At 74.6% G+C, this 111,501-nt stretch carries 108 protein-coding genes (2 of these 108 cut by a window edge); 39 read left to right on the top strand and 69 right to left on the bottom strand.

The features are described from left to right. On the bottom strand, nucleotides 1-810 hold the 5' end (the start) of the coding sequence (locus KLI87_RS40415; protein WP_214619318.1) for a sensor histidine kinase. Its footprint begins 1,089 nt before the window's first position; the window shows 810 of its 1,899 coding nt (coding positions 1-810); the start codon lies at nucleotides 808-810; its stop codon lies off the left edge, out of view. A gap of 131 nt (nucleotides 811-941) precedes the next feature. On the opposite strand from KLI87_RS40415, the gene KLI87_RS41160 reads away from it, so the two are divergent. The 6 genes from KLI87_RS41160 to KLI87_RS27945 all read left to right on the top strand — a co-directional run bounded on the left by KLI87_RS41160 (nucleotide 942) and on the right by KLI87_RS27945 (nucleotide 6,349). Next, nucleotides 942-2,498, top strand: a complete 1,557-nt coding sequence (locus tag KLI87_RS41160) for a histidine kinase (RefSeq protein ID WP_308166240.1) — start codon at nucleotides 942-944, stop codon at nucleotides 2,496-2,498. After that, the gene (locus KLI87_RS27925) at nucleotides 2,495-3,160 is read left to right on the top strand and encodes a response regulator transcription factor (RefSeq protein WP_214619319.1); all 666 of its coding nucleotides are present in this window, start codon (nucleotides 2,495-2,497) and stop codon (nucleotides 3,158-3,160) included. Before KLI87_RS41160 ends, KLI87_RS27925 begins: the two co-directional genes overlap by 4 nt. A 75-nt stretch (nucleotides 3,161-3,235) precedes the next feature. Then, entirely contained in the window at nucleotides 3,236-3,997 is a 762-nt protein-coding gene (locus KLI87_RS27930; RefSeq protein WP_214619320.1) for an RNA polymerase sigma factor, read from the top strand. Further along, complete coding sequence (locus KLI87_RS27935; protein WP_214619321.1) at nucleotides 3,994-4,812, top strand: methylated-DNA--[protein]-cysteine S-methyltransferase; 819 nt, start codon at nucleotides 3,994-3,996, stop codon at nucleotides 4,810-4,812. The genes KLI87_RS27930 and KLI87_RS27935 overlap by 4 nt, the downstream gene beginning before the upstream one ends. 154 nt (nucleotides 4,813-4,966) lie before the next feature. Continuing rightward, entirely contained in the window at nucleotides 4,967-6,016 is a 1,050-nt protein-coding gene (locus KLI87_RS27940) for an NAD-dependent epimerase/dehydratase family protein (protein WP_156216616.1), read from the top strand. Between the two features lie 75 nt (nucleotides 6,017-6,091). Beyond that, nucleotides 6,092-6,349, top strand: a complete 258-nt coding sequence (locus KLI87_RS27945) for a hypothetical protein (protein WP_214619322.1) — start codon at nucleotides 6,092-6,094, stop codon at nucleotides 6,347-6,349. A 49-nt stretch (nucleotides 6,350-6,398) separates the two neighbouring features. Here KLI87_RS27945 and KLI87_RS27950 read toward each other — a convergent pair whose 3' ends face one another. Both KLI87_RS27950 and KLI87_RS27955 read right to left on the bottom strand, forming a co-directional pair. After that, on the bottom strand, nucleotides 6,399-7,661 hold the full coding sequence (locus KLI87_RS27950; RefSeq protein ID WP_214619323.1) for a glutamate--cysteine ligase: 1,263 nt from the start codon (nucleotides 7,659-7,661) through the stop codon (nucleotides 6,399-6,401). Nucleotides 7,662-7,837: 176 nt separating this feature from the next. Then, nucleotides 7,838-9,001, bottom strand: coding sequence for a serine hydrolase (locus KLI87_RS27955; RefSeq protein ID WP_214619324.1), 1,164 nt, complete (start codon nucleotides 8,999-9,001; stop codon nucleotides 7,838-7,840). A 288-nt stretch (nucleotides 9,002-9,289) separates the two neighbouring features. Between KLI87_RS27955 and KLI87_RS27960 the strand changes: the two genes are divergently transcribed. Beyond that, the gene (locus tag KLI87_RS27960) at nucleotides 9,290-9,871 is read left to right on the top strand and encodes a cysteine hydrolase family protein (RefSeq protein WP_156216607.1); all 582 of its coding nucleotides are present in this window, start codon (nucleotides 9,290-9,292) and stop codon (nucleotides 9,869-9,871) included. A 12-nt stretch (nucleotides 9,872-9,883) separates the two neighbouring features. Beyond that, nucleotides 9,884-10,807, top strand: a complete 924-nt coding sequence (locus KLI87_RS27965; protein ID WP_214619325.1) for a GlxA family transcriptional regulator — start codon at nucleotides 9,884-9,886, stop codon at nucleotides 10,805-10,807. A 37-nt stretch (nucleotides 10,808-10,844) separates the two neighbouring features. Here the strand turns inward: KLI87_RS27965 and KLI87_RS27970 are convergent, their stop codons facing one another. From KLI87_RS27970 to KLI87_RS27980, 3 genes are all read right to left on the bottom strand, one after another. Continuing rightward, nucleotides 10,845-11,471 carry a YigZ family protein gene (locus KLI87_RS27970; RefSeq protein WP_214619326.1) on the bottom strand — a complete coding sequence of 209 codons (627 nt, stop codon included), beginning with the start codon at nucleotides 11,469-11,471 and terminating at the stop codon, nucleotides 10,845-10,847. Between the two features lie 50 nt (nucleotides 11,472-11,521). After that, nucleotides 11,522-12,253: a DUF3152 domain-containing protein gene (locus KLI87_RS27975; RefSeq protein WP_308166241.1), complete on the bottom strand. Its 732-nt coding sequence runs from the start codon at nucleotides 12,251-12,253 to the stop codon at nucleotides 11,522-11,524. A 303-nt stretch (nucleotides 12,254-12,556) separates the two neighbouring features. After that, the gene (locus KLI87_RS27980; RefSeq protein ID WP_156216603.1) at nucleotides 12,557-13,342 is read right to left on the bottom strand and encodes an HAD-IIA family hydrolase; all 786 of its coding nucleotides are present in this window, start codon (nucleotides 13,340-13,342) and stop codon (nucleotides 12,557-12,559) included. A 46-nt stretch (nucleotides 13,343-13,388) separates the two neighbouring features. On the opposite strand from KLI87_RS27980, the gene KLI87_RS27985 reads away from it, so the two are divergent. Continuing rightward, nucleotides 13,389-13,838, top strand: coding sequence for a RidA family protein (locus KLI87_RS27985; protein WP_214619327.1), 450 nt, complete (start codon nucleotides 13,389-13,391; stop codon nucleotides 13,836-13,838). Between the two features lie 95 nt (nucleotides 13,839-13,933). Here KLI87_RS27985 and KLI87_RS27990 read toward each other — a convergent pair whose 3' ends face one another. The 3 genes from KLI87_RS27990 to KLI87_RS28000 all read right to left on the bottom strand — a co-directional run bounded on the left by KLI87_RS27990 (nucleotide 13,934) and on the right by KLI87_RS28000 (nucleotide 17,558). After that, nucleotides 13,934-14,509, bottom strand: coding sequence for a TerD family protein (locus tag KLI87_RS27990; RefSeq protein WP_214619328.1), 576 nt, complete (start codon nucleotides 14,507-14,509; stop codon nucleotides 13,934-13,936). A gap of 132 nt (nucleotides 14,510-14,641) precedes the next feature. Then, entirely contained in the window at nucleotides 14,642-16,486 is a 1,845-nt protein-coding gene (locus KLI87_RS27995) for an acyl-CoA dehydrogenase (protein ID WP_214619329.1), read from the bottom strand. Next, nucleotides 16,476-17,558, bottom strand: coding sequence for an acyltransferase domain-containing protein (locus tag KLI87_RS28000; protein ID WP_308166242.1), 1,083 nt, complete (start codon nucleotides 17,556-17,558; stop codon nucleotides 16,476-16,478). The genes KLI87_RS27995 and KLI87_RS28000 overlap by 11 nt, the downstream gene beginning before the upstream one ends. A gap of 270 nt (nucleotides 17,559-17,828) precedes the next feature. On the opposite strand from KLI87_RS28000, the gene KLI87_RS28005 reads away from it, so the two are divergent. Next, a complete protein-coding gene (locus KLI87_RS28005; protein WP_246249733.1) occupies nucleotides 17,829-18,929 on the top strand; it encodes a 3-oxoacyl-ACP synthase III family protein in 1,101 nt (366 codons plus the stop codon). Between the two features lie 50 nt (nucleotides 18,930-18,979). On the opposite strand, the gene KLI87_RS28010 is transcribed toward KLI87_RS28005, so the two are convergent. From KLI87_RS28010 to KLI87_RS28045, 8 genes are all read right to left on the bottom strand, one after another. Then, nucleotides 18,980-19,426 (bottom strand): DoxX family protein, encoded by a 447-nt coding sequence (locus KLI87_RS28010; RefSeq protein WP_156216593.1) that lies wholly within the window; start codon nucleotides 19,424-19,426, stop codon nucleotides 18,980-18,982. A gap of 126 nt (nucleotides 19,427-19,552) precedes the next feature. After that, entirely contained in the window at nucleotides 19,553-20,983 is a 1,431-nt protein-coding gene (locus KLI87_RS41165) for a hypothetical protein (RefSeq protein WP_214619331.1), read from the bottom strand. Next, a complete protein-coding gene (locus tag KLI87_RS28020; RefSeq protein ID WP_214619332.1) occupies nucleotides 20,959-21,576 on the bottom strand; it encodes a bifunctional 2-polyprenyl-6-hydroxyphenol methylase/3-demethylubiquinol 3-O-methyltransferase UbiG in 618 nt (205 codons plus the stop codon). Before KLI87_RS28020 ends, KLI87_RS41165 begins: the two co-directional genes overlap by 25 nt. Further along, nucleotides 21,573-22,298, bottom strand: a complete 726-nt coding sequence (locus tag KLI87_RS28025) for a TIGR04282 family arsenosugar biosynthesis glycosyltransferase (protein ID WP_214619333.1) — start codon at nucleotides 22,296-22,298, stop codon at nucleotides 21,573-21,575. Before KLI87_RS28025 ends, KLI87_RS28020 begins: the two co-directional genes overlap by 4 nt. Next, on the bottom strand, nucleotides 22,295-22,963 hold the full coding sequence (locus KLI87_RS28030; protein ID WP_214619334.1) for a glycosyltransferase family 2 protein: 669 nt from the start codon (nucleotides 22,961-22,963) through the stop codon (nucleotides 22,295-22,297). The genes KLI87_RS28025 and KLI87_RS28030 overlap by 4 nt, the downstream gene beginning before the upstream one ends. 37 nt (nucleotides 22,964-23,000) lie before the next feature. After that, a complete protein-coding gene (locus tag KLI87_RS28035) occupies nucleotides 23,001-24,020 on the bottom strand; it encodes an NAD-dependent epimerase/dehydratase family protein (protein ID WP_214619335.1) in 1,020 nt (339 codons plus the stop codon). A gap of 138 nt (nucleotides 24,021-24,158) precedes the next feature. Next, on the bottom strand, nucleotides 24,159-24,974 hold the full coding sequence (locus tag KLI87_RS28040; protein WP_173390755.1) for an IclR family transcriptional regulator: 816 nt from the start codon (nucleotides 24,972-24,974) through the stop codon (nucleotides 24,159-24,161). Nucleotides 24,975-25,041: 67 nt separating this feature from the next. Further along, complete coding sequence (locus tag KLI87_RS28045; RefSeq protein WP_308166244.1) at nucleotides 25,042-26,037, bottom strand: YafY family protein; 996 nt, start codon at nucleotides 26,035-26,037, stop codon at nucleotides 25,042-25,044. A gap of 63 nt (nucleotides 26,038-26,100) precedes the next feature. Here KLI87_RS28045 and KLI87_RS28050 point away from each other — a divergent pair, with 63 nt between their 5' ends. Together KLI87_RS28050 and KLI87_RS28055 are read left to right on the top strand one after the other, a co-directional pair. Beyond that, nucleotides 26,101-28,398, top strand: coding sequence for an excinuclease ABC subunit UvrA (locus tag KLI87_RS28050; RefSeq protein ID WP_214619336.1), 2,298 nt, complete (start codon nucleotides 26,101-26,103; stop codon nucleotides 28,396-28,398). A 10-nt stretch (nucleotides 28,399-28,408) separates the two neighbouring features. Then, nucleotides 28,409-29,191 (top strand): SDR family NAD(P)-dependent oxidoreductase, encoded by a 783-nt coding sequence (locus KLI87_RS28055; protein WP_214619337.1) that lies wholly within the window; start codon nucleotides 28,409-28,411, stop codon nucleotides 29,189-29,191. 63 nt (nucleotides 29,192-29,254) lie between these two features. Here KLI87_RS28055 and KLI87_RS28060 read toward each other — a convergent pair whose 3' ends face one another. The 8 genes from KLI87_RS28060 to KLI87_RS28095 form a co-directional block, all read right to left on the bottom strand. Beyond that, nucleotides 29,255-29,554, bottom strand: a complete 300-nt coding sequence (locus KLI87_RS28060) for a 4a-hydroxytetrahydrobiopterin dehydratase (protein WP_214619338.1) — start codon at nucleotides 29,552-29,554, stop codon at nucleotides 29,255-29,257. A 40-nt stretch (nucleotides 29,555-29,594) separates the two neighbouring features. Beyond that, nucleotides 29,595-31,517, bottom strand: a complete 1,923-nt coding sequence (locus KLI87_RS28065; RefSeq protein WP_308166246.1) for a glycosyltransferase family 39 protein — start codon at nucleotides 31,515-31,517, stop codon at nucleotides 29,595-29,597. Continuing rightward, nucleotides 31,514-33,538 carry a glycosyltransferase family 39 protein gene (locus KLI87_RS28070; protein ID WP_214619340.1) on the bottom strand — a complete coding sequence of 675 codons (2,025 nt, stop codon included), beginning with the start codon at nucleotides 33,536-33,538 and terminating at the stop codon, nucleotides 31,514-31,516. Before KLI87_RS28070 ends, KLI87_RS28065 begins: the two co-directional genes overlap by 4 nt. After that, nucleotides 33,535-34,851, bottom strand: coding sequence for a bifunctional glycosyltransferase family 2/GtrA family protein (locus KLI87_RS28075; protein WP_214619341.1), 1,317 nt, complete (start codon nucleotides 34,849-34,851; stop codon nucleotides 33,535-33,537). The genes KLI87_RS28070 and KLI87_RS28075 overlap by 4 nt, the downstream gene beginning before the upstream one ends. 68 nt (nucleotides 34,852-34,919) lie before the next feature. Then, complete coding sequence (locus tag KLI87_RS28080) at nucleotides 34,920-36,365, bottom strand: HAMP domain-containing sensor histidine kinase (RefSeq protein ID WP_308166248.1); 1,446 nt, start codon at nucleotides 36,363-36,365, stop codon at nucleotides 34,920-34,922. A gap of 26 nt (nucleotides 36,366-36,391) precedes the next feature. After that, complete coding sequence (locus KLI87_RS28085; RefSeq protein WP_246249729.1) at nucleotides 36,392-37,111, bottom strand: response regulator transcription factor; 720 nt, start codon at nucleotides 37,109-37,111, stop codon at nucleotides 36,392-36,394. 85 nt (nucleotides 37,112-37,196) lie between these two features. Continuing rightward, complete coding sequence (locus tag KLI87_RS28090) at nucleotides 37,197-38,564, bottom strand: hypothetical protein (RefSeq protein WP_214619342.1); 1,368 nt, start codon at nucleotides 38,562-38,564, stop codon at nucleotides 37,197-37,199. 43 nt (nucleotides 38,565-38,607) lie between these two features. Continuing rightward, on the bottom strand, nucleotides 38,608-39,627 hold the full coding sequence (locus tag KLI87_RS28095) for a hypothetical protein (protein WP_214619343.1): 1,020 nt from the start codon (nucleotides 39,625-39,627) through the stop codon (nucleotides 38,608-38,610). 275 nt (nucleotides 39,628-39,902) lie between these two features. Between KLI87_RS28095 and rsgA the strand changes: the two genes are divergently transcribed. Then, nucleotides 39,903-40,994, top strand: coding sequence for a ribosome small subunit-dependent GTPase A (gene rsgA / locus KLI87_RS28100; protein ID WP_156216569.1), 1,092 nt, complete (start codon nucleotides 39,903-39,905; stop codon nucleotides 40,992-40,994). Between the two features lie 71 nt (nucleotides 40,995-41,065). Here the strand turns inward: rsgA and KLI87_RS28105 are convergent, their stop codons facing one another. Further along, on the bottom strand, nucleotides 41,066-41,902 hold the full coding sequence (locus KLI87_RS28105; protein ID WP_156216567.1) for an ABC transporter permease: 837 nt from the start codon (nucleotides 41,900-41,902) through the stop codon (nucleotides 41,066-41,068). Beyond that, nucleotides 41,899-42,933, bottom strand: a complete 1,035-nt coding sequence (locus tag KLI87_RS28110; RefSeq protein ID WP_214619344.1) for an ATP-binding cassette domain-containing protein — start codon at nucleotides 42,931-42,933, stop codon at nucleotides 41,899-41,901. The genes KLI87_RS28105 and KLI87_RS28110 overlap by 4 nt, the downstream gene beginning before the upstream one ends. A gap of 126 nt (nucleotides 42,934-43,059) precedes the next feature. Here KLI87_RS28110 and KLI87_RS41170 point away from each other — a divergent pair, with 126 nt between their 5' ends. The 3 genes from KLI87_RS41170 (at nucleotide 43,060) to KLI87_RS28125 (ending at nucleotide 47,551) form a co-directional block, all read left to right on the top strand. Continuing rightward, on the top strand, nucleotides 43,060-43,782 hold the full coding sequence (locus KLI87_RS41170; RefSeq protein WP_214619345.1) for a TetR/AcrR family transcriptional regulator: 723 nt from the start codon (nucleotides 43,060-43,062) through the stop codon (nucleotides 43,780-43,782). Nucleotides 43,783-43,790: 8 nt separating this feature from the next. Next, on the top strand, nucleotides 43,791-46,523 hold the full coding sequence (locus KLI87_RS28120) for an AAA family ATPase (protein ID WP_214619346.1): 2,733 nt from the start codon (nucleotides 43,791-43,793) through the stop codon (nucleotides 46,521-46,523). A gap of 110 nt (nucleotides 46,524-46,633) precedes the next feature. After that, nucleotides 46,634-47,551, top strand: a complete 918-nt coding sequence (locus KLI87_RS28125; protein WP_214619347.1) for an NADP-dependent oxidoreductase — start codon at nucleotides 46,634-46,636, stop codon at nucleotides 47,549-47,551. 124 nt (nucleotides 47,552-47,675) lie between these two features. Here KLI87_RS28125 and KLI87_RS28130 read toward each other — a convergent pair whose 3' ends face one another. From KLI87_RS28130 to KLI87_RS28150, 5 genes are read right to left on the bottom strand one after another with little or no spacing between them, the layout of a single operon-like run. Next, nucleotides 47,676-50,237: a glycosyl hydrolase family 18 protein gene (locus tag KLI87_RS28130; protein ID WP_214619348.1), complete on the bottom strand. Its 2,562-nt coding sequence runs from the start codon at nucleotides 50,235-50,237 to the stop codon at nucleotides 47,676-47,678. 8 nt (nucleotides 50,238-50,245) lie between these two features. Beyond that, complete coding sequence (locus KLI87_RS28135) at nucleotides 50,246-50,845, bottom strand: DUF305 domain-containing protein (RefSeq protein WP_156216557.1); 600 nt, start codon at nucleotides 50,843-50,845, stop codon at nucleotides 50,246-50,248. A 10-nt stretch (nucleotides 50,846-50,855) separates the two neighbouring features. Next, nucleotides 50,856-51,734 carry a lytic polysaccharide monooxygenase gene (locus KLI87_RS28140; RefSeq protein WP_156216555.1) on the bottom strand — a complete coding sequence of 293 codons (879 nt, stop codon included), beginning with the start codon at nucleotides 51,732-51,734 and terminating at the stop codon, nucleotides 50,856-50,858. 49 nt (nucleotides 51,735-51,783) lie between these two features. Continuing rightward, complete coding sequence (locus tag KLI87_RS28145; protein WP_214619349.1) at nucleotides 51,784-53,544, bottom strand: chitinase; 1,761 nt, start codon at nucleotides 53,542-53,544, stop codon at nucleotides 51,784-51,786. Nucleotides 53,545-53,554: 10 nt separating this feature from the next. After that, entirely contained in the window at nucleotides 53,555-55,120 is a 1,566-nt protein-coding gene (locus KLI87_RS28150) for a chitinase (protein WP_156216551.1), read from the bottom strand. Nucleotides 55,121-55,461: 341 nt separating this feature from the next. Here KLI87_RS28150 and KLI87_RS28155 point away from each other — a divergent pair, with 341 nt between their 5' ends. Genes KLI87_RS28155 through KLI87_RS28165 form a run of 3 tightly spaced genes read left to right on the top strand, consistent with a single transcriptional unit; the run spans nucleotide 55,462 to nucleotide 58,805 of the window. Next, nucleotides 55,462-56,046, top strand: a complete 585-nt coding sequence (locus tag KLI87_RS28155) for a helix-turn-helix domain-containing protein (protein WP_214619350.1) — start codon at nucleotides 55,462-55,464, stop codon at nucleotides 56,044-56,046. 6 nt (nucleotides 56,047-56,052) lie between these two features. Continuing rightward, complete coding sequence (locus KLI87_RS28160) at nucleotides 56,053-57,306, top strand: MFS transporter (protein ID WP_214619351.1); 1,254 nt, start codon at nucleotides 56,053-56,055, stop codon at nucleotides 57,304-57,306. A 44-nt stretch (nucleotides 57,307-57,350) separates the two neighbouring features. After that, the gene (locus KLI87_RS28165) at nucleotides 57,351-58,805 is read left to right on the top strand and encodes a M1 family metallopeptidase (protein WP_156216544.1); all 1,455 of its coding nucleotides are present in this window, start codon (nucleotides 57,351-57,353) and stop codon (nucleotides 58,803-58,805) included. A gap of 46 nt (nucleotides 58,806-58,851) precedes the next feature. On the opposite strand, the gene KLI87_RS28170 is transcribed toward KLI87_RS28165, so the two are convergent. After that, a complete protein-coding gene (locus tag KLI87_RS28170; protein WP_214619352.1) occupies nucleotides 58,852-60,429 on the bottom strand; it encodes an MFS transporter in 1,578 nt (525 codons plus the stop codon). Nucleotides 60,430-60,518: 89 nt separating this feature from the next. Here KLI87_RS28170 and KLI87_RS28175 point away from each other — a divergent pair, with 89 nt between their 5' ends. Then, on the top strand, nucleotides 60,519-60,983 hold the full coding sequence (locus KLI87_RS28175) for a MarR family winged helix-turn-helix transcriptional regulator (protein ID WP_214619353.1): 465 nt from the start codon (nucleotides 60,519-60,521) through the stop codon (nucleotides 60,981-60,983). A 156-nt stretch (nucleotides 60,984-61,139) separates the two neighbouring features. On the opposite strand, the gene KLI87_RS28180 is transcribed toward KLI87_RS28175, so the two are convergent. Next, a complete protein-coding gene (locus tag KLI87_RS28180) occupies nucleotides 61,140-61,601 on the bottom strand; it encodes a pyridoxamine 5'-phosphate oxidase (protein ID WP_308166251.1) in 462 nt (153 codons plus the stop codon). A gap of 55 nt (nucleotides 61,602-61,656) precedes the next feature. Continuing rightward, a complete protein-coding gene (locus KLI87_RS28185; protein WP_214619354.1) occupies nucleotides 61,657-62,790 on the bottom strand; it encodes an NAD(P)/FAD-dependent oxidoreductase in 1,134 nt (377 codons plus the stop codon). A gap of 125 nt (nucleotides 62,791-62,915) precedes the next feature. On the opposite strand from KLI87_RS28185, the gene KLI87_RS28190 reads away from it, so the two are divergent. The 5 genes from KLI87_RS28190 to KLI87_RS28210 all read left to right on the top strand — a co-directional run bounded on the left by KLI87_RS28190 (nucleotide 62,916) and on the right by KLI87_RS28210 (nucleotide 66,448). Further along, nucleotides 62,916-63,518 (top strand): TetR/AcrR family transcriptional regulator, encoded by a 603-nt coding sequence (locus tag KLI87_RS28190; protein ID WP_214619355.1) that lies wholly within the window; start codon nucleotides 62,916-62,918, stop codon nucleotides 63,516-63,518. A 77-nt stretch (nucleotides 63,519-63,595) separates the two neighbouring features. After that, a complete protein-coding gene (locus KLI87_RS28195) occupies nucleotides 63,596-63,781 on the top strand; it encodes a CopG family transcriptional regulator (RefSeq protein WP_214619356.1) in 186 nt (61 codons plus the stop codon). Next, on the top strand, nucleotides 63,778-64,122 hold the full coding sequence (locus KLI87_RS28200; RefSeq protein WP_156216538.1) for a VOC family protein: 345 nt from the start codon (nucleotides 63,778-63,780) through the stop codon (nucleotides 64,120-64,122). The genes KLI87_RS28195 and KLI87_RS28200 overlap by 4 nt, the downstream gene beginning before the upstream one ends. Nucleotides 64,123-64,160: 38 nt before the next feature. Next, nucleotides 64,161-65,777 (top strand): MFS transporter, encoded by a 1,617-nt coding sequence (locus KLI87_RS28205; protein WP_214619357.1) that lies wholly within the window; start codon nucleotides 64,161-64,163, stop codon nucleotides 65,775-65,777. 284 nt (nucleotides 65,778-66,061) lie between these two features. Then, entirely contained in the window at nucleotides 66,062-66,448 is a 387-nt protein-coding gene (locus tag KLI87_RS28210) for a hypothetical protein (protein ID WP_214619358.1), read from the top strand. Nucleotides 66,449-66,509: 61 nt separating this feature from the next. Here the strand turns inward: KLI87_RS28210 and KLI87_RS28215 are convergent, their stop codons facing one another. Then, nucleotides 66,510-66,890, bottom strand: a complete 381-nt coding sequence (locus tag KLI87_RS28215; RefSeq protein WP_308166252.1) for an ArsR family transcriptional regulator — start codon at nucleotides 66,888-66,890, stop codon at nucleotides 66,510-66,512. A 117-nt stretch (nucleotides 66,891-67,007) separates the two neighbouring features. Between KLI87_RS28215 and KLI87_RS28220 the strand changes: the two genes are divergently transcribed. Then, nucleotides 67,008-68,258 (top strand): MFS transporter, encoded by a 1,251-nt coding sequence (locus tag KLI87_RS28220; RefSeq protein WP_214619359.1) that lies wholly within the window; start codon nucleotides 67,008-67,010, stop codon nucleotides 68,256-68,258. A gap of 11 nt (nucleotides 68,259-68,269) precedes the next feature. Here KLI87_RS28220 and KLI87_RS28225 read toward each other — a convergent pair whose 3' ends face one another. Continuing rightward, the gene (locus KLI87_RS28225) at nucleotides 68,270-69,247 is read right to left on the bottom strand and encodes an Lrp/AsnC family transcriptional regulator (protein ID WP_214619360.1); all 978 of its coding nucleotides are present in this window, start codon (nucleotides 69,245-69,247) and stop codon (nucleotides 68,270-68,272) included. A 119-nt stretch (nucleotides 69,248-69,366) separates the two neighbouring features. Between KLI87_RS28225 and KLI87_RS28230 the strand changes: the two genes are divergently transcribed. Both KLI87_RS28230 and KLI87_RS28235 read left to right on the top strand, forming a co-directional pair. Further along, complete coding sequence (locus tag KLI87_RS28230) at nucleotides 69,367-70,215, top strand: NAD(P)H-binding protein (RefSeq protein WP_214619361.1); 849 nt, start codon at nucleotides 69,367-69,369, stop codon at nucleotides 70,213-70,215. A gap of 407 nt (nucleotides 70,216-70,622) precedes the next feature. Further along, nucleotides 70,623-72,080 carry an aldehyde dehydrogenase family protein gene (locus tag KLI87_RS28235; RefSeq protein WP_214619362.1) on the top strand — a complete coding sequence of 486 codons (1,458 nt, stop codon included), beginning with the start codon at nucleotides 70,623-70,625 and terminating at the stop codon, nucleotides 72,078-72,080. Nucleotides 72,081-72,137: 57 nt separating this feature from the next. On the opposite strand, the gene KLI87_RS28240 is transcribed toward KLI87_RS28235, so the two are convergent. Then, on the bottom strand, nucleotides 72,138-72,395 hold the full coding sequence (locus tag KLI87_RS28240) for a hypothetical protein (protein WP_214619363.1): 258 nt from the start codon (nucleotides 72,393-72,395) through the stop codon (nucleotides 72,138-72,140). Between the two features lie 545 nt (nucleotides 72,396-72,940). Here KLI87_RS28240 and erm point away from each other — a divergent pair. After that, nucleotides 72,941-73,738, top strand: a complete 798-nt coding sequence (gene erm / locus KLI87_RS28245; RefSeq protein ID WP_374225487.1) for an ErmE/ErmH/ErmO/ErmR family 23S rRNA (adenine(2058)-N(6))-methyltransferase — start codon at nucleotides 72,941-72,943, stop codon at nucleotides 73,736-73,738. Between the two features lies 1 nt (nucleotide 73,739). On the opposite strand, the gene KLI87_RS28250 is transcribed toward erm, so the two are convergent. The 4 genes from KLI87_RS28250 to KLI87_RS28265 form a co-directional block, all read right to left on the bottom strand. Next, nucleotides 73,740-74,384: a hemerythrin domain-containing protein gene (locus KLI87_RS28250; protein WP_214619364.1), complete on the bottom strand. Its 645-nt coding sequence runs from the start codon at nucleotides 74,382-74,384 to the stop codon at nucleotides 73,740-73,742. Nucleotides 74,385-74,455: 71 nt separating this feature from the next. Further along, on the bottom strand, nucleotides 74,456-74,902 hold the full coding sequence (locus KLI87_RS28255) for a DUF3592 domain-containing protein (RefSeq protein WP_214619365.1): 447 nt from the start codon (nucleotides 74,900-74,902) through the stop codon (nucleotides 74,456-74,458). A gap of 79 nt (nucleotides 74,903-74,981) precedes the next feature. Continuing rightward, complete coding sequence (locus KLI87_RS28260; protein WP_214619366.1) at nucleotides 74,982-75,296, bottom strand: hypothetical protein; 315 nt, start codon at nucleotides 75,294-75,296, stop codon at nucleotides 74,982-74,984. 84 nt (nucleotides 75,297-75,380) lie between these two features. Next, nucleotides 75,381-75,641 carry a hypothetical protein gene (locus tag KLI87_RS28265; RefSeq protein WP_214619367.1) on the bottom strand — a complete coding sequence of 87 codons (261 nt, stop codon included), beginning with the start codon at nucleotides 75,639-75,641 and terminating at the stop codon, nucleotides 75,381-75,383. A 167-nt stretch (nucleotides 75,642-75,808) separates the two neighbouring features. Here KLI87_RS28265 and KLI87_RS28270 point away from each other — a divergent pair, with 167 nt between their 5' ends. Further along, on the top strand, nucleotides 75,809-76,702 hold the full coding sequence (locus KLI87_RS28270) for an aminoglycoside phosphotransferase family protein (RefSeq protein ID WP_214619368.1): 894 nt from the start codon (nucleotides 75,809-75,811) through the stop codon (nucleotides 76,700-76,702). Nucleotides 76,703-76,719: 17 nt separating this feature from the next. Here KLI87_RS28270 and KLI87_RS28275 read toward each other — a convergent pair whose 3' ends face one another. Next, a complete protein-coding gene (locus KLI87_RS28275) occupies nucleotides 76,720-77,961 on the bottom strand; it encodes an FAD-dependent monooxygenase (protein ID WP_214619369.1) in 1,242 nt (413 codons plus the stop codon). Between the two features lie 68 nt (nucleotides 77,962-78,029). Here KLI87_RS28275 and KLI87_RS28280 point away from each other — a divergent pair, with 68 nt between their 5' ends. Next, nucleotides 78,030-78,614, top strand: a complete 585-nt coding sequence (locus KLI87_RS28280) for a TetR/AcrR family transcriptional regulator C-terminal domain-containing protein (RefSeq protein ID WP_250904296.1) — start codon at nucleotides 78,030-78,032, stop codon at nucleotides 78,612-78,614. Between the two features lie 140 nt (nucleotides 78,615-78,754). Here the strand turns inward: KLI87_RS28280 and KLI87_RS28285 are convergent, their stop codons facing one another. From KLI87_RS28285 to KLI87_RS28300, 4 genes are all read right to left on the bottom strand, one after another. Continuing rightward, nucleotides 78,755-80,170, bottom strand: coding sequence for an MFS transporter (locus tag KLI87_RS28285; RefSeq protein ID WP_214619370.1), 1,416 nt, complete (start codon nucleotides 80,168-80,170; stop codon nucleotides 78,755-78,757). A 15-nt stretch (nucleotides 80,171-80,185) separates the two neighbouring features. Beyond that, nucleotides 80,186-80,692 carry an SRPBCC domain-containing protein gene (locus KLI87_RS28290; RefSeq protein WP_156216518.1) on the bottom strand — a complete coding sequence of 169 codons (507 nt, stop codon included), beginning with the start codon at nucleotides 80,690-80,692 and terminating at the stop codon, nucleotides 80,186-80,188. A gap of 113 nt (nucleotides 80,693-80,805) precedes the next feature. Further along, entirely contained in the window at nucleotides 80,806-82,023 is a 1,218-nt protein-coding gene (locus KLI87_RS28295) for an RNA polymerase sigma factor (protein ID WP_214619371.1), read from the bottom strand. Then, nucleotides 82,020-82,355, bottom strand: a complete 336-nt coding sequence (locus tag KLI87_RS28300; protein ID WP_156216516.1) for a YciI family protein — start codon at nucleotides 82,353-82,355, stop codon at nucleotides 82,020-82,022. The genes KLI87_RS28295 and KLI87_RS28300 overlap by 4 nt, the downstream gene beginning before the upstream one ends. A 91-nt stretch (nucleotides 82,356-82,446) precedes the next feature. Here KLI87_RS28300 and KLI87_RS28305 point away from each other — a divergent pair, with 91 nt between their 5' ends. After that, nucleotides 82,447-83,715: a barstar family protein gene (locus KLI87_RS28305; protein WP_214619372.1), complete on the top strand. Its 1,269-nt coding sequence runs from the start codon at nucleotides 82,447-82,449 to the stop codon at nucleotides 83,713-83,715. 26 nt (nucleotides 83,716-83,741) lie between these two features. On the opposite strand, the gene KLI87_RS28310 is transcribed toward KLI87_RS28305, so the two are convergent. The 5 genes from KLI87_RS28310 to KLI87_RS28330 all read right to left on the bottom strand — a co-directional run bounded on the left by KLI87_RS28310 (nucleotide 83,742) and on the right by KLI87_RS28330 (nucleotide 88,139). Continuing rightward, nucleotides 83,742-84,710, bottom strand: a complete 969-nt coding sequence (locus KLI87_RS28310) for a DUF523 and DUF1722 domain-containing protein (RefSeq protein WP_214619373.1) — start codon at nucleotides 84,708-84,710, stop codon at nucleotides 83,742-83,744. Further along, a complete protein-coding gene (locus KLI87_RS28315; RefSeq protein WP_214619374.1) occupies nucleotides 84,707-85,204 on the bottom strand; it encodes an RNA polymerase sigma factor in 498 nt (165 codons plus the stop codon). Before KLI87_RS28315 ends, KLI87_RS28310 begins: the two co-directional genes overlap by 4 nt. Nucleotides 85,205-85,307: 103 nt before the next feature. Further along, nucleotides 85,308-86,231: a MerR family transcriptional regulator gene (locus tag KLI87_RS28320; RefSeq protein ID WP_156216513.1), complete on the bottom strand. Its 924-nt coding sequence runs from the start codon at nucleotides 86,229-86,231 to the stop codon at nucleotides 85,308-85,310. 228 nt (nucleotides 86,232-86,459) lie between these two features. Beyond that, on the bottom strand, nucleotides 86,460-86,783 hold the full coding sequence (locus KLI87_RS28325; protein WP_214619375.1) for a DUF3140 domain-containing protein: 324 nt from the start codon (nucleotides 86,781-86,783) through the stop codon (nucleotides 86,460-86,462). 129 nt (nucleotides 86,784-86,912) lie between these two features. Next, nucleotides 86,913-88,139, bottom strand: a complete 1,227-nt coding sequence (locus KLI87_RS28330; RefSeq protein ID WP_308166254.1) for an NAD(P)/FAD-dependent oxidoreductase — start codon at nucleotides 88,137-88,139, stop codon at nucleotides 86,913-86,915. Nucleotides 88,140-88,481: 342 nt separating this feature from the next. Between KLI87_RS28330 and crtI the strand changes: the two genes are divergently transcribed. From crtI to KLI87_RS28345, 3 genes are read left to right on the top strand one after another with little or no spacing between them, the layout of a single operon-like run. Continuing rightward, nucleotides 88,482-89,981, top strand: coding sequence for a phytoene desaturase family protein (gene crtI / locus KLI87_RS28335; RefSeq protein WP_250904297.1), 1,500 nt, complete (start codon nucleotides 88,482-88,484; stop codon nucleotides 89,979-89,981). Continuing rightward, entirely contained in the window at nucleotides 89,978-90,883 is a 906-nt protein-coding gene (locus tag KLI87_RS28340) for a phytoene/squalene synthase family protein (protein WP_214619377.1), read from the top strand. The genes crtI and KLI87_RS28340 overlap by 4 nt, the downstream gene beginning before the upstream one ends. Before the next feature lies 1 nt (nucleotide 90,884). Then, nucleotides 90,885-91,859, top strand: coding sequence for a phosphate acyltransferase (locus KLI87_RS28345; RefSeq protein ID WP_156216509.1), 975 nt, complete (start codon nucleotides 90,885-90,887; stop codon nucleotides 91,857-91,859). Between the two features lie 5 nt (nucleotides 91,860-91,864). Here KLI87_RS28345 and KLI87_RS28350 read toward each other — a convergent pair whose 3' ends face one another. Next, nucleotides 91,865-92,584, bottom strand: a complete 720-nt coding sequence (locus KLI87_RS28350) for a spheroidene monooxygenase (protein WP_250904298.1) — start codon at nucleotides 92,582-92,584, stop codon at nucleotides 91,865-91,867. Here KLI87_RS28350 and KLI87_RS28355 point away from each other — a divergent pair. Beyond that, nucleotides 92,559-93,155 carry a glycerol-3-phosphate acyltransferase gene (locus KLI87_RS28355; RefSeq protein ID WP_214619378.1) on the top strand — a complete coding sequence of 199 codons (597 nt, stop codon included), beginning with the start codon at nucleotides 92,559-92,561 and terminating at the stop codon, nucleotides 93,153-93,155. The two genes, KLI87_RS28350 and KLI87_RS28355, sit on opposite strands and share 26 nt — an antisense overlap. Here the strand turns inward: KLI87_RS28355 and KLI87_RS28360 are convergent. The 4 genes from KLI87_RS28360 to KLI87_RS28375 form a co-directional block, all read right to left on the bottom strand. Further along, nucleotides 93,106-94,233: a glycosyltransferase family 2 protein gene (locus KLI87_RS28360; RefSeq protein WP_214619379.1), complete on the bottom strand. Its 1,128-nt coding sequence runs from the start codon at nucleotides 94,231-94,233 to the stop codon at nucleotides 93,106-93,108. The two genes, KLI87_RS28355 and KLI87_RS28360, sit on opposite strands and share 50 nt — an antisense overlap. Further along, the gene (locus KLI87_RS28365) at nucleotides 94,230-95,696 is read right to left on the bottom strand and encodes an NAD(P)/FAD-dependent oxidoreductase (RefSeq protein WP_214619380.1); all 1,467 of its coding nucleotides are present in this window, start codon (nucleotides 95,694-95,696) and stop codon (nucleotides 94,230-94,232) included. Before KLI87_RS28365 ends, KLI87_RS28360 begins: the two co-directional genes overlap by 4 nt. Beyond that, nucleotides 95,684-96,460: a carotenoid biosynthesis protein gene (locus KLI87_RS28370; RefSeq protein ID WP_308166256.1), complete on the bottom strand. Its 777-nt coding sequence runs from the start codon at nucleotides 96,458-96,460 to the stop codon at nucleotides 95,684-95,686. Before KLI87_RS28370 ends, KLI87_RS28365 begins: the two co-directional genes overlap by 13 nt. 112 nt (nucleotides 96,461-96,572) lie before the next feature. Further along, the gene (locus tag KLI87_RS28375) at nucleotides 96,573-98,348 is read right to left on the bottom strand and encodes a cryptochrome/photolyase family protein (RefSeq protein ID WP_308166257.1); all 1,776 of its coding nucleotides are present in this window, start codon (nucleotides 98,346-98,348) and stop codon (nucleotides 96,573-96,575) included. A 24-nt stretch (nucleotides 98,349-98,372) separates the two neighbouring features. On the opposite strand from KLI87_RS28375, the gene KLI87_RS28380 reads away from it, so the two are divergent. Continuing rightward, complete coding sequence (locus tag KLI87_RS28380; RefSeq protein ID WP_156216504.1) at nucleotides 98,373-98,732, top strand: STAS domain-containing protein; 360 nt, start codon at nucleotides 98,373-98,375, stop codon at nucleotides 98,730-98,732. A gap of 61 nt (nucleotides 98,733-98,793) precedes the next feature. Here KLI87_RS28380 and KLI87_RS28385 read toward each other — a convergent pair whose 3' ends face one another. The 8 genes from KLI87_RS28385 to KLI87_RS28420 form a co-directional block, all read right to left on the bottom strand. Then, complete coding sequence (locus KLI87_RS28385; protein WP_156216503.1) at nucleotides 98,794-99,246, bottom strand: response regulator; 453 nt, start codon at nucleotides 99,244-99,246, stop codon at nucleotides 98,794-98,796. Next, the gene (locus KLI87_RS28390; protein ID WP_214619382.1) at nucleotides 99,243-100,967 is read right to left on the bottom strand and encodes an ATP-binding protein; all 1,725 of its coding nucleotides are present in this window, start codon (nucleotides 100,965-100,967) and stop codon (nucleotides 99,243-99,245) included. Before KLI87_RS28390 ends, KLI87_RS28385 begins: the two co-directional genes overlap by 4 nt. Further along, the gene (locus tag KLI87_RS28395) at nucleotides 100,964-102,223 is read right to left on the bottom strand and encodes a SpoIIE family protein phosphatase (RefSeq protein ID WP_308166258.1); all 1,260 of its coding nucleotides are present in this window, start codon (nucleotides 102,221-102,223) and stop codon (nucleotides 100,964-100,966) included. Before KLI87_RS28395 ends, KLI87_RS28390 begins: the two co-directional genes overlap by 4 nt. A gap of 304 nt (nucleotides 102,224-102,527) precedes the next feature. Further along, nucleotides 102,528-103,295, bottom strand: coding sequence for a septum formation family protein (locus tag KLI87_RS41665; protein WP_214619383.1), 768 nt, complete (start codon nucleotides 103,293-103,295; stop codon nucleotides 102,528-102,530). Nucleotides 103,296-103,647: 352 nt separating this feature from the next. Next, nucleotides 103,648-104,421, bottom strand: a complete 774-nt coding sequence (locus KLI87_RS28405) for a class I SAM-dependent methyltransferase (protein ID WP_214619384.1) — start codon at nucleotides 104,419-104,421, stop codon at nucleotides 103,648-103,650. Next, nucleotides 104,418-105,245, bottom strand: coding sequence for an LLM class flavin-dependent oxidoreductase (locus KLI87_RS28410; protein WP_214619385.1), 828 nt, complete (start codon nucleotides 105,243-105,245; stop codon nucleotides 104,418-104,420). The genes KLI87_RS28405 and KLI87_RS28410 overlap by 4 nt, the downstream gene beginning before the upstream one ends. Then, entirely contained in the window at nucleotides 105,242-105,940 is a 699-nt protein-coding gene (locus KLI87_RS28415) for an alpha/beta fold hydrolase (protein WP_214619386.1), read from the bottom strand. The genes KLI87_RS28410 and KLI87_RS28415 overlap by 4 nt, the downstream gene beginning before the upstream one ends. Before the next feature lie 34 nt (nucleotides 105,941-105,974). After that, entirely contained in the window at nucleotides 105,975-107,228 is a 1,254-nt protein-coding gene (locus KLI87_RS28420) for an MFS transporter (protein WP_214619387.1), read from the bottom strand. 83 nt (nucleotides 107,229-107,311) lie between these two features. Here KLI87_RS28420 and KLI87_RS28425 point away from each other — a divergent pair, with 83 nt between their 5' ends. Further along, the gene (locus tag KLI87_RS28425) at nucleotides 107,312-108,205 is read left to right on the top strand and encodes a LysR family transcriptional regulator (RefSeq protein WP_156216497.1); all 894 of its coding nucleotides are present in this window, start codon (nucleotides 107,312-107,314) and stop codon (nucleotides 108,203-108,205) included. Nucleotides 108,206-108,241: 36 nt separating this feature from the next. Here the strand turns inward: KLI87_RS28425 and KLI87_RS28430 are convergent, their stop codons facing one another. Then, nucleotides 108,242-109,594, bottom strand: coding sequence for a cell wall metabolism sensor histidine kinase WalK (locus KLI87_RS28430; RefSeq protein ID WP_214619388.1), 1,353 nt, complete (start codon nucleotides 109,592-109,594; stop codon nucleotides 108,242-108,244). Continuing rightward, nucleotides 109,587-110,258 carry a response regulator transcription factor gene (locus tag KLI87_RS28435; protein ID WP_156216495.1) on the bottom strand — a complete coding sequence of 224 codons (672 nt, stop codon included), beginning with the start codon at nucleotides 110,256-110,258 and terminating at the stop codon, nucleotides 109,587-109,589. Before KLI87_RS28435 ends, KLI87_RS28430 begins: the two co-directional genes overlap by 8 nt. Nucleotides 110,259-110,267: 9 nt before the next feature. Between KLI87_RS28435 and KLI87_RS28440 the strand changes: the two genes are divergently transcribed. Beyond that, nucleotides 110,268-110,438, top strand: coding sequence for a hypothetical protein (locus tag KLI87_RS28440; RefSeq protein WP_214619389.1), 171 nt, complete (start codon nucleotides 110,268-110,270; stop codon nucleotides 110,436-110,438). Between the two features lie 126 nt (nucleotides 110,439-110,564). Here the strand turns inward: KLI87_RS28440 and KLI87_RS28445 are convergent, their stop codons facing one another. Together KLI87_RS28445 and KLI87_RS28450 are read right to left on the bottom strand one after the other, a co-directional pair. Further along, nucleotides 110,565-111,404 carry a hypothetical protein gene (locus KLI87_RS28445; protein ID WP_214619390.1) on the bottom strand — a complete coding sequence of 280 codons (840 nt, stop codon included), beginning with the start codon at nucleotides 111,402-111,404 and terminating at the stop codon, nucleotides 110,565-110,567. Next, nucleotides 111,404-111,501, bottom strand: the 3' end of a protein-coding gene (locus KLI87_RS28450; protein WP_214619391.1) for a MerR family transcriptional regulator. It continues 646 nt past the right edge of the window; only the last 98 of its 744 coding nucleotides appear in the window; its start codon lies off the right edge, out of view; the stop codon is at nucleotides 111,404-111,406. Before KLI87_RS28450 ends, KLI87_RS28445 begins: the two co-directional genes overlap by 1 nt.

The raw sequence follows: 111,501 nt of genomic DNA on the forward strand, positions 1-111,501 counted from the left end.
CGCGCCCGCCCGCAGCTCCGCCGCCGCGACCCGGTGCCGCTCGGCCAGCCCCGCCGAGACCTGCAGCGCCCCCGCCCGCACCGCGATCAACGCCAGCTCGTGCCCCAGCGAGTCGTGCATGTCCTGCGCGATCCGGGCGCGCTCGCGCAGCCGCTCCCGGTCGGCGATGATCCGCTGCTCGCGCTCCAGCCGGTCCGCGCGCTCCCACCCCGCCCGCAGCAGCTCCTGGTACTGCTGCCAGTACCGGCCCACCAGCCACGGCAGGACGCCCAGCAGCACCAGCCAGATCGTCAGCGGGAACCAGGACGTCACCTGCACGCCCCGCACCAGCTGGAACAGCGTCCACCCCACGAACACGGCCGTGAACGTCCACAGCACCGGACGCGCCTGCCGCATCCGCCGCCCCGCCAGATAGGACGCCACCGGCACCCCGAACACGTAGTTGCCGCTCACCAGCAGCAGCCCCAGCGTCGCCCACACCGCCGCCAGCGGCCACACCCGCGACACCGCCACCGCGGCCGCCCACACCGCGAGCCCGCCCACCTGCGCCCACCAGGCCCACTCCCCGGTGACCGGCAGCAGCGGCCCGCCCGCCACCGGCAGCGCCGGCACCGCGAACAGCACCGCGTCCCTGACCAGCGCCGCCCGCGTCGGACGCCGCAACCGCGCCCGCACCTCCCCCGGCGACGGCACCCGCGACGGCACCTCCCACGGCGTCCGCGCCAGCGACCGCGCCACCAGCCGCGCCAGCAGCCGCCACACGGCGCCCCCCACCACACCGGCCCGCGCACCGGCACCCGACTCGCTCACCCGCCCCACGCTACAAGCCGGTGATCTGCGCCGACACCGACGAAAGTCAAGGATCGCCGCCCCCGCCCTGGGACGCCCGCGCGCGGGCGTCCCGGCCTCGCCGGACCCCGCTCTGAACTAGGTTGGGGCCCGTGACCGACACCCGACCGCCCCGGCCGGAACCGGCGGCCGGACCCGCCCCCCGGGCCGCGGGGACCACGGCCGGCCCCCCCGACACCCCCCCCGGCCCCGATACGCGCCCGGGCACGCCGCGCGCTCTGGGACGGGCCGCGCGGCGCGCCGCCCGCCGGGCGGCGCGGCTGCTGCCCGCGCCGCGCCCGCCCTCCCCGCCCCACGTCCGCGACGCCGACCTCGCCCTGGCCGTCGGCGCGCTGCTGGTCACCGTCCTGATGAGCGCCGTCGCCTCCGGCCCCGAGGACCACCCCCTGTGGCCCGGCGGCCTCGCGCTGATCGTCCTGACCACCGTCCCGCTCGCGCTGCGCCGCCGCCACCCGCTGCTGCTGCTGGTCGCCGCGACCCTCGGCCCCCCGCTGTACTACCCGCTCGGCTACCCCGACGGGCCGCTGGCGTTCGTGTTCCTGGTCGCGCTGTTCAACGCCGCCGTCGAATGCCGCCTGGCGGTGTCGCTGGGCGCCGTCATCGTCGTCAACGCCGGGTTCCTGGCCGCCTCCCTCACCCGCGGGCACGACGGCGGCGCCGACCCGCAGGCGATCGTGGACGCCCGCGGCGTGACCTCCCTCACCCTCGGCCTGCTGATCACCGTCGCGCTCGGGCAGTACGTCCGCAGCCGCCGCGACCGCGCCGAGGCCGCCGAACGCCGCGCCGCCGAGGCCGAACGCGGCCGCGAGGAGGAGGCGCGCCGCCGCGCCACCCAGGAGCGGCTGCGGATCGCCCGCGAACTCCACGACGTCCTCGCCCACCAGATCTCCCTCATCAACGTCCAGGCCGGTGCTGCCCTGCACCGCCGCGACGACACCGACGCCGCCGACACCGAACGCGCCTACGCCGCCCTTGAGGCGATCAAAACCGCCAGCAAGCAGACCCTGCGGGAACTGCGCGGCGTCCTCGGCGTCCTCCGCCACGTCGACCACGACGACCCTGACACACCCGACACACCCGGAGGGCCGGGGCGCGGGGGCAGCCCCGTCGCGCCCGCCCCCTCCCTCGCCCGCATCGACGACCTGCTCCGCCAGACCGCCGCCGCCGGGCTGACCGTCCACCGCGCCGGCGACCTCGCCCCCACCGGCGACGACCCCGACGGCGCCGCCGCCGACGCCCGCCTGGACGACCTCCCGCCCCCCGTCGGGCTCGCCGCCTACCGCATCGTGCAGGAGGCGCTCACCAACACCGTCCGCCACGCCGGCGCCGCCACCGCCACCGTCCGCGTCTTCCGCACCCCCGGCGCGGTGATCGTGCAGATCGACGACGACGGCACCACCGCCGGCACCCCCACCGGCCCGGCCGCCGAAACCGGCGCCGGGACCGGCGCCGCGTCCGGCGCGGTGCGCGGGAACGGGCTGCGCGGCATGCGCGAACGCGCCGCCACCGTCGGCGGCGAACTGACCGCCGGACCCCGCCCCGGCGGCGGGTTCCGGGTCTGGGCACGGCTGCCCCTCGCCGGCCCCCACGACACACACGACACACACGTCCCCGACGACGCACACGAGACAACCGAGGAGATCACGTGATCCGGGTGGTGCTGGCCGACGACCAGACGCTGGTGCGGGCCGGGTTCCGGTCGATCCTGGAGGGCGAGGACGACATCGAGATCGTCGCCGAGGCCGGCGACGGCGAGCAGGCCGTCCGCCTCGCCGCCGACCTGCGCCCCGACGTCGTGCTGATGGACATCCGCATGCCCGTCCTGGACGGCCTGGAGGCCACCCGACGCATCATGGGCGACCCGCGGCTGGAGGCCGTCCGCGTCGTCATCCTCACCACCTTCGACCTCGACGACTACGTCTACGGCGCGATCAAGGCCGGCGCCAGCGGGTTCCTGGTCAAGGACACCGAACCCCCCGAACTGATCCACGGCGTGCGGGTCGTGGCGCGCGGCGACGCGCTGCTGGCCCCCACCGTCACCCGCCGCCTCATCGCCGAGTTCGCCTCCCGGATCACCGAGCCGCCGCCCGCCGCCGAGCTGTCCGCGCTCACCGACCGCGAACGCGAGGTCCTCGGCCTCGTCGCCACCGGACTGTCCAACGAGGAGATCGCCGGACGGCTCGTCCTGTCCCCCGCCACCGCGAAGACCCACGTCAGCCGTATCCTGGCGAAACTGGGGGCCCGGGACCGCGCCCAACTCGTCGTCCTGGCCTACGAGACCGGCATGATCCGCCCCGGCTGGCTCGGCTGACCCCCGCCCCGAACCCGAGGGGCGGGCGGACGCAACCCGACAGGTCACGGCGGTGTTCGAACAGATGTGACGGTCATGGACGAAACCACCCCGAAGACACGCGCGGACACGCGGCACCCCGACGCGGCACCGGACACCGCCGCCGCGGACGCCAATGCCGACGCCAATGCGGACGCCGGGACCGACGCCGGGACCGACGCGCGGGCGGCCGCGGCCGAGGACACCGCCGCCGAGGTCACCGCGGCGCTCGCCCGCGACCTCGACGCCGGGTTCGCCGCCCTGTACCAGGCGTACCGGGGGGCGGTGTTCTCCACCGCGCTGCGCCTCACCGGGCGCTGGGCCGAGGCCGAGGACCTGGCCGCCGAGGCGTTCCTGCGCGCCTACCGCGCCCTGTGCGGCTACGGCCCGCGGCGGATCGCCGAGCTGCGGCCCCGCGCCTGGCTGCTGACGATCCTGACGAACCTGTGGCGCAACGGGCTGCGCACCGCCGCCCGCCGCCCCCCGCCCGGTCCGCTGGAGGACGCCCCCGACCCGCCCGACCCCGCCGAACCCGTCGAGGCCGCCGCCGCCCGCCACGAGACCCGCCGCGAACTCGCCGCGCTGCTGGCCGGCCTGCCCGCCGCGCAGCGCGCCGCCGTCGTCCTGCGGCACGTCACCGACCTGCCCGTCGCCGAGATCGCCACCGTCCTCGACCTGCCCGAGGGCACCGTCAAATCCCACATCTCCCGGGGCCTGGCCCGCCTGCGCGCCCTCGCCGCCGAGGAACCCGACCAGGACGCCGACCGGCGCCCCGCACCCCACCAGCCGCGCCACCACACGCAAGGGGGCACCCCATGAACCACCACACCGAACCCACCACCGGCACGGACGCCCCCGCGACCGGCCCCACCGCCGCCGACCTCACCGCCGACCTCACCGCCGGTCTCGCCGGGCTGGCCGCCGACGCGCCCGCCGGGCTGCTGGACCGCATCGCCGCCCGCCGCGTCTCCGTCCCCGGCCCCCTGGAGGACCTCCAGGTCGCCTTCACCGACCACGGCGTCGCGTTCCTGCGCGCCGGGATGGACGAACCCGCCTTCACCGCCGCGTTCCGCGCCCGGTTCGCCCGCCCGCTGCTGCCCGCCGACCGGCCCCCCGCCGGGCTCGTCCCCGCCCTGCGCACCGGACGCCTCGCCGGGCTGCCGCTGGACCTGCGCGGCCTCACCGACTTCGAGGCCGCCGTGCTGCGCGCCACCGCCACCATCCCCCGCGGCCAGACCCGCCCCTACGCGTGGGTCGCGCGGCAGGCCGGGAGCCCCCGCGCCGTCCGCGCCGCCGGATCCGCACTCGGCCGCAACCCCGTCCCGCTGCTGATCCCCTGCCACCGCGTCACCCGCTCCGACGGCGCCGTCGGCGACTACGTGTTCGGCGCCGAGGCCAAGGCGCGGCTGCTGCGCGCCGAGAACGTCGACCTCGACGAGGCCGCCGCGCTGGCCGCCCGCGGGATCCGCCTGATCGGCAGCGACACCACCGGCGTCGTCTGCTACCCCACCTGCGCCGACGCGCGCCGCATCACCCCCGCCCACCGGCACGGGTTCCGCGGGCTGCCCGCCGCGCTCGCCGCCGGATACCGGCCCTGCCTCCACTGCCGCCCCGGCGAACCCCGATCCGCCTGACCCGGCCCCCGGCCCCTGCCCGGCCCGCACGCGGCGCCCGCCCGCCTGGCGGCGCATACAACGCCGCCAGGCGGGAATGGGCCCGACCCGTCCACCTCACCACCGGACGACCACACCACCAAGGCCAGGCAGGGCCGAAACGGGGGAGTTCACCATGCGGGTCGTCGTCACCGGCGCCACCGGCAACATCGGGACCAGCACGCTCGCCGCGCTCGCCGCGGACCCGCGCGTCACCGCCATCACCGGCATCGCGCGCCGCCTCCCCCACCGCGAGGCCCCCAAGACCACCTGGGAACGCGCCGACATCACCGACACCGACCTGGTCCCCCTGCTGCGCGGCGCCGACGTCCTGATCCACCTGGCGTGGCTGTTCCAACCCACCCACCGGCCCCCCGTCACCTGGGACGCCAACGCCGTCGGCAGCGCCCGCGTGTTCGAGGCCGCCGCCCGCGCCGACGTCCCCGCCCTGGTCTACTCCTCCTCCGTCGGCGCCTACTCCCCCGGCCCCAAGGACCGCGCCGTCGACGAGTCCTGGCCCACCCACGGCTGGCCCGGCGCCGCCTACAGCCGCGAGAAGGCCTACGTCGAACGGCTCCTGGACGCCCACCAGGCCCGCCACCCGGACCGGCGCGTCGTGCGGATCCGCCCCGGGTTCATCTTCGAACGCCAGACCGCCGCCCAGCAGCGCCGCCTGTTCGCCGGGCCGCTGCTGCCCGGCCGCCTCGTCCGGCCCGGCCTCATCCCCCTCGTCCCCGACCTGCCCGGCATGCGCCTCCAGGCCCTCCACTCCGCCGACGCGGGCGAGGCGTTCGCGCTCGCCGCGCTCGGCGACGCCCGCGGCGCCTTCAACATCGCCGCCGACCCCGTCCTGGACGCCACCGAACTCGCCGGGCTGCTGGACGCCCGACCCGTCCGGCTGCCCGCCCGCGGCGTCCGCGCCGCGCTCGCCGCCGCCTGGGCCCTGCGGCTGGTCCCCGCCTCCCCCGGCCTCCTCGACCTCGCGCTCCGCGTCCCCGTCATGGACACCGCCCGCGCCCGCGACGAACTCGGCTGGACCCCCCGGCACACCTCCCGCGAGGCCATCGCCGAGTTCCTGGACGGCCTGCGCGCCGGCGCCGGACGCGACACCCCGCCCCTGTCCCCCGACACCAGCGGACCCGCCCGCGCCCACGAGATCTCCACCGCCCTCCGCCGCCGCCCCTGACACCACCGAACCCCGCACCACCCACGACCCGACACACCCGCGATCCGCATCCACGCAGCACGAGGAGGCCGCCCAATGCCCATGATCACGCCCGCCCACCTGCACGCCCTGCTCGCCTCCACCGACCGCGGCGCCGCGCTCGTCCTGCTCGCCGGGCGCCCCGCCGTCGTCCCCTCCGCCACCGCCGCGGACGCCGCCGACGACGTCCTGGTGATCACCACCCGGGACGCCGTCATCGCCGAACTCGACACCGGCGCCAACGACGAGCAGCTCGAACGCCTCGCCCAGCGCCTCGACGTCGCCCTGGACAGCCTCGACATCCTCGGCGGCTGACCCCGCCGACCCCGCAGACCCGCGGCCCGCCGTATTCGGGCGGGGACGGTCAGGGGAGGCCGCCCCGGTCCTGCGCCGCGTCCCCGACCGGCCCGACCGCGCCGGGAACGACCGCGGCCGCCTCCAAGGGGCCGCCCCGAACCGCGCCCGCCCCGCCATCGGGCGCCCCCGACGACGCGGAGGGCAGCACGCCCGACTCGGTGTCGCGGGCCAGCGCCTCCAGCAGCGCCCGCCGCCCCCGCGCCGCCGCCCGCCGCTGCCGCCGCGCGCCCGTCCCCTCCCGCCGGACCGCCTCCACCACCGCCCGCACCCACGCCAGGTCACCAGTCCGCGCCAGCGACGGCGCCGCCCGCGCCACCAGGTCCCCCAGCAGCCGCCACGCCGGCACCGCCCGCCCGGTGAAGGGGTCCAGCGCCGGGCCGTCCATACCGTGCCGCGCCGCGCCCCACAGCGCCGCCGCGCACACCTGCTCGTCCAACCGCGGCGCCTCCCGCCCCGCCGACAGGTCCGCCAGCGCCGCGCCCACCAGCCCCCGCACCAGCGCCGCCTGCAACGCCGCCTCGTCCGCCGTCGCCGCCGCGTCGGCCGCCCGCACCTCCACCGTCGGCCACCGCGGCGACGGGCGCGCCAGCCAGAACGTCATCGCCGGGTCCACCAGCACCCCCGACTCCACCAGCACCGCCACCCGCCGGTCGTGGTCGGCCGCCGACGCCGACCACGGCGGCACACCCGCCCCCGGGAACCGCGCCAGCTCCACCAGCCGGTGGCTGGCGTACCCGGAGTCGCGGCCGCGCTGGAACGGCGAGTTCGCCGACAGCGCCAGCAGCGGCGCCAGCCACGGACGCAGATGGTTCACCACCGCCACCGCCGTCTCCCGGTCCGCGACGCCCACGTGGACGTGGCAGCCGCACGCCTGGTAGTCGGCGATCACCGTGCCGTAGGCGGCGGTGATCCGCGCGAACCGCTCGCCCGGCGACGGCGGCGGCGCCGCCCCGCCCAGCACCGGCGCACCCGAGGACACCAGCCGCATCCCGCCCGCCCGCGCCGCCTCCGCCAGCCGCGCCCGCCCGAACCGCAGCTGCGCCGCCAGCCCCGGCACGTCCCGGCACACGCCCGTGGCCGCCTCGACCTGCGAGGTGAGCAACTCGGTCTGGAACGACCCGCCCGTCCGCGCCCAGCGGTGCCGCCGCGCCCGCGCCAGCACCCCCTCCGCCCCCGGAACGCTCTCGCCCGTCACCGCGTCCACCAGCAGGAACTCCTCCTCCACCCCCAGGCTCACGCCCGAGGCGCAGGAGTCCGCCACCTCGCCCATACCGATCCCCCCAGTCCGACCCGTCCCCCTCACCCCGGGACATGCCCGAACAAACCGGTCTTTCCCACCCCCGTCCAAGATCTTTCCAATGGGGTCGGCGCCCCGGGCCGGCCGCCCGCGCCCCCGCGCCAGACGAGCCAGACGACCGGCCCAGGACACCCCCAAGGCGGACGCCGTCACGCGGATGGGCAGAACACCCGCTCCATCGCCGTGCCCGCCGCCTGGCCCGCCCGGCTGATGTCCTTGCCGCTCAACGTCAGCGACACCGCGAACTCGCGGCGGCCGTCATCGGAGTAGAAGGTCATCGCCAGGTAGCCGGCGGTGGTCCCGCCCATGACCTTGAACGTGCCGCACAGGTCCCCGCCCGCGAGCCCCCGGCCGCCCGGGGCGCCCGGGGCGGCCAGGCCGCCGCCGCCGGGCAGCCGGTCGGTCAGCACGCGCTGCAGCTCCGGCGGCAGCAGCCTGCCCTGGACGAACGCCCGCTTGTAGACGCTCATGTCGCGCGCGGTGGAGACCACCCCGCCCGCCGCCCCGGCGATGCTGGCGTTGAACCGGTCCACATCGCGCAGCCGGCCGTCGGCGTCGGGGTAGTAGCCGTGGCCGTGCGGCCCCCGGATGCCCTCCGGCGGCTTGAGCGGCAGGTAGGTCCGGGTCATCCCCAGCGGCCCGAACAGGTGGCCGTGCATCTCGGTCGCCAGGTCCCGGCCCGTCACCCGCTCGATGATCATCCCGAGGAGGGTGTAGTTGGTGTTGGAGTAGGCGTACCGCTCGCCCGGCTCGCCCGTGCGGGGGCGGCCCCGGCTCCAGCCCACGATGTCGAGCGGCGAGTAGTCCGTCGTGAAGTCGAACACGTCGAACGCCGGCTCCTCCCCCTCGCTGCCGTCCGGGTTCGGCTTGGCGGCGTACCAGTCGGGGATGCCGGAGGTGTGCCGGATCATCTGCCGCACCGTGATGTCCTCGGCGCGCGCCACCAGGTCCTTCTCCACCACCACCGGCAGCAGGTCGGCGAGCTTGTCGTCCACGCCCAGCCGCCCCTCCTTCACCAGTTGCAGCACGACGGTCGCCACCATCTCCTTGGTCTGCGACCCGATCCGGAACCGGGCGCCCGGCGGGATCCGCCCGCCCTTCCCGTCCAGCAGCCGGGAGCCGCCGCTGCCCTGCCCCGCAAGCCTCCCGTCGACGTAGGCCGCGCCGACGACGCCCACCACCCCCGGGGTCCTCGCCGCCTCCTCCAGCGCCGCCTGCACGTCCCCCACCCGCGCCGGAGGCGCGGCGGAGGCCGTCCCCGCCGGCGCCGCCATCACCACGGCGGCACCGGCGGCCAGACCCGCCCTCCCCAACGGCCGACGAACCTTCCCCAACACCACGACGCACACCCTCTCGTGATCACCTTCCGCCGCCGGGGCGCCGCCCCGGCGCGGGCCGTCCCGGCCCGCGCCACCACTGAAGCCGCCGGGGCGTTGCGGCGGCGTATGCGCCTTTCGATACACCCGCGATACACCCCCCGATACACCCCGACACCCCCGCGCCGAGCCCCTCGGCCCGGGGCCGACCCTGACCGGATCGTTCCGCATCACGCCGCGATGGTGCCTGCCGCGCGCCCCCGCCCGCCCGGCAGGATGACCGGTATGAACCGAGCGCTACTCGTCATCGACGTCCAAGAGTCCTTCCGCCGCCGCGAGCTGTGGCAGGCGGTGTCCGCCCCCGACATCGCCGAGCGCACCGCCCGGCTGGTCGAGGCCGCCCGCGCCGCCGGCGACCTGGTCGTGTGGATCCTGCACGCCGACCCCGGCACCGGCAGCCCCTTCGACCCCGCCTCCGGCCACGTCCGCCTCATCGAGGGCCTGGAGCCGCGCGACGGCGAACCCGTCCTCACCAAGACCTCCCGCAACGCCTTCACCACCACCGGGCTCCAGCAGCTCCTCACCTCCCACGGCGTCCGCGAAGTGGTCATCTCCGGCATCCAGACCGAGCAGTGCTGCGAGACCACCGCCCGCCTGGCCGCCGACCTCGGCTACGGCGTCACCTTCGTCACCGACGCCACCGCCACCTTCCCCATCCCCCACCGCGACGCCCCCGCCGGGCGCCCCCTCGCCGAGGTCCTCGCCGACCCCGCCACCCTGCCCACCGACCAGATCATCGCCCGCACCGAGTACGCCCTCGCCGGACGGTTCGCGACCATCGCGACCCTCGCCTCCTTCACCGGCTAGAATGACCGGATCGTGAACCAGATCGCCTTCCTGCTCGTCCCCGGGCTGCACCTGCTCGACCTCGCCGGGCCCGCGCAGGTGTTCTCCACCGCCGCCCAGGCCGGCCACCCCTACCGGCTCACCTACCACGCCGAGCAGGAAGGCGTCCCCACCGCCCAGGGCCTCACCGTCCAGGCCACCACCGACTGGCCCCGCCTCACCAGCGACGACATCCTGCTGGTCCCCGGCTGGCACCAGGACCCGGGCGCCCCCCACACCCCGCCCGTCGGCGAGCGCACCGCCGCCCGCATCGCCGCCCACCACGCCGCCGGCGGCCTGGTCGCCAGCGTCTGCGCCGGCGCGTTCGCCCTCGGCCACGCCGGGCTCCTGGACGGCCGCCGCTGCACCACCCACCACCGCCTCCAGGACGTCCTGGCCCGCCGCCACCCCCGCGCCACCGTCATCCGCGACGTCCTCTACGTCACCGACGACCGCGTCGTCACCTCCGCCGGCATCGCCAGCGGCATCGACCTCGCCCTGCACCTGGCCGCCGCCCGGCACGGCCCCCGCACCGCCGCCCGCATCGCCCGCGCCATGGTCGTCTACGCCCGCCGCAACGGCGACGAACCCCAGGCCAGCGCCATGCTCCGGCACCGCGCCCACCTCAGCGACACCGTCCACCACGCCCAGGACCTCATCGACACCGGCTACACGCGCACGCTGCCGCTGGCCGACCTCGCCGCCGCCTCCGGCGTCAGCGAACGCACCCTCAGCCGCCGCTTCACCGCCGCCACCGGCCGCACCCCCCTGCGCTACCAGCAGGAACTCCGCCTGGAACGCGCCGAGCACCTCATCTCCCAGGGCGCCACCACCGAGGCCGCCGCCCACGCCGTCGGGTTCGCCGACGCCCGCATGCTCCGCCGCCTCCGCGCCACCGCCCCCCGCCAGACCGCCTGACCGGCGGTACCCCCGGCAGCGGGACGGCCGAGCCGGCTCAGCCGGTGACCGGCACCTCCACGAACCCCGGCGTGCCCCGCCGCACCCGCGCCCGCCCCGCCGTCGCCTCCGCCGCCCACGCCTCGAACGCCCCCACCCCCTCCACCGGCACCACCACGTCCGCCTCCACCTCCGCCCCGTAGCGGACGTCCCCCGGACGCAGCCCCCGCCCGTGCAGGTCACCCAGGAAACGCCCCGCCAGCGCGTGCTCCACCTCCACCGTCACCGTCACCACCGGGCGCAGCTCCACCACCCCCACCGCGTCGACCGCGTCCGCGACCGCCTGCCCGTAGGCGCGCGCCAACCCGCCCGCGCCCAGCTTCACCCCGCCGAAGTACCGCGTCACCACCGCCGCCGTGCCGGTCAGCCCCCGCCGCACCAGCACCTCCAGCATCGGGATCCCCGCCGTCCCCGCCGGCTCCCCGTCATCGCTGCTCTTGGCGATCTCCCCGCGCTCGCCCACCACGTAGGCGGTGCAGTTGTGCGTCGCGTCCCGGTGCGCCCGCCGATGCGCCGCCAGGAACTCCACCGCCTCCGCCTCGCCGCCCACCCGGGCGAGCGTGCAGACGAACCGGGACCTGCGGACCTCCAGCTCACGCGAGCCCGCACTCTTGATCATGCGCATGGTCGCACCGAGTCTAGGCCCCGCACCCCGCCCCGCCCGACCCCCCGTGATCAGTCGGGGTGCGGCCACGGGTTCGCGCGGCACCCGTACAGCGACTTGCTCTGCTGCACCATCACCGGCGCCCGCCGCCCCCGCCCCGGGCACCCCGCGTGCCCGTGCCCCAGCGCGTGCCCCACCTCGTGGCCGATCAGGTACTCCCGGTAGGACGCCAGGTCCGCGCCGTAGGACGCCGCGCCCTCCCCGTACCGGCGCGCGTTGATCACCGAGCGGTCCCCGTGCCCGCACGACAGCTCCCCGCCCGTCACCAGCGGCGCGCACATCCGGTCGGTCATCGCCGGGCTCGACAGCGCCACCCGGAACCGCACCGGACCGTCCGCCACCCGTTCGAACCGCATCACCCCGCCGTGCCCCCACCCGCGCGGATCGTTCAGCACCCGGTGCACCTCCGCCGCGAACTCCGCGCCGTCCAGCGGCAGCCCCCGCTCCACCTCCACCCCGTACCGGACGAGCGTCCCCCGCGCCCCCGCCGGCGGCGCCGCCGTCCCCGGCACCCGCGCGTACGACCCGGCCGCCGAGTCCGGGACCCGCACCCGCACCGGCTGCCGCCGCCCGTTCACCACCGGACCCGCCGCGGCCGGGTCCGCCGCCAGCGCCGACACCGCGTCCCCCGACCCGGGCCCGGAAAGGGCGGGCCGGACTCTGACCGGATCCCCGGCGGGCACCGTCAACGCCGCGTCGCCGCCCAGCAGCACCACGACGGCGCCCGGCGCCAGCCACCGCACCCGCCGGCGGGCACTCCAGCGGGCCCGCCATCGGCCATGGCGCGCATGAGACGGATCGCTGGACCTCCGCACGGCTCCCCGGGTCGGCGTCGGGCACCGGAACCGCCCCGCGAGGGCACCGGCGTGGTCACCCGCCGGCGGCCCGCGCCGCCGTCCCCCCGCCCGCCCCCGAGACGCGCCCCGGCGCGAATCGATGAACCACGCGGGAACCTAGCCGACCGCGAGCCGCCCAAACCACCCCGGGACAGGACACCCCCGGCACACGCCGCCGGGACGGACCGCCAGGCCCGCCGGGGCCGCGGATCAGGCTCCGACCAGGTCGATCACGTCCGCGATCGACGGCACCACCCGCGACGGCCGGAACGGGAACCGCTCGACCTCCTCCTTGCGGGTCACCCCGGTCAGCACCAGGATCGTCTCCAGCCCCGCCTCCACGCCCGCGACGATGTCGGTGTCCATCCGGTCCCCGACCATCGCGGTGCGCTCGCTGTGCCCGCCGACCACGTTCAGCGCCGTCCGCATCATCAGCGGGTTCGGCTTGCCGACGAAGTAGGGCTCCACCCCCGTCGCCCGCGTGATCATCGCGGCGACCGCGCCGCACGCCGGCAGCGACCCCTCCGGCGACGGGCCGACCGGGTCGGGGTTGGTCGCCACGAACCGCGCGCCGCCCTCGATCAGCCGGATCGCCCGCGTGATCTGCGAGAAGCTGTAGGTGCGGGTCTCGCCCAGCACCACGTAGTCGGGGTCGATGTCGGTGAGGACGAAGTCGGCCTCGTGCAGCGCCGTCGTCAGCCCCGCCTCGCCGATCACATACGCCGACCCCTGCGGGCGCTGGTCGGCCAGGAACCGCGCCGTGGCCAGCGCCGAGGTCCAGATCGACCCCGCCGGCACCTCCAGCCCCAGCGCCGCCAGCCGCGCTGACAGGTCCCGCCTGGTGTAGATCGAGTTGTTGGTCAGCACCAGGAACGGCTTGCCCGAGGCCGCCAGGCGGCGCACGAACTCCTCGGCGCCCGGCACCGGCCGCCCCTCGTGCACCAGCACCCCGTCCATGTCGGTCAGCCAGTAGTCGATCGGCCCGCGCTCGGTCATGCCCCCATTGTCGCAGGTGACGATCACCGGCCGGTACCGTGACCGGGTGAGCGACGACAGCGGCCCCCGCGCCGGAACCGGAATCCGCGACATCGACAGCCCCGACCTCGCGCCCGGGCCCGGCTACAGCCACGCCGTGTCCGCCGACCTGCCCGCCCGGCTGGTCGTGCTGAGCGGCCAGATCCCCCTGGACGCCGCCGGCGAGCTCGTCGGCCCCGGCGACCTGGAGGCCCAGACCCGGCAGGTGTTCGCCAACCTGCACGCCGCGCTCACCGCCGCGGGCGCCGGGTGGGAGCACGTCGTGCGGCTCGGCTACTTCCTGCGCGACGCGGGCCGGGTCGGCGTCGTCCGCGCCGTCCGCATGGAGGTGCTGCCCGCCGGGGTGTCGCCCGCCGCCTCGCTCATCGAGGTGCCCCGCCTCGTCCGCGACGACTTCCTCGTCGAGATCGAGGCGATGGCCGTCGTCCCCGGCGCAAGGGCGGAACCGGCCCGATGAGGACGGGGCGCCCGGGTCCCCGAAAGGACCCGGGCGCCCCGGCGCTCATCCCGTCCCGGCGGTCCTCACACGCCCCGCCCCGGGCCCCGGGCGCCTCAGACGTTCACGCCGAAGTCGGAGGCGATGCCCGCCAGACCCGACGCGTAGCCCTGGCCCACCGCGCGGAACTTCCACTCCGCGCCGTTGCGGTACAGCTCACCGAAGACCATCGCGGTCTCGGTCGAGGCGTCCTCCGACAGGTCATACCGTGCGATCTCGTTGTTGTCGGCCTGGTTCACCACCCGGATGAACGCGTTGCGGACCTGCCCGAAGCTCTGCTGGCGGCCGTCGGCGTCGTAGATGGAGACCGGGAACACGATCTTGGCGACCTCGGCGGGGACGCTCGTCAGCCCCACCTTGATCTGCTCGTCGTCGCCCTCGCCCTCACCGGTGAGGTTGTCGCCGGTGTGCTCGACCGAGCCGTCGGGGCTCTTGAGGTTGTTGAAGAACACGAAGTGCTGGTCCGAAAGGACCTTGTTCTCCGCCGAGCACAGCAGGGCGCTGGCGTCGAGGTCGAAGTCGGTTCCGGTCGTGGTGCGCACGTCCCAGCCCAGACCCACCACGACGGCGGTCAGTCCGGGAGCCTCCTTCGTCAACGAAACGTTGCCGCCCTTGCTCAGACTGACTCCCACTGTGCCTACCTCCGTATCGCGCGTCGCGGATGCCCTTCACCCGCGCGCTCTGTAACGAGAACGGTAGCCACCCTGCGCGGGTTCCCCCGCATCCTTTCCGAACTCCCGGCGTGGCGCCGGCGTCTTCCCCTGTCAGCCGCCCCCCGGGCCGCCCGCGCGGGTGAAGGACGCGGGCGGCGCGGTGACCTCGGCGGGCAGTTCCAGCGCCGCCGCCAGCTCCGCCGCGTCCGGCGCGAGCGCGTCGCCGACCCGCCGCCGCGTCTCCGCCGCCTCCTCCAGCACCCCCGGCCGCGCCACGCCCTCGTTCAGCAGGTCCCCGGCGCGGCCCTCCAGCCAGTCCAGCGCGTACAGGGCCAGCGTCCGCCGCAGCGCGGGCGGGCCCGACTCCGCCGCGCCCGCCACGATCTCCAGCACCGTCCGGTCCGCGCACGCCCGCGCCGTCCGCGCCGCCAGCGCCAGGTTGTCGTTCCAGGCGGTGAAGTCGTCGGCCCCCGCCCCGCGCGCGGCCTCCACCCGGTCCGCGAGGCGGTCGCGGAGCCGCCGCTCGGCCTCGCCCGCCAGGAACAGCCACGTCCGCGGCGACTCCAGGTCCCCGCCGCCGGGCGGTTCCGGTTGCGCGGGGGGCGGGGTGTAGCGGTCCAGCGCCGCCATCGCCCGGGCCGTGTCGTAGAGGATCAGCTCGTTGTCGCCGCCCGCGTTCAGGTAGGCGTGGGTGAGGCCCCGGTAGGCGTTGAGACGCTCCACCGCCGCGAACCCCGGCGCGCCGCTGTGGACCCGGCACCGCGACACCGTCTCCTGCGCCTGGACGGTCGCCGCGACCTTCAGCAGCGCCAGGTCCCGGTCGACCGCCGACCACGGCGCCCACGCCGTGCCCGGCCCGCCCGGCGCGGGCGCCGCCGCCGGCCGCGCCTTGACGTGCCCCGCGACGGCGGTCAGCGCGTACGCCGAGGCCAGCGCCCCGAGCACCGCCTCCCGCTGGTTGCGGTAGTCGGTCAGCGGGCGGCGCGGCCCGAGCCGCCCCAGCGTGCCCCGCCCCGCCGAGTGCGCCAGCAGCGTCCCCGCCGAGGCCCGCGCGACCGCCGCCGACGCCGAGATCACCGCCCGCCACACCGGCGGTGCGATGCCCATCGACCGCGTCAGCCGCGCCGCCGCCGACCCCGCCGGATCGTGGAAGGCGCCGCCGTCGATGCGGGCGCCGTCGCGCAGCCACGCCCCGTAGGGGACGTGCAGGTCCTCCAGCAGCACCGCCGCGTAGTCGACCCGCAGCCCGCTGGTCTCGGGCGCCGCGACGACCCGGACGCCGGCGGGGACCTCGCCGCCCGGCCCCCGCAGCGGCACCACGAACACGAACACCCCGCGCTCGACCCCGGCGTGCACCAGCGTCGCGTACACCGCCGCGACCTTGGGGACGCCGGGATGGCCCGCGCTGGTGGGGAACTTCGCCGCCGCCGCGTCGGGGGTGCTCAGCACGAACCCGCCGGTCGCCGGGTCGTGCCGGGCGGTCGTGCGCGGCGACAGGTGGCTGTTGCTGCGCCCCACCTCGGTCATCAGCAGCGTCCCGAACGCCTCCATCGACTCCAGCGCCGCGCGCGCCGCCGCCGGGCCCCCCGGGCCCTCCGGGCCGTCCCGCCCCTCCCCGAACCGCATGATCGGGCCCAGCGCCAGCGTGTAGTGCAGCAGCATGACGTGGAACAGCGCCGGGTCGGCGATCGCGGCGCGCTCCAGCAGCCCGCACAGCGCCGGCGGGTCGGCCAGCAGCGCGGCGGCCGGCGGCGCGGCCCGCCCGGCGCGGCGCAGCCGCGCGTAGGTGAGGGCGAGCCGCTCGTCGGCGGTCAGCCCGGAGGGGTAGCCGAAGCAGTCCGGGGGGACGGCCTCGGCCAGCCACGCGCGCGCCGCGTCGTCCAGCGCCGCCGTGCCGCGCACGAAGTCCCGCAGCCCGGTGCCGGCGCCGGTACCCGCGCCGGGATCAGTGGCCATCGTGGAGCTCCCCCTCGCGTCCGGGCGCCGGGGAGATGCCCGCCGCCGACTTGCCCTCGGCCGGGGACGCCCCCGCCGCGCCGGACGGCGGGGCCGCCGGCCGCCCGGCGGAGGGGCGCTCGCGCAGCGGCGCCAGGGTCCGCGCGTCCGGCACCGACAGCCGCGCGCACCGGCACAGCGCGCTGCCCGGCCCCGCCTCGGTGAACACCGTCGCGCCGGCGGCGTGGACGGCGCGCAGCGCCTCCGGCAGCCGCACCGGCGAGACGACGCAGTCGGCCAGCGCCCGGTGCAGGTCGTCGGCGTCGGTGTAGGCGCGGCCCCGCACCGGGGAGTGCACCCGCACCCGCAGGGGCCGCTGCGGGAACCCGCGGATCGCCGCGTACCACTCCTCGTCGGCGCCCGCCATCGCCGGGTGGTGCGACAGGTAGGGCACCGCGAGCCGGACGGCCCGCACCCCCCGCGGCGCCGCCTCCGCCAGCACCGCCTCCAGCGGCTTGTCGGGGCCGCTGACCACCGTCACCTCCGGCGCGTTCAGGCACGCCACCACGACCTCCGGCGCGCCCGCCGCCGCGATGACGGCGCGGGTCGCCTCCTCGCCGGCCTCCAGCATCCCCATGCCGCCGCCCGCGCCGTGCCGCGCGAGCACCTCCACCAGCGCGACCGCCATCCGCGCGCCGTCGGCGATCGCGAACGCCCCCGCGCACACCAGCGCGGCGATCTCCCCGAAGCTCTGCCCGACGGCGTGGCCGGGCTGGATCCCGCCCGTCCGCAGCGCCCGGTCGACCGCGACCGAGGCGGCGTACCCGCACAGCTGCGCGACGCCCGGCGCCCGCGCCGCCGCCCGGTAGCCGCCGGGGTCCTCCAGCAGGATCGCGCGCAGCGACGGCCACCCCGTACGGGGCAGGCCCTCCTGCACCGCGTCCAGGACGTCCTCGACCGCGCGGGCGGCGGCCGGGGACCAGCGGGTGGGCGAGACCAGGTCGGGTACACCCGCCGAGCCGGTGCCGGCGAACAGGAAGGCACAGACGTCGTCGGGCTTGAGCTCCTCGGCCGGACGGAAGGACACAGGCACCCGGGGTCTCCTTACCTGAAAGGAAGGCTCGCTTTTCTTTCCGGATAAAGGCCGCTGAACAATTTTGATATGGAACAAAAACCCTGAAATGGGATTATTCACTCGTGGGATCGGTCTGGCAACCGTCGGTCGCGTCAGCATGCGACGCCGCACGCGCCGATAGCGCGGCGGGCGGCACGTGCGCGCGGCGCCCGGCGGCGCGCCCCTGCGACGCCAGGCCGACCGGCCCGCCACGGCCACCGGCCCCGCGCCGGTGGAGGGGAGCGACGCATGACCTGGAAGCAGACCGGCCCGCGGCTGCGAACCGACATGGCCGTTCCGGAGGGCGCGCAGAGCCCTCCCCCCAGGACGGAGCCGCGGCGGACCGAAACCCCCGGCACGGGATGGGCGATCCGGGGCACCGGCTCCTACCTGCCCTCCCGCCGCGTGGAGAGCGACGGCATCGCCCGCGCGCTGGGCCTGCCCCCCGACTGGATCGAGAGCCGCACCGGCATCCGCTCCCGGAGCGTCGCCGCGCCCGGGCAGGCCGCCTCCGACCTGGCCGCGGCCGCCGCCCGCCGCGCGCTGGAGCGGGCCGGGCTCGCCCCCGGCGACCTCGGGCTCATCGTCCTCGGCACCTCCACCCCCGACGAACTCGGGCCCTCCACCGCCTGCCGCGTCCAGGCGCTGCTCGGCGCCGGGCGGGCCGCCGCCTTCGACGTCTCCGCCGCCTGCACCGGGTTCGTGTACGGGCTCCAGGCCGCCGTCGGATGGCTGTCCACCCAGCGCGGCGCCGCCCCCTACGCGCTGGTCGTCGGCGTCGAGGTGTACTCGCGGTTCCTGGACCCCGCCGACCGCGCCACCTCCGCGCTGTTCGGCGACGGCGCCGCCGCCGCCGTCATCGGCCCCGCCCCCGGCCCGTACGGGATCGGGCCGATCACCCTCGGATCGGACGGGACGCACGCCGGCGACGTCCTCATCCCCGCTGGCGGCAGCCGCGCCCCCGCCGCGCCCGAGACCCTCGCGGGGCTCGGCCACACCATCCGCATGGACGCGCGCGCCGTCCGCGGCTTCATCACCGAGATCTTCCCCCGGCTGGTCGCCGAGGCGTGCGAGGAGGCCGGGGTCAAGCCCGCCGACCTCGCGCTGGTCGTCCCCCACCAGCCCAACCCCCGGCTGGTCGCCTCGCTGGCCGCCGAGGCCGGGCTGGAGCCTGAGCAGCTCGCCATCGCCGGACGCGACGCCGGCAACATCGGCGCCGCGAGCCTCCCCCACGCCCTGGACGCCGCCGTCCGCGCCCGCGGCCTCAAGGGCGGCGACCTGGTCCTGCTCGCCGGGTTCGGCGCGGGCGTGACCTGGGGCCGCACGCTCATCACCTGGCCCCCGACCTGACCCCGCGGGCCGGGGCGGCCCGGAGCCGCCGGCTCCGGGCCGCTTCCGGCTCAGCGGCGCGGCGCGCGCAGCAGCGCGCCGGTCTCGGCGCGGCGGTCCCACGCGATCACGGCGAACACCACCGCGAACGCGGCGGGCAGCGCCGCCCACGGCGCCGACAGCACCAGCAGCTGCGTCGCCGCGGCCCCCGCCATCAGACCGATCAGCCCGACCGCCGCGAGGCCCGCCAGCCGGGGCACCACCAGCCCGATCGCCCCCGCCGCCTCGACCGCGCCCGTCACGTACCGGAACCACTGGCCCCAGCCGATCTCCTCGAACGTCCGGACGGCCTCGGCCTGCCCGGCGAACTTCGGCAGCGCCGACCCGGCGAACAGGAACACCGCGAGCAGGATCTGCGCGCCCCACAGGACCCTGCGCAGCGTCCGGCGCCCGCCCCGCGTGGTGGCCGGTGAGGACGCGGGGGTGGTGGCGGGGGTGGAGGAGGAGATGGCGGCCATGGTCGTGGTCCCTTCGTGCGAGGTGTCTCATCGGCTTTCACCGACGCGTCGCGCGGGCCCCGCCCCGATCGACATCCCCGCCGGAACTTTTTTCGCCGCCCGTGCCGCCGACCGTGCCGCCGAGGGTCACCACGGCGACAGCACCAGCGCCTGGACGGCCAGCGCCGTCGCCGCCTGCGCCGCCAGCCACCACCGCGACCGCGGCCCCCGCAGGGACGCGGCGGCCAGCGTCCACGCCGCGAACGGCAGCCAGATCCGCTCCACCTCGCCCTTGGTGACGCCCGACAGGTCCAGCGCGAGCATCCCCACCAGCGCCGCGCACACCGGCAGCGCCGCGCCCGGCCCCGGCCCCGGTGATGGTGATGGTGACGGCGCAGACCTCAGGGCCCGCGCCGCCCGCCGCACCGCCGCCACCGCGTCCAGCACCGCGTCCGGTAGCGCGTGGGCGACGGCCGGGCCCACCAGCAGTCCCAGCACCGCCAGGTCCGCGAACACGAAGTAGCCGTAGGAGCGCCGCGCCGACCCCCGGCTGACCAGGTAGGTGTCCAGCGTCGCGCGGACCCCGTCGGGCCACCAGAACCCCCCGGCGGTCAGCGCCGCGGGCACCACCACCAGCCCCGCGCCGAGGGCCGCCAGCACCACCGGGCGGGGACGCGCCGGCAGCAGCACCGCCGCCGGCACCGCGAACAGCGGCAGCAGCCCGTAGCTCAGATACGGCAGGCAGCCCAGCAGCAGCCCCGCGCCCACCGCCGCCGCCACCCGCGCCCCCGGACGCGCCGGACGCCGCCGCGCCGCCAGCGCGGTCAGCGCCGTCCCCCACGCGCCCACGCCCAGGAACAGCGCGTCCATCGACGTCGCGACCCACACCCCCAGCGGGGCCAGCACCAGGAACGGGACCGCCGCGCGCGCCGCCCGCTCGCCCGCCAGCTCCCGCACCGTCACCGCGATCGCCGCCGCCGCCGACGACCCCGCCGCGATCACCAGCGCCGCCGCCCAGCCCGTCCCGGGCAGGCCCGCCCGCTCCAGCAGCCACAGCACCAGCATCGGCAGCGGCGGATGCCCCCGCACATGGGTGGTGTAGCCGCCGAGCCGCTCGGTGAAGGTCCGCAGCCACTCCGCCGGGTCGGGACGCAGCTGCGCCAGCCCCGCCGGGTACTCCGTCGGCGCGTCCAGCGGCCCGGACAGCGCGCCCGGTCCGTCGGCCACCGCCAGCGCCACCGCCCACAGCGCCGCGCCCGCCCACGCGACCGGCGGCAGCGCCCGCCACGGCAGCCGTGACACCAGCGCGGGCAGCACCGCCACCCCGGCCGCCGCCACCGCCAGCGCGGGCAGCATCCCCCAGGTCGGCGGACGGTTCCGCAACCGCGCGTGCAGCGGCGGCAACGCGTCCTCGGTGGCCAGTCCCGCGCGCCGCAGGTGCCAGCCGACGGCGAACGCCGCCGCGATCCCCGCCGCCCACACGACCACCGCCCCCGCCCGCACGGCGCGCCGCGACGGGCGGCGCCGCGCGGCCGGTGCGGAGGCGCGCCCGGTCAGCGGGTCAGCGTGGCGAACCACCGGCCCGACTCCTCCCAGACCTCCGCCACCCGCACCGCGCACGCGGCCGCCAAGCCCGCGACGGCGTCGGCCGGGACGTGCGCCCACGCGAACCACTCGCCGACCGACCGGCCCGAACGCAGCCGCAGCGGCTCGACGCGCGCGCCGCCGCCCGGCGGGTCCACCTCCACCAGCATCCGGCCGCCGGGCGCCAGCAGCGCCGCCACCCGGCGCAGCAGCGCCTCGGCGTCACCGCCGATCCCCACGTTCCCGTCGGCCAGCAGCACCGTCTCCCAGCGGCCCGCGCCCGGCACCCGCCCGAACACGTCCCGGCGCAGCGCCGGACCGCCCGCCGCCACCGTCAGCGCCACGGCGGCGGGCGCGACGTCGATGCCCAGCACCGGGACGCCCCGGCGGGCCAGCGCCACCGTCAGCCGCCCCGGCCCCGACCCCACGTCCAGCGTCGCGCCCGCGCACCGCCGCAGCAGCCCCGCGTCGCCCGGACGCGGCGCCAGCCACTCCCACACCGGCAGCGGGCGGCGCCGCCCGTCGGCGTGCTCGATCTCCACCCGCGCCCCGCCCCGCAGCGCCTCCTCGTACAGCTCGCCGATCACGCCGGGACCGTCCTGCCCCCGGGCCCGGCCCCGGGCCCGGCCCCGGGCCCGACCCTGCGCCTCGTCCCGAGCCTGGTCCCGAGCGCCCGCACCGCCGCCGCGAACTCCCCGCCCGGCGCGGCCGCCGCGACCGCCGCGGCGTCGGCGGGGGTGTCCACGTCGGTCAGCACCGGCAGGACCGCCGTCCGCAGCCCCGCCGCGCGCAACCGGCCCAGCACCGCCGTCCCGGTGTCGGCGCGCGACATCGGCACCCCGAGCAGCAGCGAGGCGTCCGGGCGGCGCAGCCCCAGCAGCCAGAACCCGCCGTCGGCCGCCGGGCCGAACACCGCCCCGCGGGTCGCCAGCGCGGCGCACGCCCGCTCCAGCAGCGCGGCCGTCACCTGCGGCGTGTCCATCCCCACCAGCACCAGCGGGCGGCCCGCGTCCGCGTCGGCGAACGCGTGCGCGAGCCGCTCGTCCAGCCCGCCGCCGCGCTGCGCGCACACCGCGAACCCCTCCGGCAGCCACGGCCCCGGCGCACCCTCCAGCACCAGCGTCCGCCGCCCCGCCCGCGCCGCCGCGACCGCCGCGAGGGTGTCGCGCAGCGCCGCCCCCGCCAGCGCCGCCGCCTCCGCCGGCGTGTAGGCGGGGGTGAGGCGCGTCTTGACCCGGCCCGCGACCGGCTCCTTGGCGATGACGAGCAGGTCAGCCAGGTCGGCCGTTTCGGTGGCCGGCGCGCTCACGAGGCCGCCTCGGCCAGCACCCGCCGCATGTCGCGGACGGCGCGCACCGTCCCGCCGACCGTGCCGGTCACCTTCGAGGTCCCGGTCCGCGGCCGGTAGGGCACGTCCAGCTCGGCGACGCGCCAGCCCGCGCGGGCCGCGCGCAGCACCATCTCCAGCGGGTACCCGAACCGGCGGTCGGCCAGCCGCAGCGCGAGCAGGTCCGCGCGGCGCGCCGCGCGCATCGGCCCGAGGTCGCGCAGCCGCGTCCCGGCCCGCCGGTTCAGCGACCGCGCCAGGACGGCGTTGCCGAGCCGCGCGTGCGGCGGCCACGCGCCGCGCCCCACCGGCCGCCGCCGCCCCAGCACCAGCGCCGGCTCGCCCCCGGCCCCCAGGTCGGCGAGCGCGGCCACCAGCCGGGGCAGGTCCGCCGGGTCCAGCGAGGCGTCGGCGTCCATCACGCACACCACCTCGGCGGTCGCCGCCAGCAGCCCCGCGTGGCAGGCCGCGCCGAACCCGCGCACCGGGGCCGGGACGACCCGCGCGCCGAGGTCCGCGGCCACGCGCGCGGAGTCGTCGGTGGAGGCGTTGTCGACCACCAGCGCACGGAAGCCGTCCGGCATCCGCGCCAGCACCCAGGGCAACGCCTCGGCCTCGTCGAGGCAGGGAAGCACCACATCGATCACGGGCTTGACGCTACTTTCGGTGACATCGGAACGACCCTTACGAACTCGTGACGGGCTGCCGCGCGAACTCCGCGACCCCGTCCGCGAACGCCACCGCCGCGCCGAACCCCAGCTCGTCGCGCGCGCGGTCGGGCCGCGCCACGATGTGCCGCACGTCCCCCAGCCGGTAGCCGCCGGTCACCCGCGGCGCCGGGCCGCCCAGCGCGCCCGCCAGCGCCGCCGCCATCTCCCCGACCGTGCGGGGCCCGCCGCTGGCGATGTTGTAGGCGCGCGCCCCGCCCGGCGCCGCCTCCGCGAGCCGCTCCAGCGCCAGCACGTTCGCGCGGGCGACGTCGCGGACGTGCACGAAGTCGCGGCGCTGCGCCCCGTCCTCGAACACCAGCGGCGCCTCCCCCGCCAGCAGCCGCGACCGGAACAGCGCCGCGACGCCCGCGTAGGGGGTGTCGCGCGGCATCCGCGGCCCGTACACGTTGTGGTACCGCAGCGACGCCACCGACCCGCCCGCCATCCGCGCCCACGACGCCGCCAGATGCTCCTGCGCGAGCTTGGTGTCGGCGTAGACGTTGCGGGGGTCGGGCGGCGTCTCCTCACCGACCGCTCCCGCCTGGAGGGCGCTCCCGCACACCGGGCACGGCGGCTCGAACCGCCCCGCCCGCAGCGCCTCCTCCGGCCGCGGCCCGGGCCGGACCCGCCCGTGCCTGCGGCAGGCGTAGGCCCCCTCCCCGTACACCACCATCGAGGACGCCAGCACCAGCGTCCGCACCCCCGCGCGGGCCATCTCCGCCAGCAGCACCGCCGTCCCCTGCACGTTCGCCGAGGTGTAGGCGGGCAGGTCGGAGGCGTCCACGCCGAGGCCCACCATGGCCGCCTGGTGGCACACCGCGTCCACCCCCGCCAGCCGCCGCGCGACCACGGCGGCGTCGCGGACGTCGCCCGGCGCGTCCCCGAGCCCGTCGGGCCGGAGGTCCAGGCCCCGGACCCGGTGCCCCGAGGCGGCCAGCGCCTCGGCGATGTGCGAACCGATGAAACCGGCCGACCCGGTGAGCAGTACATCCATGCCGACGAAACTAGGACGCGGCGCCCCCGCGCGGCGGCCCTGGACGGCCCGGCGGCGCTCCTTGTTCGAACCTTGTAAGAACTCCGCCCGCGCGATGGCATGCGAGCGACCCGCCCCTCAGGCGACCCGCATGCGGCCTCAGGCGCCGGGCAGGTGCCGGTGCAGCGCGGTCAGGCGGCCCGCCGCCGCCAGCACCGCCTCGGCCAGGCCGGGCATGCGGTCCGGGCCGAAACGCACCGCCGGGCCCTGCAGCGCCACCGCCGCGAACGCCCGGCCCGCCCCGTCGCGCACCGGCGCCGCGACCGCGCGGACCCCGATGAGGCGCTCCTCCTCGTTGACCGCGTAGCCGCGCTCGCGGACGCGCGCCAGATCCTCCTCCAGCGCCGCGCGGGTCGTGAGGGTCGCGGGGGTGTAGCGGCGGTAGGGCTCCTCCATCGCCACGCCCCCCTCGGCCCCGCCGGCGTCGCCGGCCCCGTCGGCGAACGCCAGCAGCGCCTTGCCCATCGCGCACCCGTGGATGGGGTTGCGGGCCCCCGGCGGCTGGTCGTAGCGCAGCGGATGCGTCGAGGGCAGGTGCAGCAGGACCGCGACCTCGTCGCCCACCCGCACGCCCAGGCTGACCGCCTCGCCCGTCCCGTCCCGCAGCGCGGTCAGCTCCGGCTGGAGCAGCGTGGTGCCCATCCGCTCCAGCGCCAGCCGCCCGAGGATCGCGGTGGTCGGGCCGAGGAAGTACCGCTCGGTCTGGGCGTCCCGGCCGAGCATCCCCGTGTCGTACAGGGCCCGGACGATCCGGTGCGCGGTGCTGACCGACAGGCCGAGCCGGTGCGCGACCTCCGTCGGCGTCTGCCGCGCCGCGCCCTCGAAGGACCGCAGCACCGCGACGGCACGGTCCACCGACTGCGTTCCCGGCGTGGGCCGCCCCGCCGCCCCGCGCGCGTCGATCTCCTCGGTCACGGCTCCCATCCTCGCACCGGAACGCGCCACGGCCGCCGCAGGGGCCGCCACCCGCCCGCCGCCGGCGTCACCCGCCGGACGCGCGGAGCAGGCGACGCCCCAGGTCGGCGAGGCGCGCGGCCAGCTCCGGCGGCTCCCGCACCTCGAACTCCAGGTCCAGGAACGCGACGCGCAGCGCCGTCCACTCCAGCGAGTCGGGCTCGGTGCGCAGGAGGCAGGTGCGCTCGTCGACGGCCTCGACCTCCGCGCCGCTCACCCGGAACCGGTCGATCAGCTCCTCGGCCGGGGCGTGCACCACCAGCACCGCCCGCCGGACGGGACGGTCCCCCGCCCGCGACCGCGTCACGAACGCGGCCGCGTCGGGGGCGGGCAGCTCGCGCGGCGGGCACCGCACCCCCGTCCCGCGCGGATCGCCCATCCGGTCGACGCGGAACGTCCGCCACCCCTCGCGCCCGGTGTCCCACGCGACCAGGTACCAGCGGCGCCCCGCCGACACCAGCCCGTAGGGCTCCACCAGCCGGGCCGAGGCGGTGTCGTCGCGGTCGCGGTACCCGAACCGCAGCCGCTCGCGGTCCCGGCACGCGGCGGCCAGCACCGTCAGCGTCGCGGGCTCCACCACCGGGCCGGCGGGCGGCCCGGTCAGCGGCGTCGTCGCCGCGTGCAGCGCGTTCACCCGGCGCCGCAGCCGCTCGGGCAGCACCTGCTCCAGCTTCGCCAGGGCCCGCACGGAGGACTCCTCGATCCCCGCGATCGCGCCCCCGGCCGCGCCGCGCAGCCCCACCGCGATCGCCAGGGCCTCCTCGTCGTCCAGCAGCAGCGGCGGCATCGCGGTGCCCGCCTCCAGCCGGTAGCCGCCCGCGGCGCCGAGCGTGGCCAGCACCGGGTAGCCGAGGGCGCGCAGGCGCTCCACGTCCCGGCGGACGGTGCGGGCGCTCACCCCGAGCCGCTCCCGCAGCTCCGGGCCCGTCCACTCCCGCCGCGCCTGGAGCAGCGACAGCAGGTGCAGCAGCCGAGCGGAAGCGGTGCCCGTGGTGGTAGCGGAAGCGGAGGTGGTGTCGGTCACGCTCACCAGTATGGCGGACAATGCGGCCAGAACCTGACCTCATTGGCTCCTAGCCTGGGCCGCATGAGCGCAGGCAGCATCGTGATCACCGGGGCCCGGCAGAACAACCTCAAGGACGTCTCGCTGCGGATCCCCAAGGAGCGGATCGTCGTGTTCACCGGTGTGTCCGGATCGGGCAAGTCCTCGATGGTGTTCGGCACCGTCGCCGTGGAGGCGCAGCGGCAGCTCAACGAGACCTACACCTGGTTCGTCCGCGACCGGCTGCCCAAGCACGAGCGGCCCGACGCCGACGCCATCGAGCACCTCGCCCCCGCCGTCATCGTCGACCAGCGGCCCATCGGCGGCAACGCCCGCTCCACCGTCGGCACCATCAGCGAGATCCACGCCGTCCTGCGGGTGCTGTTCTCCCGGCACGGCACCCCCTCCGCCGGGGAGGCCGCCGCCTACTCCTTCAACGACCCGCAGGGCATGTGCCCCGACTGCGAGGGCCTCGGCACGGTCGTCCGCCTCGACCTGGACGCCTTCCTCGACACCGACCGGACCCTCAACGAGGGCGCGGTGAACTTCCCGCCGTTCGCCGTCGGGACGTTCGTGTGGCAGCTCTACGCCGAGTCCGGGCTGTTCGACCCCGACAAGCCGCTCCGCGACTTCACCCCCGAGGAATGGGACACGCTCCTGCACGGCAAGGGGTTCCGCGTCCGCCGCCGCAACCGCACCGGGTCCCTCGGCCACAACGCCTACGAGGGCCTGGCCGAGCGGTTCGAACGCCTCTACATCCGGCGCGACCTGAACACCCTCACCGGCCGCACCCGCGAGGCCGCCCGCAGGGTCACCCGCGCGCTGCCCTGCCCCGCGTGCGGCGGCGCGCGGCTCAACCCGGCCGCGCTCGCCTCCAGGATCGACGGGCGCACCATCGCCGACCTCGCCCGCATGGAGGTCGCCGACCTCGCCCGGACGCTCACCGAGATCACCGACCCGGTCGCCGCGCGGGTCGCCGAGGCCGCGACCACCCGGCTGCGGCGGCTGGAGGACATCGGCCTCGGCTACCTCACCCTGGACCGCGAGACCCGCACGCTGTCGGGCGGCGAGGCGCAGCGGCTCAAGGTCGTCCGGCACCTGGGGTCCAGCCTCACCGGCCTGACCTACATCTTCGACGAGCCCAGCGCCGGCATGCACCCCCGCGACGTCGACCGGCTCAACGGCCTGCTGGCGCGGCTGCGCGACAAGGGCAACACGGTGCTGGTCGTCGAGCACGACCCCGACGTCATCCGCGTCGCCGACCACGTCGTCGACATGGGGCCCGGCGCCGGCGCCCACGGCGGCCGGGTCGTGTTCGCCGGCACCGTCGCGGACCTGCGCGCCGCCGACACCGTCACCGGGCGCCACCTGCGCGGCGCCGCGCCCGTCAAGGCCGCCTTCCGGGCCCCCGCCGGGTGGCTGACCGTCGAGCGCGCCCGCACCCACAACCTGCGGGACGTCACCGCCCGGTTCCCCACCGGTGTGCTCACCGCCGTCACCGGCGTCGCGGGATCGGGCAAGAGCACCCTCGTGATGAAGGAGTTCGCCGCCCGCCACGACGGCGCCGTCGTCGTCGACCAGGGCGCGATCGCCGCGTCCCGCCGCTCCAGCCCCCTCACCCACCTCGGCGTCATGGACACCGTCCGCCGCCTGTTCGCCAAGGCCACCGGCGCCGACCCGGGCCTGTTCAGCCACAACTCCAAGGGCGCCTGCCCCGCCTGCGACGGCCACGGCCTCATCGTCACCGACCTGGCGTTCATGGACCCCGTCACCACCACCTGCGAGACCTGCCGCGGCACCCGCTACCGCCCCGAGGCCCTCGCCCACACGCTCCGCGGCGCGACGATCGTCGATGTCCTGGCGATGACCGCCGAGCAGGCCCTGGACTTCTTCGCCGGCGACGCGCCGGACGGCGCCGTCGCGGCGCGGCTGCGCGCCCTCGTCGAGGTCGGGCTGCCCTACCTCGCCCTCGGGCGGCCCCTCACCACCCTGTCCGGCGGCGAACGGCAGCGCCTCAAGCTCGCCGCCCACCTGCACCGCACCGGCGCCGTCTACGTCCTGGACGAGCCCACCACCGGGCTGCACCCCGCCGACACCGGCACGCTCCTGGCCCTCCTGGACCGGCTCGTGGACGCCGGCAACACCGTCATCGTCGTCGAACACGACCTGGACGTCGTCAAGCACGCCGACTGGGTCCTCGACCTCGGCCCCGGCGGCGGCCGGCACGGCGGCCGGGTCGTGTTCGCCGGCACCCCCGCCGCGCTGCTGGCCGACCCGGACTCGGTCACCGCCGCGTTCCTGCGCCGCGACCTGGCCGAACGCGCCCACCGGCCCGCGCCGTAGGCTCACCGCCATGGATCATGACACCGCCTACCTGACCGGGCTGTTCGCGCTGGAGGGCCGGGTCGCGGTCGTGACCGGCGGCAGCTCGGGCATCGGGCGCGCGATCGCCGAGGCCCTCGCCAGGTGCGGCGCGTCCGTCGTGCTCGTCGCGCGCCGCGAGGACGAGCTGGCCGCCACCGCCGCCGCCCTGGAGTCCCACGGCCGCCGTGCCGCCTGGGTCAGCGCCGACCTGGGCTCGCGCGAGGCCGTCCACCGCGCCGCCGAGGAGGCCGCCGCCGCGTTCGGGGAGCCCGACATCCTCGTCAACGCCGCCGGGATCAACCTGCGCCCCCCGATGGACGACCTCACCCCGCGGGACTGGGACACCACCATGGCCGTCAACCTCGACGCCCCGTTCCTGCTCGGCCAGCGCTTCGCCCCCGGCATGGCCGGACGCGGCTACGGGCGGCTCATCCACATCGCCTCCCAGCAGGCGTTCCGCGCGTCCTTCACCAGCGGCGCCTACGGCGTGTCCAAGGCCGGCCTCGTCGCGCTCGCCCGCTCCCAGGCCGAGGCGTGGTCGGGACGCGGCGTCACCGCCAACACCCTCGTCCCCGGGTTCGTGATGACGCCGCTGAACCGCCGCCTCGCCGACGACCCCGGCCGCGTGAAGGAGCTCGCCGCGCGCACCCTGACGGGCCGCAACGGCCTCGCCGAGGACTTCGCCGGCGCGGCGGTGTTCCTCGCCGGCCCCTCCTCCGGCTACGTCACCGGGCAGGCGGTCTTCGTGGACGGCGGCTTCTCCGCCCACTGACCCGCCCACCGACCCGCCCTCCGAGCCGGCCTCCGAGCCGGCCCGCGGCCACCGTGCGGGGGGCTACTCCGCGCCGTGCTCGCCCGCCAGCCGGTCGATCACGGCGGCCAGGTCGAAGTCGCGGGCGGTGAGGCCGCCCGCGCTGTGCGTGGTGAGCGCGAACCGCACCGTCCGCCACCGGATGTCGATGTCGGGATGGTGGTCCGCGTCCTCGGCGGCGCGGGCCACGGCCCCGACCAGGTCGATCCCGGCCAGGAACGAGGGGGCCCGCACCTCCCTGCTGATCTCCTCGCCGTCCCGCGTCCAGGCGGGCAGCGCGCGCAACCGGTCGGCGACGGCGGCGCCGTCGAGCGTGTCGGCCATCGGTCACTCCCGTGTCGTCGGCGACTACCCCGCGAGTACATCACGCCGCCCCCGGTGACAGGTCGTACAGGGTGACGCCGTCGACGGTGGACGGCCTGAACCGCGCCGCGACCCACGCGGCGATCCGCCGCCCCTCGGCGCTGCCGCTGCGCGCCTGGCCGCCCATGATGCCGACCCGCGTGTCCACGACGAAGTAGTGGATCCGCCTCTCCCGGACGAGCCGCTGGAACCCCGCCAGCGTCGGCGCCGGATCGGTCCCGTTGAAGCCGCCGACCGCCATCACCGGCCTGCGCGCGGCGAGCTGGTAGCCGGCGGCGGGATAGGACCCGACCGTCGCCGCGACCCAGGTGTAGGACGCGGCGTCCGCGGTGAGCGCGGCGGTCACCGCGGCGCTCGGCTTCTTCGTGAGGAGCGCCATCGTCGGCCGCTCGCCCTCCGGGGCGCCCCGGAGGCCGGGCGGGGGCCCGGCGCGCCCGCCCGGCGGCGGCGCGAGGGACCGCCCGCCGGGCCCGGGCGGCCCGGGCGGCCCGGCGCCGCGTCCGGAGCCGTGCCCCGGGCCCGACCCGCCCGACGTCCGCGGCCCGGCGGTCACGACCACGCCCGTGTGCGGCGTGCGGACGGTGTCGGCCGCGTACGCGGCCGGGCCCGCCAGGCACGCCGCGACGGCCAGGGCCACCGCGCCCGCGAGGACACGCTCCCGCAGCAGCCGCGCCGCCGCCAGCCCCGCCGCCGCGACCAGCCCGGCCACCAGCACCGCCGGGCCGAGCCACGGGTTCCACCCCTGCGCGCGGCCGAGCAGCACCGACGACCACACCGACGTCACCGCGACCACCGCCGCCAGCGCCGCCGCGCCGGCCGCCGTCCGGCGCCGCTCCCACACCACCGCCGCGCCCATGCCCACCAGCGCCGCGATCGCCGGGGCCAGCGCCACCGTGTAGTACTCGTGGAAGATCCCCCGCATCGCGCTGAACACCGCGGCGGTCACCACCAGCCACCCGCCCCACAGCGCGAACGCGGCCCGCGCCGGGTCGGTCCGCGGCGCCCGGCGCGTCGTCCACAGGCCCGCCGCCAGCAGGACGAGCGCCGCCGGCAGCAGCCAGGACACCTGACCGCCGATCACCGGCCCGAACATCCGGTCCCACCCGGCGTCCTGGTCGAGGTTGCCGAGCCCGCCCGTCTCCTCGCCGTTCAGCCGCCCCAGGCCGTTGTAGCCGAGCGTGAGCTCCAGCACCGAGTTGTGCTGTGTCCCGCCGACATAGGGCCGCGAGGACGCCGGCACCAGCGCGACCGCCGCCACCCACCACCCCGCCGACACCAGCAGCGCGGCGCCGGCCAGCACCGACTGCCACAGCCGCCGCCGCGGCGGCGTGGGCGCGGTCGCCGCGTAGACCAGCGCGAACACCGGCACCACCAGGAACGCCTGAAGCATCTTGGCCAGGAACCCCGTCCCCACGCACCACGCCGCGAACACCAGCCACCGCGTCTGCGCGCCCTCCTGCGCGCGGAGCATCCCGTACGCGCCGAGCGTCAGCAGCAGCACCAGCAGCGCGTCGGGATTGTTGAAGCGGAACATCAGCGCCGCCACCGGTGTGAGCGCCAGCGCCGTCCCGGCCAGCAGCGCCGCCCACTCCGGGAACCGGCGCCGGACGGCCGCGTACAGCGTCCCGACCGTCGCCATCCCCATCAGCGCCTGCGGGACCAGGACGCTCCAGGAGCTCAACCCGAAGATCCGCGCGGACAGCGCCATCGGCCACAGCGCCCCCGGCGCCTTGTCGACCGTGATCGCCCCGGCCGAGTCCGACGCGCCGAAGAAGAACGCCTTCCAGCTCGTCGCGCCCGCCTGGACCGCCGCCGAGTAGAACGGGTTGGCCCACCCGGACTCGCCCAGCCCCCACAGGTAGAGCGCGCCCGTCCCCGCCAGCAGCACCAGCAGCGACGGCGGCACCCGCCGCAGGGCCCTCACGAGGACCCCAGCCGGTAGAGCCGCACGCCCGGCGTCCCGGACCCCGGCGGGCCGCCGTACTCGCCGGGGTCGACCGGCGCCCCGGTCTTCACGACCCACGCGGTGACCTCGGCGGAGCCCAGGTCGGGCAGCACGCCGCCGCCGCCGACGAGCACGTACCGCAGCTTCCCCTCCTCCACGTAGCGCCGCAGCCTCGCGACGGTCATCGCGGGGTCGCGCCCGGTGAAGCCGCCCATCGCGATGACCGGACGCCCCGTCCGCAGGATGATCGAGGACGCCTCCAGCGCGCTCGGCACCGCGACCAGCCACAGCGCCGTGCCCTGGTTCCGCTCCAGGTAACCGGTCATCCCCGCGGAGACACCGCCGCCCGGCCCACCAGGACCCCCGGGGCCGCCAGGGAACATCCCTCCCCGAGGACGCGTGAAACCCTCCGGACCCCGCCCCGGCGGCGCGCCGCCCGGCGCGCCGCGCCCGATCGGACCGCCCACCGGTATGCCGCCGCGGCCCTCCCGGACCGGCCCGGCCAGCGGGTTGGCGCCGTTCGTCCGGCTCGACGCGGCCGACACCGCGAACGCGGCCGGCCCCGCCAACCCCGCCGCCAGCGCGGACACCAGCCCCGCGACGATCGCCCGCAGGCCCGCGCGGCGGCTCGCGCGCCCCGCCACCAGGCCCGCGACCGCGAGGACCGCCGCCGCCGCGACCGTCCACCGCAGCCACGGATGCCACGACGGCGTCCGGCCCAGCAGCACCAGCGCCCACGCCCCGGTGACCGCGATCCCCGCCGGAAGCGCCCACGCCCACGCCGCCGACCTCCGGTGCGCCCTGAACAGCAGGACGCCGCCACCGCCGACCAGGGCGGCGATCGCCGGGGCCAGCGCCGTGGAGTAGTACGGATGGAACAGCCCCCGCGCGAAGGAGAACACGACGAAGTGGACGGCCAGCCAGCCGCCCCACAGCAGCAGCGCGGCCCGCTCCGGGTCCGTGCGGGGCCGCCCGCGCAGCAGCACCAGCCCGGCCGCGCACGCCAGCACCGCCAGCGGGATCAGCCACGAGATCTGCCCGCCCGACAGATCGTCGAACAGCCGTCCCGCGCCGGGCTCGCCCCCGAACGCCGCACCCGCCCCGGCCCGGCCGCCGGCGCGTTCGCTGTCGGCGCCGAAGACCCGGCCGAGGCCGTTGTAGCCGACGATCAGGTCCCACATCGTGCCGTCGCCGCTGCCGCCCACGAACGGACGGCGGCCCGCCGGGACCGCGTCCACGACCAGCGTCCACCACAGGCTCGCCGCCGCCAGCACCGCGCCCGCCCCCGCCAGATCGGCGACCCGGCGCAGCGCCCCGGCCCGACCCGCCACCAGGTACGCCAGCGCGAACGCGGGCACGACCAGGAACGCCTGCAGCATCTTGGTGTTGAACCCGCAGCCGACCAGGAACGCCGCCAGCAGCAGGAACCGGACGCGCCCGCCCTCGGCCGCGCGCTGGCACGCCCACGCCGCCGACACCAGCAGCAGCATCAGCAGCGTGTCGGGATTGTTGTCGCGGTTGATGGCGACGGTGATCGGCGTCAACGTCAGCACCGCCGCCGCCAAGACCGCCGCCGCCGGGCCGAACGCCCGCCGCACCGTCGTGTACAGCACGGCGACCGTCGCGACGCCCTCCAGCAGTTGCGGGAGCAGCAGGCTCCACGTCCCGAAGCCCATGACCCGCGCGAACAGGCCCATCACCCACAGCGCCATCGGCGGCTTGTCGACGGTGATGAACGACCCGGAGTCCAGCGACCCGAAGAAGAACGCCTTCCAGCTCTGCGTGCCGCTCCGGACGGCCGCCGAGTAGTAGGAGTTGGCATAGCCCGCCTTCGACAGCCCCCACCCGTACAGGACGGCCGCCGCGACGAGCAGCGCCCACAACGCGGGACGCGCCCAACGCGGATCCTCCGGCGGCCCGAACGCCAGCCGCCGGAGCCGGCGCGCCCCCTCCGGGCCGGCCTCCCCGGACGCGACGGCGGGGTTCTGGATGGTGGTCATGACGGTGTCCCCCCGGACTCCTCGGCGGCGGTCGCGTGGACCTCGGACGGGCCGTGCGCGCGCACGCGGCGCGGATGGAAGATCCACGCCCGCATGAGCAGGAACCGCACCAGCGTCGCCACCGCGTTGGCGGCGACCAGCGCGGCGACCTCGACGGCACGGGACGCGCCGGGCGCGGCGGCGTGCAGCGCCGCCAGCCCGCCCGTGCTCAGCACCAGGCCCAGCAGGAACGCCAGCCCGCCCTCCATCTGCTGCCGGAACGCCCGCTCGGAGCCGGTCACCCCGAACGTGAAGCGCCGGTTGGCGGCGGTGTTGCCGACCGTGGTGACCACCAGCGACAGCGCGTTCGCCCACAGCGGCCCCAGCACCGTCCGGAGCAGCACGAACAGGACGAGCTGCGCGGCGGTGCTGATCACCCCGATGACGGCGAACGCGGGCAGCTGCCGCGCCATCCCGGCGGGCAGCTCGGCGCGGGCGCCCTCCGGACCGGCGCCGCCGGGCCGCGTGCGGCCGCCGACCGGGGCGCGGAACGCGCCGGTCAGCATCCGCCGCGCGACCCGGGCCATCCCGCGCAGGTCGTCGCGGGCGGTGCGCAGGACGTCGACGCGGCTGTCGGGGTCGTCCACCCAGTCGACCGGCACCTCGTGGATGCGCAGCCCGTTGCGCTCGGCGAGCAGCAGCAGTTCGGTGTCGAAGAACCACTCCTCGTCCTCGACCGACGGCAGCAGCGCCTGGACGACCTCGGTGCGGGCCGCCTTGAAGCCGCACTGCGCGTCGCTGAACCGCGCGGCCAGCGCCGTCCGCAGCAGCAGGTTGTAGCAGCGGGAGATCACCTCCCGGCGCGGCCCGCGCACGACCGCCGAGCCGCGGGTGAGGCGGCTGCCGATCGCCAGGTCGCTGTGCCCCGACAGCAGCGGCGCCACCAGCGGCAGGAACGCGTCCAGGTCCGTGGACAGGTCCACGTCCATGTAGGCGACGACGTCGGCGTCGCTGGTGCTCCACACGTGCCGCAGCGCGCGGCCGCGCCCCTTGAGCTCCAGCCGCGTCGCGTGGACGTGCGGGAGCCGCGCCGCCAGATCCACGGCGGCCCGCCACGTCGCGTCGGTGCTGGCGTTGTCGGCGACCGTGATCCGGAACGGATAGGGGAACGTGCTGGTCAGATAGGCGTGGAGGCGTTCGACGCTGGCCGCCAGTACGCGCTCCTCGTTGTAGACGGGGATCACCACCTCGACCAGGCGGCCCCGCCTGCCGCCGTTCGGCGAAGGCGGGGGCGGCCCGGCGGGCGTGCCCCGTTCGGTGACGACGTGATTCATGCGACCGACGCTCACCGGCCGGTGTGGGAACCCCCTGAGCCGTCCATGAGGGGCCGATGAGAAAACCGTCAGGCGGGCCGGCGGGGCGTGCCCGGGAGCCGGACGCGGGCGAGGGTCCCGCCGCCGTCCGCCGGTTCCAGCACGACCTTCCCGCCGCACTCGCACACCACCCGCGCGACGATCGACAGGCCCAGCCCCGACCCGGGCAGGCTCCGCGCGGACGGCGAACGCCAGAACCTCTCGAACACGTGCGGGAGGTCCTCGGCGGGGATGCCGGGGCCCCGGTCGCGGACGGTCAGCTCACCGCGCCGCAGCAGCACCGTCACGGTCTCGCCCGGCGGGCTGAACTTGATGGCGTTGTCGAGCAGGTTGACCACCGCGCGCTCCAGCGACCCCGGATCACCGGCCACGTGCCACGGTGTCGTGAACGCCTCGATCACCAGGCCGGGGCCGCGCGGGCGGGCGCGCTCCACCGCGCGGTCGACGACCTCGTGCAGCGCGACCGCCGCGCGCACCGGCTCCGCCTCGTCGGGGCGGGCCAGCTCCAGCAGGTCGCCGACCAGGCTGGACAGCTCCACCATCTGCGCCTTCACGCTCGCGAGCATCTCGCGGCGCGTGCCGGCGGGCAGGTCCCGGCCCGCCGCGTCCGCGCGCAGCAGCAGGTCGATGTTGGTGCGCAGGCTCGTCAGCGGCGTGCGCAGCTCGTGCCCCGCGTCGGCGATCAGCCGCCACTGCCGCTCGCGGGACGCGGCCAGCGCGCCGGTCATGCTGTTGAACGACAGGCTCAGCCGCGCGATCTCGTCCGTGCCGTCCACGGGGATGCGGGTGCCGAGGTCCTCGGTGCGGGCGATGTACTCGACCGCGCCGGTCAGATCCTCCACCGGGCGCAGCGCCGTGCGCGCCGTCAGCAACCCCGCCCCCGCCGACACCAGCACCCCCAGCGCCGTCACCGCCACCAGCAGCACCGCGAGGTCGCCGAGCGGGTCCTCCACCTCGTTGAGCGAGAGCGCGAACGACACCGCGAACGTCTCCCCGTCGCCCATGCGCATCGACCGGGTCAGCACCCGCACGCGCGCCCGGCCGCCGGAGGCGGCCACGCCCGCCCCGTCGTGGACGACGCGGTCCCGCTCGCCCCGGGCGACCTCCGCGTCGGCGTGGGTGACCCCGAGCGACCCCGCTCCGGGCAACGTGCACCCCTGCCCCCGCGCGTTCACCACCTGCGTCATCGCCAGCGTGCCGGGCAGCCGGGACTGGGCGCCGGCGCCCTGGGCCTCCGGGCGGCAGGACTTCAGCGCCTGGGCGAGGTCCTGCTGGAGCAACTGCCGGAACCGCTGCCGGCGCGGCGGCAGCCCGCCCTGCGGAGCGGACGGCGGCCCGCTCATCGCGCCGAGCCTGTCGTCGAGCTGGTCGTAGAGCCGGTCGCGGGTCAGGTACCAGCTCGCGGTCGCGCACGCGGCGACGGCGAGCGCCACCGCGACCGCGGTCAGCAGCGCCATCCGCGTCCGCAGCGTCACCCGGCCCGCCCACGGCGGCCGCCGGATCAAGGGGAGGCCGCCGACCGCAGCACGTACCCGACGCCCCGGACGGTGTGGACGAGCCGCGGTAACCCGCCTGCCTCCGTCTTGCGCCGCAGGTACATCACGTACACGTCCAGGGAGTTGGAGGTCGGCTCGAAGTCGAAGCCCCACACCGCCTCCAGGATCTGCTCGCGCGTCAGGACCTGCCTCGGGTGCGAGAGGAGCAGCTCCAGCAGCATGTGCTCGGTGCGGGTCAGCTCCAGTGCCCGCCCCGCGCGGGTGACCTCGCGGGTGAGGGTGTCCATCCGCAGGTCGTCGAAGGACAGGACGCTGTCGCGGCGGGGCTCGGCGGCCATCGCGCCCCGGCGCAGCAGCGCCCGGACGCGCGCCAGCAGCTCGTCCAGCTCGAAGGGCTTGGCGAGGTAGTCGTCGGCCCCCGCGTCCAGGCCGGTGACGCGGTCGCCGATCATGTCGCGGGCCGTCAGCATCAGCACCGGCGTCGTGGCGCCCAGCGCGCGCAGCCGCCGGCAGGTGGTCAGCCCGTCCAGCCGCGGCATCAGGATGTCCAGGACGATCAGGTCGAGGCGCTCGCGCCCGACCCGCTCCAGCGCCGCCGCCCCGTCGGCGGCCTCGGCGACCGCGTACCCCTCGAACGCCAGGCTGTGCGACAGCGACTCCCGGACCGCCGGCTCGTCGTCCACCACCAGTATCCGCGGGGCGTCCATCCGTGTGCCAACCTCCATGCGCTCACGGTAAGCACCGCCGGTGCCGGGCCCGGCCGCCCGCCGGGGTTTCTCACACCCCTCTCAGGAACTTCTGAGACGGGCCTCAGCCGGCGCGCTCCTCCCGGTCCTCGTCCCCGGAGGCCGGTAGTGCGATCGCGGCCCGTCCGGGGGCGGGCGCGTTCATCAGCGTGACGGTGGCGCGGGCGGCGCGCGCGAACAGGTCGGCGAAGGCGTCGGTGACGCCCGCGTCCGCCGCCCCCGCGTCCGCCGCGTCCGCCACGTTCGCGTCGGAAACGTCGGTGGCGGAAACGTCGGTGTCAGGGACGTCGGTGTCCGCGACGACCGTCGCCGTGGTCACGGTCGCGGCGGCCCAGGGCGGCACGGGGGCGCCGGGCGCGGGACGGGTCGCGGTGACCCACGTGGTCTTCATGACGTCGACGACCACCTCCCGCGCGACGTCGAACATCAGGTCGCGCAGCGCGTCCTTCATCGCCAGCCGCAGCGCCTCGCGCATCAGCTCGGCCATCACCGCCTCGATGGCGACGGCGGCGGTCCGGGTGGCCAGCCGCAGCGCCAGCCCCCCGGCGGTGCGGGCGACGGCGCTGCCCGCGGCGGCGGCGACCAGGTCGCCCGCCGACCGCGCGGCCCCGCTCCCGGCGGCGCGCGCGGCGAGATCGGCGACGGCGGAGGTCAGCGGCGTCAGCTCGGCGGCCTCGGCGGCGTCGCGGGCCCGGTCGCGCACCGTCGCGGCCAGGTCGCGGGCGGCCTCCCACGCCGCCTGCCGGACGACCCGGACGATCACGTCGCGGCCCACGTCGAGCGCGACCTCGACCGCGACGTCGGCGACCGCGTCGACGGCGGTGTCGGCGACGATCCTGGTGGCGGCCTGCACGACCGGCGCGGAGACGGTGCGGCCCGCCACGTCCCGCGCGGTGGCGGAGGCGGCGCGGGCGAGCGGGCTGCGGACGGCCAGCCGCCGCGCGGCCTCCGCCATCGAGGCGGCCACCGGGTGCTGCACGGCCTGCTCGGCCAGCGTCATCGCGGTGGCGGTGACCTCGAAGGCGGTGCCGGTGACCGGGTTGGACCCGGCGACCGCGCGGGCCTCCAGCACGGCCTTCTCCGCCGCCGACGTCGCGATCTTGACGGCGGCCTCGCGGGCGGCGCGCTCCACCACCCGCATCGCGGGCGTGCCCGACAGCTGCTCGACGAACCGCGTCGCGGCCAGCCCGGCGGCGTCGCGCGCGGCCCGCCGGACCGGCTCGCTCACGCTCCCCGCGACCCGCGCGGCGCCCGCCGCCGCGGGCGCGAGGCCCTCGAAGATCTCCTCCATGCGCTCGGCCGCCGCCCGGTCGATCCTGGCGGCCGCGCCGGGCCCGCCCGCGCCGTCCACGCCCGGCCTGCCTTCACCGGGCTCGGCCGGGACGTCCCCGCTCAGCCGCTCGGCCTTCTCGTCCACGACCACGCCCCTCACACGGTCCGATCCCTTAAATCACCATAACCGCCCGCCGCGCGGATCAGCGCCCGCAGGAGCGGCAGGCGGCGCGGGTCCGGCGCGCGTAGGCGAGCGCCGCGACCGCCATCCCGGCGCCCCAGACCGCGTAGGCGGGGACGGCGACCCAGAAGAACGTCTCGGGCAGTGCCATGCCGTCCTGCGGCGGGAACGGGTTGCGGCCGTGCAGCCGCTCCCAGACCATCTGCGCCAGCATCAGCCCGAAGTACACCGAGATCGCGCCCGAGATCGCGGTGCCCGGCCACAGCACGAGGCGGCGCGGGACGCCGCGTCCGGCCAGGCGCGGCACCCACCGCGGCCACACCCGCCCGAACCGGTGCACGAGCGCCGCCGGCAGCAGCGTCCCGCCGAGCACGAACCCGATCTCGAACAGCACCGCCGACGGCCCCGAGCTCATCGGGGAGTCCCCGAACCCGACGGCGGCCTGCGCGGCGATCCGCACCATGCACCCCGCGACGCTCAGGTACGCGGCCCAGAACGCCCAGGCGGGCGTGCGCGCCAGCGGGCCGGGCGCCGTGTCGGCCCGCCCGCAGGACGCGCACCCCGACCGGGTGCGCCGCGCGTGGGAGCGGGCGACCGCGCCGACCAGCAGCCCGCCGCCGACGCACGCGGCGCGGCTCAGCGCGCCCAGCGGGTAGAAGCGGACACCGAGACCGGGCAGGACGCCGCCGATGACGTCCAGGAGCAGCAGCGCGCCGGAGGCGACGAGCGCGGCCGCGATCGCCGACGCCGCCACCAGCAGCACCCGGCGCGGTACGCGCGGCAGCCGCGCGGCCCCAGGCGCCAGGAACGCCGCGAGGACCAGCGCCGCCGCCCCGCACAGCGCCACGCTCGCCCAGCCGGTGAAGGCGACCAGGTCGGTCTCGATCGGCGAAAGCCGGCTGCGGGCGGGCATGTGCCCCGATTCCCAGTAGACGCGGAGGGCGCCGTAGGCGGCGACCCAGCCGAGCGCGATGGCGGGCAGGCGGCGGCGCCACGCCGCCCGCGTGGACGGGGTGATCCGTTTGCCGAGGGTGATGACCATGACCCCGATCCTGGGCGCCGGACCTGGGGCGGGGCCTCCCCGGCGCGGGCCAACCCCCTCCCCCGCCCGGGGGAGATAACCGGTGGCCGGGCGGCGCGCCGCCGGTTATCCTGGCGGCGGAACGAGATCGGAGGTGGGGTCCATGGCCGTCGACGCGGTCGCTGCTGCCCGCAGCACTCTGCCCGTCCCCACCTTCCGGGCTACCGGCTGACCCTCGCCGCCTTATTGTCGCGGCGTTCCCGCCGGGGTCCCCTTCACGCAAGGGTTCCGATCCGTTGTCCTTCCACACCACTGAGCCGTCCCCTCTCGCCGCCTACGGCTGGGACGAGGCTCTGGAAGCCGAATTCACCTCCTACCGCGCCGCCGGGCTCGTGCCGGCGCGCGTCGTCGCCGTCGACCGCGGCAGCTGCGACGTGATCACCGAGTCCGGGCCGGCGCGCGCCGGGACGCGGCCGGTCGCCTCGCCCGACCCCGCGGCCGGGCCGTGCACCGGCGACTGGGCGGCGCTGCGCCCCGGCGACCAGCCGGAGCTGGCGCACCTGCTGCCGCGCCGGACGGCGATCGTCCGCTCCACGGTGTCGCGCGAGGCGCGCGGGCAGGTCCTGGCCGCCAACGTCGACACCGTCGCGATCGCCGTGTCCCTCACCGACCACCTCGCCCTCGGCCGCGTCGAGCGGCTGCTGGCCCTGGCCTGGGAGAGCGGCGCCCGGCCGGTCGTCGTGCTCACCAAGGCCGACGCCCTGCCCGGCGGCACCGCCGAGCAGGAGGCCGAGGTGGCCGCCGCCGCGCCCGGCGTCGACGTCGTCGCGTGCAGCGCCACCACCGGCGCCGGCGTGGACGCGGTCGCGGCGCTGCTGGGCGGCACGGTCGTGCTGGTCGGCCCGTCCGGCGCGGGCAAGTCCACCCTCGGCAACGCCCTGCTGGGCGCCGACCCCGAGACCGGCGCGCTGGAGACCGGCGCCGTCCGGGAGCGGGACGGCAAGGGCCGCCACACCACCGTCCGCCGCGACCTGCTGCCGATGCCGGGCGGCGGCGTCCTCATCGACACCCCCGGCCTGCGGCGCGTCGGGCTGTGGGACGCCGCCGAGGGCCTCCAGCAGACCTTCGCCGAGATCCAGGAGCTCGCGGAGGGCTGCCGGTTCGGCGACTGCGCCCACGAGAGCGAACCGGGCTGCGCGGTCCTGGCCGCCGTCGAGGACGGCGTCCTGCCCTCCCGCCGCCTGGACAGCTACCGCAAGCTCATGCGCGAGAACGCCTGGATGGCCGCGCGCGGCGACGCCCGCCTGCGCGCCGAGCAGCGCAACCAGTGGAAGACGATCTCCAAGGCGCAGCGGCGGATGTACAAGGAGAGGGGAAGGGACCGGTGAGCACGCCCGCGTGACCTGTGAGGCGCGGTCTCCGGCGGCCACCCGCCGCCGGAGACCGCGTCCCCGGCCGCTCAGCGTCCCCGGCGCTGGTAGGTGCGGACCGACAGCGGCATGAACACCGCCAGCAGCGCCACCGACCAGAGCACCGACGCCAGGACCGGGTGCGCGACCGGCCACGCGGGGTCGCCGGCGGGTGCGCCGGGGTTGCCGAACAGCTGCCGGCACGCGGCGGTGAGGGCGCTGACCGGGTTCCAGTCGGCGATCGCCTGGAGCGCGGCCGGCATCCCGCCGGTCGGCACGAACGAGTTGGACACCATCGTCACCGGGAACACCAGCGGGATCAGCTGGTCGGCGGTCTGCTCGTTGCGGACCATGAGCCCGAGGTAGCAGCCCGCCCAGCCGAGCGCGTACCGCATCAGCGCCAGCAGCAGGAACGCCTCCGCCGTCGGCACGATCCCGCGGTGGGCGCGCCAGCCGACCAGCAGCCCCGCCGCCGCCATGATCACCATGGCGAGGACGCCGCTGAGGATATCGGCGCCGGTCTGCCCGAACGGCACCGCCGAACGCGCCATCGGCATCGAGCGGAACCGGTCCATCACCCCGCGGGAGGCGTCGGTGGCGACCCGCATCGTGACGGCCATCGTCGAGGTGAAGGTCACCATCGCGAACAGGCCCGGCATCAGGTACTCGCGGTAGTTCCCGCCGCCGGGGACGGAGATCGCGCTGCCGAACACGTAGCCGAACAGCACCACCATGATCGCGGGGAAGATCAGCGCGGCGACCAGCTCGCCCGGCTCCTGGCGGATGCGGCCCACCTCGCGGCCGACCAGCGTCAGCCCGTCCGTCAGCGTCCAGCGCAGCCGTCCCGACCACGAGGGCGGGGGTGCGGGAAGAACGGGAGCGGTCATCGGACGGCCTCCTTCCGCCGCGCGCCGGCGGCCTCCCGCTCGGACCCGGACTCGTGCCCGGACCCCCCGCCCGGGTCGGCCTCCCCGGCGGCCGCCTCGGCGGGACGGCCGGTGAGGCGCAGGAACACCTCGTCCAGGGTGGGGCGGCGCAGCGCGACGTCCCCGACGGCGACGCCCGCGCGGTCCAGTTCGCGGACGGCGTCGGCGAGCCGGACCGTCCCGCGCGTGAGGGCGGCCGACAGCCGGTCGCCCTCCAGTTCGGGGTAGGCGCCGGACAGGCGGTGCAGGACGGCGGCGGCCCCCGGCGCCGACTCCGGGTCCTCCAGCACGACGTCGAGCCGGTCGCCGATCGAGGACTTCAGCTCGTCGGGGGTCCCGGTGGCGATGACCCGCCCGTGGTCGACGACCGCGATGTCGTCGGCGAGCCGGTCCGCCTCGTCCAGGTACTGGGTGGTCAGCAGGACGGTGGTGCCGTCGGCCACCAGCCCCCGGACCGCGTCCCAGATCTCGCCCCGGCTGCGCGGGTCCAGGCCCGTGGTCGGCTCGTCCAGGAACAGCACCTGCGGCCGCAGGATGAGGCTCGCGATCAGGTCGAGGCGGCGCCGCATGCCGCCGGAGTACCCCGCGACCTGCCGGTCGGCGGCGTCGGTGAGCCCGAACCGCTCCAGCAGCTCGTCCGCGCGGGCGCGGGCGTCGCGGCGGGACAGGTGATAGAGGCGCCCGAACATCCGCAGGTTCCCGCGCCCGGTGAGCTTCTCGTCGACGGCGGCGTACTGGCCCGCCAGCCCGATCCGGGCGCGCACCCGGTCGGGCTCGGCGGCGACGTCGTGCCCGGCGACGCGCGCGCGGCCCGAGTCGGCGTCGGCGAGCGTCGCGAGGATCCTGACGGCCGTCGTCTTCCCCGCGCCGTTCGGTCCGAGCACCCCGCACACGGTCCCGGCGGGGACGGCGAGATCCAGGCCGTCCAGTGCCTGGGTGGCGCCGAAGCGCTTGCGCAGCGCCTCGGCGACCACGATCGGTTCGTCCGCCATCAGATCCTCCATCGAGTACGACGTACGCATCGGACGAGGCCAGGGTATGCAGATGCTTACGATGTACGCAAACTAGAATCTGCTGGAGGCGGGCCGCGCGGGCCCCGCGGAGGGCGAGGAGGCGCCGTGTCGGACGGCGAGCACGTCAGCATCTGGACGATCCCGGAACGGCAGGGCCGGGGCCGGCGCCCGGCCTACAGCCGCGCCCAGATCACCGAGGCCGCCGTGCGGATCGCCGACGCCGAGGGGCTGGACGCGGCGTCCATGCGGCGCATCGCCGCCGACCTCGGCACCGGCGCGATGTCGCTGTACCGGTACGTGCCGAGCCGCGAGGGCCTCGTCGAGCTGATGTACGACCACGTCGTCGGCGAGCAGGACTTCCCCGGCCGCCCCACCGGCGACTGGCGCGCCGACCTGACCCTCGTCGCGCGCAACACCCGCCGGATGCTGCTGCGCCACCCCTGGGCGCTCGCGGCGCGCAGCCCGCGCGGCACCCTCGGCCCGCACCAGCTCCGGCTGGTGGAGTTCTCCCTCGGCGCCCTCGACGTCGGCGTCCCGGTCGATGAGATCCTGACGCTGGTCTCGATGCTGAACGGCTGGGTCGAGCTGGCCGTGCGCGAGGAGATGCAGGGCGAGCTGGACCTCAGGCGCAGCGGCCTGACGAACGACGAGTGGATGATCAAAAACCTCCCGCACGTGCGGTCGCTGATCGAGAGCGGCGAGTACCCGATGTTCAGCCGCGTCGTCGTGGACGCGAAGCTCCCCCACATGGCCCCCGAGGAGTCCTTCCGGTACAGGCTCGACCGCGTCCTGGACTGCATCGCCGCGGCCCTGCCCGGCCCGGCCTGACCGGCGCCGTGCTGAGGGGGCGCGAGGAGGAGCGGGCCGCGATCGCCCGGCTCGCCGCCGGGGCGCGCGAGGGGCGCGGCGGCGCCCTGGTGCTGCGCGGCGAGGCGGGCATCGGCAAGACCGCGCTGCTGGACGCGGCGGCCGACCCGCGCGACGCCCAGGGTCTGCGCGTCCTCCGGGCCACCGGGGTCGAGGCCGAGGCGGCGCTGCCGTTCGCGGCGTTGCAGATGCTGCTGCACCCCGTCCTGCCGGGCGTGGACGCGCTCCCGGACGCGCAGGCGCGGGCGCTGCGGGCCGCGCTGGGCCTGGCCGGCCCGGGCGGATCCGACCCCGCCGACCGGTTCCTCACCGGGCTGTCGGTGCTGACCCTGCTGTCGGAGCTGGCCGCGGATCGTCCCGTGCTGTGCCTGGTCGACGACGCGCACTGGCTCGACCCCGCCTCCGCCGACGCGCTGGCGTTCACCGCCCGCCGCCTCGGCGCCGAGGCCGTGGCGCTGGTGTTCGCCGCCCGCGACGGCTTCGCGGCCCCCGGCCTGCCCGAGCTCGCCCTGGACGGCCTGGACCGCGCCGACGCCGCCGCGCTCCTCGCCGACCACGCCCCCGACCTCGCCGGGGACGTCCGCGACCGGGTCGTGCGGGAGGCGGCGGGCAACCCGCTCGCGCTGCTGGAGCTGCCCGCCGGGCTCAGCGCGGGCGAGCGCGCCGGACACGCCGCTCCCCCGCCCGCGCTGCCGCTCACCGGCCGCGTCCGCGACGCCTTCGCCGCCCGCATCGAGGAGCTGCCCGAACGGGCGCGGCTCGTGCTGTCGATCGCCGCCGCCGAGGGCACCGGCGAGCTGGCCACGGTCCTGCACGCCGCGCGGACGCTCGGCGCTGGCCCCGGCGACCTGGACGCCGCCGAACGCGCCGGGCTGCTGCGCCTCACCACCGGCCGCGTCGCGTTCCGGCACCCGCTGGTCCGCGCCGCCGCCTACCAGCGCATGCGGCTGACCACCCGGCTGGCCGTGCACGGCGCGCTCGCCGAGGCGTCCGAGGGCGCCCGCCGCGCCCTGCACCGCGCCGCCGCCGCGCCCGAGCCCGACGAGAGCGTCGCCGCCGAGCTGGAACGGTCCGCCGACGGCGCCCGGGGACGCGGCGCGCCCGCCGCCGCCGCGTCGCTCTACGAGCACGCCGCCCGGCTCAGCCCGGCCGCGGGCGACCGGACGCGGCGCCTGGCCCGCGCCGCGCAGTCGGCGATCACCGAGGGCGGCACCGACCGCGCCGCCGCCCTCGCCGACCAGGCCCTGCGCGCCGGCGGGCCCGCGCCCGGCGCGCGGCGGCTCGCCGAACTCGCGATGGTCCGCGCCACCGCCGACTTCGAACGCGGCACGCCCGCCGGGGCCGCGCGGTACCTGGCCGACAGCGCCGTCCCGGTCGCCGCCGACGACCCCGACCTGGCGCTGACGCTGCTGGTGATGGCGGCGGGCAACGCGTGGTCGGCGGGCGAGGACGGCGAGGTCCGCCGCGCCGCCGCGCTGGCCGCGAAACTCGGCGCCGCCGTGGTCGGGACGTGCGTCACGCTCGCGAGCGGCCGGACCGCCTCGGTCGCCGCCGCGCTCGTCGGGCTCGGCCGCCTGGCCGGCGACGACGCCGCGTCCGGCGTCCCGCTGCTGCGGCGGGTCGTCACGGACGCGCGCGCCGACCCGCCCGGCAGCCTCATCGCCCGGCTGCTCGTGCTGTCGGCGGCGCGGCTGACCGGCGACGACCCCGCCGCGGCCGAACTGGCCGCCGCCGAGGCCGCGCACGTCAGGCGGCACGGCCTCGCCGGCGCGCTGCCCGTGACGCTCCAGGCCCTCGCGCAGACCCAGGCCGACGCGGGCCTGCACCGCGACGCCGCCGCGACCCTCGACGAGGCGCTCCGGTTCGCCCGCGAGACCGGCCAGCGGCACCGCGAGGGACGGCTCGCCGCCCTCGCCGCCCGGATCGCCGCGATCGAGGGCGACCTGACGCGGTGCCGCGACCTGGCCGCCGAGGCCGCCGGGTCGGTCGCCGAGGCGGACGCGGCCGGCGCCTGCGCCCTCGGGCTCCTGCACCTCGGCCTCGGCCGGAACGAGGAGGCGCTCCGCGTCCTGACCGGCGCCGCGACCGGGCCCGCCCGCCGCACCGCCGCCGTCGTGTTCGCGGCGGCCGACCTCGCCGAGGCCGCCGCGCGGGCCGGTGACCGCGCCCGCGCCGAGGACGCCCGCGCGCGCTTCACCGCGTGGGCGGACGCCGCCGGGCAGCCCTGGGCGTCGGCGGTGGCGCTGCGCTGCCGGGCCCTCCTCGACCCCTCCGACGCGGCGTTCGAGGCCGCGACCCGCCTGCACGAGGAAGGCGGGCGGCCCTTCGAGCACGCCCGCACCGGCCTGCTCCACGGCGAGTGGCTGCGCCGCGAACGGCGCCGCTCGGACGCGCGCGTCCCGCTCCGCGCCGCGCTCGCCGCCTTCGAGCGGCTCGGCGCCGCGCCCTGGGCCGACCGGGCCCGCGCCGAACTGCGCGCCACCGGCGAGACCGCGCCCGGCGGGCGGGAGGCGGGCGGGGACCCGCTGGCCCGGCTCACCCCGCAGGAGCTCCAGATCGTCCGGCTCGCCGCGTCCGGGGCGGGCAACCGCGACATCGCCGCGCAGCTGTTCCTCAGCCACCGCACCGTGGAGTACCACCTCTACAAGGCCTATCCCAAGCTCGGCGTCACCTCGCGCACCGAACTGGCCCGCTTCGCCTGACCCCGCCGGGGCGGCCGTTCCGTGGCGACTACGGTGACGCCACGGATTCGGCCCCGCGCCTCCGCCTCCTAGCGTCGGAGCCATTGGCAGGACCGATCAGGGAGCACGCGATGAGCAGAGTGATCGTCTTCGATGAGCCGGGCGGGCCGGAGGTCCTGCGCGTGGCGCAGGTGCCCGAGCCGGCCCCGGGGCCCGGCCAGGTGCGGGTCAGGGTGAAGGCGGCCGGGGTCCAGCCGTTCGACGTCGCGGTCGTCGAGGGCTGGGTGCCCGCCGGCGCGGACGCCGCCTACCCGCGCACGGTCGGCAACGAGTTCGCCGGTGTCGTCGACCGGGTCGGCGCGGGGGTGACGGACGTCGCCGTCGGCGACGAGGTGCTCGGCTTCACGCTGGCCGGCGCCTACCGCGAGCACCTGGTGATCCCCGCCGAGCAGGTCACCCCCAAGCCGCCGGCGATGCCGTGGGAGGTCGCAGGCGGGTTCACCGCCCCGGCGCAGACCGCCTACAACTCGCTGGAGGAGCTGGGGGTCGGCTCGGGCGACACGCTCCTGGTGCACGGCGCGGCGGGCGCGGTCGGCACCGTCGCGGTACAGCTCGGACGGCTGTGGGGCGCCACCGTCATCGGCGCCGCACGCGCGGCCCAGCACGACTACGTCCGGTCGCTGGGCGCCGCGCCCGTCGACTACGGCGAGGGGTTCGTCGAGCGGGTCCGCGCCCTGGCGCCGGACGGGAAGGTCACCGCCGCGCTGGACGGCGTCGGCGGCGCCGCCCTGGACGCGACGCTGGAGCTGGTCGAGGACCGCGCCCGGATCATCACCCTGTACGACCACGACCGGGCGGCGGCGCTCGGCGTCCGGCTGTCCCCCGCGCGCCGCACCGCCGCGCGGCTGGCCGAGATGGCCGGGCTGTACGCGCGGGGCGACCTGAAGTGGCACGTCCGGGAGACGTTCCCGCTGGAGCGGGCCGCCGACGCGCACCGCTCCTACAAGGCGGGCGGCATCCGCGGCAAGATCGTCCTCACCGTGGACTGACCGGCCCCGGAGGACGGGCGGCAGGAACCGCCCCGGAAATGGTGTCAGGGCCGGTGCCGCCTGACTGCGAGGTCGGCACCGGCCCTGAGTTCAGGGGACTACTTCAGATGAGCGGGCGACGCGGTCACCTCAGACCGTCGTCCACCGCCTTGGTGAGGACGCCGGGGTCGCCCGACATCTCCCAGATCATGGCGCCGAGCAGGTTCTTGCTCTTCAGCCACGCCATCTTCTTGCTGATCGACCAGGCGTCGTCGAAGGACCACCACTGGCCGTTGTTGCCGGTGTAGCAGTAGGTCGCGACCGCCTGCTCGTCATGGGTGATCTGGCAGTTGGGCACGCTGGCTATCAGGTTGCTGTAGCCGCGCGTCCCGGCCTCCTCCTGGAACTGGCCGGGGGCCGCGCCCTTGGCGTCCTGCCACTCGCCCTTCTTGCCGCCGTCGGTCACGTTCTGCCAGCCGCGGCCGTAGTACGCGAGACCGATCGTGAGCTTGCGCGGGTTGACGCCGGCGTCGAGGTAGGCCTTGACGGCGGCCTCGTCGCTGAAGTGGAACGAGTACGGGTCGTCGGTGTCGGTGTAGAGGTTGCCCGCGTGGCCGGTCCGGTTCGGCTCCCACGAGTTGTCGCTGCCCGAGCCGTGGAAGTCGTAGCCCTGGACGTTGAAGATGTCCAGGCTCTTGGCGACCTCCGGCAGGTCCCAGCCGGCCTGGATCTTGGCGGGGTCGGCGGGGGTGAACGCGGTCAGGTCGTAGCGCTTGCCGGTCTCCTTGGTCATGGCGTCGAGCTGGCGGCGGAACTCGGCGATCAGCAGGGTGTTGTTGGCCTTGTCGTCCTTGCCGATGTGGTTGCCCGGGTGCCCCTCGGCGCCCGGCCACTCCCAGTCGAGGTCGATGCCGTCGAAGATCCCCGCGGCCGTGCCCGGGCCGCCGGCGCCGTTGTAGTCCGGCAGGTTGCCCTTGATGTAGGTGTCGATGCAGGACGAGACGAACTTCTTGCGGCTGGCGTCGGTCGCGGCGACGTCGGAGAAGTACTTGGAGTACGTCCAGCCGCCGATCGAGATCAGCACGCGCAGCTTCGGGTACTTGGCCTTCAGCTTCTTGAGCTGGTTGTAGTTGCCGCGCAGCTTCTCCCAGCCGGAGTCGGCCTGGCCGTCCACCGACTGGGCGGCGCTGAAGGGACGCCCGTAGTCGGCCTCGGCATCGCCCGCGCCGTCACCCTGGTTCGGGTCCTGCGGGTCCGACGAGGTGCCCTTGGTGACACCCTGCAGGCAGGTCAGGTTCTTGGAGTCGATGTTGGCGAACGCGTAGTTGATGTGGGTCAGCTTGGCGGCGTTGCCGGTCGTGTCGAGGTTCTTCACGAAGTACTGGCGGCCGTAGATGCCCCACTGGACGAAGTAGCCGACGCGCGCGTACCCGTTGGCGACCATGTCGTCGGTGGTGACCTTCACCGCCGCGCTGGCCTCGGACACGTTGTCGTACAGGTCGCGTGCCTGGACGGCGAAGTTGTAGGCGGTGGAGGGCGACAGCCCCGCCACGGTCGCCGACGTCCCGGTCACCGTCGTGGCGACCTTCCCGTCCACCAGCACGTCGTAGTTGGCGACGCCGTGGTCGTCGGTCGAGGCGTTCCACGCGAGCTTGACGCTGGCGGAGTCCTTGCCGGTGCTGCGCAGGCCGGACGGCACCGAGGGCGCCTTGGTGTCGTCGGCCGGGTTGTTGGTCTTGACCGTGACCGGCTCGCTGGCGGGCGACAGGCCGCCCTTGCGGTCCCTGGCCTTCACCGTGAACGTGTAGTCGGTGTTCGGGGTAAGGCCGGTGACGGTGGCGTTGGTCTCGGCGACCGTCGTCGCCAGCGTCGAGCCGTTGTACACCTCGTAGGCGGTGATCGGCAGGCTGCCGGGCTTGGCGGCGTCCCAGGTCAGCGAGACCGTCTTGGTCGTCTTCACCGGCGACTTCAGGCCGCCGGGCGCGCTCGGCGCGGCGTCCCCCGAACCGTCGCAGTTGACGTCGTTCACGCGGCAGGTCGTCGGCTGCGCGCCGGACTGGCTGACGCTGAACGTCGGGCTGTAGGGCTCGGTCGTGCGGCCCGCGCCGATCGTGGCGTTGAAGTAGGCGGGGCTGAGGGTGACCGTCCGCCCGTTCTGGGCGATGGTGCCGTTGTCGGCGCCGCTCGCGGTCACGCCCGCGGGCAGGTCGAACACGACGGACCAGTTCGTGATCGTCGCGGAGCTGTTGTTCGCGACGATGAACTTGGCGCGCGTCCCCTCGACCGAGTAGGTCGCGGTGACGCCCGCCGAGGGCTGCGGGCCCTCACCCGAACCGTCGCAGTTCGCTCCGCTCAGGGTGCACGAGGTCGGGGTCGCGGCGGAGCTGAGCGAGAACGTGGGGCTGTAAGGCTCGGAGCTTCCGCCCCCGCGAATGGTGTTGATGTAATGGGCCGGGGTCAGCGTCACCTTCGTCCCATTCTGGGTGAGGGTGGCGTTCTGCGGGCTGCTGGCTTTCACCCCCGAGGGGAGCTCAAAGGTCAGCGACCAGTTGCTGATCGAGGCCGAACCTGGATTGCTGACCACATACTTTCCGGTCGTGCCCGAGAGGCTGAACACCGCCGTCAGTCGATCGGCCGCCCGCGCCGGCGCGACGGCCAACGCTGAGACCACGACGAGGGTGAGCAGGGCACTGATCAATCGGCGCATGCCTACACCTACTTCTGGGATGGGTTGTGCGGGGAGCGGGAGCCGAGGATCGCCAGCATCCGCGTGATCTGCGCGGACCGGGAGCGGTCGACGTTCTCGGCCAGCCGGCGGGTCCAGGCGTCCTGGCCGCCGCCGGTCTCCATGCGCGCCATCTGGACGGTGTCGTCCTGATGGGCGATCAGGAGGTTGAGGAAGGCGCGTTCGAACCGGTCGGGGGGCGTCCGGTCGAGCGCGTCCAGCTCGGTCTGGGTGGTCTCGGGCATGCCGCCGTGCGAGGCGTGCGAGTGCGGCGGCGCGGTGGGCGGACGCCGCCACCCGCGCAACCGTCCCGCCATGTCCTTGACCTCGGTGAGCTGGGTGGACTCGATCGCCGCCGCCAGGGTCGCCACCTCCGGGCGGACGGGATGGCGGCGCACCAGCCGCACCAGCCGCACGCCCTGCCCCTGATGGGGGACCATCATCTGCAGGAACATCACGTCGGTGGCGTTGAACCCGGGCCCGCCGCGCTCGGCGGCGGGCGCGGTCGACGACGAGCCGCCGACGGCCCCGCACTGGACGACCAGCAGCAGGACGCAGGCGGCGAGCAGAGCCAGTGCGCCGTACCTCATGGCGCCGCGCTCAGGCCGTCCGCCAGAGGGCGGAGGTCGTCGCGGGCTCCCACCCGGCGATCGCCGTGTGCGGCTGGACGCACTCGTAGGTCGCCCCGTTGTAGGTGACCTTGTCGCCGGTCTTGTAGGCCGTCCCGGCGGCCCACGTGCCGCTCTCGGGCGGCGTGGTGGGCGGCGTGGTGGGCGGCGTCGTCGGCGGGTTGGTCGGCGGGTTCGTCGGCGGTGTGGTGGGGGGCGTCGTCGGGCCGTTGGAGCCGCCGAAGTCCACGTCCGAGCAGGTGTAGAACGCCTCGTTGCTGCCCATGACCCGCTGCCAGATCGAGTAGATCAGGTGCCGGCCGGTGCGCGGCGGGATGTTCAGCGTCCACTTGGTGAACGTGGTCGGGTTCTGCCTGTTGAAGGTCTGCAGGTGGACCAGGTCGGCCCAGCGCAGCGGCTGCGAGGGGTCCCAGCCCTCGCGGGTGATGTAGTACTCGAAGTTGCTGGCCGCGTGCGGCGCGGTCGCGTGGTAGGTGATCGTCAGCGGGCCGGAGGTGATGCGCTTGGCGGGCCAGTCGGTGCGCTGGAGGTCCAGCCCCCGGTACTTGGCGCGCCCGGCGCTGCACAGCTGCCCGTCCGGGATGATCTGCCGGTGCCGCCCGGCGGCGTCCAGCAGCGACACCTCGTTCCAGTCGTAGAACGCCTGGGTGCCGGCGACCGCGACGGCCGCCTTGCAGGCGTCCGACTTCGGGTACTCGGGGCCCTCGTCCTTGCAGACGTACACGCGGCTCGGCGGGTCCGACATCGTGCCGTGCGCGCTGGCGGGGGCCGCGGGCGCCAGCACGGCGACCGCCGACGCCGCCGGGACCGCGGCCGCCGCGACGGCGACCTTCGCTCGGGTGGATCTCATCTTCTTCCTTCCGGTTGGGGTGGGGACTCCGGCGCGCGGGCCGGAGCTCTCACGGAAGCGCGTTGAGGAACGGCTCGTGGGCGTTCATGAACTCCCAGTTGAAGTAGCGGTCCCAGTTGATCGACCAGGTCATCAGCCCGCGCAGCGCCGGCGACGGCCCGCCGCGCAGCGTGTAGGAGCCGCATCCGGTGCCCTTGGCCAGGCAGGTGAACGCCTGCTGCACCTGCGCCGGCGAGGTGTGGCCGTTGCCCGCGGGGACGGCGGCCGGGGTCCCGAACCCGATCTGCTCGGGGCGCAGCCCCGGGAACGTCTGGCCGGTGTTCGCGACCGTGAACCCGGCCTTCACCATGTCGGTCATCGCGATGTGGAACTCGGCGCCGCCCATCGTGTGGTACTGGCCGTCCAGCCCCATCACCGGGCCGGAGTTGTAGTCCTGGACGTGCAGCACGGTCAGCGCGTCCCGCATCGCGTGGATCACCGGCAGGTAGGACCCGGTGCGGCCGTCACCGCCGCCCGATCCGCCGTAGAACTGGTGGCCGACCTGCACGAAGAAGGTCTCCGGCGCCATCGTCAGCACGAACTTCTCGCCGTACTTGGCCTTCAGCGACTTCAGCGCCGAGATCAGGTTGACGATCACCGGGGTCTTCGGGTTGCGGAAGTCGGTGTCACCGGAGTTCAGGTAGAGCGAGTGGCCCTCGAAGTCGACGTCCAGGCCGTCCAGCCCGTACCTGTCGATGATCTCCGACACCGACCGGACGAAGGTGTCCCGCGCGGCCGCCGTGGTGAGCTGCACCTGCCCGTTCTGGCCGCCGATCGAGATCAGCACCTTCTTGCCCTTGGCCTGCTTGGCGCGGATCGCCGCGATGAACTCGGCGTCGCTCTCCACGCTCGGGCACTCGCTCGCCGGGCAGCGGTTGAAGCGGATGTCGCCGGAGGTCACCGAGGTGGGCTCGCCGAAGGAGAGGTTGATGATGTCCCAGGCGTCCGGGACGTCGGCCATCTTCATGTAGCCCGACCCGTTGGCGAAGCTCGCGTGCAGGTACCCGATGAGCGCGTGCTTGGGCAGGCCGGTGTCCACGCAGCCGCCGGTCGTCCCGGTGACGGGGTCGGACTTGGCCGACTCCCCCACCTCGTTGTAGGCCGCGACGGTGAGCGCGTGCGTGGTGCACTTGGCCAGCCCGCCGACCGTGGCGGACGTGCCGGTGACGGTCGCCTTCACCTCCGAGCCCTCGTAGACGCGGTAACCGGTGACGGTCCCCGGCGCGGCGCTCCACGACAGCGCGATCGAGTCGTCGGTGACCGATCCGAGCCGCGGGGTGTCCGGACGGCCCGGCGTCCCCGGCTGGGGGCTGCCGGGACCGTCCAGCACGACGTCGTCCGCGTGGTACGTTCCGGCGCCGAACCACCCGTGCAGGAAGATCTGCGCCGACTTCTGGTCGGCCGCCGTGGTGAAGGTCAGCGTCAGCTTCGTGTAGTCCGAGGCCGACGGCGTCCAGGTGGACGCGCCGCCCGTCACGCCCAGGTACACGTAGTTGCCGCGTACCCAGGCGCTCAGCGTGTAGGCGGTGCCGGGCTGGACGCCCACCGTCTGCGTGCACTGGCCGTTGTCGCCGGCGCTGACCCCGCCGGCCAGCGCGTACTTGCCCGTCCGCACCGGCGTGGTCACCGCCGACCCGCCGCCCGAGCACGTCCAGCCGCTCAGCGAGCCGCTCTCGAACCCGGCGTTGGACAGGACGTTCTCGGCGTGCGCGGGACCCGCCGCCACCAGCAGCCCGGCGAGCATGACCGCCAGGACCCAGATCTTCCTCATGTCGGCCCCTCTACGGCAGCGTCTTCAGGTGCGAACCGACGGTCCTGGCGAATCCGCCGCCGTTGGTGACGTCCCAGTTGATGGACCAGGTCATCGCGCCGCGGATGTCGGGGTAGGTGCTCGACGGCTTGAACTTGCCGCAGCCGGTGCCCTTGGCCAGGCAGTCCAGCGCGTTGTTGACCAGCCCCGGCTGGACGACGCCGCCGCCCGCCGCGCCCGGACCGGCCGGCAGCCCGAGGCCGACCTGGTCGGCGCGCAGCCCGCCCTGGAGCTGGATGCACGCCAGCGCGGTCATGAAGTCGACCGTGCCCTGGCTGTAGACGCCCTGGTCGCAGCCGAGCATGGTGCCGGAGTTGTAGTACTGCATGTTGACGACGGTGAGGATGTCCTTGATGTTCAGCGCGAGCTGGAAGTACGCCGCGCCGGTGGACTGCATGTCGACCGTCTGCGGCGCCATCATGATGATCAGGTTGCTGCCGGCCTTGGCGCGCAGCGCCCGCAGCGCCTGCCCCATGTACTGCGGGCTGATGCCGTTCTCCATGTCGATGTCGACACCGTCGAAGCCCCACTCGTCCATCAGCTTGGAGACGGAGTTCGTGAACAGCGTCGCGGCGCTGGAGTTGCCGACCCAGACCGCGCCCTTCTCACCGCCGACCGACAGGATGACCTTCTTGCCCTTGGCCTGGAGCGCCTTCACGTCCGCCTTGAACTGCTCGTCGGTGTAGCCGCCGACCTTGCCGGCGAGGCCCGGGTCGACCTTGAAGCTGACCTCTCCGAAGTTGCTCGTCGACTCGCCGAAGGCGACCGCGATGACGTCGTACTCGTCAGGCACCTGGGAGAGCTTCAGCGGCCTCGCGGAGTTCACGAAGTCGTGCCAGTACCCGGTCAGGATGTGCTTGGGCAGCGCCGCGGTCGCGCAGCCGGTCGTCGTCCCGGTGGTGGCGGCGCTCGCCGGCGACTCGCCCTTCTCGTCGTAGGCCTTGACGGTGTAGCTGTGCGTGGAGCACTTCTCCAGGCCGTTCAGCGTGGCGGTCGTGCCGGTGACGGTGGCCTTCACCTCCGAGCCCTCGTAGACGCGGTAGCCGGTCGGCGTTCCGCTGCCGGCCTTCCAGGTCAGGGTGAGCCCGGTGTCGGTGCGTCCGCTGACGCTGACCGAGGCGGGGGCACCGAGGCCGCCCGGCTCATTGGACCCCCCGGTGCAGGGCTGGCCGTTGAACTTGCAGTTCTCGGGGCTCCCGGAGCCCGTCCCGGTGAATCCGAAGACCACCGACTTGCCCGGCGCGATCGCGCCGTTGTACTCGCGGTTGCGGAAGACGTAGTGGGACGCCCCGTCCTTGGTCATGAGGGCGTCCCAGTAGGCCCCGACGGCGGACCCGGACGGAAGGTCGAACTCGACCGTCCATCCGTCGACGGCCGAGCCGGACCCGTTGGTGAGGGTGTACCTGCCCTCCCAGCCCGCCCCCCAGTCGGACGGCTTGGAGAACGTCGCGCTCGGCGCCTCGGCGCGGGCGGTGAGCGGGACGAGGACGACGATCAGGAGGGCGGCGAAGATGCTGAGGATGGTGCGCGGACGCAAGACTCACTCCAACGGCACGGTAGGGAAACATGGCGGAATTCCCCCGAACCCCGAGTCAGGCGCGTAATCAACAGTAAGGTTTCCTATAAATTTGAGAGCACGTTAACCAGCGGCTCCGCGCCCGGCAAGCCCCCGCGCGCAACCTCCGCGCCCGCCTGGGCAACCACCGCAGGTTGAACACCGAACCACCCAGGGCGACCACGAATCTTGGCACGAATCGACAAAGGATCGGCGCACCGGGCACAGGGATCCACAATCCCCCCTCCCATCTCATTCGAGACCTGCGCGTTCACTATGGAAAGACTCTTTCGAAAGACTCTTTCGAGCGCTAACCTCCAGGTGTGAGCGACGAACCTGGGAACGACCGCAGGAAGCTGACCGACCCGCAGGAGCTGCGCGTCCTGGCCCATCCGACCCGGCTGCGGATCTTGCAGGCCCTCTACGAGCTGGGGTCGGCGACCGCCACCGAGATGGCCGAGCACGTCGATGAGAGCCCGGCCAACTGCTCCTGGCACCTGCGGCAGCTCGGCAAGCACGGCTTCGCCGAGGAGACCGGCGAGGGCCAGGGCCGCCAGCGCCCCTGGCGGCCCTCCGGACGGTCGCTGGAATGGGGCGGCAGCGACGAGCCCGCCCCCGTCGCCGCCGCCAGCGACGCCCTCAGCGCGGTGTTCATGGAGCAGGAGTTCGACCTGATCCGCGCCTGGCAGGCGTGGCGGCGCACCGACCCGGCCGTCTGGCAGGACGCGGCGGGCTTCTCCGAGAGCACGGTCTGGGTCACCGCCACCGAGCTCGCCGAGATCAACGCGGCGCTCACCGAGATCAGGCTGCGCCACCGCGAACGCCGGGACGACCCGTCCAGGCGCCCGCCGGGCAGCCGCCGGGTCTCGGTGTTCACCTCGGCCGTCCCCACCGACCCCGCGCGGTGAGGGCCGGTGCCGGGGGCGCTGTGGCGTGACCGCGAGCTGCGGCTGCTGACCGTCGGCCTCACCACCGGGATGGCGGGCGACTCGGTGATGCTGCTGACCTTCGCGGTGTGGGTCAAGAGCCTCACCGGCTCCACCGCCTCGGCCGCGATGGTGATGCCGTGCCTGGCGGGCCCGTCCGCGCTGGCGCCCCTGGGCGGCTGGCTGCTCGACCGGGTGTCCAAGCGGCGCTTCCTCGTCCACGCCAACCTGGTGGCGGCGGTGGTCCTGCTCCCCCTCCTGGCCGTCCGCGACCGGAGCGACGTCTGGATCATCTACGTGGTCGCCGCGCTCTACGGGACGCTGTTCGTCGCCACCGCCGCCGCGCTCAACGGTCTGCTCAAGGAGCTCCTGGACGACGACATGCTCGTCGCCGTCAACGGGACGCTGCAAGGGATCAAGGAGGGGCTGCGGGTGGCGGGCCCGCTGACCGGCGCGGCGCTGTTCGCGGTCCTGGGCGGCGCGGCGGTCGCGCTGGTCGACGCCGTGACCTTCCTCGTCGCGGCCGGGAGCATCGCGGCGATCCGTCCGCCGCGCTTCGAGGTCCGGCGAGGGGGCCCGTCCTGGCGGGGTGAGCTGTCGGCCGGGGTCAGGCACCTGGTGGACGACCCGGCCCTGCGGCGCACGATGACCGCGTCCGCGATCGCCTGGCTCGTCCTCGGCCTGGGCGAGTCGGTGTCCTTCGCGATCGTCGAGCGGGGGCTGCACCGCCCGCCCGAGTTCCTCGGCGTGCTGGCCTGCGCCCAGGGGGTCGGCTCGGTCGCCGGAGGGCTGGCGTCCGCGCGGGCCGTCCGGCGGGTGGGCGAGATGGGGGCGCTCGCGGTCGGCCTGTGCGCCTTCGGGGCGGGCACGGCCCTGTGCGCGGTCGCCGCGCTCCCCGCCGTCCTCGCGGGACGGGTCGTCGCCGGCGCGGGCTTCGCCGTCGGCATGGTCGCCTTCGTCACGCTCCTCCAGCGCCGGACCCCCGCGTCCCTGCTCGGCCGCGTCTCCACCGCCGCCGAGACCTTCACCAGCGGGCCTCAGACGATCTCCATCATGATCGGCGCCGCGCTCATCGCCGCCGTGGACCACCGCCTCCTGCTGGGCGTCATGGCGGTGGGCATGGTCGGCGCCGGCCTCCACCTGTGGCCCCACCGGCACCTCGCCGCGCGGGCCCCGGCTCACGTCGATCGTTCTCCAACCATGATCGACATTCGCCACCGGGACGGTAATGATCTTGTTTGAGCAGTTCGGCAGAGATCGTTCCACCCGACCGGGAAGGACACCCGATGGCGGTTCCCAGGTTCACCCACCGGCTCCCGCTCGCGGTCGCCGCGGCCGCGGCGGCCGGCGCCGCGGCGCTCGGGCCGCTCGCGCCCGCCGCGTCCGCCGACCTCCGCTTCGAACCCGGCGCCCCGGGGCTCGGCGACCCCTACTTCCCCGACCTCGGCAACGGCGGCTACGACGTCCAGCGCTACCACCTCAAGACCGGCTACGACCCGGACACCGACCATCTGACCGGCACGACCACGATCACGGCCGTCGCCACCCGGAACCTGTCGCGCTTCAACCTCGACCTGTACAAGCTGAACGTGCGGTCGGTGCGGGTGGACGGCGCCGCCGCCTCGTTCGCGCGCACCGGCGAGCGCGAGCTGGAGATCACGCCGCGCCGGGGGCTGCGCGAGCGCCGCACGTTCACGGTGGTCGTCCGCTACGACGGCGTCCCGGTGACGCTCGGCGGTTCGGTGGTGTTCGACCTGCCTTACGGGTTCCTGCACACCAGGGACGGCGCCACGATCGTGGGCGAGCCCGACGCCGCCTCCACCTGGTTCCCCTCCAACGACAACCCGCGCGACAAGGCCTACTTCACGACCGAGACGACCGTGCCGCGCGGCCTCCAGGTGATCGGCAACGGGCACCTGGTCAAGCGGTGGAGCGCCCGCGGCGAGGACACCTTCGTGTGGCGGGAGGACCGGCCGATGGCGACGTACCTGGCGACGGCCTCGATCGGACGGTTCAACGTGTCCACGACCACCACCCGCACAGGGATCCCGCAGCTCGACGCCGTCGACCCGGAGGTCGCCGACGACCCCGACTCGCTCGCCACCCCCGCCCGCACCACGCGGGCGACCGACGAGCTGGCGGGCTACTTCGGCGCCTACCCGTTCACCTCCACCGGCTCCATCATCGAGAACAACGCCGTCCCGCCGCTCAACGTCGACAACGCGCTGGAGACCCAGACCCGGCCCACCTACCAGAAGCAGCCCGTGGAGAAGGGCGTCGTGCACGAGATCAGCCACCAGTGGTTCGGCAACAGCGTCAGCGCCGCCCGCTGGAAGGACGTCTGGCTGAACGAGGGCTTCGCGCTCTGGACGGAGCGGTACTGGGCCGAGCGGCACGGCGGGCCGTCCGCCCACGACGTGTTCAAGCGCGACTACGACAACCCGCCGCCCATCCCGCCGGGACGGCCCGCCTTCTGGGACATCACGGTGGCCGACCCCTCCCGCGACCAGATGTTCCACCGCGCGGTCTACTTCCGCGGCGGGATGGCCCTCCAGGCGCTCCGCGAGCGGATCGGCGACGAGCCGTTCCTGCGGCTGGTCCGCACCTGGCTCGCCGACCACAGGTACGGCGACGCCACCACCGAGGAGTTCGAGGCGCTCGCCGAGAAGATCTCCGGCCAGGACCTCGACCGGCTCTTCGAGGTGTGGATCCACACGCCGGGCAAGCCCGCGAGCTGGTGACCCGACCGCCCGGGGCCGGCGCGGACCGGCCCCGGACGGCCCGCGCTCACCCTCCGGCGGGCGTCGTCACGGGCGCGGCCGTCTCCCCGACGTCGGCCGCGTCCGGCCGCACGGTCCGGCGGACGGGACGCAGGGCGACCATCAGCAGGGCCACCCCCGAGAACGCGATCAGCATCGTCCAGCCCGAGCCGACGTGCATGGCGTGGATGAACGCGTCATTGGCCTCGCCCACCAGGTCGGGACGGTCGATCGCGGCCGCGACGTGCCGCGCCTGCTCGGCCGAGACCCGCGCCTGCTCCCCCGCCGTGCCCGGCACGTCGCGCAACGACGGTTCGATCGCGCCCCTGTAGGCGATCGACATGATCGTGCCGCCGGCCGCGATGCCGAGCACGCTGCCGGTCTGCCGGACGGTGTTGGTGACCGCCGACCCTGCGCCGGCACGCTCCAACGGCAGCGTGCTCATCAGCTCCGTCGTCACCGGGCCGATCACCATCCCGATCGCGAGCCCCTGCACCAGGAACACCAGCTCGATCCAGACCAGCGGGGTGTGCAGCCCGAAGAGGGCGGCCGAGCCCATCGCCAGCGCCGAGACGGCCAGCGCCGGGACGGCGACCGGCCGCAGCGAGTAGCGGCTCACCAGCCGGACCGCGAGCGGCGCGCCGACCATCAGGCCCGCCGCCACCGGGCAGATCGCGAGACCCGCCTCCAGCGGCGAGAAGCCGCGCGCCCCCTGGAGGTAGAACGCGCCGTAGAAGCCCGCGGCGGTCATGGCGAACATCAGCATGCCGAGCGCGGCGTTGCCGCCGCCGAACACGCGCTCGGCCAGCAGCCGGGGGTCGAATCCCGGCTGGCGGGCCCGCAGCTCGACGACCACGAAGGCGGCCAGCAGGACCAGCCCCACGAGGATCGGCGCCCACACGTCCACCGGGGTCCAGGACGCCACCTGCCCCGCGCGGATCAGCCCGTAGGCCAGGAAGGCGAGGCCGCTGATCGACAGCGCCAGCCCCGCCAGGTCCAGCGGGCGCCGCTCGGGGCTGCGGAAGTTCGGGACGAGCGTGAGGATCCCGGCCAGCGCCAGCACCGTCACCGGCACGTTGACCAGGAAGACCGAGCCCCACCAGAACCGTTCGAGCAGCAGCCCGGCCAGCAGCGGCCCGGCCGCGATCCCGACCCCGGCCGAGGAGGAGAACAGCCCGATCGCGGTCGCCCGCGCGGCGCCGCTGAACGTCCACATCATGATCGCCATGGTCGCGGGCATGATCAGCGCGCCGCCCACGCCCATCGCGGCGCGCGCGGCGATCAGCCCGCCCGCGCCGCCGGCGTAGGCCGCCCACACCGAGGCGGCGCCGAAGATCGCGATCCCGGTCGCGAGCACGGTGCGGTGGCCGAAGCGGTCGCCGAGCGCGCCCGCGGTGAACATCAGCGTGGCGAACACCAGCGTGTAGGAGCCGGTGACCCACTGCAGCTCGGCGGGGCTGGCGCCGATCCCCCGCTCGGGGTCGGCGAGGGTCTCGAAGGCGGTCGAGAGGATCGTGTTGTCCAGCCAGATCAGCAGCGAGGACGACAGCAGCACGATGAGGATCATCCGTTGCCTGGACGCCGGCAACGCGGGCGGACTCGTCATGGGGAACCTTCGCTAAGATAGTCAAGAACCTGACGAAACGCATGATGGCCCGATCGTCAGGAACCTGTCAATCTCCGAAGGGGCGAACGTTGGGTTTCCATCGCCACGACACCGGGACGCTGGCGTTCCAGGTCCGCACGGTCTGGCTGAACATGCGGGCGGCGATCGGCGAGGAGCTCAAGGCCTTCGGCCTGTCGACCCCGCAGTACGCGACGCTGATCATGACCCAGGCGCATCCGGGCATGTCCGTCGCCGACATCGCCCGGCAGGTGGCCAGCACCCGCCAGGCCGCCAACGAGATGCTCGCGGGCCTGGAGGCGCAGGGCCTGGTCGAGCGCCGCCCGAACCCGTCCGACCGCCGCTCACACAAGATCCACATCACCGAGTCCGGCCGGACGCGCCTGGCCGAGGCCCGCGTCGCCGTGGCCCGCCGCGAGGCCGATCTGGAGGCGGCCTTCACCCCCGAGCAGCGAACGGCCGCCCGGGACTGGCTGGACGGCGTGGCCCGCGCCTGCCGCCTCTCCGCACCCCCGACGGACTCCTCAAAGGGCTAGGAGCCCCTTTGTTTCGGAGGCGCTAGATGCGGCTCCCCCAGCGAAAGGTGATGGATCTCCCTCGGCGACCAGGAAGGCCGCCGCCGCGCCGGTTCCGGCCGGGTCACCGCCTGGACGGCTGGCAGGCCCGTTCCTGCCTCGCACTGCGTGGACGGCTCAGCGGGCGGGGCTGCCGGTCGCGCGGTCGGGGGTGAGCAGGACCGCGACGCGGCGTTCCTCGGCCATCGTCCGGTCGTAGGTCGGCCAGTCGTCGTGGGTGCCGCCCGCGGCGGTGAAGATCTCGCGCAGCAGCACCCGGAGGCGCTCGGCGTCCACGCCGGGCAGCGGGTCGTCGGGGCCGGCGAGTTCGACCGGGCCCTCGGCGGACGCCCACTCCCAGCCGGAGCGGACCACCACGTTCGCGCGCGGCCGCGCGCGCAGGTAGTCGATCTTGCGGGCGCCGCCGACCGCGACCAGGCCGACCACCCGCGCCCCGGTCACCGGGTGCGCGAGGACCCCCGCGTTCACCACCGACGACTGGATCGTCCCGTCCGGACGCAGGGTCGAGACCACGCACAGGCCGTGGTCGCCCGGGACGAGCCCGGCGAAGCGATCGAGCCCGCTGTTCAAGTGATCCACCGTGAACCCCCTCGTTCCTCGGTCAGGACATGATCCTATGCGGTGCGGGGTCGCCTCAGTGGTGCGCGCGCATGTGGGCGAGGACCCCGGCCGGGGCGTCGGGGGCGATGGCGTCGGCGATGGCCCCGGCCGCGCCCTCGGCCGCCTCGACCGAGCGCGGCAGCATCACCTTCTCGTAGGCGCGGACGGCATCGTTGAGGTCGTCCGCGCCGGCGATGGCCCGGGCGAGGTCGGCGCCGTCCAGCATCGCGAGGTTGGCGCCCTGGCCGGAGAAGGGCGACATCAGGTGCGCGGCGTCGCCCAGGAGCGTGAGGCCCGGGGTGTGCTCCCACGTGTGCGGGACGGGCAGCGCGTGGATGGGCCGGTTGGTGTAGGGGCCGTCGTTGCCGGTGATGAGGGCGAGGAGCGAGGCGTCCCAGCCGGGGAACTCCTTCAGCAGCGCCGCGCGGACGGCTCCGGTGTCGGCGAGGTCGACGCCGGCGCTCTCGTGCCAGTCGAGCGCGACGCGCATGGCGATGTAGACGCGGATGTGGCCGCCGCCGTTGCGCTGCGCGATGAGGCCGCGGTTGTCGTGCAGCGCCATCATGGTGCCGTCCCCGGTGAGGGCCGCGATGTCCCGGTGCCGGGTGTCGACGTCGTCGAAGCGGGCCTCGACGAAGGTGACGCCGCTGTAGCCGGGGACGGCGCCGGTCAGCACGGCGCGGACGCGGGACCACGCCCCGTCCGCGCCGATGACCAGGTCGTGGTCGGCGTGTGAGCCGTCACCGAAGTGGACCCGGTGGACGCCCCCGCCCAGCGGCTCCAGGCGGGTGACGGCGCGACCCCACCGGACGGTGCCCGGCGTCAGGGAGTCCAGCAGAAGGGCGCGGAGCCGACCCCGGTCGATCTCGGGCGCGCCGTCGCCGCTGCCGCCGAACACCTTGTCGAACCCGACGGCCGCGTCCCGGTCGAGCACCCGCATGCGCTGCCCCTCGGGCCGCGAGAGCGCCAGGAACGGCTCCAGGAGCCCGGCCGCGTCGAGGGCGGCCTGACCGGTGCCGGTGTGCATGTCGAGGGTGCCGCCCTGGTTCCGCGCGTCGCGGGAGGCGTCGGTGTCATAGACGGTGACGCCGATGCCGTGGGCCTGGAGGACGCGTGCGCAGGTCAGCCCGCCGGGGCCGGCGCCGACGACGGCGATGCTCGCGTTCATGATCCTTCTCCTTGGTCGGGGGCCGCCGGTGCCGGGGGCCGCTTCCGCCAGCATAGGTAGAATCGTTCTGAAAGTAAAACAGTTCCGAGTTTCGAACCGCTTCGAGTTTGGGCTAGGGTGAGCGCATGACGGAGACCTCGGCGCGGCCCGGCCGGCGCGAGCGCAAGAAGGCGGCCACCCGCCGCTCGATCGCGGACACGGCGCTCCGGCTGTTCCTGGAGCGCGGCTACGACGGGGTGGGCGTCCGCGAGATCGCCGAGGCGGCCGACGTGTCGGTGAGCACGCTGTTCAAGCACTTTCCCGGCGGCAAGGAGGCCCTGGTCTTCGACGAGGACGCCGACCGCGAGGCCGCCCTGGTCGCCGCCGTCACCGGCCGCTCCCCCGGCCGGTCGGTGCCGGACGCGCTCCGCGCGCACCTCGCCGCGTCCGGTCGTGCCGGCGACCCGCGCTTCGGCGGGTTCCAGCGGCTCGTCCAGGAGACTCCCGAGCTGCGCGAGCATTCGCGCCGGATGCTGCTGCGGCACGCGAACGCGCTGGCGCGGGCGATAGCCGAGCAGGCCGGGCGCCCGCCCGAGGACGACGGCTGCGCCGCGCTCGCCCGCCTCGCGCTGGAGGTCCCCGCCTTCGCCGCCGACCGCGACGACCCGTCCGCCGCCCTCGACCGCGCGTTCGCGCTGCTCGAACACGGCTGGACGGCGCTGACCTCGCCCGAGCACCCCACCGCCTGACCTTCTCCGAACCGCCCTCTCTTCGGCGTTCCTAGGTTGCTAGCATCCGTGTCAGCTAGGATGCTAGCATCAAGTCCGTGGGAGATGAGGACGTCAAGCAGTTCAACGTGTATCTGCCCATCGGGCTGATCAAGCAGGTCAAACATCACTCGGTCGAGTCGGGCCTGTCCCTGTCGGCCCTGGTCGCCGAGGCGTTGCGCGCCTATCTCGGCGACCCCCACGGGCAGAGTCGGCGATCGTCGGAACAAGGAGACAAGCAATGAGCACCCAAGGCTTCGAGGCCGTCTTCCTGGAGACCCACAACTGGGGCAAGGCGGCCAGGTTCTTCCAGGCGCTGGGCTTCGAGTTGGAGTTCGAGACCGGCCACGGCTCCGGCCAGCTCCGCAACGGGAACGGTCCCTACGTCTTCATCGCCGAGGTCCCCGAGGACCGGGAGCCCCGCCTCCAGCTCGCGCTGAGGGTCGAGGACGCCGAGGCGTTCCGCCCCGACCCGGTGGTCGAGGTGGTCACGGCGTTCGAGGACACCCACTTCGGGACGAAGGAGATGACCGTCCGCGACCCCGACGGGCGGCTATGGAGCCTCCAGGCGCCGGGCAAGGGCTGACCCCCACCGGCCCGGACGGGAACGAGGAGAGGACACGCATGAGCAGGTGGCGCGGCGACCCCTGGGCGGTGCTGGTGACGCTCAGCCTGGGGTTCTTCATGACGCTGCTGGACCTGACGGCCGTCAACGTCGCCATCCCCAGCATGATCGACAAGCTGGACGCCTCGCTCGACGCGGTGCTGTGGGTGATCAACGTCTACATCCTCGTGCTCGCCGCGCTGCTGATCACCGCCGGTCGGCTGGGCGACCTGCGCGGGCCGCGCGCCATGTTCGTGGCCGGGGTGGCGCTGTTCACGGTGGCCTCCGTCCTGTGCGGCCTGGCGCAGGACCCGGCCCAGCTCATCGCCGCCCGCGCCGTGCAGGGCCTCGGCGCCGCGGCGCTGATGCCGCAGACGATGACGATCATCATCGCCACGTTCCCGGCCGAGCGCCGGGGCGCGGCGCTGGGCGTCTGGGGCGCGGTCGCGGGCGTGGCGACGATCGCCGGGCCGACGCTCGGCGGGCTGCTGGTCAGCGCCGCCGGGTGGCGCTGGATCTTCTTCGTCAACGTTCCGATCGGCGCGGCCGTGCTGGTGATGGCGCTCACGCTGATCCCGGACGTCCGGCCCGGCAGGCCGCACCGGCTGGACGTGCCGGGCGTCGCGCTCGCGACCGCGGCGCTGCTGTGCCTGACCTTCGGGCTGACCGAGGGCCAGCGGTACGGCTGGAACGCCGGGATCTGGGCGCTGCTGGCCGGGGCGGCGCTGCTGCTCGCGGTGTTCCTGGCGCACCAGCGCACCCGGCAGGACGATGAGCCGCTGCTGCCGTTCACGCTCTTCCGCGACCGCGACTTCGCGGTCATGAGCGTGGTGTCGGCGGCGGTCCAGGTCGGGATGATCGGCCTGTTCCTGCCGGTGATGATCTACTTGCAGTCGGTCCTCGGGTTCAGCGCGCTGAAGGCGGGTCTGGTGATGGCGCCGGGCATGGTGCTGTCGGCGCTGGTGTCGCCGGTCGCGGGACGCGCGTCGGACCGGCTCGGCGGCAAGTACATCCTGATGTCCGGCCTCGCCCTGTTCGCGGTCGGCATGGCCTGGCTGGCGGCGGTCGCCGACGTCGGGCGCACCTGGCAGGCGCTCCAGCCTCCCCTGGCCGTGGCGGGGCTCGGGATCGGCTGCGTGTTCGGCCCGATGGTCACGGTCGCGCTGCGCAACGTGCAGCCGAGGATGGCCGGGGCCGCGTCCGGAGTGCTGAACACGATCCGGCAGATCGGCACGATCACCGGGAGCGCGGCGGTGGGCGCGATCCTGCAGAACCGCCTCGCCGGCTCGCTCCGGGACGAGGCGTCCGCGCGGGCCGCCGGTCTCCCACCGGACCTCCGCGGCCGGTTCGTGGCCGGGTTCGACCACGCCGCCAAGGGCGGTCTGGAGGTCGGCGGCGGCCGGGGCGCGGCGCCGGACACCCCTCCGGGGACGTCACCGGACCTCGTCCACCACGTCCAGCGGGTGGCGGCGGCGACGTTCGAGCACGGGTTCGTCCACGCGCTGCGGCCGACGCTGGCGCTGCCCATCGCGGTCATCGTGATCGGCGCCGCGTCGTGCGCGCTGGTGCGGCGCCACCGGTCCGAGGGGAGGGACGAGGCTCCGGTCGACAGCCGTCCCATGGCGGACACTCCGTAAGGGGGTCGGCGCCATCGAACCCGATCGTGGCCGACGGGTTTGGGATGTCACATAAGCGATGCCTTCGCAGTCTTCTTCTCCGGAGGTCCGAGCCGCCGCGTGCGGGCGGCTCGGACCGCCGCCATTGTCGGCGATCTCGAATTCGAGTTCAGGGACATTCGGAGGAAGCGCTTGCGTTCTCCTATCGCGGCCCTCGCCGTGACCGCCGTGGTCACCGCGGGCGGCCTGGGTCTGGCCGAGGCGCCCGCCTCGGCGTCGCCGCCGGGCGGGCCGGCTCCCAGACCATGACGGTCTTCGACTCCCGGACCGGCGAACCGGCCGGCACGCTCATCCTGTCCGACAGGGCGGAGACCAAGAGCGCCAAGAAGTGCGAGAAAACCGCCTGGGTCGGCAGGGTGTGCGTCAACGTCAACGGCAAGGGCCTGTACGTCAAGAGTTGGGCCACCACTTTCGAGCACACCCAGGAGTCCTACAAGTACCTGTGCAGCGAGGGGCGGTTCTGGGTGGACGGGAAACGGTTCCACACGAACCAGAAGTCCTGCGCCGACAAACACCACTCCGCACAGCTCACCTGGCGCGGCAAGGGGCGCAAGTTCCGCCACAACGCCAAACTGTGCAACAGCTGGACGATCGCCGGCCCGGCGAAACCCTGCATCACCGTCCACAAGTAAGGACAGAGTCCGGCTGAAGGCCGAGTGGCCGGAGTCCGCCGCCTGACGTCCGCCGCGGCCGTCAGGCGGGGGGCGGCGTCCAGGCCACGACGAGGTCCAGCAGGCCGGGGAAGCGCGCGTCGAGGTCGGCGGTGCGGACGTGGCTGCGGCGCTCCAGCCCGTACTGCCGCTGCCTGATCACCCCGGCCTCGCGCAGCGCCTTGAAGTGGTGGGTCAGCGACGACTTCGGCCGGTCCAGGCCGAACCAGCCGCACGTGTGGTCGAAGCGCTCGCGCTCCACCAGCAGCTTGCGGACGATCCCCAGCCGCAGCGGATCGCTCAGCACGCCCAGCACCGCCTCCAGCCGCAGGTCGTCGACCGCGGGCTCGGGCAGCGGCTCGGGCAGGCCGTCCGGCTCGGGCAGTTCCCGGACGGCGGGAACCTCGGTCACGGTCGCGGCCACGGCGGCCCTCCCCCAATGTCGACTGCTGTACGACTCCGATCGTACTACGTGCTATGTTCGAACGCACTCGAACCTATTCGACTCAAGTCGTACTGTCGATGTGCTGGGAGAACACGCATGTCAACGAGCCGGACCCTGTCGCCGCGGTCACCGCGGCTGCCCTTGTCCTCCCCCGCGCCCCGCGAGCGGGGGTCCACCGCCTGGATCTGGCTGGCCGCCTGGCCGGTCACCGCCGTGTTCGTGCTGTCCAACGCCGCGACCCCGCTGTACGTGCTGTGGCAGCGCGACCTCGGCTTCTCCCGGGGCACGCTGACGGTGATCTTCGCCTCCTACATCGCCGGGCTGCTGGGGTCCCTGCTGGTCTCCGGCGTCGCCTCCGACCGGCTCGGCCGCAGGCGCGTCCTCGTACCGGCGCTCGGGCTGGCCCTCGCCGCCTGCGCGATCTTCGCCGTCGCGCCCGGCGTCCCCGCGCTGATCATCGCCCGGCTGTTCAGCGGCATCGCCGTGGGCGCCGTGGTGTCGGCCGGCATGGCCGCGGTCACCGACGTCGCCGGCCCAGAGCGCACACCGCTGGCCGCCCTGCTGGCCTCGTGCGCGATGGTGCTCGGCGCGGGCCTCGGGCCGCTGCTGGCGGGCGTCCTGTCCGAGACCGTGCCGGGCCCGACCGTCACCGTCTTCCTCGTCGAGGCCGTCCTGCTGGCCACCGCCGTCCTGACGGTGCTCCGCATGCCTCTCCCCCGGCCGCCCGCGCCCGGCTCCGGCTCATGGGTCCGCCTGCCGCGCGTGCCCGCGGCCAACCGGCGGCACCTGATCCTGGGCATCGCCGTGTTCGCCCCCGGCATCACCGCGACCTCGTTCGTGCTGTCCCTGGGCCCCTCGCTGCTGTCGGGCCTGCTGGACACCACCAACCGGATCGTCGCCGGCGCGATGGCCTTCGCGATGTTCCTGACCTCCACCGCCGTGCAGTTCGCCGTCCGGTCGCTGCGCCGCCGCACGATCCTGCTCACCGGCGCCGGGGCGACGCTCGCCGCCATGGGCGCCCTGGTCGCCGCCGTCCACACCGGGTCGGTCGCGGTGCTGGTCGCCGCCGCCCTGCTCGCGGGCGCGGGGCAGGGCATGGGGCAGCTCGGCGGGTTGTCGCTGCTCAACTCCAACGTCCCGGCGGAGCGCCTGGCCGAGGCCAACGCCGCGCTCAACGTGGGCGGCTACCTGCCCGCCGGCCTGCTGCCCGTCTCCACCGGCTACCTCAGCGAGGCCGTCGGCCTCACCCGCGGGGCCACCACGTTCGGCACCGTCCTGGCCGCACTGGCGGTCGCCGGGGCCCTGGTGGTCCTCGCCACGCGTCCCCACGACATCGACCCGGCGTGAGGCGCCCGGCCTCAGGGGGAGGGCAGGTGGCGGCCGAGGCGCTTGCGGGTCTGGATGATCGAGGTCGTCTCCACATGGGTGATGGCGGGCAGCGCGGCGATGCGCTCGGTGAGGTAGCGGTACATGTCGTGGGTGTCCGCGCAGACGATGGTGGCGACCAGGTTGGTGGGGCCGGTGGTGGCCGCGGCGAACACGATCTCGGGGTGGGAGGCCAGCGCCCGTCCGGTGGCCTCCAGGTCGGCGGGCGCGGTCGAGGCCCACAGCCGCGCGCCCGTGCGGTAGCCCAGGTAGGCGGTGTCGAACTCGACGTAGAAGTGGAGCGCGCCGCCGGCCCGCAACTCCTCCATCCGCCGCCGGACGGTCGACTGCGACCAGCCGGTGGCCGCCGCGAGATCGGCCAGCGGGGCGCGACCGTCCCGGGCCAGGGCGTTCAGCAGGTGGAGGTCGTCGGCGTCGCAGTCGGCCGGCTCGGCGCCGGTCGCCGCCTCCGGCCCCGGGCCGAGCCGGTCCGCCTCCTGCTCGGTGAGGGCGTTGAGCAGCCGGACGCGGCCGGGCGACCCGTAGTAGGTGTGCAGGAGCGAGTAGGCGGCGATGTCCACCAGCCGTCCGGTGCGGGGCAGGCGCTCCAGGAGCAGGTGCTCGCCCTCGCCGGGCCCCCGCGCGCGGACGATGCACTGGACCTCGGTGCCGCCGGACACCAGCTGCACCCAGGCGGTGTCGTCCCTGCGGGCCAGCGCCGCGGCGATCGCGCCCGCCGCGCCGGGGGCGCAGCGCAGCCGCAGCATCCAGCGCCCGTGGCCGTAGAAGTTGGCGGGCGGCACCGCCACCACCCGCAGCAGGTCCGCCGAGCGCAGCCGCCGGTAGCGCCGCGCGACGGTCTGGTCCGACACGCCCAGCACGTCGGCGACGCGGCTGAAGGGGGCGCGCGCGTCGAGCTGGAGCGCGTGGACGAGCCGCCGGTCGAACGCGTCGGCGGTGTCGGTTTTCACCACCACAGCCTATGCGGTGTCGAATCTGGTCGATGTGGCCCGTCTGAGTTGTCGGGCGCGGACTCGCGCAGCACCCTCGTCAGCGACCTGACCTGGTAGGACGATATGGGGGTAGGACGATGATCCTGGTGATCGGGGCAACGGGGAACGTCGGACGGCACGTGCTGTCCCAGCTCCAGGCCGTGGGGGCGGACGGGGTCCGCGCGCTGGTGCGTCCGGACGAGGCGGCCGAGGCCGACCTGCCCGCCGGTGTCGAGGTCGCGGTCGGCGACCTGAAGGACGCCCCGGGACTGGAGGCCGCGCTGACCGGCGTCGAGACGGTCTTCCTGGTGTGGCCGATGCTGACCACCGAGGGCGCGCGCGAGGTGCTGGAGGCGATCGCCCGGCACGCGCGGCACGTGGTCTACCTGTCCTCGATCGGTGTGGGAGGGCGCCCCGAGGAACGGCACGACCCCATCTTCACGCTGCACGCCGGGATGGAGGCCCTGGTCGCGGAGTTCGGACCCTCCCACACCGTCCTGCGGGCGGACACCATCGCCAGCAACACGCTGGGCTGGGCCGACCAGATCCGCACCACCGGGACGGTGCGCGGCCCGCTCATGCCCGCGACGGCGGTCATCGACCCGCGCGACATCGCGGCCGTCGCCGCCCGCGTCCTCACCGGCGACGCCCACCGGGGCGCGACCCACCGGCTGACCGGGCCGGAGGTGATCGGCCCTCCCGAGCAGGTCCGGGCGATCGGCGCGGCGGTCGGCCGCGAGCTGCGCTTCGAGGAGGTCCCGGTCGAGCGGGCGCGGGAGCGGATGCTGGCCGACGGCCGCCCGCCCGTCCTGGTGGACGCGCTGCTGGGCGCGGCCGAGATCCGCGCGGCCTCGACGCTGGTCACCTCGACCGTCGCCGACATCACCGGGGAACCGGCGCGCACCTTCCAGCGGTGGGCCGAGGACCACCGCGACTCCTTCCGCTGAAGGCCGCCGGTCAGGTCGTCTCCTCCTCCGTAGGGGCGGAGGCGCGGGGCGAGGGCCAGGTGCAGCCGCGGTGGGCGCGCCGGCGGCAGCGTCCCGAGCAGAAGCGGCGCGGACGGCCGCGTCCGGGCGGGGGGCAGCGGCGTGCGGCTCACCTGTCGGCCCATGCCGGCGGCGCGGCGGACGGGCCGTCCTGCGCGGCGGGGCTGCGGCTCGGCGCGGTGGTCGCGGGAGCGGTCTCGCTGGGGCGCGGCGCTGGTGGTGCCGGCGGGCCGCCGCGCGGGCGCGGCACAAGATCACACCGGTGGGGTTCCATTCAGTGGAAAGCTGATGTTTCCCGCCGCGTCGGGCATGGTCAGGGTGGGGAGGGGGGCCTCCGTGGTCCCCGCGCGCGTATCTGAGGAGGAACGATGACGTTGCTCGATCCCGCCCTGTGGACGGGGAAGATCTTCGACGGCGGCTGGTCCGCCGGCCGGGGCGGTGTCTACGACGTCGTCGAGCCGGCGACCGGCGGCACGCTCGGCAGCCTGGGCCAGGCGGACGGCGCGGACGTCGCCGCCGCCGCGAAGGCCGCCGCCGCCGCGCAGCGGGACTGGGCCGCCCGCACCTACGAGGAGCGCGCGGCCGTGCTGCGCCGCGCCGGACGGCTGTTCGAGGACCACGCCGAGGAGATCCGCGACTGGCTCGTCCGGGAGGCCGGGTCGATCCCGCCGAAGGCCGAGCTCGAAGCGCACTTCGCCGCGAACCTCTGCTACGAGTCGGCGGCGCTGGCCTCGCACCCGCAGGGGCTCGTGCTGCCGTCGGCGCAGCCGCGCTGGAGCCTCGCGCGGCGCCGTCCCGCCGGGGTGGTGAGCGTCATCTCGCCGTTCAACTTCCCGCTGATCCTGTCGATGCGGTCGGTGGCGCCCGCGCTGGCGCTGGGCAACGCGGTGCTGCTGAAGCCCGACCCGCGCACGGCGGTGTGCGGCGGCGTGGTGCTCGCGCGGGTGTTCCAGGAGGCGGGGCTGCCCGAGGGCCTGCTGCACCTGCTGCCCGGCGGCCTGGAGGCGGGCGAGGCGGTCGTGGCCGCGCCCGAGGTGCGGGTGGTGTCCTTCACCGGCTCCACCCCCGCCGGACGCAAGATCGGCGAGGTGTGCGGGCGGCTGCTCAAGCGCGCCCACCTGGAGCTGGGCGGCAACAACGCGCTGATCGTGCTGCCGGGCGCGGACGTGTCCAAGGCGGTGTCGGCGGGCGCGTGGGGGTCGTTCCTGCACCAGGGGCAGATCTGTATGACGACGGGGCGGCACCTCGTCCACGAGAGCCTGCACGAGGAGTACGTCGCGGCGCTGGCCGACAAGGCCGACAAGCTGCCGGTCGGCGACCCGGCGGCCGGGCCGGTCGCGCTGGGCCCGATCATCGACGAGCGGCAGCTCGCGCACGTGGACGAGCTGGTGCGCGGCACCGTCGCGGCGGGCGCGCGGCTCGCGGCGGGCGGCACCCACGAGGGGCTGTTCTACCGCCCGACCGTGCTCGCGGAGGTCACCCCGGACATGCCCGCGTACGCGCAGGAGGTGTTCGGCCCGGTCGCGCCCGTCGTGCCGTTCGCGACGGCCGACGACGCGATCGCGCTGGCGGCCGACAGCGAGTACGGCCTCTCGCTCGGCATCCTCGGCGACGTCGGCCAGGCCATGAAGATCGCCGACGCCGTGCCCACCGGGCTCGTGCACATCAACGACCAGACCGTGAACGACGAGCCGGTCGTACCGTTCGGAGGGCTCGCCGCGTCCGGGAACGGGTCCCGGTTCGGCGGCCCGGACGCCAACATCGAGGCGTTCACCGAGTCGCAGTGGGTGACGATGCGCGGCGAGATCGCCCCGCACCCCTTCTAGACGGCCGAGGACGTGCGGGGCCCGGGCCACGCGGCTCAGGCCTCGCACACCGGCGGGTCAGATCGCCTCGGCGTGCCCGGTGTGGTGGTCCCGGCCCGTCTCGCGCAGCCACCGGCGCTCGCAGGCCCCGGCGTTCACGGCGGGCGTCTCCAGGGCGCCCACGTGACCGGCCTCCTCGTCGCCCGGCTCGACCACGCGCTTCTCGTAGTTCGGGGGCCATCGGAGCATCAGGCGTCGGCCGCAGACGGGGCACACCCACTCCTCCAGGCCCGACTCCCCGACCCTGACCATCTGCATCTCGTGCGCTTTCCGCAAGACGGTCCTCCTCAACCGCCGGGCCCGCACCGGCGTGGTCCCGGCGAGGTCCCGGTCTCCATACGCCTACCGTCATAGCCCCTTGACAGCGCCTTTAAACGGCTTTGCCGCTTCTGACCTGCCCGAATGCGCCATCGGGAGGGTGGTGGGCGGACCGACCGAAAACCGTTTGAGTCAGGTCGGCCCGTGCCCCTACGGTGGGCGCGTGGGATGTTACGTGAACATCGCGGCCCAGGGGACCGCCCATGCCGCCGCCTATGTGCGGCCGCGCGGGCGCCGTCCCGCCCTGGACCGCCCAGTGCGCGCCGACGCCTGATCTCCCGGCGGGGACGCCCCGCCTCCTGAACGCCGCCTCAGCCGCTGACCCGCCGAGCCGCGCGTTCCGTCGCCCGTGCAGTCCGACGCCGTCCAGGGCCTCCGAGCCCTTGACCATCTCGGACGGGCCCGCCGGGCACTCCCGCGCTCCTCGGCGCCGCCTCGCGCGCGGCCCGTCCGTCCTCCCGGCCCATGGCCGGACGCCAAGGACGGCGACCGTGAACGAACGCATCTCCCATCACCGGCGCGCGGCGAAGGGGCGGACCGCCCGTGACCGCGCCCGCCGCGAGCTCTCCCAGAACTTCCTCGCCGACCGCGACCTGATCCGCCGCTACGCGCGCATGGTCGGCGACGGTCCCGGCGGCCTCGTCGTCGAGGTCGGCGCGGGTGACGGGCGCGTCACCGCCGCGCTGGCCGACCGCGCCGACCGCGTCATCGCCTACGAGGTCGACCCGGTGTGGGCGGCCCGGCTGCGCGGCCGCGGCCTCGGCAACGTCACCTGCGTGCGGGGCGACTTCCTCCGGGCGCGGCCGCCCGGCGGGCCGTTCCACCTGGCCGGGAACATCCCCTACTCCGCCACGTCCCGGATCGTCGGCTGGGCCCTGGACGCGCCGGGCCTGGCGTCGGCCACCCTCATCACGCAGTGGGAGTACGCCCGCAAGCGCACCGGCGGCTACGGACGCTGGAGCCGCCTCACCGTCGAGACGTGGCCGCGGTTCGGTTGGCGGCTGGCCGAACGCATCCCGCGCGAGGGCTTCCGCCCCGTCCCGCGCGTGGACTCGGCGATCCTGCGGCTCGACCGGCGCGAGCACGCGCTCCTGCCCGGGTCCGCCATGGACGCCTACCGGCGGTGCGTCACCCTCGGGTTCGGCGGCAAGGGCGGCACGCTGCACGCCTCACTGCGCGCCGCCCATCCGAGGCGGCGCCTGGACGCGGCGTTCCGCGCCGCCAGGCTCCCCCGCGACACCGTCGTCGCGTTCGTCCACCCCGACCAGTGGGTCACGCTGTTCGGCGTCCTGCATGACTGAGTCACACGCTCCACAGGCGCCGCTTGCGGTACCTCGGCTCCCACGTCAGCCGGTTGTCCTCCTGGACGGCCCTGGGCAGCGCGGTCAGGAAGCGGCTCCGCTCGATCGGCCCGATCCCGTCCACGATCCACGGGACGAGGCGGGTCATGTGCGTCCCGCACTCGCGGCGGAGCGCGTCGCGGAGCCCCCGCCACTCCTCCGGGCCGAGCACCGAGCGCGCCAGCGGCAGCGCGCCGGTGTCCTCATGCCGCAGCTGGACGTCCAGCGCCGTCCGCAGCGCCGCGACCGCCGCCTCCAGGTTCGCGCGGTCGGACGGGTCGTCCTGCTCCAGCGCGGCGTCGACCGCGACCACCAGCGGCTCGATCCGCGCGTACCCCTCCTGGACGTCCGCGAGGACGGCCAGCTCGACGGGCCTGCCGCGCACCGCCCGCGCGACGCGTGGCCACAGCAGCGATTCCTCCACCTGGAAGTGCAGGTGGAGCTGCTCCTTGAGGTTCTCCCAGCCCGCGCGGACATGCGGCGCGCGGTCCTTGCCCGCCGCCACGACCGCCGCGAGCCGGTCCACGTCGCGGCGGAAGGCGTCGTGCGCCGCGTGGACGAAGGCGAGGTCCGCCGTCTCCCGCGCCGGGGTCGCGAAAGTCTCCATACTGGGAAAGAGGCTTCGCGGACCCCGGATGTGACGTCGGCGCGCCTTCCGAGACACATCTCACACGGGGTTCAGCGGGAGCCGGCCGGTTCCGCGCGCCGACCCTCCCGGAAGATCACCAGGGCCATTCCCTCCGTGAAGATCAGGAACAGCACGCCGAAGACGACGCCGAACCGCCACCGGCCCCCCGAGGACGTGTCGTGGGGCCTGGCCCGATCGGGATCGTCCGGATCGTAGACGACCGCGATCCTGGCGCCCACCGGGTGGTCGCCGTGTTCGTCGTCCACCACGTGCCGCGTCCCGTCGGAGGCGGTGAAGCCCACCTTGACGACCGTGCGGGTACCCGCCGGGCCCCTCGGCTCGGTCCTCTTCGAGATCACCGTTCCGGTGGTGGTGATGCCGTGGTCGGAGAGCCGGGCGAGTTCCCTCATCTCGTGCAGGCTGAACAGGATGATGCCGAGGCCGACGCACCCGAAGAAGAGCGCCATCCCCAGCAGTCTGGCGTCATCGGAATCCATGGCGCGCATGATCGGCTCCCCGCTGGCGCTGGGCCGGGCGCCCGACGCACGAACATTGCGTCCCACACCGGCGCTTTCGTCAACCCCGCCCGCGCCCAGGGGCTGGTCCGTGGATCACATGGGTCACCACCGCCTGCCGGAGCAACCGCAGGCCGGCGTCCAGATCCTGCTCCCACAGGGGGTGTTCCCAGTCGGTCAGCGGGTCTCCGCCCCACACCGGGTTGACCAGGATGTCGAGCCGCCCGGCCCGCTCGGCGGCGATCTTGTCGACGAGGGAGCGGACCTCATCGGGACGACCGTGGTCGACGCGGACGGCGACGCCCCGTCCGCCGCCTCGGGTGCCCCCGGCGACCAGGGCCACCTTTCCGGCGAGCGGACGCGCGCCGGTCGTCATGATTCCTCCAGGTCGTGCAGGGGCGGAAGGTAGGGGGACAGCACGACACGGAGCTCTCGCCGGAGCCGCTGTTCAAGGGTGCCTTCACGGTCGAGCGCCCAGGTCAGGCCCGCCCCGGCGGCGATCCTGGACGGAGCGCGCCAGCGCCGCGGCGTCGGTTCCGGCGCGCAGCTCGCCCGTATCGGCCGCCTCCGTCAGCAGGTCCTCGATCACCCGCGCCTGGGTGCGGTGAATGGCCGGCGCGCGCTCGTAGAGCTGCGGATCGCCGATATCCATGCACAAAAACGCCAGGTGGTTGGCGTAGCTCCCCGGGGTGGAGATCTCCGCTGCCGACTCCGCCGTCAACGCCGCCAGGGCCCCGCCCGGCCCATGACCCGGACCGTCGCGCGGAGGATCACCGTGTCCTCGACCCCTCGGGGACGTGCCATCACTGCCATCCTGTCAACCGTGCCGGAGTCCCCCGCCAGAGGTCATCGAGAGCCGCCATGCCCACCGCAGTACAGTGATCCCGCATGACCGACTCCCACTTCGAGATCACCGCCGACCTGGTCCGCGCCCTGCTGCGGGAGCAGCATCCAGACCTCGCGGGGCCGGCCGTCCGCGAAGTGGCGGGCGGGTGGGGCAACCAGATGTGGCGCCTCGGGGACGACCTGGCCGTGCGCATGCCGCGCATGGAAGGCGCCGTGGGTCAGCAGCGCAAGGAGTGCCGGTGGCTGCCCGTCCTGGCCGGGCGCCTGCCGCTTCCGATCCCCGCCCCGGTGCGGATCGGTGAGCCGTCCGCCCGGTTCCCCAGGCCCTGGACCGTCATGACGTGGGTCCACGGGGAGCCGCTGGACCACACCTCGATCAGCCGCGGCGACCACGCGGCCGACACCCTGGCGGGCTTCCTCAGGGCGCTCCACGTGGAGGCGCCCGACGACGCGCCGATCAGCGAGGACCGCGGTGACCACCCCGGCAAGTGCACCGACGGGTTCGACCACTTCTTCCACGCCGTCGTCCCCGACGACATCGCCGACGACGTCCGGGCCGTCTGGGACGACGCCGTAGCGGCGCCCGAGTGGGAGGGCCCGCCGCTCTGGGTGCATGGCGACCTCCATCCCGCGAACGTCGTAATCGCGGACGGGACGCTCGCAGGCGTGATCGACTTCGGGGACATGTTCGCCGGAGATCCGGCCTGGGACCTGGCGGCCGCATGGGTGATCCTCCCCGCCGGCGCCGCCGCCCGCTTCTTCGACGCTTACGCGCACGCGGACGAGGGGACGATCCGGCGCGCCCGCGGGCTGGCCGCTCTGAAGGGCCTGTTCCTCATGCTGATGGGCGAGAACGGAGACCGCGGCCTCCCTGGCGGCAAACCGGCATGGGGACCCGCGGGCCGGGCAGCGCTCGATCGCGTGCTGAGCGGATAGGCAGGGGCACCCGACCCTCACCGTCCGCGAGGACGGAACGGTACCGGGCTCTCCGGGAGGCGCCAGTCGCCCCCGCGGTCCTTCTTCGAGTGGCGCGCGACGAAGTCGGGGACGTGCAGGAAGCAGGCCAGCGCGGTCGCGGAGAGGAAGGCGCCGATCGCCCGCCGGGTCATGGGCATGCCCAGGCGCAGGATGCGCGGATTCACCTCGGCCTGGATCTCGTCGACGAAAGGCCGCAGCACGGCGTCGTAGTTCGCCAACGCCGCCGGCAGGTCATCCGGGTGCCGGTTGATCTCACCGGCCAGGACATAGGCGCCGACCAGCCCGCCGGAAACACCCATGCCGCTGTAGGGAGAGGCGCAGTGCGCGGCGTCACCGACCAGAACCACGCGCCCCTTGGACCAGGTGTCGGTACGCACCTGGAGGATCTCCTGCGAGTAGAAAAAGGGGCCGGCCTTCATGCCCTCGATGAACCGCTCGGTCTGCCAGCCGGCGTCACGGAACCTGCCGGCCCAGAACTCCTGCTGGCGTTCGACGGGCTCTCGATGGATCGCCGATGCCTCCTCCGAGACTTCCCGCATGACGAAGTACACCTGCGTCTCGGCCGCGTTGTGGCTGCGGCGCATGATCTGGCGACCGCCCGGGACCATGTAGGTGTCCCGGATGTCGCTGTCGGACGCGATGCGCGGGACGAACCAGTAGGCCATGTGGATGCCGACCCGCCAGTAGGGGTCGAAGCCGTCCGGGAGGATCGCCCGCCGGATGCGCGAGCCCTGCCCGTCCGCTCCGACCAGGAGGTCGAACTCGCCGGACGATCCGTCGGAGAAGTGCGCGAGCACCTTGTGCTCGTCCTGCGTGAAGCCGTCCACGCTCAGGCCGAACGCGTACTCCGCGCCCTCCCTGGACGCGTCGTGGAGGATGCGTACCAGGTCGCCGCGCATGATCTCGTACTCCGACGTCAGGCTCTGCCGGCCCCGGCCGGAGGTGTTGGCCATGATCGTCGCCCTGGCCTTGCCGGAGGCGTTGACAAAGGCGACGCCCGCCTCGTCCACGAGCTCGCCGCGCACGGCATCGAGGAGCCCCATGCGCTCGACGGCCTCGATGCCCTGACCCCGGAGGTCGACCTGCGCCCCGGTGGCCCGCAGCGCCGGGAAGCGCTCGACGACGGTCACCCGGTGGCCGCCCCGGACGAGCCAGTAGGCCAGGGCCTGGCCCGCCACCCCGCCGCCCGCGACGAGGACCCGCAGAGACCGTGCCATGTCCCCCACCCAAAACCTATCGGTGAATGATTTTCTTCAGCGTCACCTATCGGCGATAGATTGTCAACATGACCAAGGTGAACCGTGAGGCCGTCGTCACCGAGGCGCTCGGCCTGCTCGACGAGGTCGGGCTGGACGCCGTCAGCACCAGACGGCTGGCGAGGCGACTCGGCGTCGAGCAGCCGTCGCTCTACTGGCACTTCCGCACCAAGAAGGAACTTCTGGGCGCCATGGCCGAGGCCGCGATGGCGCCCCACACGACCGCGCCGTTGCCCACCCCCGACGACGACTGGCGCGCATGGTTCCTCCACAACACGCGTAGCTTCCGGCGCACTCTCCTAGGGCGCCGCGATGGCGCGCGACTCCATGCCGGCAGCACCCCGACCGGAGACCTCGATCGGATCCGCCGCAAGATGGAGTTCCTCGTCGCCTCCGGCGTGCCCGAGCGTGACGCGCAGATGGCGATGCTGGCCGCCGGCCGTTTCACCGTCGGCAGCGTCCTGGAAGAACAGGCGGACACCCCGCCCGGCGACAGCGCGGATCTCCCGGCCGACGTCCCGCGAATCGACCACGAGTCGGCGTTCGAAGCCGGCTTGGCCCTCATCCTCGACGGCCTGACGCACCGAACGGCGGCAACGCCGCGCCCCGCCTGAATCCGCGGGGCCGAATCGCAGTAGGTCTCCTTGGCTGCGCGCGGCCGGCCTGCTGGAACTTCCCGGCTTTGAACAGCGCGTCACCGGTCCCGCGTCTTCCGTCCCCGGCGCGTGGGGGCGCGGGCCGGGGACGGAAACGGTCAGGACTCGTGCCGGAACCCGGTCGCCGCGACGACGGCTCCGAGAGCGGCGAGGATCCCGATGGCGGCGAACGCGGTGCGGAAGCCGTCGAGGCCGGTTCCGGAGACGAGGACCGTGGACACGGCCGCGACGCCCGCCGCGCCGCCGATCTCGCGCATCGTTTCGAGCAGGCCCGATGCCAGTCCTGATTCCGATTCGGTGACGCCGGAGAGCGCGCCGATCTGGAGCGTGGGACCGCAGATCCCGAAGCCGAGTCCGGCGATGAGGAACGCCGGGAGCAGGTCGGTGAGATAGGCGGCGTCGGCGGGGATCCGGACCAGCCAGACCATGCCGACGGTCAACAGCGCCAGGCCGGTGACCAGCAGGCGGCGGACGCCCACGGCGGCCGCGAGGCGACCGGCGGTCCACGAGACCGCGAACGAGGTCACCGTCGTGGCGAGCCACGCCAGACCCGTCCGCGTCGCCGTGTAGCCGAGCTTCTGCTGCATCAGCAGCGAACCGAGGAAGATGAACGAGAAGAGCGCGCCGAAGCCCAGGAGGGCGGTGACGTTCGCCGCGACGAGCGTGCGGTTCTTCAGCGCCCTGGCCGGGACGAGCGGCGCCGGTGAACGCTTCTCCGACCACACGAACACGGCCATCAGCACGCCGGCCCCGACGAACCAGGCGATCGCGCCGGCGGAGGTCCAGCCGTGGGTGGAGGCATGGTGGAGTGCGTAGACGAACGTCAGCAGTCCGCCGGTCACCGTGCCGGCCGAGGTGACGTCGAGGCGTCCGGAACGGCCACCCGGCTCGTCGGCCAGAAGGCAGGCGATGGCGAGGGTGATGAGCACGAGGCCGGCGGGAACGTTGATGAAGAACGCCCACCGCCAGCCGGGACCGTCGGCGATGAGACCGCCCGCGACGACGCCGACCGTCCCGCCCGCTCCGGCCACGGCCCCGAAGATGCCGAGGGCCCGGTTGCGTTCCGGCCCTTCGCGGAAGGTGACGGCCAGCAGTGACAGGGCCGCCGGGGCGATGAGCGCTCCGCCCAGCCCCTGGAGCCCGCGGGCCGTGATCAGCACTGCGCTGTGCTGCGCCAGACCCGCCACCAGCGACGCGGCGGTGAACAGGCCGAGGCCGGTGAGCAGGACGCGGCGCCGTCCCAGCAGGTCGGTCATCCGGCCGCCGACGAGGAGGAATCCGCCGAGCAGGAGACCGTAGGCGACGACGACCCACTGCAAACCGCCCTGGCTGATGCTGAGGTCTCGTTGGATCGAGGGGAGGGCCACATTCACGATGGCGATGTCGAGGCCGACCATCGCCATGGCTGCGCACGTCATCGTCAGGACGAGCCCGTGGCGAGGGCCCGGCTTCTTGCGGCGGTCGGAGGCCAAGGGAACCGCGGCGGTGTCCAAGGGGCTTCGAGTGTCAGGCATGGGTTCGGTGTCCTTTCAGCCCGCGGTGGTCGAGCGGTAGCTCGCGATGGGCCGGCCTGTGCCGGTGGTCAGCAACTGCGGCAGGCTTTTGGTGATGAAGAAGGTCCAGCCGCGCGAGCAGGCTTCGAAGCAGGCGGATTCCTCCGCGCTGAGGCCCTCGTGCGTGAGACGCAGCGTCGTGCCCTGCGCGTCGGCGGTGATGTCGAAGAGAACGCGGGTGTCGGTCCACTCGTCGCGGTCGTCGACGAAGGTGAGGTCGGAGTCCACGACGTGCCAGACCACCCGCCGGCCGGGCACGAACTCGGTGATGTGGAACCGGGCGAAGCGGATGCCCTTCTTGGCCCGGACGGTCTCCCCCGCGTATTCGGTGTCGTCGGTGAAGACGAACTCGTCGTGCAGGGCGGCGGAGTGGCCGATGAGGTTCTCGTTCCACCAGCCGCGGACGTCGGTGACGGCCGCGAAGACCTGCTCCGGCGACCGATCGACGGTCGTGGCGGCGGTCAGGTACTCGGTGTCCTGCATCGTCGTTGCCTCTCTCTCGGTGGTTTCGCCCCACCGACGAAGGAGGCCGCCCGGGATCGACATCGACCGGGAGGAAACTTCGAAAATCTTGGCCGCGCCGGCTTCTGTGCCGGTCAGAGCTCGGAAAGGCGGCCCGCCAGGTAGCGCCGTTCGGCGTCGGTCGGTGCCAGCCTCAGCGCCTCCTCATAGGACGTCGCGGCCTCGGCGAGGCGGCCGTCCCGGCGCAGCAGGTCGGCCCGTGTCGCGGGCAGCAGGTAGTAGCCGTCGAGTTCGCCGGACTCGGTGAGCTCGTCGACGAGCGCGAGTCCGGCGGGGATGCCGTCGGCCATCGCGACCGCCACCGCGCGGTTGAGGGCCACCACCGGGGAGGGCGCCAGCCGCATGAGCCCCGCGTAGAGGGCGGCGATCTGCGGCCAGTCGGTGGCCGCGGCGTCGGGCGCGGTGGCGTGGCAGGCGGCGATCGCGGCCTGCACCTGGTACGGCCCCGAGCGCCGCACGGCCAGTGCCTGGTCGAGCGTCGCCAGGCCCTCGTCGATCAGTGCGCGGTCCCACCGGGACCGGTCCTGGTTCTCCAACGTGACCAGCACGCCGCCGTCGGTGCGACTCGCGCGGCGGGCCTCCAGCAGCAGCATCAGCGCCAGCAGGCCGCGCGCCTCGGGCTCGGCCGGCATCAGGCGGACCAGCGTCCGGGCGAGGTGGATCCCCTCGGCGGCCAGCGCCCTGCGCCCGTCCTCCTCGTCGTAGCCCTCGTTGAAGATCAGGTACAGCACCGCGAGGACGGCCGTCAGCCGGTGCGGCAGGAGCTCCGCCGGGGGGACCCGGTACGGAATCCCCGCCTCAACGATCTTGCGCTTGGCGCGGACCAGGCGTTGCGCCATCGTCGGCTCGGCGGTCAGGAACGCCTTGGCGATCTCCCCCGTGCTCAGCCCCGCCAGCGTCCGCAGCGTCAGGGCGATCCGGGCGGGGAAGGGCAGCGCGGGATGGCAGCACGTGAAGATCAGCCGCAACCGCTCGTCCGGGATCTCCTCGGCCGGCGGCTGGGCCGGATCGCGCTCCAGCACGGCGAGCTGCCGCAGCTTCGCCGCCCCCGTCGCGTCCCGGCGCAGCCGATCGGTCGCCCGGTGGCGTGCCGTCGTCGTCAGCCACGCCCCCGGACGAGCCGGAACGCCGTCGCGCTCCCACGTCGCCAACGCGGCGGCGAACGCGTCCTGCGCGCAGTCCTCCGCCAGGTCCCAGTCCCCGGTCAGGCCGATGAGCGTGGCGACCACCTGGCCCCACTCGTCCCGGTACGCCGCGTCGACCGCGGTGCGGACCGCCTGCGGCGCGGTCATTCCCAGACGGGGCGGACCTCGACGCAACCCCGGCCCGCGTAGGGGTGGGTCGCCGCGATCGCGATCGCCTCGTCCAGGTCGGCGCACTCGATGATGTCGATGCCGCCGATAAAGTCCTTGGTCTCCGCGAACGGCCCGTCGGAGACCAGCGTCTCCCCGTCACGGACCCGGACCGTCGTCGCGTCCGCCACCGGACGCAGCCGCGCACCGCCGAGGCTGGCTCCCCGCCGATTCACCTCTGCCCCATATGCCTGATATGCCGGGCTTGTTGCTATCTCCTCCATGGTGGGCGACACCGTCTCATCGTCACAGATCAGCAACACGTACTTCATGAGGCCACTATGCCCCCGATCTGCTCGAACGCCACACCCGTGCCACCGGTCGGCCGCCGGGCGTCGGCCGGTCGGCGGTACGGTCGCAGGCGTGGTGATCGACAGCGCGGGCCGAGCCGATGATCCATGGCAGCGGAGATGGACGTGGGATCGGCCCTTCGCGCCCCGCTGGCTGCTCGTCGGATCCACCGGCACACCGCAGTTCCCCGGCGATGACGCCCTGGGGTTGTGCGCCGACATCGAAGGGCTGTTCGTCGATCTTCCGCCCAGGCGGCGGGAACGCTTCACGCTCCTGGGCTGCGCGCCGGACGGCGCGCTCGCCCGCGTCCTCGACGCCATGGACGCCGGCGCCGCGGAGCCGGAAGGGGCGTGGCTGGGCGACCTCGAACTGTCGGCCGCACCCGACAGCCCCGCGGCGTGGGGGTGGATCGGCGAGCGGCTGGTCGACCTGACCGTCATGGGCCGCCGACCGTCACCGACGTCCCCGGAGCATGTCGATATCGACCTGGAGGGCCTGGTCGATGTGCACGACCGTACCGAGGAGATCAGCCGCCCCAACGACGTCGCCCCCTTCGTGTTGACCGGCTCGGACGGTGCGCCATGCGGCACCTGCGCCGACATCACCGGCGTGTTCCGGGAGTCCGCCGAGCCGCCGATCCCGCACGTCACCCTGGTCGGCTGCCGTCCCGAGCCGCCGCTGCTGAGCGCGATCGCCGCGGTGCACCAGACGACGAAGGCGGGCCTGCGCCGCCGCCGCGTGTCCGCGGACGTGGCGGCCGTCGCCGCCGACGGCTCGGCGGTCCGGCTGGTCGAGGGCGTCGTCTCCGGGACGCTGGTGTCCAGCGTCCCGTCCGCCCTCGGCGCCGGCCTGGTCGAGGTCACCATCGCCAGCGAGCCACGCGAGCCGCGCCCGGCGGGGACCCGCGGCATCCTGGACCTGTGGTTCAACGGCCGGCCGGCCGAGCGGAACCTGTGGGCGCGCTATGACCGCGCGCTGCGGCTGGAGTGGGCCGGGGTGGCGCTGGCCCATCGCCGCCGCGACTCCCCCGACCGACCGGCGGGGACCGTCTTCCACCTGGACGGCCGTTTCGTCACCGACGTCGAGGGCTTCTACTGCGCCATCGGTGAGGCGGTCAACGGCCCGGGCGGCTACTTCGGCTGGAACCTCGACGCCCTGCACGACTGCCTCACCGGCGGTTTCGGCGCCACGGCGCCCTTCCGGCTGGTCTGGCGCGACTCGGCGGTGGCCCGCCGGCACCTCCTCGCCGGCCACGACCGCCGCCGGCACGCACCGGCGGTCACCTACGAGACCCTCGCGGAGATCCTCACCTCCCGCGGCGTCGAGATCGAACCGCGCTGAACGTCCACCAACGACGAGGGCCCGGCCTACAGGTGGTGGCGGAGGACGAGGTCGGCCGGGTAGGGGTCGAGGTAGGTCTGCTGGGCCAGGTAGTCGAGATCTTCGCCTTCGGCGTGGTGGAGGAGGAGGGCGATGGGGATGCTGAGCGGTGCCCGTCCCTGCCGGTAGGTCTCGATGGCGTTCAGGATGTCGTGCCGGCGGGTGTCGTTCAGGTGCTCGCTCAGCATTCCGAGGATGTGCTGAAGCGCGTTGACGTGGCGGCCGCGCTTGGGACGGACGGCGAACGCCTCGCTGAAGCGGCGGCGGTATTCGGTCTCCAGGTCGTCGCGGGCGGCGGTTCCCGCCTGGGCGACGATCCGGCCGAGCACCCGGTAGGCGGACGGGTCGTGCGCCAGGAGCTGGAGTTTGTGGCGGCTGTGGAAGGCGACGAGATCGCGGGGGCGCCAGTCGGCGGCGAAGAAGACGCGGAGGCGGGCGTGGGCGAAGACGCGTTCGACGAAGTTCTCGCGGAGGACGGGGTCGTGGAGCCGTCCGTCCTCTTCGGCGGGCAGGTCGGGGAGGGCCCGGGTGACGACCTCGGCGAACGCGCCGCGGCCGCGGCGGTCCACCGGCTGGCCGTCGGTGCGCTCGCCGGGTCGCCCGGAGGCGTAGCGCGGCAGGTTCATCAGGCCGCAACTGGGCGAGCGTGACTTGAGCACGTACCCGTCGAGGTCGGTGAGATCGGGGATGCGGTTCCCGGCCAGCGCGGTCATCGCCTCGGTGTGGTCGGCGGCGCCGTCCTTGGTGACGATGCGTCCGCCGGTGTGCAGCCGCAGTGTGGGACGGGGCGCGCCCAGCCCGATCTCCATCTCCGGGCAGACGGGCACCCAGTCGACGTGGGGCGCGAGCACGTCGGTGAGGAACCGGTCGCGGCTGTGGCCGCCGTTGTAGCGGACGGGGGCGCCGAGCAGGCAACTGGACACCGCGAGCCGGGCGCGTGGATGCGCGGTGGTCATAGCATGTCCCTCATCCGGTGCAGGCCGCGGGCGGTGCGCGCCTTGACGGTGCCGAGCGGGACGGCCAGCAGGTCGGCGATCTCGCGCTGGGTCAGCTGCCCGTAGTGGGCCAGCACGATGGCCTGCCGCTGCGGAGCCGGCAGGTCGGCCAGCGCCCTGCGGACGTCGCACGCGGTGTCCACGGCCGGAGCGGCGTCGGGCACTCGGGCGGCGTCGTCCAGCGGCACCGCCCTGCGTGAGTGGCGCGACTCGGCGCGCAACTGGTCGATGGCGCGCTTGCGCGCGATGGCCAGGACCCAGGGTTCCAGGCCGCGTGCCGGGTCGAAGCGGCCCCGTGACCGCCAGACCTCCAGGAAGACGAGTTGCACGACGTCGTCCACGGCGTGGCATGGCACCAGCCGGAGGACGTGCCGGCGGACCAGGGGGCCGAGAACGGCGTAGCACTCCTCAAGGGCCGTCTCGTCGCCCTGGCCGAGTCGCTGTCCGAGCGTCATGGCCCCCACCTGCCCGCAAAAATCGCTTCAAAACTTGTTCATAGTCGATTCGGCGGGCGGAAGCAATCCAGGCGCCCTAAAGGCCGTGGAATCTTTTCGCAGGTCAGGGCCGCGTGAACGCGGAACCGATCTCGGTGACCGCCTCGCTCAGGTCGGTCACGAGCCGGGCGGAGGACGGAAGCCGACCACGGTTCCACCCCGGCCCGCCGACCAGCAGGCGCACCGCCGGACGGGAGCCTGGGAGCCCGTCCAGCCAGCCGGGGTCGTCGCCGGTCCGCGCGGTCTGCGACCAGACGAGGACGGCGTTCGGCCCGGCCCGCCGGATCGCGGCGGCCAGCGCGGACGCCGGCACCCGCGCGCCGAGCAGGGCGGAGGAGATGTCCGCCTGCGCGAGCGCGGCGGCCAGCGCGTGCACCGGCAGGGTGTGCTGCTCCTCCGGCGCGCAGGCCAGCAGCACGGGACGGGGGTTCGAGGGCCGGGCGGGCGGCGCCACCTCCACCAGGCAGCCGACCAGCACCGTCGAGAGCAGGTGCTCGACCTCCACGCACTCACCCGACGCCGCGTACTTGCGGCCGATCCCCTTCAGAACCGGGACGATCAGGCAGTCCCACGCCTCCACGACCCCCCTGTCGGCGATCGCCGCCCGGACCGCCCGGCCCATCGCCGGAGCGTCCAGCGCCATCGCCGCACGGGCGAGCCCCCGCACCTCGGCGGGGTCCGATCCGGCGGGCAGGTCGCCCAGCGGGACCCGGTTGCCGCCCGCGCCGTGCCCGCGGGGGTGCGGCGGCGCGCCGTGCGGCTCGTTCAACGCGGCCCGGGCCGCCTCCGCCGGAGGGGCGCCCGCGATGATCGACCGCTGCATCGCCTCCAGCCGCGCGAGGTCGGCGGGCGTGTACCGGCGGTGGCCGCCGGGGCTGCGCCCGCTGGGGCCGATGCCGTACCGGCGGTCCCAGGTGCGCAGCGTGGCGGCCGCCACGCCCAGGTGCCGCGCCACCGCGCCCACACCCAGTCCGGGCTCCCGATCCATTGGCCCCGCCCCTGCGTTCCGGTCTCCGCGCGTCGCTACGACCGCACAGCGTACGATCTCCCAGAACTTCGCCGGAACCGTCCCCGGCGGTTGCGTTTCCGGCCAGACTTTCGCATCGGGTCGAGCAGCGCCGTGAACCGCGAGGCAGGGCGAGACGATGAAGCCGAAGAGCGGGCGGTCAGCGCGGCGGCGGCGACCGCAGGAGCCGGTCGCCTTCGTCCACGAAGGTCATTTCAGCGGGTCGTGGCCCCAGTTCATCAGCGAGTAGCGCCACCTGGTGTCGCTGACATCGCCGGAGGGACGCTGCGCGAGATGGCGGTGGACGTAGCCGACCACCTTGTTCATATGCGCGTAGTCCTGCTCGCCCAGATCCGACCGGTTCGCCCGCAGCAGCTCGACGATCCTGCGGCCCGACGCATGGCCCGTGGACTCCTTACCGCCCTCCGCCTGCCCGACCGACCGCGATTCCTCGGTCTCCAGCCAGCGTTCGAGTTCCTTGGGCGTCATGTTGACGACCTTGCCGAACTCGTCCGCCGCCTCCTCATCGGTCATCGGGACCCCTCCCGCCCGCGCTGCGCGGAACACCTGTGGACGGCCTTCTCGTTTCCCCTGCTCATGAGCTCGCGGTACCCGCCGCCGAGATGAGTAGTCGCCACGGAACGCCTGGTCGACGGAAGATGATCAGCTCTGACCGCCCGGCCGGTCCGCCAGGACGGCCTGGGCCGCGCGGCGGCCCGACACCAGCGCGCCCTGGATGGATCCGGTGTCGCGGTGGTCGCCGCAGACGTACCGCCCGGCGCGCTGCCGCACCGGGCGGCGCAGCCGCAGCGGCGGCGGCATCGCCGGGAGCGCGGCCTTGACCGGGTAGGCGGCGACGAGCCGCCACGCGGCGGTGTCCCCGTAGATGTCGCCCAACCGGTCCCGCACGCGCGCCTCGTCGGCGTCGAGGCCGAGGACCGAGGTCGAGACGAGCGCGCCGCCGTCCAGGGCGTACTCGGGTGCCGCGTCGGTGAGGACGAGCGTGTCGGTGATGACCCCCTCGGCGTCCAGGACCTGGACGGGCTCGTTCAGAGGGGACTCCGGGGCCGCGTGGTAGAAGGTCGTGACGTCCCGCATCACCGGCGCCTCGATCTCGGGCACGAGGGCGGCCGCCCCTGCCGGATCGGTCGCGACGACCACCGCGTCGGCCTTGATCGCCTCGCCGCCGGCCGTCTCCACCCCCTCGTCGGTGACCTGCCGCACCGGGGTCTCCAGCGACACCGTCCCCGCCGGCAGCCGGGCCGCGAGCTGTGCCGGTATCTCCCCCATCCCCCGCGCGGGGACGGCGATGGTGCCGCGCGCGAACGACCGCCAGATCAGATGGAAGAAGCGACTCGATGTCTCCAGCTTCCGTTCCAGCAGCACTCCGGCCAGGAACGGGCGCAGCAGCTTCTCGGTCATCTCGCCGGAGATCCCCCAGCGGCGCAGTTCCGCGGCGGTGTCGCGTTCGGCCCCGTCCCGGATCCAGGAGCCGGGCACCGCCAGGTCACGGGCGGTCATCGCGGCCAGCGCCGCCTTGTCGCGGGCGGATCCGACATCGGCGAGGACACCGCTCAGCGCGTGCTCGGGATGCCTCCACGGGAGCATCACGCGCTCACGCCGTCCCTCGTGGAAGACCAGCAGACCGGACGCGAACGGGCGCAGGTTCAGCGCCTCCAGGTCCAGTACGCGCCTGGCCTCGGGATAGGCGGTGTTGAAGACCTGGAACCCCCGGTCGAGGCGGAAGCCGTCGACGATGTCGGTCCGCACCCGTCCGCCGACTCCGTCGGACGCCTCCAGCACCCGCACCGGGACGCCCGCCTCGTGCAGGCGCACCGCGCAGGCCAGCCCGGCCAGCCCGGCGCCGACCACCACCACCGAATCAGCCACCTGGTCCCCATCTCCTGTGTCGCGCCCGAGTGGGCGGTCCGGGTCACCCATGCCCGTCCTGGGGGCTGTTACCCCGCCCGCCTCCCGGGCCCGGTCATCTGCGGGCATGCGGGCGCGCAAGACTCCGGCAACCCGCGCTTGCCCGTATCGGCTCCGGGTACGGGGCGGCCGACCGAAGGGGGACCTTTCGACCAGCACGCCGCACGGCTGAGGTGGGCGGTCCGGCCGTCCGCGGGCCGCTCACCGCGTGGATGCAACCGGCCGGACGCCGCGTCCCGAAGGACAGTGCAGAACCTATACGGACGACGATGGAGAAACAGTGCGTTTCCGACTTCGGGTGGCATGGGGCGACGGTCAGCGCGGGCGGCGCTGATGGCGGCGCGGAATCCGGTCGTGGTGGTCGGCGCCGGACTGGGCGGGTTGTCGGCGGCCCTCCACCTGGCGGCGCGGGGGCGCGAGGTGGTGGTGGTCGAGGCCGCGGACGAGCCGGGCGGGTGCTGCGGCACGGCGCAGGTCGGCCCCTACCGCTTCGACACCGGCCCCTCGGTGCTGACGATGCCGGACGTGCTCGCCGAGACGTTCGGCGCGGCGGGCGAGGACCTGGAGGACGTGCTGCCGCTGCGGCGCCTGGACCCGTTCTACCGGCTGGCCTTCCACGACGGATCCCGCCTGGACGTCGTGGAAGGCGCGCAGCGGATGGCGGGCAACGTCCGGGACCTGTGCGGCCCGGCGGAGGCCGCGCGGTATCTGCGGTTCCGCCGGGCGCTCGGGGAGATGTTCGACGCGGAGTGGTCATCGTTCATCGACGCGGACATGACCCGGCTCCGCGGTATGGCCCGTCCCTACGCGCTGCTCAGGCTGGCGGCGGCGGGCGGGTTCCGGCGCCTGGACCGCTACGTGGCCGCCCACCTGACCGACGAGCGGCTCGTCCGGGCGCACACCTTCCAGTCGCTGTACGTCGGGCTGCCCCCGCACAAGGCGCTCGCCATCTACGCCGTCATCGCGCACATGGACACCGTCGGCGGCGTGTACTTCCCCTCCGGCGGCGGTATGCACGCCATCCCGCAGGCGATGGCGACCGTGGCCGAGAAGGCCGGCGCGGCGCTCAGGTACGGCGTGCGCGCCGAGCGGGTGGAGGCCGGAGCGTCCGGGGTGACGGCGGTACGGCTGGCCGGGGGCGAGCGGCTGCCCGCGAGCCACGTCGTCGTCGCCTGCGACCTGCCGCGGGCGCACGCCGGGCTGCTCCCCGAAGCGGCCCGGGACTGGCGGCTGCGCAGGCCGCGGTACTCCCCGTCCTGCCTGGTCATGCATTTCGGGATCGCCCGGCGGCCGCCGGACCGGGCGCACCACACCCTCCACTTCGGCCGCCGGTGGGCCGGCGCGTTCGACGCGCTGGCGGCCGGGCGCCCGCAGCCCGACCCGAGCCTGCTCGTCACCTGCCCGTCGCCCGACGGCGCCGCCGCGACCGCGGACCACGCGACCCTGAGCGTCCTGGAACCGGTCCCCAACCTGACGGGCGGAGCCGACTGGGACCGGCTCGGCCCGCGGCTGACGGAACGCCTGCTGGGCCGGATGGCCGACCTCGGATACGGGGACCTGTCGTCGGCGCCGAGCACGACCTTCGACCCGCCGGCGTGGGCCCGCCTCGGCCATTCGGCGGGCACACCGTTCGCGCTGGACCACCGCTTCCGGCAGACGGCGTGGTTCCGGCCGTCGGGCCGCAGCCGCCGCGTCCCGGGCCTGCACTTCGCGGGGATGCACACCGCGCCCGGCGTGGGTGTTCCACCCGTCCTGATCTCCGGGAGGCTGGCCGCCGACCGCATCATGGAAGACAGCCGATGACGCTGACCGCGAGCTACGAGCACTGCCGCCGCCTCAACGCCCGGCACGGCCGCTCGTTCTATCTGGCCACGCTGCTGCTGCCGGAGTGGAAACGCCGGCACGTGCACGCGCTGTACGGCTTCGCCCGCCACGTCGACGACATCGTCGACGACTGCGGGGCGGCCGACGCGGCCGGGCGGGCCGCCGCGCTCGACGGCGTCACCGCCAGGCTGGCCGCCGCCACGGCGGGCGAGCCGGTGGACGACCTGGTGCTGCCCGCCTTCGTGCACACCGTGCGCTCCTTCGGGGTGGAACGCGCCGATATCAGCGCGTTCCTGGCCTCGATGCGCAGCGACCTGACCGTCACCCGCTACGCCACCTACGAGGACCTCCTCGCCTACATGGAGGGATCGGCCGCCGCCATCGGGCTGATGATGCTGCCCGTCCTGGAGACGGTGCCGGGCGCCGAGCAGACCGCGCGGGAGCCCGCCCGTGAACTGGGACGCGCCTTCCAGCTCACCAACTTCATCCGGGACGTCGCCGAGGACCTGGAACGAGGCCGCGTCTACCTGCCCCAGGAGGACCTGGCCGCGTTCGGCGTGACCGAGGCCGACCTCGCGGGCGGCGCCTGCACCCGCGCCGTGCGCGCGCTCGTGGCCTTCGAGGCGGACCGCGCCCGCGACCACTACCGCCGCGCCCTGGACGGCATCGAGCTGCTGGCACCGTCCTCCCGCCCCTGCATCCGCGCCGCCCACGAGCTGTACGGCGGAATCCTGGGCCAGATCGCCGCGGCGGGCCACGACGTCCTCGGCGCACGGGCCCGGGTGCCACGCCGGCGGCGCGCCGCGATCTACGCGCGGCACCTGCTCGCCGCGTCGGCCGCGGGCCGGGCCGAGCGGCGCTCCCCCGCCGGGACCGCCTGACATGGCCGGGCGACGGCCGCGGGTCGTGCTGGACGCGATGGGCGGCGACCACGGGCCGGCCGAAACGGTGCCGGGGGCGCTGGCGGCCTACCGCGAGCACGGGGTGCGGGTGGTCCTGGTCGGGCGGGACGGCGAGATCCGGCGGTGGTTGCGGCGGTACGGCGCCGCCGAGGGGGTGGAGGTGCGGCACGCCGACGAGGTCGTCCCCATGGCGGAGCGGGGCGGCAACACCGCCTCCCGGCAGGGGTCGAGCCTGATGGTGGGCTGCGAGCTGGCCAGGCGGGAAGGGCTCCCGTTCGTCTCGGCGGGGTCCAGCGGCGCGGTGGTGGCCTGCGCGGTCCGCGCCTTCGGGCGGCGCGAGGGGGTGCGGCGCCCGGCGCTGGCCGTGGCGCTTCCGACCACGTCCGGGTCCACCGTGCTGGTCGACGCGGGCGGGACCGCGGACCCCACGGCGGAGATGCTCGCGCAGTTCGCGACGCTGGGCGCCGCCTACGCGCGCGACGTCCTCGGCGTCCGCGACCCGGCGGTCGGCCTGCTGTCCATCGGCTCCGAGCCGGGCAAGGGGAACCGCCTCGTCGTGGACGCCGCCCGGCTCCTACCAGACCTGCCGGTCCGCTTCCACGGCAACGTCGAGGGCCACGACGTGCTCGCGGGCACCGTCGACGTGGTCGTGACCGACGGGTTCACCGGCAACATCGTGCTGAAGAACATCGAGGGCTGCGTCCGCGCCGTCCGCGCGCTGGCGGTCCGCGCCGGGACCAGCGACCCGGGCGTGCTGGAGGAGGTCGCGCGCCTCTACGCGGCCGAGACCCACGGGGGCGCCGCGCTGCTGGGGTTGGCCGGGACGGTCGTCGTCGCGCACGGCGCGTCCGACGCGGCCGCCATCGCCCGCGCGTGCGCGGTGGCGCGCGACCTGGCCGCCGGGGAGGCGCCGACCGCGGTGAACGGCCATCGCCCCGCGGGATCGACCACGTGAACGGATCAGGCCCGGACGGGACGCAGCGGATCGTGGCCGTCCCACGTGCCCTGGCTCCCGAACGGGACGAAACGCGCGAACAACTCCTCGCTGTACCAGCCTTCGCGCCGGACGCGCCCGATGACCTCGCGGTGCGCGGAGGTTCGATAGGCGAAGCGTTCGACGGCGGGCGCGCCGTCCCACAGCGAGAAGGTCGCCTGCCGGGCCAGCGGCCACTCCCCCGCGCCGACCGAGGCGAGGCACCCGTCCTGGCGGCGCAGCAGGCGGTCGACGTCGGGGACCGAGCGGTAGAACCCCACCAGCCGCCGCGGGCGGATCGACGCCCTGGTCAGCACGGCCACCGGTCCGGACGGCGCCGCGCGCGAAGCGGCCGCCGCCGCGGCGAGCGGGTCGGCCCCGCCCCAGCCGCCGCGGGAACACAGCGGCGCGAGGCGGACGTGCCACGCCTCCGCGGAATCCTCCCGCCAGCGCGCCGCCACCGGCGAGCGCTCAAGGAAGCGCTCCAGCGCGGGCTCCCCGTCCCACACCGCGAACATCGCCCAGCGGCGCAGGTCGGCGCCCAGGCTCATGGACCGGCCCTTCCCCGTGCCGAGGAGCCGCCAGAACCGCAGCCCGCCGGTGCCGCGCAGCACCGGACGGTCGAACGCCATGTGCCGCATCGCGTCCAGCCCCGCGTATCTGATGAGGTGAAATGAGGCGATGATCCCCGTGCTCGTGGCGGTCATCGGCGGCTACCTGCTCGGCTCGGTGCCGGTCGCGGTGCTCGTCGGACGCGCGCACGGCTTCGACCCGCGCGACGTCGGTGACCGCAACCCCGGCTTCTGGAACATGATGGAACGGCTCGGCTGGAAGGCCGCCGTGCCCGTCTTCGCCGGCGACATGCTCAAGGGGACCGCCGCCGGACTGGTGGGGCTGCTGGTGAGCGGCGCCGAGTCGGGCGCCCTGGGCGTGCCGGACGGCGCGAGCGTCGTGCCGGTGTACGCCGCGGTGGCCGCGGCGATGGCGGGGCACTCCTGGCCGGTGTTCGCCGGGTGGCGGGGCGGCCGCTCCGTCCTGGCGTTCGCCGGCGGGTTCGCCGTGATCTGCCCGCCGGCGTTCGCGCTCGGCCTCACCCTCCTCGCCATTGGCGGGACGGCGCTCCGCTCGTTCGCGTGGGGCACCCGCCTGGCGGTGTTCTCCCTGCCGGTGCTGCAACTGCTCTTCGCGCCGGTCGAGCAGGTCGCGGGCACCGGGGCGCTGATGTGCCTCATCGGGCTGCGTTTCGGGCAGGCCGCGCTGGCCGGCCGCCGGGCCTGACCGCCGCGCGGCCGTAGCCGCGCCCGCGCCAGGTGCGCGGCGGCGCCAGCACCGACCACGTCAGCCGGACGGCCGCGACCGCGTCCAGCAGCGGAGACGCCGCCAGGCCCGGCCCGGGGCGCGCGTAGCTCCCGCGCAGCGCGGCCACGAGAAGGAACCGCTGCGTCAGGAGGCCGAGATCGAGCGCGGTGGGGCGCCCCGCCGCCAGCCGCAGGACGGGCAGCGCGGCGGTCAGCCAGACCACGCCCAGGTCGCCCGCCAGGCGGGGCACCGAGGTCACGTCCCGCAGCCCGATCGAGCGGCCCCAGTCGCGCCACACGCCGGCGGCCGACTCGTGCATGTCCACCTCCAGCAGGGCTCCCGCGTCCCGGAAGGCGATCCGCCAGCCGTCGCGCGCGAGCATCCGCCCGAGCGCCACGTCGTCGGTCAGGTGGCGGCGGACCCGCGCGAAACCGTCGGCCTCCACCATCCGCGCCTTCCGGAAGGCCAGGCACTGGCCGTTGACGAGCAGCCGGTCCGGGTGCCGTGCGGGCGGCCCGGGGGGACCGAACCGGTAGACGAGCGTGGCCAGCAGCGACGCGTGCAGCGCCTGCTCGGACGCGCCGCCGCAGATGAACCTCGGCCCCGCGCTCACCAGGTCGTGGGAGTCCAGCGACGCCGCCAGCTCCGAGCACAGCCCCGGCTTGGGACGGGTGTCGGCGTCCAGCAGGACCACGATCGGCCCGGCCGCCGCGCGCACGCCCTGGTGCAGCGCCCACTGCTTGCCGACCCACCCGTCCGGCGGCGGCGCGCCGGTGACGACGACGGCGCCCAGGCTCTTCGCGAGCCGCGCGGTGCCGTCGCCGGACTCGTCGTCCACGACGATGACCTCGCTGACCGCCGGGTCGGCGAGCAGCGGCGCGACGCAGTCCTCGATGCGGGACTCCTCGTCGCGGGCCGGGATCACCACCGACACCGCCTCCCGCGGCGGTCCGGAGACCCCGGGCGCCAGCGGCGCCGGGCGGTCGCGCCCCCGGGCGAGCCTTGCCGCCACGACCCCGGCGGCGGCCGCCTGCGCGATGGTCAGGGGCCCGATCATGCCGTCGCCTCCCACGGACGGGCGGAACGGTGCGCGCGGCCGAAGTCCTCCTCGACGAGGGAGGCGACGATCCGCCCGCCCATCGCGACCAGCGGGAGCCCGCCGCCGGGATGCGCCGAGCCGCCCACCAGGTACAACCCGCGCCGGGGGCCCCGGTTCCCGGGCCTGCGCAACGGCGCGAGGCGGCCCCCGTAGGCGCTGCCGTAGACCGCCCCGCCCCAGGCCCCGTACCGGTCACGCAGGTCCGCCGGCGTGAACAGGTCCACGAACCGCAGGCGTCCCGACAGGTCGTGCCCGCGCCGCGCCAGGCGCTCCAGCACCAGGTCCCGGTAGGACTCGACCGGCATCGGCCACCGGCCAGGGTCCCCGGCCGGGACGTTGACCAGCATGGTCCAGTTCTCGGCCCCGGAGGGCGCCTGCGTCGGGTCGTCCACCGCCGTGCAGCCGATGTAGACGGTGGGGTCCCGCGCCGGTCTCCGGTGCCGGAAGATGTCGTCGAACTCCCGCCGGTAGTCGGCCGAGAAGACGACGGAGTGGTGCGGCAGCCCCTCCGTCCGGCCCTCCACACCGGCCAGCAGCAACAGCACCGACGACGACAGGCCGAGCCCCGCGATCCGGCGCAGCCTGCGCCGGTCCGGCAGCAGCCGGCCGTAGAGCGCCGCCGCGTCGGCGTTGACCACCACCGCGTCCGCGCCCACCCGCTCCCCCGAGGCCAGCCGTACGCCGGACACGGCGGCACGGTCGGCGATCACCTCGGCCACCTCGGCGCCGAGGTGCACCTCGACGCCCGCCGCCGCCAGGAGCCCGCCGAGTTCCGCGGTGATCCGCGGCAGCCCGCCCGGCACGTACCAGCCGCCCTCCCCGTGCTCGATCGCCGGGACACAGCCGAGCGCGGCCGGTGCCCGGTACGGGTTCGACCCCGCGTACGTGGCGTACCGGCCCACGTACTGGCGCAGCCTCGGGTCGGTGAAGAAGCGCCGCGCCAGCCCGTCCAGCGTCCGGCCCGGGGCGACGGCGAGCAGGTCACCGAGCCTGGCCTGCTCGGGCCGGCGGCCCAGCGGCCCGGTGAAGAACGTCCGCCGGGACGCCGCGAGGCACTCCCGCGCCCAGCCGTGGAAGGCCCGCCAGGCGGGCCCCTGCCCCGGAGCCAGCGATTCGACCTGCTCCTCCATCCGCGCCGGATCGCGCAACGCGCGTAGGCGCGACCCGTCAGCGAAGCGGTACCGGCACAACTCCTCCGGCTCGACCATCGCGCACCCGACACCCAGCTCCCTGAACAGGCCGGGCATGGTCAGCAGCGACGGTCCGAGCGAGAACACGAATCCCTCCCGCTCGTGCTCCGCGAGCTTCCCGCCGAGCCGGTCGAGCCGCTCGAACAACCGGACCTCGTGCCCGTTCCGCGCGAGCAGCAGCGCGGAGACCATCCCGCCGACGCCGCCGCCGACGACGATCACCTCTGCCATGCCCGCCGCCTCCACGCCAGGACGGCGAACGCCCCCATCGACACGCCCCCGACCGCCGCCACGACCACGTCCCGCGGCTCGAACACCGCCGCGAACGCCAGCGTCTCCATCGCCGCCATCACGGCGTACAGCGCGACGAGCCCCCGGGACACGCCCGCGGAGTCCTGCCCGACCACCACATCGATCACCACCATGACCAGGAAGGAGACCAGCAGCCACCCGGCGAAGTTGCTGAGCGGTACGCCCCGGTAGGCGCCGTCGTCCGCCCACGTCCACAACCCCAGCCGCAGCATCTGCGGGTCGAGGAACAGATCCCACGCCGTCAGCGCCGCGGCTCCGAGCGCCCACCGCCGCCCGCGGCGCCTCGGGGCCAGGGCCGTCGCGACCGCGTGCGCCGCCAGCCCCATACCGCCCCAGGCCACCGCCACGACGATCGGCACACCGCCGACCTGCGGCTTCAGCACCGGCGTGTAGGCGTACTCCCCAAACGGCACACCTGTGCGCACGCCGATCCACTCGGCCGCGTACCCCGCGGCCGCCACCGCGAGGAAGGCGCCGCAGGCCCGGCGAAGTCCGCACCGGGCCGCCAGGAACGCCACCGCGCTCGCCGCCAGCAGCACCACGACCACACTGGTCAGACGGACCGGCTCCGCCCGCACCCCCGACGCGACCTGTGCGGCCACCATCGCGGCCAGGAACCCGGCCCCGGCCGCCCCCAGAGCCGTCGGCGCCGTTTCGTCCCGACTCCTCCGCACGTATCCCACACCAGTTCCTTCGGAGCCCGGCGACTCCGCGGACGCATCCGTTCGGCAGAACTCGGCGAACCAGCGGCAGCCCGCGGCCGTGCGGCTGGTGCGATGACTCCGCGCGCAGGGCTCAGGGCGCCGCGTCCGGGTCGCGCCGCCGGGCGTTCCGCAGCACATCGTCGAGATCGCCGAGGCGCTCAAGCTGCTTGACGGCGCGGGCGGTGCGGTGGTTGTGCGCCAGCCGTTCACGGTGGCGGTGGACGAACTCCCAGTAGCCGGCGGTGTAGGGGCAGGCCCGCTCACCGGTGCGTTCGGCGGGACGGTAGGCGCAGGGGCCGCACAGGTCGCTCATCGTGTTGATGTAGGCGCCGCCGGACGCGTACGGCTTGGTGGTGACACGGCCGCCGTCGGCGTACTGGGACATGCCGATGACGTTGGTGAGCATCACCCAGTCGTAGGCGTCGACGAAGCAGCGGTGGAACCAGTCGGTCACCGCGGCCGGATCCCAGCCGCGCTGCAGGGCGTGGTTGCCCAGGACCATCAGCCTGGGGATGTGGTGGACCCAGCCCCGGTCGCGGACCTGCGCCAGGGTGGTCGACAGGCAGCGCGCCTGGACGGCGTCGGCGTCCAGGTCCGCGAACCAGTCCGGTACCGGCGCGCGGTGCCCCAGGGCGTTGGAGTCGCGGTAGCCGGGGCCGAGGTACCAGTAGAGGTTCCACATGTACTCGCGCCATCCGGCGACCTGCCGGACGTAGCCCTCGACGGAGTTGAGCGGAGCATCGCCCGCGCGGTAGGCGGCTTCGGCGGCCTCGACGCACTCGGCTGGCTCCAGCAGCCCGAGGTTGAGGGAGGCCGACAGCATGCTGTGGCTCATCGTCCAGTCTCCGGCCAGCATCGCGTCCTCCCAGCGGCCGAAGGTGGGCAGCCGCCTGGTCACGAACGCGCGCAGTGCCCGCCGGGCCTCGGCGCGGCCGGCGGGGAAGCGGCGCGGCCCGTCCCGGCCGACGAACGCGACGTCCCCGCTCCGCTCCCACCGGTCCAGATCGGCCCTGACCTGCTCGTCGATGGCGTCCTCCCGGGGCCGGTAAGGGGGCGGCACCGGCAGGGCGGCCGCGTCCTTGGGCGGGGGCTCGCGGTTCTCGGCATCCATGTTCCACCTCCCGCCCGCGGGTCGGTCGCCGTCCATCAGCAGGTCGTGCTCCCGGCGCACCCGCCGGTAGAAGTCCTCCATGCGCAACCGTCCGCCGCGAACGGACTCCGCCCATCGGCTGAACGCCTCCGGCTGGACGAGGAACCCGCGCGGCGGCAGCACCTCGACCTGCCGCAGGTCCCGAACGAAGCCGAGGGCGGCGTGCGAGGTGGGGTGGTGGACGGTCACCTTCGCGTCCCCCACGGCCTGGGCCAGGCCGTCGCGGTAGGTGTCGGCCTGGACGTAGCGCACCCGGTCACCGAGTTCGGCCGCGCGGTGCCGCATCGCGGACAGCATCAGATGCGCCTTGGCGCGGTGAAAGCGCCGTCGGCGGAAGACCCCCCGCGACTCGATCATGACGATGTCGCTGTTCGGCCGAAGGAAGTGCGGGCCCAACTGGTCCCCGAACAACCAGTGGAGCGCGGGCTGCGAACGGTCGTGAGTCCCCATGTGATTCCCCCGAATACCTGGACCCCGGCCCAGTCTGGGGCATGATCCGCGCCGGACGTAGGCGACGCGCCAACCAGCGGGGTCACGACGGGCGCCTCCGCGACGGCCGGCGACCTCGCCCCGACAGGTGCGGCCTCGCGCCTGTGGCAGGTCGGCGTTCGGCCGCCGCGAGGCGGTGCCGGACGGTCGACGTGGTGACCGCGACCGGCCGAAAGGAGAAGAAACCCCAGGAAGCTCTTTTATTCTCCGCAGTGGCGGCAAGGTCATTCGGGTGGAAGGGAGAAGTCTGCGATGCTCACGGGGGCACAGGTGGATCGTCGTCCGGCCGGCGCGAGGTTCGAGGTTCTCAAACAGGGCGACTGGACGGTGGTCACGGTGGTCGGCGAGGTGGACCTCACCGTCACCGACGTTCTGAACGCCCATCTCGCCGCCGCCATCGAGCGGGCCGACCCGATGCAGGTGGCGGTGGACCTGACCGACATGGTGTTCTGCGACTCTTCCGGGCTGAACTCGCTGATCCGCGCGCTCAAGCTGATCCGGGCCGAGGGCGGCAGGCTGGTGCTGCTGCGGCCCCGCAAACGGTTCGCCCAGGTGTTGGAGACGACCGGGCTGAAACGGGTCTTCGAGGTCGCGTCGGCTCTCCCGAGCTGAGCCGCGCCTCAGAGGACGCCTCCCCCGCCGTCCGGCCTCCGCCGAGGAGGCGCCGACGCCTTCAGAGAGTCCCGCGGTGGGGGAGGCGGACGACGGTGACGAAGAAGTCGTCGATCTGCCGGACCGCGCTGATGAACTGGTCGAAGTCGACGGGCTTGGTCACGTAGGCGTTGGCGTGCAGGGCATAGCTGCGCAGGATGTCCTCCTCCGCCGCGGAGGTGGTCAGGACGACCACCGGTATGGCGGAGAGGTCGGCGTGGGACTTGACCTCCTCCAGGATCTCCCGGCCGTCGCGCTTGGGCAGGTTGAGGTCCAGCAGGATCAGGTCGGGACGCGGCGCGTCGGCGTGCGGGCCGCGCCGGTGGAGGAAGTCCAGGGCCTCGTCGCCGTCGCGGGCGACGTGCAGGGAGTTGCCGACCTTGTTGTGCTCGAAAGCCTCGCGGGTCAGCAGCTCGTCGCCCGGGTCGTCCTCGACGAGCAGGACGGTGATCGGCTGGACGGCGGCATCGCTCATCGGGTGGCTCCTTGCGGGTCGGCGGTGGAGGACGGATCGTCGTTCACCGTACTGGCGGGGTCGGCGTCCGCGGTGCGCGGTCGGGCGTCGGCCTCGTCGGCGGCCGGCTCGGGTTCGTCGGGATCGGCCGTGTCCGCCTGGGCGGCGAGGGTGAAGTGGAAGCGGGCTCCGTCGTGGTAATCGGGGTCGAGCCAGATCTTCCCCCCGTGGTATTCGACGATCTTCTTGCAGAGCGCGAGGCCGATGCCCGTGCCGCTGTAGGCCTCGCGGCTGTGCAGCCGCTGGAAGATCACGAAGATCTTCTCGGCGTAGTCGGCGGCGATGCCGATGCCGTTGTCGGTGACCGTCAGATGCCACAGGTCGTCCTCCCGGGCGCAGTCGATCGTGACGACCGCCGGGCGCTCGGGATCCCGGAACTTGACCGCGTTGCCGATGAGGTTCTGCCACAGCATCGTCAGCAGCATCGGGTCCGCGGTGAGCGTCGGCAGGTCGTCCGGCACCTCGACCCGGGCGTCGGCCCCGGTGAGGACGTCGTCGAGGTTGTCCAGGGCGCGTTCCAGCGGCGCGCGCAGCGCGGTCTCCTGCCGCTGCTGGTTCAGGCGGCCGACCCGGGAGAAGGTCAGCAGGTCGTTGATCAGCACCTGCATGCGCTTGGCGCCGTCCACGGCGAACCCGATGTACTGGCGGGCCCGGTCGTCCAGTTGGTCGGCGTAGCGGCGTTCCAGCATCTGGGAGAACGAGGCGACCTTGCGCAGCGGCTCCTGCAGGTCGTGGCTGGCGACATAGGCGAACTGCTCCAGCTCGGCGTTGGAGCGGCGCAGCTCCACCGTCTGGGCGTCCAGCTCCTCGGTGCGGTGCCGCAGCAGCCGCTCCCGCGCGGTGGACTCCTCCAGGGCGTGGGTGATGCGCTGCCGCATCGCCTCCACCGCGTCGGCGACGTCGCGGACGTCGGCGGGCCCGTGCGCCTCGATCTCATGGGAGAAGTCGCCGTCGGCGACCCGCCGGGACGCGGCGCGCAGCATCCGCAGCGGCCGGCCCACCGTGTAGTGCAGCAGCCCCGCCAGCAGCACCGCGGTGATCAGCAGCACCGCGAACAATGCCGCCATCGTCCAGTTCCGCACGGTGCGGGTGTGCCGCAACTCGGCGTGTCCCTCGGCGCGTGCCTCGCTCAGGTGCCCGTTCTGTGCGACCCATGTGGCGCGGACGGCGTCGAAGGCCGGTTTGCCCCGGGAGGCGGTGGCGGACGCGTCCTTCCCGGGGCCGCGCTCGGCGACCTGCCCGATCACGACGGAGCCGTAGTCGCGGCGCCAGGTCTGGATCGCTCGCTGCGCGGCCTCCACGTCGGCGAGCAGCCGCGGCTCGTCCGCCAGCAGCCGGCGCAGCCGGTCGGTGGACTCGCGCTCGGTGGCCAGCCCATCGGTGTAGGGCCGCAGGTACTGCCGGTCGCCGGACAGCGCGTAGCCGCGGACGCCGGTCTCCTGGTTCAGCATGGCCATCTGCGACCGGGCCGCCTCGATCTGGGCCGGCGCGATGCGGTCCACCAGCCGGTCGGAGGCGCGGCTGGTCCGTTCGAGCTGGGAGTGCACCACCAGCGCGGCGGTCAGGGTGAGCACACCGATGATCAGCGCGGCGAGCATGAACCACGACCGGACGCTCAGCCCCCGCCGGCCGGGAGAGGAGGCGGGACGGGCACCGGAGGCCGTGTCGTTCGAAGCGTTCATGCGGTGGTCCATCCCAGGTGGATGACGGCGACATCGTCGTCGAGGCCGCCGTGCGGAGCCGACGCCGTCTCGACGTCGGCGATGAGCGCGTCGACGAAGGGCACGGGGGCGCGGTCGCGGTGGCGCCGCGCGATCTGGACGAGCCCCGAGACGTCCAGGCGTTGCCCGTCGGCGCTGATCTGCCCCTCGAACAGGCCGTCGGTGAACAGCACCATGGACGCGCCGTCCGGGAGCGAGACCTCGTGCTCCTGCCAGGCGCCCATCCCCGGGACCATGCCGACCCCGAGCCCGCCCGGCGGCTGGACCAGCTCCACCGACCCGCCGCCGTGGACGAGGAACCCCGGGTGCCCGGCGCGCACGATCCGCGCCGTCGGATCGCCCGGGAGCGCCGTCACCGTGGTGAGCGTGACGAAGGTCTCCGTGCCGTCGCGCTCGGCGACCAGCAGATCCTCCAGCAGCTCGACCAGCCGGACCCCGCGGATCCCGGCCAGGATGAACGAGCGCCAGCCGACCCGCAGGCTGACACCGAGCGCCGCCGAGGCCGGGTCGTGCCCGGCCACGTCGCCGATCACCGCGTGCACCCGCCCGTCGCTGGTCTCCATCACGTCGTAGAAGTCGCCGCCCAGCAGCGACTGCGCCCGTCCCGGCCGGTAGCGGGCCACCACCCGCAGCCGCGGATCGGCCACCCGCGGAGTCGGCAGCAGCCCCCGCTCCAGCCGGGCGTTCTCCTGCGCCCGCATCTGCTCGACCTGGAGCGCCGCGACCGCCTGCTGCGCCTGCCGGCGCTGCACCGCGTACCGGATCGCCCGACCGAGCCCGTCCGGCTCCAGTTGCCCCTTGAACAGGTAGTCCTGCGCGCCCGCGGCGACCGCGGCCGTCCCGGCCTGCGACTCGGCCAGCCCGGTCAGGACCACCACCGTCACGCCCGGCGCCCATCCGAGGACCCGCCGCAGCACCGACAGCCCCTGCGACTCGCCCAGGTTCAGGTCGAGCAGGACGCAGTCGGGGGCCGGGGAGGCGGTCAGCGGCTCGTGCGCCTCCGGAAGCGACCGCACCCACCGCAGGTCGACGCGCATGCCGGTGTCGGCGAGGGTGTCCTCGACCAGGATCGCATCGGCCGGGTCGTCCTCCACGAGCAGCACGGACAGACCCTCCAGATCACGCGGGGCGTCGGGGAACGCGGCGGCGTTCCCCGCGACCCGCTCGGCCGTGGATGTAACCGTCTCGGGGGAGACGGCGTCCAGATGACCGGCCACAGTTCTCTCCCAACCCTGGTCCAGGACGCGGGTCGCATCGGCGATCAATCAACGCAGCGCAGATATTAGCCGTTGTTCGAGCCGAACAAACGGCGCGACCCCGCCGAGAGCATCGCGACCACCGCGTCCGCCTGTTCCCTGGACCACACCGGCGCCCGCCGTCCTCCGCGACCGAGTCCTCCCCCGTCCCCCGGCCTGGACGTCTTGGACGGGCTTCCCCGCTCGCGAAGGGTCAGCGCGGTGGCCACAGGGTCGGCGAGCCTCCGGATCCGTCGTCCGCCCGCCACCGCTGAGGTGATCCACGCTATTGCCGCATCCCCCTGATCGAATAGTTGAGGGATTTGCCCGGCAGGAAGGCGATGCAGATGACGCGGCGATCCCCCTTTGTCCATTCATCGCGATCCGGGTACCAGTAATCGTAGTCAAAGATGGAGTCTTTCGAAGATGTCTGGATGTATTTCCGGAAGGAATCGTCGCACCACCGGTCGGTGCGCTCGTTCACCTTCACCTCGCCAGGGTGTGATTGCCCGGAGGGCCAGATATCGCCGACGAAGTAGACTTCGGCGTCGTGGGCGGCCAAGCATGAGACCGTGTTCAGGCGGTCCGGTATTTCCTTGTTCTGCTGGTGCACTTGCGGCGCCAGCACGCATTCACCCACCGAGAAGTTGTCGTTCAGCTTCATGAACGGAGGTGGGGTGAGCGTCACGGTGGCGGTCGCGGCGGGCGAGTTCGCCGGGGCTGCGCCCTGGCCCTCGGGACGCAGCTTGAGGAGCCAGCCTGCCGCGCCCGCCAAGACCACCGAACTGATAATCGTCGTGGCCGCGGCCGCCCAGAAGATGACCCTGCCGCCATCTCGGTGGATGCGGTTGAGGGCGGCGACGGAAGCCACCAGCGCGGTCACGCTGATGATCAGGGTGACCGAGGCGATGTTCAGCTTGCCGAGGAATTTTATGATCACCGTGGAAATCAGGGTGGCCGCCACTCCGGAAAGCACCTGGGGTGAGGAGAGTTGCCTCACAAGTCGTGACGCTCCGCTGTGTCGCCCTTCACCTTCGGTGCCGTCCTCGCTCACCTGGCCACACGCACCTCGCTTGTAGGGGTCAAGCCCGCTGGCTGTGCCGTAGTGTAGCCGCGCGATGGGTGGGGAGCCTTTGAATCGTCGATTGGCTATGGATGACGCCAAGCCGCTCAGAACGATCTTCTGATGCCGACAAAGGGGATGTCCTGGGCCGGGTGCCCAATGGATGCCATGTGTTGTCATATCTGTCCGAGCCCGGCCCAATTGTCGATTAGAGGGCAATGTGTGCCCACTGTCGGGTATGGGCCCGCGACGACGACCGCGTCGTCCAGGTGCGGTTCCCCGACGGTGGGCGCGGGGTTCCTGGCGGTGAGTGTCAGGGCGCGATGCTGACCTTGGGTAGCGGTTAGTGGCGGGCTGTGATGAGCCAGGCGCGTGAGTCGAAGTACACGCCGTCGTCGGTGGCGTGGGCGGCGAGGGTGGTGCGCAGTCGCGCGCGTGCCCGACCGGTCTTCGCGGCGCCGGGGGCGGTGAGCAGGTCTTTGAGTTCCGCCAGGTGGAGCACGTTGTCGAGGGCCGTCGCGGTGTCCGGGCCGTAGTAGACGGGCTCGTGCACGTCGGTGAAGTCGACTTCCGTGAAGCCCGCTGCCGTAAGGATGCCTTTCGTGGTGGACGGGTCGGCGAGGGAGAAGGGGGCCGGGCTGGGGGTGGCGCGGATCGGGGACAACGTGGAGGCCCACTCGTTGCGGTCGCGGTCTTGCCAGACCAGCAGCACCAGGCGCGCTCCGGGTCGTAGGGCGCGCCCGATATTGGTGAACGCGGCGACCGGGTCGGCGAAGAACATCGCTCCGAACCTGCTGACGCAGAGGTCGAAGCGCGCCGGTGGGAAGCGGTGCGCCTGGGCGTCCGCCTGCTGGTAGGTGACGTTGGTCAGTCCTTGGACGTCGCTGAGCCGGCGGGCCCGTTCGAGCATTCGCGCGGAGACGTCGATGCCCAGCGCGCTGCCGTTGACGGCGGCGCGGGCGGCCTCGCGGGTGGACTGGCCCGTGCCGCAGCCGACGTCGAGCACCCGGTCGCCGGGGCCGACGCGGGCGGCGGCGCGGAAGTGCTCGTTGTGCAGGCGCAGTTCCGCGTCGTAGTCGAACAGCTCGGTGTGCTCGCCTTTCGACGTCACGGTCATCGGTGGTTCCGCTCCGCCGGGCCTTCGCGGAGGACGCCCCGTACCTCGTCCAGCGACACCGTGTCGGGATCGAACTCCGCCAACCACCAGGTGGCGCCCGCCTTGGCGAAGGGCGCCGGATCGGTCGCGGGCGGGAGGGCGACGGCGATGTCGTACGGGGCCGTGTTCCTTTGGCGGAGTTCGGTGATGGTCGCGGCGATGCCGGCGACCTGGTCCGGGTGTTCGAGGTTGATGGGGAAGAAGCCGTCGTGCCGGGCGGCGCGGCGCAGCGGTTTGGCGTTGCCGGGAAACCCCGCCGCCCACACCGGCACACCGGGCCGCTGAACCGGCCGAGGGAGGAAGGAGACCCCGTCGATGGTGTGGTGGCGGCCGTGGTGGTGCACCGGCCCGCCGGACCATGCGGCGGTGAGGATCTCCAGTGACTCGTCGAGCATCTGCCCGCGCTCGCGGTCGCTGAGTTCCTCGCCGGTCGCGCGCAGCTCGTCGGCGAAGCGGTTGCTGCCGAGTCCGACGCCCAGGGTGAGGCGGCCGCCGCTGAGCCGGTCCAGTGTCGCGGTCTCCTTGGCGACCTTCGCCGGCCTGCGGCGGGCGAGCGGCGTGACCATCGGGCCGAACCGGAGGTTCTCGGTGGCGGTCGCCACCGCGGCGAGCGTGATCCACGGGTCCGCGACCGGCTGGGCCGGGGACCGCCAGCGGATGTGGTCCCAGACGAACAGGCCGTGCCAGCCGGCCTCCTCGGCCTCGGCGGCCAGGCGCGCGACCACCGCCGGTTCGGCGAGGTCGTCGAATATCGGCAGCCACAGCGCCGAACGCAACCCGGTCATGGTCGGGCCCCTTCCGTGTCCGCGTAGCCGGTCAGCAGGTCCGCGACCGCTTCGGGTTGGCTGAGGGCGACGCAGTGGCCTGCGGCGATCTCGTCCGGGACGATGCCGAGCCGCTCCTCGACCAGCCGCCGGACGAAGTCCGGCGGGAAGGTGCGGTCCTCGGTGCACAGGACGAACCTCGTCGGCACGTCCGGCCAGGCGTCCAGCGGCCACGGAGCGGCCATCGCGGCCCTCGACGGGTGGGCGCGCTCCTTGCTCAGCGCCTCCTCGGCCAGCTTCCGCGGCACGTCCTGGTAGAAGCTGACGAACGGGTCCGGGTTGCCGGTGAGGCCGCCGTCCCGCTCGGCCTGCTCCTTGACGGCGGCGCCGCATCCGGTGTTGGACCACCATTCGTCCGGCGACTCCCCCGGGCTCGGGATCATGCCGGCGATCAGGACCAGCGCGTCGGCGGAGAGCCGATCGGCGACCAGGGGGGCGGTGAAGCCTCCGAACGAGTGGCCCACCACGACCAGGTCCCGTTTCCCGGCGACGGCCTCGATCACGGCGTCGGCGTAGTCCACCAGGGTCTTCCCGTCATCGTCGGCGGGAAGATCGGGCGCCACCACGTCGTGCCCCCGCGCCCGCAGTTCGGCCTCCACCAGGTGCCAGTACCACCCGACGTCTCCCCCACCGTGGATCAATACGAAGGTGCTCATCGAACCTTTCCTCCCATCGTTGGAATGCGGTCACTCATGAGTTCGCGTACGCCGGCCGCCCGGCGCGAACCGACGCGCAGTGGACCGGCGGACGCCGGTGCTCCTGGGCCGCGGTCCGGCAGCGCAGCGCCGGACCGAGCGCCTGCTGCCCCGCGAACAGCGCGATCCCGGTGATCGCGCACGCCACCGCCAGGGCCGGCCGTCCGGCATGGTTGAGCAGGATGGTGCCCGCCAGCGGGCCGAGCATCGCGCCGGCGCTCCAGGCGGCGGAGGCGACGCCCATGTACCTGCCGCGCAGCCCCGCCGGCGCGATGCCGGCGAACGTGGCGCCGAACATGACCGCGATGCCGATCTGCCCGAGCGTCCAGACCAGGACCGACGCCGCCTGACCCGCGACGCCGTGCACGACGGCGCCCGCACCGACGCCGGCGCCGACCATGAGCATGGAGACGGCCAGCACGGTGCTGGGGTCGCGGCCCCCGAGCAGCCGGACGGCCAGCGGCTGGCCCGCGACGATGACGATGCCGTTCAGGGCCAGCACCGCGCCGTAGGTCGCGGGGCCGTGCCCGTCCGCCGTCATGACGAGCGGGAGCGTCGCGAACGTCTGTAGGAACAGCGTGAAGTAGGCGACGTGGAGCAGCACCATGGCGATCATCAGCCGGTCGCGTACCAGCGTCGGCAGCAGCGCCTGCCGGGGCTGTCTCCGCGCCGGCGGGCGGGTCTCGGGAACCCGCCGCCAGACGATCAGCGCCGCGGCGACCGCGGCCACGGCGTTGATCCAGAACAACATCCCGTACCCGTGCTGGGCCAGGGCCCCGGCGGTGACCGTGGCCACGGAGAAGCCGAGGTTGGTCGCCCAGAACAGCACCCCGAAGGCCCGGATCCGCTGCCGTGGCGGGAGATCGGCCACCGCGGCCGATCCGGCCGGGCGGAACAGGTCCGTCATCAGCCCGACGGCGACCGCGGCCGCCCAGATCGCCGGCAGCGTGTCCGCCGAGCCGAGCGCGACGATCGCCACGGTGGTCCCGAGGAACCCCGCCAGCATGGTGTGGCGCCGGCCGATCCGGTCGCCCAGCCAGCCGCCGAGCACCTGTGAACCGATGCCCCCGACCCCGACCGCCGCCACGACGGCGCCCGCGGTCGTCGGCGACAGCCCCTGCTCCTGCGTCAGGTAGAGGACGAGGAACGACTGCACGGCCCCGCCGGCCCGGCTCACGAAATGCGTCGCCGCCAGGGCCCAGACCAGGTTCGGCAGGTCCGGCCGCACCGGAGCTCTGTGGATCGTCATGCCGATGACCCTAGGAGCGGCACTTCATTAAGAAAAGCGATTGATTCCGATCATATTGATCGCTCCTCGTTATGCTCATCGCCATGACCGACGTGGAGTTGCGCCACCTCAGGACCATGGCCGCCATCGCCGAGGAGGGGACGTTCGGACGGGCGGCGGGCCGGCTCGGCTACACCCAGTCGTCGGTGAGCCAGCAGATCGCCGCGCTGGAGAAGGCCGTCGGCGGCGCCGTCTTCGACCGTCCCGGAGGCCCCAGGCCGGTACGGATCACACCCCTCGGTGAGGTGGTCCTCGCCCACGGCCGCGACCTGCTGAGGAAGGCCGAGGCGCTGGGCGACGCCGTCGACCGCTACCGCGCGGGCCACGGCCGGATCGACATCGGCACCTTCCAGGGGGCGACCAGGCTCATCCTCCCGTCCGTCGTCCGCCGGCTGCTGAGCGAGCACCCCGGCTGCGACATCAGGCTCTCCGAGGTGGATCCGAGGAACCCGCGGATCGGGGACCTCGACCTGCTGTTCCACTACGACCGGATCGACGGCGACGTCGAGCACGTCGGGCTCGTCGACGAGCCGCACCTCCTGGTGGCCGCCTCCGGCGCGTTCCCCGAGGGCCCGGTGGGGGTCGAGCTGCTCGACGATGTCCCGATGGTCGCCTGGCCGCCCACCTCCCACCAGAAATGGCTGGAGAGGGCGCTTGCGAACGCGGGCGCCCGGCCCCGGATCGTGTTCCGGACCACCGGCCACGACACCATCGTGTCGATGGTGCGGGCGGGCATAGGCTCGGCGGTCCTGCCGTGGCTCGCCCTCTACGGCTCGGACGCCTGGTCGGACGAGCGGCTCACCGTCCACCGGTTGCGACCATCGCCCACCTGCACGTGGTACCTGTGCTGGCCCGCCGGCCGCAACCACTCACCACTCGCGGCCCGGGCCATCGACATCGCCGTCGAAGCCGCCAGGAACCTGGCCGACCAGATGTGACACCGTCCGCGAGGATCCGCCTCGGCTCGGTGGCGATCATTCTTCGTGGCCGGGAAGTGTGACGACGAAGGTGGAGTGGTCCGCCATGCGGGCGGTGCCGCCCAGACCGGTGACGAGGTCGCGGACGATCGTGAGCCCGAGCCCGGTGCCGCCGTCCGCGCGGGTGCGGGCGTCGTCGAGGCGGACGAAGCGCTCGAAGATCCGCTCGCGTTCCTCCGGCGGGACGCCCGGACCGTCGTCGGCGACGGTCAGCGTGACGCTGCCGTCGGTGGCCGCGACGGTCACCGTCACCTGTGCGCGGGCGTGCCGGGCCGCGTTGTCGAGCAGGTTGCGGACGATCCGGGCGAGTCGGGTCTCGCTCTCGCGTACGAGGGCGGGACGGGTCGTACGCGCGGTGAAGGTGGGGCCGTCGCCGGTGTGGGCGCGCTCGGCGATCTGCTCCTCGACGATGTCGGCGAGGTCCGAGGGCGTCGCCGCGGCGCGAGCGGGCGAGGCGAGCAGGAGGAGATCCTCGGCCAGGCGTTGCAGGCGGTCGGCGTCGGCCAGCGCCGTGGCGACCGTGCCGGGCCAGTCCGTTCGCTCCGGGTAGGCGAGCGCGATCTCCAGTGAGTTGCGCAGGCCCGCGAGTGGTGTCCGCAGCTCGTGGGAGGCGTCGGCGACGAAGCGTTGCTGCCGGTGGTGGGCGTGTTCGAGCCGGTCGAGGGTCTCGTTGGTGGTCCGGGCCAGGCGGGTGATCTCGTCGCCGGTGTCCGGTACGGGGACGCGCTGGTCGAGCGCGCGGGCGCTGACGTCCGCCATCTTCACCCGGATCGCCTCCACCGGCCGCAGGGCCCGGCCGGTGACGAACCAGGCGATCAGGCCGACGAACGGTACGGCGAGCGGCAGCCCCCAGCCGAGCAGGCGATCGACCGTGGCGACGGCCGTCTCGGTGTCGGACGCCGAGACGAGCACGTACACCGTCAGGCGCTGCGCGGGTTGCCCGCCGCCGCCGGTCAGCTTCTCGATCCGGTCGGCGGGCAGCACGTCGGTGGTGCCGACGACGAACCGGCCCTTCCCTCGGACTGTACGGACGCTCCACCCGACCCTTGGAGGGAATCCAGGTAGCGGCCGGTCGAGATCGCCGTCGAAGGCCGTACCGCCCGTCATCACGCATCGCCCATCGGTGCGGACGACGGCGAACGAGGAGTCGGTGCCGCGCGGTCCGGCCCCTGATTCGAGGGCGGAGGCCACCGAGAAGGCGTCGCGCGTCGCCGCCTCTCGTGCCGCGCTCATCCACTGGTCCTCGATGGCGTCGCGGACCCACCAGCCGCCGGCGCCGAAGACGACGGCGGCGGCGAGCGCCGCGCCCAGCGCGGCTCGTGCCCGCACCGATCCGAGCCGCCTAGGCATGGGTCGTCACCAGCCGGTACCCCGCCCCGCGCACGGTCTGGATCGCGGCCGGGCCGGACGGAAGTTTGCGGCGCAGGGTGCGGACGTAGACCTCGACGATGTTCACATCGCCGTCGAAGGCGTGGTCCCAGACCTCGTCGATGATGTCGATCTTCGTGACCACCTCGTCGGGGCGGCGGGCCAGGCACTCCAGCACCGCGAACTCCTTCGCGGTGAGCCGTATCTCGGTCACGCCGTGGTGGCACCGGCGGGCGGCCGGGTCGAGCCGCAGGTCTCCGGCGGTCAGGACCGACGGACGGGTCGCGCCGCCGCGGCGCAGCAGCGCGCGCAGCCGGGCGATGAGGACGACGTAGGAGAACGGCTTGCTGATGTAGTCATCGGCGCCCGTGTCGAGCGCCTCCGCCTCGTCGTACTCGCCGTTCTTGGCGGTCAGCATGAGGATCGGCACCGTGCTGCCGCTCCGGCGCAGCCGCTCGCAGACGGCGAAGCCGTTGAGCCCGGGCAGCATGATGTCCAGGACGACCACGGCATAGGGGTGGGCAAGGGCACGGCTCAGCCCCTCCTGACCGTTATGGGAGACGTCGACCCCGTACCCTTCGGCTCGCAGGCCGCGGGCCAGCGTGGTCGTCAGTCGTTCGTTGTCCTCCACCAGCAGCAATCGCATCGGGTCATAATGGCAGCACGGCGCCGCGCGATCCTGAAATCGGCTTCAGGTTGCTTCAGCCGGCATTCAGCGCCGGTCAGCCTGCTCGCCGCCTATTCCGCGCTTTCGGTGAACCGCCACCGCCAGATGCGGAGCACCGGATATGACATCGGAATATTCGAGCAGTCGATCCGCTCGTGAAGGGGTCTTTTCAACCGCTGGGCGACCATTTCCGTCCGGTTCCGGTCTTCGCCGCGCCGTTTCTACCGGTCAGTGATCGTCAGCCTGCCCTCGCTGGGCTACGGCGTGGTGGCGCAGGCCACCGGATCATCTGACCGCGGCGCGGACGGCGGTGAGGGCATGGAGCGCTTCGTCGGGCTCGTCGGCGAAGAAGCGAATCGTCCGTGCCCGGTCTCGCCCGCCGAGGGGCCGGGTGACGGAGATCGGTTCGCTCAACTGAATGACGATATTGGTCTGGGACCCGGTCGCCAGGGCGAAGGTACCGTCATGAAGCAGGAAGTGCTTGTCCTCGTTGAAGTTCCGCACCCGGTGGGCCGAAATGATCAGGTCGCGGGGGATCCGCAGGTCCACGAATCCTCCCCACCGGACCCTCACCTCGTCCTCCGAGATCACGTGGGGGCGGGTGACGCCGGACGCCGCGATGGCCAGGCCGATCAGAATGCCGTACAGATCGACGGCGAGGACGGCGTTGCGCAGCGGCGCGGGCGCGCCGACGCCGCGCAGCAGGAACTCGCAGGCGACCGCCTCGACCACCATCGCGAACATGAACATCAGCATCAACATGTTCTGCTCGCGGTGATAGGAGACCGCCTTGGCCCCGTCCGGGACGCCGTGTTCACGACGGGCGGCGAACAGGGCCAGGCTGACCATTCCCTTGGTGTCGAACCCGATGATCCGGCGGACCTTCAGCGGCACGAGTTCCTCGTAGGCCGTGCGCAGTGCCGCGCGGCGGCTCAGGCCGGTGCGGCGATGGGCCCGCCACAGCCGGACGGCGACGGCCGCCTCCACGACGAACAGCACGGACACCGCCGCCTCGGCCACCGCGACGACGGACTCGGGAGGTCGGACGCCCGACGCCGGAAGGATCAAGGCGACGGCCTCGGCCGGGACGACGATGAACAGCGCGGCACGGGCCAGGCGCACCATCAGAGCGTCCCCTTCAGGATGCGGGACAAGATCCTGAACACCTCGGCCTGCGCCGGCGGGAGCTCCTCCAGCAACGCCCACATCCGGGGCTCGTCGG

The organism is Actinomadura sp. NEAU-AAG7 (genome assembly GCF_018603865.1).
Lineage (GTDB): Bacteria > Actinomycetota > Actinomycetes > Streptosporangiales > Streptosporangiaceae > Spirillospora > Spirillospora litoris.

Bases quoted from the DNA above. Each gene is read 5' to 3' on its own strand.
- KLI87_RS28255 (WP_214619365.1), bottom strand. From the start codon at position 74,902: ATGGATTCCGATGACGCCAGACTGCTGGGGATGGCGCTCTTCTTCGGG.
- KLI87_RS27930 (WP_214619320.1), top strand. From the start codon at position 3,236: ATGGACGAAACCACCCCGAAGACACGCGCGGACACGCGGCACCCCGAC.
- KLI87_RS27935 (WP_214619321.1), top strand. From the start codon at position 3,994: ATGAACCACCACACCGAACCCACCACCGGCACGGACGCCCCCGCGACC.
- KLI87_RS28425 (WP_156216497.1), top strand. From the start codon at position 107,312: ATGACCGACGTGGAGTTGCGCCACCTCAGGACCATGGCCGCCATCGCC.
- KLI87_RS28365 (WP_214619380.1), bottom strand. From the start codon at position 95,696: ATGGCAGAGGTGATCGTCGTCGGCGGCGGCGTCGGCGGGATGGTCTCC.
- KLI87_RS28170 (WP_214619352.1), bottom strand. From the start codon at position 60,429: ATGACGAGTCCGCCCGCGTTGCCGGCGTCCAGGCAACGGATGATCCTC.
- KLI87_RS28190 (WP_214619355.1), top strand. From the start codon at position 62,916: ATGACGGAGACCTCGGCGCGGCCCGGCCGGCGCGAGCGCAAGAAGGCG.
- KLI87_RS28140 (WP_156216555.1), bottom strand. From the start codon at position 51,734: ATGAGATCCACCCGAGCGAAGGTCGCCGTCGCGGCGGCCGCGGTCCCG.
- KLI87_RS28125 (WP_214619347.1), top strand. From the start codon at position 46,634: ATGAGCAGAGTGATCGTCTTCGATGAGCCGGGCGGGCCGGAGGTCCTG.
- KLI87_RS28075 (WP_214619341.1), bottom strand. From the start codon at position 34,851: ATGAATCACGTCGTCACCGAACGGGGCACGCCCGCCGGGCCGCCCCCG.
- KLI87_RS28145 (WP_214619349.1), bottom strand. From the start codon at position 53,544: ATGAGGAAGATCTGGGTCCTGGCGGTCATGCTCGCCGGGCTGCTGGTG.
- KLI87_RS28210 (WP_214619358.1), top strand. From the start codon at position 66,062: ATGACGGTCTTCGACTCCCGGACCGGCGAACCGGCCGGCACGCTCATC.
- KLI87_RS28220 (WP_214619359.1), top strand. From the start codon at position 67,008: ATGTCAACGAGCCGGACCCTGTCGCCGCGGTCACCGCGGCTGCCCTTG.
- KLI87_RS28085 (WP_246249729.1), bottom strand. From the start codon at position 37,111: ATGGAGGTTGGCACACGGATGGACGCCCCGCGGATACTGGTGGTGGAC.
- KLI87_RS28050 (WP_214619336.1), top strand. From the start codon at position 26,101: ATGAGCGCAGGCAGCATCGTGATCACCGGGGCCCGGCAGAACAACCTC.
- KLI87_RS28260 (WP_214619366.1), bottom strand. From the start codon at position 75,296: ATGACGACCGGCGCGCGTCCGCTCGCCGGAAAGGTGGCCCTGGTCGCC.
- KLI87_RS28435 (WP_156216495.1), bottom strand. From the start codon at position 110,258: ATGCGATTGCTGCTGGTGGAGGACAACGAACGACTGACGACCACGCTG.
- KLI87_RS28340 (WP_214619377.1), top strand. From the start codon at position 89,978: ATGACGCTGACCGCGAGCTACGAGCACTGCCGCCGCCTCAACGCCCGG.
- KLI87_RS28235 (WP_214619362.1), top strand. From the start codon at position 70,623: ATGACGTTGCTCGATCCCGCCCTGTGGACGGGGAAGATCTTCGACGGC.
- KLI87_RS28320 (WP_156216513.1), bottom strand. From the start codon at position 86,231: ATGGATCGGGAGCCCGGACTGGGTGTGGGCGCGGTGGCGCGGCACCTG.
- KLI87_RS28410 (WP_214619385.1), bottom strand. From the start codon at position 105,245: ATGACCGGGTTGCGTTCGGCGCTGTGGCTGCCGATATTCGACGACCTC.
- KLI87_RS28380 (WP_156216504.1), top strand. From the start codon at position 98,373: ATGCTCACGGGGGCACAGGTGGATCGTCGTCCGGCCGGCGCGAGGTTC.
- KLI87_RS28295 (WP_214619371.1), bottom strand. From the start codon at position 82,023: ATGACCGCGCCGCAGGCGGTCCGCACCGCGGTCGACGCGGCGTACCGG.
- KLI87_RS28430 (WP_214619388.1), bottom strand. From the start codon at position 109,594: ATGCCTAGGCGGCTCGGATCGGTGCGGGCACGAGCCGCGCTGGGCGCG.
- KLI87_RS27980 (WP_156216603.1), bottom strand. From the start codon at position 13,342: ATGACCGAGCGCGGGCCGATCGACTACTGGCTGACCGACATGGACGGG.
- KLI87_RS27950 (WP_214619323.1), bottom strand. From the start codon at position 7,661: ATGGGCGAGGTGGCGGACTCCTGCGCCTCGGGCGTGAGCCTGGGGGTG.
- KLI87_RS28280 (WP_250904296.1), top strand. From the start codon at position 78,030: ATGACCAAGGTGAACCGTGAGGCCGTCGTCACCGAGGCGCTCGGCCTG.
- KLI87_RS27960 (WP_156216607.1), top strand. From the start codon at position 9,290: ATGAACCGAGCGCTACTCGTCATCGACGTCCAAGAGTCCTTCCGCCGC.
- KLI87_RS28185 (WP_214619354.1), bottom strand. From the start codon at position 62,790: ATGAACGCGAGCATCGCCGTCGTCGGCGCCGGCCCCGGCGGGCTGACC.
- KLI87_RS28070 (WP_214619340.1), bottom strand. From the start codon at position 33,538: ATGACCACCATCCAGAACCCCGCCGTCGCGTCCGGGGAGGCCGGCCCG.
- KLI87_RS28060 (WP_214619338.1), bottom strand. From the start codon at position 29,554: ATGGCCGACACGCTCGACGGCGCCGCCGTCGCCGACCGGTTGCGCGCG.
- KLI87_RS28110 (WP_214619344.1), bottom strand. From the start codon at position 42,933: ATGGCGGACGAACCGATCGTGGTCGCCGAGGCGCTGCGCAAGCGCTTC.
- KLI87_RS28300 (WP_156216516.1), bottom strand. From the start codon at position 82,355: ATGAAGTACGTGTTGCTGATCTGTGACGATGAGACGGTGTCGCCCACC.
- KLI87_RS28360 (WP_214619379.1), bottom strand. From the start codon at position 94,233: ATGATCGGGCCCCTGACCATCGCGCAGGCGGCCGCCGCCGGGGTCGTG.
- KLI87_RS28165 (WP_156216544.1), top strand. From the start codon at position 57,351: ATGGCGGTTCCCAGGTTCACCCACCGGCTCCCGCTCGCGGTCGCCGCG.
- KLI87_RS28445 (WP_214619390.1), bottom strand. From the start codon at position 111,404: ATGGTGCGCCTGGCCCGTGCCGCGCTGTTCATCGTCGTCCCGGCCGAG.
- KLI87_RS28405 (WP_214619384.1), bottom strand. From the start codon at position 104,421: ATGACCGTGACGTCGAAAGGCGAGCACACCGAGCTGTTCGACTACGAC.
- KLI87_RS27970 (WP_214619326.1), bottom strand. From the start codon at position 11,471: ATGCGCATGATCAAGAGTGCGGGCTCGCGTGAGCTGGAGGTCCGCAGG.
- KLI87_RS28105 (WP_156216567.1), bottom strand. From the start codon at position 41,902: ATGACCGCTCCCGTTCTTCCCGCACCCCCGCCCTCGTGGTCGGGACGG.
- KLI87_RS28230 (WP_214619361.1), top strand. From the start codon at position 69,367: ATGATCCTGGTGATCGGGGCAACGGGGAACGTCGGACGGCACGTGCTG.
- KLI87_RS28390 (WP_214619382.1), bottom strand. From the start codon at position 100,967: ATGAACGCTTCGAACGACACGGCCTCCGGTGCCCGTCCCGCCTCCTCT.
- KLI87_RS28310 (WP_214619373.1), bottom strand. From the start codon at position 84,710: ATGACCACCGCGCATCCACGCGCCCGGCTCGCGGTGTCCAGTTGCCTG.
- KLI87_RS28005 (WP_246249733.1), top strand. From the start codon at position 17,829: ATGACCTGGAAGCAGACCGGCCCGCGGCTGCGAACCGACATGGCCGTT.
- KLI87_RS28415 (WP_214619386.1), bottom strand. From the start codon at position 105,940: ATGAGCACCTTCGTATTGATCCACGGTGGGGGAGACGTCGGGTGGTAC.
- KLI87_RS28055 (WP_214619337.1), top strand. From the start codon at position 28,409: ATGGATCATGACACCGCCTACCTGACCGGGCTGTTCGCGCTGGAGGGC.
- KLI87_RS28035 (WP_214619335.1), bottom strand. From the start codon at position 24,020: ATGGATGTACTGCTCACCGGGTCGGCCGGTTTCATCGGTTCGCACATC.
- KLI87_RS28290 (WP_156216518.1), bottom strand. From the start codon at position 80,692: ATGCAGGACACCGAGTACCTGACCGCCGCCACGACCGTCGATCGGTCG.
- KLI87_RS28130 (WP_214619348.1), bottom strand. From the start codon at position 50,237: ATGCGCCGATTGATCAGTGCCCTGCTCACCCTCGTCGTGGTCTCAGCG.
- KLI87_RS28350 (WP_250904298.1), bottom strand. From the start codon at position 92,584: ATGACCGCCACGAGCACGGGGATCATCGCCTCATTTCACCTCATCAGA.
- KLI87_RS28420 (WP_214619387.1), bottom strand. From the start codon at position 107,228: ATGACGATCCACAGAGCTCCGGTGCGGCCGGACCTGCCGAACCTGGTC.
- KLI87_RS28385 (WP_156216503.1), bottom strand. From the start codon at position 99,246: ATGAGCGATGCCGCCGTCCAGCCGATCACCGTCCTGCTCGTCGAGGAC.
- KLI87_RS28135 (WP_156216557.1), bottom strand. From the start codon at position 50,845: ATGAGGTACGGCGCACTGGCTCTGCTCGCCGCCTGCGTCCTGCTGCTG.
- KLI87_RS28205 (WP_214619357.1), top strand. From the start codon at position 64,161: ATGAGCAGGTGGCGCGGCGACCCCTGGGCGGTGCTGGTGACGCTCAGC.
- KLI87_RS28325 (WP_214619375.1), bottom strand. From the start codon at position 86,783: ATGACCGATGAGGAGGCGGCGGACGAGTTCGGCAAGGTCGTCAACATG.
- KLI87_RS28095 (WP_214619343.1), bottom strand. From the start codon at position 39,627: ATGGTCATCACCCTCGGCAAACGGATCACCCCGTCCACGCGGGCGGCG.
- KLI87_RS28250 (WP_214619364.1), bottom strand. From the start codon at position 74,384: ATGGAGACTTTCGCGACCCCGGCGCGGGAGACGGCGGACCTCGCCTTC.
- KLI87_RS27945 (WP_214619322.1), top strand. From the start codon at position 6,092: ATGCCCATGATCACGCCCGCCCACCTGCACGCCCTGCTCGCCTCCACC.
- KLI87_RS28275 (WP_214619369.1), bottom strand. From the start codon at position 77,961: ATGGCACGGTCTCTGCGGGTCCTCGTCGCGGGCGGCGGGGTGGCGGGC.
- KLI87_RS28270 (WP_214619368.1), top strand. From the start codon at position 75,809: ATGACCGACTCCCACTTCGAGATCACCGCCGACCTGGTCCGCGCCCTG.
- KLI87_RS28010 (WP_156216593.1), bottom strand. From the start codon at position 19,426: ATGGCCGCCATCTCCTCCTCCACCCCCGCCACCACCCCCGCGTCCTCA.
- KLI87_RS28285 (WP_214619370.1), bottom strand. From the start codon at position 80,170: ATGCCTGACACTCGAAGCCCCTTGGACACCGCCGCGGTTCCCTTGGCC.
- crtI (WP_250904297.1), top strand. From the start codon at position 88,482: ATGGGGCGACGGTCAGCGCGGGCGGCGCTGATGGCGGCGCGGAATCCG.
- KLI87_RS27995 (WP_214619329.1), bottom strand. From the start codon at position 16,486: ATGGCCACTGATCCCGGCGCGGGTACCGGCGCCGGCACCGGGCTGCGG.
- KLI87_RS28345 (WP_156216509.1), top strand. From the start codon at position 90,885: ATGGCCGGGCGACGGCCGCGGGTCGTGCTGGACGCGATGGGCGGCGAC.
- KLI87_RS28355 (WP_214619378.1), top strand. From the start codon at position 92,559: ATGATCCCCGTGCTCGTGGCGGTCATCGGCGGCTACCTGCTCGGCTCG.
- KLI87_RS28440 (WP_214619389.1), top strand. From the start codon at position 110,268: ATGGCAGCACGGCGCCGCGCGATCCTGAAATCGGCTTCAGGTTGCTTC.
- KLI87_RS27940 (WP_156216616.1), top strand. From the start codon at position 4,967: ATGCGGGTCGTCGTCACCGGCGCCACCGGCAACATCGGGACCAGCACG.
- KLI87_RS28375 (WP_308166257.1), bottom strand. From the start codon at position 98,348: ATGACCTTGCCGCCACTGCGGAGAATAAAAGAGCTTCCTGGGGTTTCT.
- KLI87_RS28200 (WP_156216538.1), top strand. From the start codon at position 63,778: ATGAGCACCCAAGGCTTCGAGGCCGTCTTCCTGGAGACCCACAACTGG.
- KLI87_RS28315 (WP_214619374.1), bottom strand. From the start codon at position 85,204: ATGACGCTCGGACAGCGACTCGGCCAGGGCGACGAGACGGCCCTTGAG.